This window comes from Rubinisphaera margarita (assembly GCF_022267515.1).
GTDB classification, from domain to species: Bacteria; Planctomycetota; Planctomycetia; order Planctomycetales; family Planctomycetaceae; genus Rubinisphaera; species Rubinisphaera margarita.
On the sequence record NZ_JAKFGB010000010.1, the window covers coordinates 1 to 115,343 of the forward strand.

The window sequence follows — 115,343 nt, forward strand, 5'->3', positions numbered from 1 at the left end:
CGCAACACAGAGATGAATCTCTGTGTCATCCGTGTTCTCGGCTTTTACTCCCTGCTCCGTACCATCATGCTTTCATCGTTTCCTCGGCGACTCTCAGCACGTTCTCGCCGAGGATCTTGCGGATGTCTTCGTCCGAGTAGCCTCGCTGAACCAGTCCGACGGTAAACAGCGGCCAGTTGGTCCAGGCGATGCTGTTGGTCATGGTGGACGTCGTTTTGAAGTCGTCATCGGGCCAGAGCATGCGGAAGTCTTCCCGCCGTCGCGGGCGACGCGGCACCTTCTTTGACTCGGCCGAAGAATTCGAGGAGTTGTAGGCCACGTCGGTCCCAATCGCGACGTGATCGACGCCGAACTTCTGAGCGATATAGTCGACGTGATTGAGCAACATCGCGATGTCTCCGGTTCCTTTCAGGTACCGCGGAATGCAGCAGATGCCGACGAATCCGCCGGAGTCGACGATCGCCTTGATGACTTCATCTGGCTTGCTGCGGGCGTGCGGTTTGCTGTCGAGAGCCGCACAGACGGTATGACTGGCGACGCACGGTTTGCTCGACAACTTCGCGGCTTCCAGACTCGTCTGCCAGCCGGAATGGGCGCAGTCGGGAATCACGCCGACGCGGTTCATCTCCGCGACCACGCTTCGTCCGAAGTCGCTGAGCCCGGCGTTGGCCGTCTCGCCGCAGCCATCGCCAATCATGTTCCGCCGCTGGTAAGTCAGATGCATCATGCGGATGCCGAGCTGATAGAACACGCGGAGATACCGTAGTTCGTCGGGGACAGACACCCATTGCTGCGTAAGCGGAACGCCGTTGCCGGTGAAGTACAGAGCATGTTTGCCGAGCCGCTTTGCTTCGCGAATATGTTCAGGAGTGCCGGCTTTCACCACGTACTCATCGAGCATGTCGGTGGCGAACGTGAAACGGGCCAGCCGCTTGATCAACCGGAGTGGATCCTGTCCTTCTTCGCCAGCGTTCTGAAAAATGCAGGTCACGCCGGAAACCCGCCAGGCATCAAGATACTCCTGCTGCTCGGCCGTGTCGGTCACGTACCGTGTCATGGTCATCTCTTCGCGGAGATCCTGCAGCTCCAGGTCCGAGGCGCCGGCTTCGACCTCTTTGGCGAAGGCGTCTCCATCAATCGCCGCCCGGGGTGAGAAACCGTAGGAATCGAACACGATCGACTCGGCATGCAGGCGGAGTCCGTGTTCGAGTTGTTTCGGCGTCGGCTTGAGAATTCCGAGCGCCACTTCACGAGCATGTTGAACCGCAGGACGCAGCCGCTCTGTGAGTCGCTCCACTCCAGAGGACTCCTCTCCAGTTGACTCCCCGGGCACTTCATCCGCATTCGTTCGCACGGCCGCCATGCCGGCCGTCATCCCGAGTGCACTGTTCAGAAAATCGCGTCGCTGCATGCCTGGAGTCCTCGCTGGAGATCGATTGAGCGAAAGAGTTCTGCGGTTTTGCTTGACGGCCACTATAACAGCGGTAAGACTGATTTCCACGATACGCGCTCATCGCCCGCAACGCTCCTCCCTCCAGAGCTGAAGGTACTTGCCATGCTGCATGATCCCCGGTCGACCTCTTCCCCGTCAGCGTCCACTCCCTCGCTCAACCGGCGATCATTTCTCAAGCAGGCTTCGCAAACGTTCGCGGCCGGCGCCGCATTCAGCCTTGTTCCCCGACACGTGCTCGGTGGTCCCGGCTTCGTGCCTCCCAGTGAGAAGATCAACGTCGCGATCATCGGCTGCGGTGGTCGAGCTCGCAGCAACCTCAAAGGGGTGATGCAACACAACGACGCCCAGGTGATTGCAGTCGCTGACCCGGCGGAAGAATCCGATTCAACAGGACTGCGAATCTATCGCTCAGTGAACGGGCGAATGCCGTTCAAGTCGGAAATCGAAGGCTACTACGCCCAGAAGACGCCCAACCACGGTTGCAGCGCGTACGAAGACTTCCGCGTCATGCTCGACAAGCATCCTGAGATTGATGCCGTCGTGATCTCCACTCCCGATCATCAGCACGCTCATGGAGCTGTGCTTTCCATGCGGGCGGGCAAGCACTGCTACTGCGAGAAGCCGCTGACGCACAACATTCGCGAGGCTCGGCTGGTGGCACAGGTCGCCAAAGAGACCGGCGTCGCCACGCAGCTCGGCAATCAGGGGCATTCGCGGGAGACAATGGCCCAGACGATCGAACTGGTTCGTTCGGGAGCCATTGGGCCGATCAAAGAAGTTCATTCATGGGTCCCGACCCGCCGCTGGAATCCGGAACTGATGGCTCCGCCGACCGAGAAGCAGCCTGTTCCCAAAGGCCTGAACTGGGATCTGTGGGTTGGACCGCGGCAGATGCGCCCCTTCAATTCCGCCTATGTGCCGGTCCACTGGCGTGACTTCTGGGAGTTCGGCTGCGGCGCCCTCGGCGACTTCGGCTGCCATGATCTCGACTCTCCAACGTGGGCGTTGAACCTGTTCGCTCCATCGACCATTGAAGCTCACAACGTGGGGCAGACGCATCCCGATCTCGCGCCGCACGGCACCATCTGCTACTTCCATTTCCCGAAGGTCGGCGATCAACAGGAGTTGAAAGTGACCTGGTACGATGGCGGTGTGAAGCCGGAGTTCCCCGCGGCAGCCGATCCGGTTCGGAACCGCTACGCCCGTGGCGTGATGTTCGTCGGCAGCAAAGGGTATCTGCTCTGTGAAGGAGCGGGCGGCACGCCGCGTATGGTGCTCAACGACGAACTCATCGAGAAGCCGGAGCTTCCCGCTCAATCGATCCGTCGCGTGCAGGATCACTACCGCGACTGGCTCGACGCCTGCAAGGGTGCCGAACCGGCTCTCAGCAACTTCGAATACGGTGCGAAGCTGACCGAAATCACGCTGCTCGGTGTCCTCGCGGTCCGGCTCGGTGGTCAGAAGCTGCACTGGAATCACGACGACATGAGCGTTGAGAACAACTCCGACGCCGAACGAATCATCAACGGCTCCTACCGAGAAGGGTGGGAGCTCGTGTAATCGCTTTTTCTTTCCAGCTGCGCTCGGAAAACTCGCCTTTCATTTTCCCAAAACGGTCGACTTTATGCGATTTTCCCTCCCTCGTGTTTCCCTCCTTTTCTCCTTTTGTGTGTTGATTGCGGCGGGGCTGTGCAAAGCAGCTCCGGACCAGGACTCTGCAAAGCTTGATCATCGAAAACTCGATCGGTTCATCGATGAATCGGGGGAGTCGCAACCGATCAAGACCGCAGCCGACTGGCAGAAGCGACGGACCTCCATTCTCGCCAACATGCAGGCGGTGATGGGGCCTCTGCCGAAACAGGCTCAACAGGAGCGCCCCGTCGAGTTCGAAGTTCTCGATCAGACTGAGACCGAAGACTTCATCCGTCAGACGATCCGCTTCAGTGCCGAACCGGGCGATCCGGTTGTTGCCGACCTTTACACGCCCAAAGCGGGCGATGCCCATAACCGCCCCGGCGTCGTCGCTCTGCATCCGACCGGTGCCCAGGGCAAACGCATCGTCGCCGGCGAAGGTCCGCGAAATAACCGCCAATACGCCGTGGAACTGGCCCGACGTGGCTACGTGGTCATCGCTCCCGACTATCCTTCGTTCGGTGATCTGAAGGACTATTCGTTCGCCGATGACGAATACGTCTCCGGCACGATGAAGGGAATCGTCAACCATATGCGGTGCGTCGATGTGCTGCGTTCTCTTGATGGCGTCGACGATGAACGCATCGGCGTCATCGGGCACAGCCTTGGTGGACACAATGCTCTGTTTCTCGCCGCCTTCGATGAACGGGTGAAAGTCGCCGTCACCAGTTGCGGGTGGACTCCCTTCCATGATTACAAGGAAGGCAACCTGACCGGCTGGACGAGCGACCGTTACATGCCGAAGATCAAGACCGAGTACGATCTCGATCCGAACAAGGTGCCGTTCGACTTCCCGGAAATCATTGCAGCGATTGCTCCGCGAGCCGTCTTTTCCAGCTCTCCCACGCGGGACGACAATTTCGATGTCGAAGGAGCCCAACGCGGAATCGCCGAAGCCTCCAAAATCTTCAAGCTGCTCGACGCTCCCGATCAACTCCAACTGCTCACACCGCCGTGCGATCATGACTTCCCGACCGAGATCCGCTCCGATGCCTACAAGTTCATCGATCAGAATCTCAATCACAAGCCGCTCGCCGAACTCGATTTCGGCAGCGAACTCCCCCGCATTCCGGCTGTTGAACTGCCGGATGTCCTCGACTCCTTCAAAGTCGTCGACGGCTACAAGATCGAGCTGACCGCAGCCGAGCCGCTGGTCGTCGATCCGGTCGCAATGAGCTTCGATGAGAACGGAGCGTTGTGTGTGGTCGAGATGCGCGGGTACTCCGAAGACGATGGTCAGAACCTGGGTCGCATTCGCGTGCTGACCGATGAGGATGGCGATGGCACCTTCGACAAGAGTGCGGTGTTCGCAGACGGGCTTTCCTGGCCGACGGCTATCATCTGTTACGACGGCGGCCTCTTTATCGGAGCCGCTCCGGATATTCTCTATCTCAAAGATATCGACGGCGACCAGCAGGCCGATGAGAAGAAGGTCGTCTTCACCGGTTTCGGCAAACGGAACGTGCAGGCGTTGCTCAACAGTTTTCGCTGGGGACTCGACAACCGCATTTACGGAGCGACGAGTTCCAACGGGGGCGTCGTCAAGCGGCCCGAGCAGCCCGATTCGGCTGGTATTGATCTGCGAGGTCGCAATTTCTCATTCGATCCGAAGACCCTCGAACTTCGTCCTGAAAGTGGAGCCGCCCAGCACGGGATGGCATTTGATGACTGGGGCCGAATGTTCGTCTGCTCGAACAGCAACCATTTCCAGATGGTGATGTATGAAGATCGCTACGCGGCTCGTAACAAGTATCTGAAGGCTCCTTCGTCGCTGGTGTCTGTGGCTGATGACGGAGCCCAGGCGGAAGTCTTCCGCATCAGCCCGCTTGAGCCGTGGCGAATTGTGCGAACGCGATTGCGGGCATCGGGCCGTGTGAAAGGCGTCGTCGAATTCGGCGGCAAGTATTCGGGCTACTTCACCTCGGCGACCGGAATCAACTTCTTCCGCGGCGACGGCTGGTCGAAGGCTGACCGGGGCACGGCGATCATCGGCGACGTCGGGAACAACATCGTTCACCGCAAGCAGGTCTACGACGACGGCATTCTCCGCAAGGGGAAGCGAATTGACATTCAGACCGAGATGATCGCCTCCACTGACATCTGGTTCCGCCCGGTGCAGTACGAAAACGGTCCCGACGGTGCTCTGCATGTTCTGGATATGTATCGCGAAACCATTGAGCACCCCTGGAGCCTGCCGGAAGAGATCAAGAAGTTTCTTGACCTGACCAGCGGCCGCGATCGCGGGCGGCTGTATCGCATCACAGGAGAAGACTTCAAGCAGCGGCCCGTTCCTCAACTGGCCGAAGCCGATATCTCAACTCTGGTCGAGTTACTCGAGCATCCGAACGCCTGGCATCGGGAAACGGCCAGTCGCCTGCTGTATGAACGGCAGGATCCGCAGACGGTCCCGGCCATCAGGTCTTCGTTTGAGTCGATGTCCGCCCCGGGAAAGATGCACGCCCTTTACGTGCTGCTGGGTGCCGATGCCCTCGACGAATCGCTGATTGCCCGCAGCTTCGATGATGCCGAGCCGCAACTCCGCCGGCACGCCGTGCGATTGAGCGAGCACTTCCCCGACTCGTCACTGCTTCAACAGAAGCTGGCAGCCGCTGTGAACGACCCTGCCCCAGCGGTACGCTATCAACTGGCGTTCACTCTCGGCACCTTCCCGCAGTCATTCAACGCTCCCCTGATTGCCGACCTGCTCAAGCAGAGCGGAAGCGATTCCTGGATGCGGTTCGCTCTGCTGACGTCAGTCGATCAGCAGTTGCCGCAGGTCATGAATTCGCTGGCATCCGACAGTCAGTTCCTGAAATCGTCCGCTGCTCGTCCGGTCCTCGAAAGTCTGACCGATCTTGTCGCCCGCCGTGGCAACGCCGAGGAAGTCGACACGTTCGCCACCAGCCTTCTCAACAACGGTGGACTCCCTTATGCATTTCGCTCGAAGCTGTACGGACAGTTTGCAGCAGCCGCTGGCGGAAAGTCGCAGCAGTATACCTCGCTGAACGAATGGCGGAATGAATTCCTCAAGCAGGCCCGAGCCAATGCCGAGGACGAGAAGGCTCCCGTCGCCCAGCGGCTCGATGGGATTGCCGCCCTTTCGGTTTCCACGGAAGCGTCCGATCGCGAGTTGCTTCTCGATCTGCTCGATCCACGCAGCCCGGAAGCCATTCAGCTGGCCGCCCTCAACACCCTGGTGGCGATCGGCGGGGAAGAAACCGACGATTATCTGATCGACGTCTATCCGCAGTTCAGTCCCACGCTGCGAAAGCAGGCTCAGGTGGCTCTGTTCTCCCGACCGACCTGGACAGCTTCTTTGTTGAAAGCCGTCCTCGCCAGCCAGCTTCCGAAAGCCGATCTCGATCGGTCTCAACTGCAGATTCTGAAGACATCGAAGTCGAAAGAACTGAAACAACTTGCCGGACAGGTCAGCAGTCTCTTCGAAGATTCCTCGCGGAACGTCGTGATTGACCGTTACCGCCCTGCCCTGGAGATGTCCGGGGATATCGATCACGGTCGGCAACTGTTCCTGAAGTCCTGTTCCAGCTGTCATAAGCTCGAAGGAAAAGGCAAAGCGATCGGGCCGAATCTGGCCAGCTTCAAAAATCGCGGCAAGGAAGCGGTGCTGACCAATCTGCTCGATCCGAACCGCGAAGTGACGCCCGACTACCTGACTTATGTCGTTGTCACCGTCGACGGCCGGACTTACACCGGCATGCTCGCCAACCAGAGCGCGACCACGATCTCCCTGCAGAGAGCCGAGGGAGAACCACTCGTGCTTCTCCGGGCCGACATCGAAGAAATGCGGACCAGTGGCATTTCACTGATGCCGGAGGGGCTTGAAAAAGACCTCGATGTCGATGCCGTGGCCGATCTTCTCGCGTATCTGATGCAGGCCGAATAGTCGCGTTCCGCATGAATCACAGGAGTTGACTTCGATGAAGAGTTATCAAAAGGTCCTGCTGGTCGCGACGCTTCTGCTTTTCGCCAGCCCTTCGACATTCTGTCAGGCGGCTTCGTGGAAAGCCGGGACTGCCAAACTTGATATCACACCGGTCACGCCGATGTGGATGTCGGGGTACGCGAGCCGCACGAAACCGGCTGAGGGCACACTGCACGAACTGTGGGCCAAGGCACTGGTGCTGGAAGATGCGAACGGCAAACGAGCCGTCGTGCTTTCGCTCGATCTCGTTGGCATCAGTCGCACGACGGCGATGAGAGTGACGAATGGACTTAAAGAGAAATACGGCATCGAACGAGCCGAGATCGCGATCGCGACTTCACACACTCACTGCGGTCCCGTGATGGGTGAGACGCTGGAAACGATGTACTTCCTCGATGAAGAACAGAGCCAGCGCGTTGTCGATTACACGAACGAGGTCGTCCCCCGTCTCGTCGACCTGGTGGGCGATGCTCTCGCGAAGCTGCATCCGGTGACCTTCGAATACGGAGTTGGTGAGGCGACGTTCGCCGTGAACCGCCGCGAGAACCCCGAGAAGGAAGTCCCCGCTCTCCGGGAAGCCGGGAAACTCAAAGGCCCGAACGATCATGCCTTACCCGTGCTGTTCGTCAAAGACGAGAACGGCAAGGTCGAATCGCTCCTGTTCGGTTATGCCTGTCATGCGACCACGCTTTCGTTCTATCAATGGTGTGGCGACTGGCCCGGTTTTGCGCAGATCGAACTGGAAAAGCAGTTCCCCGGGGCAACGGCGATCTTCGTCGCCGGCTGCGGAGCTGATCAGAATCCGCTGCCTCGTCGCGAAGTCGAATTGGCCGAGAACTATGGCAAGCAGATTTCAGCCGGCGTCGACGCCCTCTCTCCACAGAGGTTGACTGAGCTGACCGGCGAGATCACAACAAAGTACGTCGAAATCGACCTCCCCTTTTCGCAGTTGCCGACACGTGAGCAGCTCGAAGTCGACAAAAAGTCCTCGAACAAGTACACGGCCAATCGCGCGAAGAATCTGCTTCAAACGCTCGACGATGAGGGGAGTCTCGACAAGAGTTACCCCTATCCGATTCAGGTCTGGTCGATCGGCCCCCTGAAGATGGTCTTTCTGGGAGGCGAGGTCGTCGTCGACTACTCGCTGCGGCTCAAAGCCGATTCCGGAAATCCCCAGCTCTGGGTCGCCGGTTACTGCAACGACGTCATGGCGTACATTCCCTCTCGCCGCGTGCTGCTGGAAGGCGGTTACGAAGGAGCGACGTCGATGGTGTATTACGGCCTGCCGACAACCTGGGCTCCTCAGGTGGAAACGCTCATCGTCGACCAGGTCCAGCAATTCCTGAGTGAATAATCCGAATCACTTCGCGCTCGCGTCCCGCCTTCATGGAGATCTGCACAATGAAACTGAGATCGACCGCCCTCCTTCTTCTCCTTCTCCTCTCGTGGACCGCGTGGCTTCCCGCCGCGGAAACTCAGCTGCGTGTCGGCACCTTCGACGTCGATGCCTCCCCGCCCGTCGGAAGTCTGTTGGCGTACGATCCGGTGAAGGACATTCAGTCTCCGCTCAGCTGTCGCGGGATCGTGATCCTCGGCGCCGACGATCCGATCGTACTTTGCGCGATCGACTGGCTGGGAGTCTCGAACGATGGTCAGCGAGTCTTCAAGGAGAAGTTGGCTCAGGCCGCCGGGACCACTCCGGAGCGAGTCGCCGTGCATGCGATTCATCAGCACGACGCTCCGCGTTGCGACTTCTCGGTCGAAACCATACTCGCCCAGGCCGGCGTCGGCGGAGGCCAGTTCGATCCCAATTTCGCCCGCGTCGTCATTCAGAACGCCGCCGATGCGGTCCGTGAAGCAACGAAGTCCGCCACTCCCGTTGACTCCATCGGGCTTGGCGAAGGGATTATCGAGAAGGTTGCCTCGAATCGTCGGGTTCTGGGACCTGACGGGAAAGTCCAATACACGCGATACACGGCTACGAAAGATCCGGTTGTTCGCGCCAAGCCGGTCGGCACCATCGATCCGGCCGTGAAGCTGATCACGTTCTTTAAAGGAGACGAACCGGTCGCCGTGCTGACTTACTACGCGACGCATCCGCAAAGCTACTACCGGACCGGCCTGGCCAATCCCGACTTTCCCGGCATGGCCCGCAATGCCCGGCAGGATGAAACCAGCGTGCCGCACATCCACTTCAACGGAGCTGGCGGCAACATCGGAGCCGGGAAATGGAACGATGGCTCGAAGGAGAATCGCCAGATCCTGGCCGACCGCGTGGAAGCGGGAATGAAGTCGGCCTGGGAGACGATGAAGCGACAGCCGATTTCCGCAGACGATGTCTCCTGGGCGACCGAACCGGTTCTGCTGCCGCTCGCCGATCATCTTGTTGAAGAGAATCTGCAGAAGATCGTTCATGATCCAGAGTCGACGCCGCTCGATCGCCATCACGCTGCCAAGCATCTGGCGTGGATGTGGCGGTGTCAGGCGGGCGACACAATCGACATTGGCTGCCTGACGCTGAAGAACGCTCGCGTGCTGCACATGCCCGGCGAGTTGTTCGTCGAGTACCAGCTCGCCGCCCAGAAGATGCGGACCGATCTGTTCGTCGCCATGGCGGCTTACGGCGAGTATGCCCCGGGTTACATCTGCACGGAGATCGCGTATTCTCAGGGAGGATACGAATCAAGCGATCGAGCTTCGCGTGTTTCTCCGGCGGTGGAGAAGGTGTTGATGGACGCGATGGCTCAACTGCTGGAAAGTTCGAACGTGAAAGAGTGAGGCATGTCTGACCAGACGCTCCGGGACCATGTGACCTGGCTCCTCAACGGTGGTGGAGCTCATCTCGATTTCGAAGCGGCGATCGCGGATCTTCCTGAGGAAGCCCGCGGTCGCAAAGCTCCTGGGCTCCCGCACACCGCCTGGCAGCTGCTCTGGCATCTCCGCATCTGCCAGTGGGACATTCTCGAATTCTCCCGCAACGCCGATCACGTCTCCCCAGAGTTCCCGGACGGCCTCTGGCCGGAGACTGATGGTCCGCCCGAGCCGGCGGACTGGGACCGCACGGTCGATGCCTTTCGCGAAGAACATCGCCAGATGGTTGCGCTGTTCAATGACCCGTCGGTCGATCTGTACGCGAAGATCCCGCATGGAGACGGCCAGACGATTCTCCGCGAAGCGCTGCTCGTCGCCGATCACAACGCCTATCATCTCGGCCAGCTGGTCGATCTTCGCCGCTGTCTCGGAGAATGGGATGGCTGAGCTTTCGAATCTGTTTTCGGATCTGCCGAAGTCTCTCCCCGAAGAGCTCATCGAAGTCCTCGCGGCAAACAGTCATCTCCGCATTGAACGGATCGTTTCGACCGGACAGCACAGCCCGCCCGACTTCTGGTACGATCAGGATGAAGCTGAGTGGGTCGCGCTCCTGAAAGGTTCCGCGACGCTGGAGTTCGCCGACGAACAACGCCCGGTCGAGCTGCATCCGGGCGATTACATTCTGATCCCCGCTCACCAGAAGCATCGCGTCGCGAAGACATCGACCGATGAGCCGACGGTCTGGCTGGCGATCTTCTTCAGGACAGGCTGAGAAACTTCAGCAGGATCTCGACCGCCTGTTCCAGTTGCTTCACTTCGATCCACTCGTCCTTCGTGTGAGCCTGCGCGATATCTCCCGGTCCGAAGACGACTGTCGGCATTCCCAGCAGAGCGAACCGCGAAGCATGGGTTCCATACGGAACGCCGATCGCTTCGGTATCCACAATTCCGCTGGCGGCCGCAATCAGCTTTTCGGCCAGTTCCGCATTCCCGGTATCGTTCAATGGCTGGCTGATCGTGTCGGGCGGCAGGAATTCGAAATCGACTTCGCAGTTGGCCCGCAGCCACGTCTCGGCTGCTGCGATCGCCGCAGCGGCTTCCTCGCCCGGCACGACGCGACGATCGATCTCAATTCGGCAGCAGTCAGGAACGATGTTCACACTCGATCCGCCGGCAATGCGCCCCACACTCATCGTCGCACTACCACACAGGTGATGCGCAGGGACTTCCGTCTTCAAGAGGTGACTGTACTGCTCCAGGGCCCGCACAACGTCCGCCATCCGGTAGATGGCGTTAACTCCTCGAGAGGGGTCGCTGCTGTGGACCGCCACGCCGTTCGTCTGCACCTTCCACCGAGCGGCCCCCTTATGAGCGACAACCGGATTGAGGCCGGTCGGCTCGAAGACAATCGTCTGATCAATCTCTCCGAAGGTCGCCAGGAGCCCGTCCCGCTGCGACTCGAGTCGTCGGATCAAATCGGCGGCTCCCTTCTGTGTCCGTTCTTCGTCGCAGGTGCAGGAAAAGATGATCGTTCCGTGCATATGAGCGGAATCGGCTCTGAGCCGCTGCACGAGCTCAAGCATGACTGCGAGCGAGCCCTTCACATCGCAGCTGCCGCGACCGAACAGACGCCCTTCCTGTTCGAACGGCGTGTAGGGAGCAATCGTCATCCCGGCAACAGGGACCGTATCGGTGTGAGCGTCGAGCAGTGTGCAGGGGCGATCAGCATTTCCGGGAAGAACGGCGATGACGTTTCCGCGTCCGGGTTCGACTTCGTGGTACTCGCAGGGTACATTGATTTCGTGGAAGAACCTGCCGAGCCAGTCGGTCATCCCGGCTTCAAACCAGCCGTCTCCCTCCACCGCAGCGCCCATCGGATTCTGGCTCGGAATTGCCACCAGTTCACGCAAAATCGAACTTGCAGATCGGATGTTCGTCAAAGGAACCTCGCATGCACAAATCAACGGGCCACGAATCTTTACTCAGCCGCCGCGACATGCTGAAAGCGTCCACCGCAGCTGCTGCGGTCACTATGACCGGCACTTCTCTATTCGGCAAGTCGGACTCGAACACATCCGGTTTCATTGATGCCCACGTGCATGTCTGGACGCCCGACACCTCGACGTATCCGTTGAAGACCGGTTACTCAAAAGAAGACATGCAGCCGCCGAGTTTCACGCCGAAAGAGCTGATGGCCCACGCCGGCCCCAGCGGCGTCGATTGCATCGTGCTGATTCAGATGAGCTTCTACGGCTACGACAATTCCTACATGCTGCACGTGATGGACGCACACCCGGGACGTTACTCGGGGGTCGCAGTGATCGATCCCGAAGACAAACCGGTCGCCACGATGAAAGCCCTGAAGAAGAAAGGCGTTCGCGGTTTCCGCATCGTCGCCGGAAAGCAGGATCCCGATCAGTGGCTGAAGTCGAAAGGGATGCGGGCCATGTGGCGGTGTGCGGCCGACGAAGACATGGCCATGTGCCCGCTGATGAACCCGGAATACATTCCGTCCGTTGCGGCGATGTGCAGGAAGTTTCCGGAGACGACAGTCGTGGTCGATCACTTTGCCCGCATCGGTATCAGCGGCACGGTGAACGAGGCTGACCTGGATGCACTCTGCCAGCTGGCCGATCACGAAAAGACGTACGTGAAAACCTCAGCCTTCTACGCGCTCGGGAAGAAGTCGCCGCCTTATACTGATCTCGGCCCGATGATCCGCCGCTGCCGGGATGCCTTCGGAGCCGACCGCCTGATGTGGGCCAGCGACTGCCCGTATCAGGTGCAGGAAAATCACACCTACGCCGCCTCGATCGATCTCATTCGCGAGAAACTCGATTTCCTGAGCGACGAAGATCGCGAGTCGATGCTCCGCGGCACCGCTGAGAAAGTCTTCTTCAGTTAACGCCACAGGTCGCATCCGCCAGCCAACGCGGACCAGCACATGTGTGTTACTGGCTCAGCCGGGCTTCTTTCACAATGCAGTGTGCCAATAAAAAAGCCACTGGCAGAGCCAGTGGCACACGGTATTGGTCGATCGTCGTGTTGGTCGATCGTCGTGTTGGTCGATCGTCGGGGCGACCTGAGTCGGCCCTGCGGAATCAGTCTTTCAGTTTGATGATCATTTCCGTCTCGACACTCGAGTTCAACGGCAGTTGAGCAACGCCGATGGCTGTCCGGGCGGCGAGGCCGGCGTCGCCGAAGACGTCGAGCAGAAGCTGCGATCCCCCATTGATGACGACGTGCTGTTCCGTGAAATCGAGGTCGGTATTCACGTAACCGGTCAGGCGGACAATGCTCTCGATGTCGTCAAACGAGCCGAGTTCCTGGTACACCATGCGGAGGTTGTTGGCCACGCAGATGGCGGCCGCTTTCTGAGCATCTTCCAGCGACACGACGCTCGGCACCTTGCCTTTGTAGGGGATGCGGCCGTTCTCAATCGGCACCGCTCCGGAAACATACAGCGTGTTGCCGTTGCGGGACACAGGCCGATAAATCGCTCCCGGCGGGAGTTCGACGTCGACTTTGAATCCCTTTTCTTCCATTCGCTGTTCGCGTTCACCCATCACAGATTCCTTTTCTCAGTTGAAGTTCAAAGTTGTTCGGTTCAAACCAGCAGCCCGCGGGCGTCAACGGTCACAGCCGTCAGTTCGTTCCCCTGGAGCCACCAGATCTGGTTTTGCAGATTCACACACGGGCAGATGTGATTCGGAATGATCGTGACCCGCTCGCCAAGTTCCGGAGCAGTCCCGCAAGCCGAAGTATCGACCTGGGCGTGCTCCTCACTCAGCTTACCGATCACGGCATCCGGGTATTCCAGAATCAGCCCGTAACCGCACTCCGGGTTTGGCCCGTTGCGGTCGCTGGTCAGTGTCTTAGAGCCGGCATCGAGAACAACCTGCCCCGGCACAGAGGTACTGATGACAGTCGCGATGATACGCCCGGCACAGTCATCGACCGTGGACACGCCGGCTTCAATGCAGTTGCGATCGTTGTAGATGTAGGTCCCCGGACGAAACTCGGTGGTCGAAGGCATGAGATGCGTCTGGAACGCGGTCGGCGTCGAGCCTCCCGATACAATCTCCGTGCTCGTTCGCTGCTCTCGGAATCGGGAGACGGCGTTACGGAGAATCGATTCGACTGCGGCGAGCCGCGTGGACTGCTCTGGACCTGGAGCCGGAACGTTGCCGGGGAAATACATCAGTCCCCGAACGTGAAGCCCGGGAAGAGCATCGACCTGTTTCGCCAGTTCCGCAGCCGCTTCCGCCCCCTGCACTCCGGTACGACCAAAACCGACGTCGAGGTCGATCAGTATTCCAATCTCGCTCCCACTATTGGAAGCCGCGACGGAAAGCCGCTCGGCTGCGAGCAGGGAATCGAGTCCGACGGTGGTCCGCGTTTTCCGTGCGAGTTTCCCAATCTCAGCGGCTCGATGGGCATCGACCGGCGGATAGGCGATCAGCAGATCCTCACAGAGTTCGCTCATCACCTCGGCTTCACCAACCTTGGCCGTGGTCAGGCCGACAGCCCCGGCTTCCATCTGCATCTCGGCAACCCGACGCAGCTTATGGGTCTTGATATGCGGGCGAAGCTTCAGATTGTGTGCACTGGCATAGGAGGCCATGCGGGCGATGTTTCGCCGCACGCTCTCCGCATCAATCACCAGAGCCGGTGTGGGCACGGTCTCCTGAGTCCACGTCGTCGTCATGAGCGGCAGTATTTCCTGTCAGAAGAACTTGCGGACGTTCTCATCCGCCGGGGGAGGCGTGGCGAGCGCGGCAATCACCGCAATGGCCCCTGACCCGGCGATTCCCCAGACCATCGGGTCGAAACCGAGCGGCTTGAGTGGACTCATCGCACTCAGCGATGTCACTCCGCCGAGATAGGCGGTTACGTAGCCGATGATATAGAGCAGCATGCAGACCGCCAAGCCGCCCAGCATTCCGGCGATCGCACCAGCCGAATTAAACCGGGGCCAGAAGAGCGCCAGAAACACCGGCATCAGATAAACCGAAGCCAGTCCACTGGCGGCGAAGATAATGACCACCTGAAGAAACCGGGGCGGATTGATCGCCGCCAGCATCACCAGGACGCCGATGCCCGCGGTACAGACATAGCTCAAAGTCTTCGTCGTTTTCTCAGAGACGTCTGGATTGAACTCGCGTTGGTAGACATCCCGCACCAGGGAGGAGGAGATCATCAGCATGAAGCTGTCGACCGTCGACATCGCGGCGGCAAAGGGAGCGGCAATCAGAATCCCGGCCAGCCAGGGGATGCCGGCATTGTTGGCAACCGTCATCGATAAGACGGGCATGATGCGGTCCGGCGTCTGGTCGAGAGCCGGCACAAGCAGCCGCCCGCAACTGAAGATTACGACCAGCGAGAAATAGATCCCCCCATAGTAGACGACAAGCAGGGCCATCGCTTTCTTGAGCGTGCGAGTGCTGTCGAACGCCATGAGTCGCACTTTGTTGCCGGGCTGACCGGCTGCTCCGAACGTCCAGAAGACGAAGAACGAAAAGGCGATCGTCAACGGGAGGAACCCCGCTTCGCTGTTCTCGCTCGGGCCGGGAGCCATGATGTAAGCTCCCTTCCGATCCGCCCCACCCCGATAAGCCTTCTCCTCAGCCACGGTGACCGCAATCGACTCCGGCAGCATCACATCCGGCTTGCCGGCAATCTGCTCAAGCCGCATGTTCTTCTCGAACTCGCCTGTAATCTCGACCGCTTTGATCCGCGAGCTGACCGCCCCATCGGCCGGGATGCGTGCGGATTCATTGATACGGAACAGCCGCTGATCATCACCGTCGCCGAGCGTGATCCACGTTTCACTTGGAATAAAACGGGGAGCCGAATCAGTCGTGCCACGCAACTCGAGTTGAACGAGTTGAGGCGGAGTGATCTCGGCCAGCGTCCGGGTCGCGTTCCCTAGGCCTCCAACCTGAATAATCACCAGCACGAGCAGTGCGATGACGCCGAAGAACATCACAATGCCCTGAAGCATATCGGTCCACACGACCGCTCGAAATCCGCCGACCGACGTGTAAGCAACAACCGTGAGCGAAAAGACCAGCAGCCCAAGCAGATATCCGGGATCGACGTGAGCAATCAGCGGGATCTGACTTGTGACATCGCCGAAGGCGAGAACCGTCTGTTGCCAGACCTTCACGTTGGCCAATAGTTCCAGCAAGATGATGCTGCCCAGTTTGAATTGCGGCACCAGAAACAGTGACAGCAGAGATACGAGCAGGACGGTGGCGATGATCGAGACCGCTCTGCTGCCGAAGCGGGCAAACAACAGGTCAGGCAGCGTGATCGCCCCCGCCTGACGAGCGACGCGGTTGATTCGTTTTCCAAGAAGCCCCATAGAGACAAGAGGCACGGTCATGTAACCGGCAATCCACAGGGCAACCACCCAGCCGTGTGCGTAAACCAGCGAGGGGAACCCGGCGAACGAACCGGCTGAGGCACTCGTGGCGGCAAACGTCAGCATGAAGGCCCAGGGCCCGAGACCGCGGCTGCCGAGGAAGTAGTCGTCCATGAAGTTGGTTTTGGAGAGCACGTAATGGCTCGCCAGCGCCAACCCCAACACAGCTGTGGAGTAAATGAGAAACGTGACCAGTGCATCGGTCGAATTGACGGCAGCGAGAACGGGCAGAAATTGACTCATGGCGTTCCCTCCTGTTCGTCACCCTCGCCCAGCTTCTCCCGGGCAAACTCTTCATCATCATCGGTGATGTAGTACAAGGCGTACCAGATGGTAAATATCCCAGCCGCGATCCAGGGAACGAACACGCCCCAGAAGATCCAGTCCGGCAGACCGAGCACTGTCGGCGGCGATTCGACATCGTAGTCGTAGGCCATCCAGCCGCAGACGATCATTGTCCAGGCGGTGAAGAAGATCCAGCCGCCAACGAGAACCAGAAGCTCCCGGACAGCCCGTACAAACGTTGGCGAATATCGCCCCTCCGAATCCGGTGAAACAGGCAAGCCGTTCCCTTTCAGTCGGGTAGAACTGTTCGCAAAACGCGTAACCAGTTCCGGTAAAAAATGCGGTCAATGTCTTCGTCCGTGTATCCCCGCTCCTGCAGCACATCGGCCAGACGTTGAAGATCGGCGATCGATTTCAGATCCGCCGGCGTCTGTTCATTCCCGAAACCGCCATCGAGATCGCTGCCGATCCCGGAATGATTCGTATTCCCCGCCAGCTGGCAGACATGGTCGATATGATCGGCCAGCGTGGTGATGACGACCTTTGTTTCCGCTGGCGTCGTCTTGCCAATCACCCAACCCGGGTGGAGCATCCAGGCATCGCAGGCCACTCCGATCACCGCGTCCTTCTCGATGAGCCGCTTCATCAGATCATCCGGCAGCTGGCGATCGCCGGGAATCAGCGTTCGACTGTTGTGATGACTGGCCCAGACCGCTCCGTCAAACCGGTCTAAGGCTTCGTGCATGCTTTCATCGCAGAGATGCGTCGCATCGAGCCCCATGTCGAGATGCTGCATCCGATCGAGCAGTTCGCGACCGTCGTCGGTCAGTGGTCCCGTGACCGCCGTACCGGCTGCATAGTGAGAATGTCCGTAATGGGCAGGCCCGATGGCGCGAAGTCCCGCTTCGTGCCATTCGTTGAGCTGCGCAGGTGCCACAATCGGATCGGCTCCTTCCATGGAGAGAATACACCCGAGTGGAGTCGCGTCCCGATTCAGATCCCAGTTCTGAAGATGTTCGTCCAGATCGCGTTTCGTGCGGATCATCCGCAGGTATCCCTGCTGTTCCCAGAGGCGATAGCAGGCGAGTTGCCCGTAAGCAGCCGCGTACGCTCCAATCCGATAGACCGAATCGAGACTGGTCCGGCGATAATTCGGCTGCCGCTGATGAGCGGGCCCGCTGCGGGCGAGGAGCGTGACGACGCTGAGGCCGAGATTGCCCCGTCGCATTTCGGGGAAGGAGACCGTTGCGTTCCCGCGAATGTGCACATCATCCATGCCGCGTTCGGCGGCATTCAGTTCGTCGAGGGAGAGAGTGAGATCGCGATCGTAGGAAGCGGCGTTCCACGCCAGGTCCAGATGGGCGTCGACGATCATTCTCACGTGGGCAGGCTCCGGGAGGGGAAGGAACTCTGGCGGTGGGCCGTGTCAGCAAAATCCGTTGCGGGAGAGTCAACGCGTGCGCCACGTTAACTCCTGGACTTCACCGTTCCATGCATGTTGGGCATCGGTCGTATGTGTTGTCAATTGAACGCCTGTGGCGGAGAGACGTGCGGTCGTCCAGCCGGTGGTCGATTTCGTCGGATCGGCGACATAGGACGTGGCCGGCGTATTGATAATATGGATGCCCCGTTCCTCGGCGATGCTGCGATCGTGGATGTGGCCGTGAACGTAAGCCTTCACCTGCGTCCGCGAGACCAGCAGATCCCAGAGTTCAGGGGAATCGATCAGTCCGCCGGGAAAGTGAAGTGGATCGCCGCCGAGCCGGGGATTATGATGGGCGACGATAATGGCCGGCTTGTCGGGCCGGGCGTCGAGTTCCTTCTTCAACCAGTCCCGCTGCTCGACGTCAATCAGTCCCTGGGTAACCATCGTTTCCTTCAGGGAATCGAGCAGGAAGAAGTTTGCGAATCGGGTTTCGACAACCGCCAGATGCTTCGCGGCCACCGGCGGATCGTCCGGACGCTCATTCTTCAGCACTTCATAGAAGACCTCGCGATTGTCGTGATTCCCCAGCGTGAGATGCGTCGACACGCCCGCTTCGTACAATGGATTCAGCAGGCGACCGAGATGTGCATAGTCCCCGGGCTGGCCGTCGTACAGTGCCAGATCTCCGTTGATAATCACCGACGCCGGTTTCCGTTCGCGATTCACCAGCTCCGTGACAATCTGGCGGAGGTGACTCGGCACCGGCGAGTTCGGCGGATGCTTTTCACCAATGTGCGTGTCGTTGAGGAGATAGACGAGATCGTCTTCCGTCTCGCCAGCGGGCTCGGCTGCAAAGATGGATGAACGAGCCGCAAGGCCTGCTCCCACAGTGACAAGAAACTGGCGACGATTGCAGCCGGGAAGATGAACGGGCATGGCTCATTTCTCCACGATCGGATTTCATTCAGGGGCGAGCGTCAAGTGATGATATCGTGAATCACGTTCCCATGCACATCGGTCAGACGAAAGTCGCGTCCCTGATGCCGAAACGTCAGACGCCGATGATCGATGCCAAGCTGATGCAGCAGCGTCGCGTTCAGGTCGTGAATGTGAACCGGATCGCGGACGATGTTGTAGGAGAACTCATCCGTTTCCCCAAAACTGGTCCCCGGCTTGAAGCCGCCCCCCGCCACCCAGATGGTGAAACACCGCGGATGATGATCGCGGCCGTAGTTGTCGGCTGTCAGTTCGCCCTGACTGTAAATCGTCCGTCCGAACTCTCCCCCCCAGATGACCAGCGTCTCGTCAAGCAGGCCGCGCTCTTTCAGGTCCTGAACAAGAGCCGCGGAAGGCTGATCGGTATCGGCACACTGCCCGCGAATCTGCTTCGGCAGAGCGTTGTGCTGATCCCAGCCCATATGATACAGCTGCACGAAACGGACATCTCGTTCAATCAGCCGGCGGGCGAGCAGGCAGTTGTAGGCATAGTGCCCCCGCTTCATCACATTCGGTCCGTAACGCTTCAGCGTCGCGGCTGACTCTTCAGAGAAGTCGACAATCTCCGGCACCGACATCTGCATGCGATATGCCATCTCATACTGAGCAATCCGGGAGTTGATCTCCGGGTCCTGTTTCTCCTCGAAGGTCATCTGATTCAGAGCCGCGATCGCATTCAGATTCCGGCGGCGGCCTTCCCGTGTCACCCCTGCGAGGTCGTTCAGAAAGAGGACCGGATCGCCGGACGACATGAACTTCACGCCCTGATGCCGCGACTCGAGAAAACCGCTGCCCCAGAGACGATCGTAAAGCGGCTGGCAGTTGGGACGCCCACTTCCCCGGGAGAGTAGCACCACGAACGCGGGGAGTTCTTCGCTTTCGCTGCCGAGTCCGTAGCTGATCCACGAACCAAAGCTCGGCCGCCCTGCCTGTTCAGCACCGGTCTGCAGAAATGTAATCGCCGGATCGTGATTGATCGCCTCGGTGTGCATCGACTTGATGTAGCACAGGTCATCCGAAATCGCCGCGACGTGTGGCATCAACTCGCTGACCGTCGCCCCCGATTCCCCGTGTTGGCGAAACTTGAAAATCGTCGGCGCGATCGGGAACCGCTGTTGACCGGACGTCATCGTCGTCAGCCGCTGCCCCTGTCGGATCGAATCGGGCAGGTCCTCATCGAACCGCTCCGCCATCGCCGGTTTGTGATCGAACAAATCGATCTGCGAAGGAGCCCCCGACTGACAGAGATAGATCACCCGCTTCGCTCGCGGCTGCTTCTGCTCCGACGCCTCAACTGCAGTTGGCTTCGGATTCAGCAGCGTCTGCAGTGCCATCGAACCGAGTCCGAGCCGGCACGAGTTCGACAGAAACTGCCGGCGGTTCGTCCTCATTGCCTCTGCAAAAAGATCAGCCATAGTCATCACATTCCGTCTCAGGGACGAGTCAGCGTGGTATCGAGATTGAGCAGCACTTCGGCGACTTCCGTGAAAGCGGCCAGACGACTCGGGGCAATCGGAACAGCACCGGTTATCCATTCTTTAGCCGGAGCAAACCGTTCCGCCGCCCGTTGAGGATGCTCGGAGTAAACGCCGAGATGCTGATTGAGCAGTTCATCGAGCACTCTCAATTGACGCTCTTCAATCGCACGGCTCTGTGTGCGCTGCCACAGCGAGGCAAGGATCTCGGCGTCGTTGGAACCGTGCTCCTCACGGAGCGTTCGGTGTGCCAGCATGATCGCCGAGACTGCGAACGTCGGATCATTCAGCGTTGTCAGTGCCTGCAGCGGAGAATTGGTCGTCGACCGGCGAACGTTGCACGTCTCTCGACTTGCGGCGTCAAACACCAGCATGTTTGGCGGCGGCATGCCCCGCTTCCAGAAAGTGTAGAGGCTGCGGCGAAACCGGCCGCTATCGGAATCGGCTTCATAGCGGGTCGTGTTGCTGTTCACGCCGGCGACCGCTTCCCACAGTCCGTCCGGCTGCCACGGTTTTACCGGAGGTCCGCCAGCCTGATTCACCAGCAGTCCACTCACGTAGAGAGCCTGATCACGAATCATCGGAGCCGGCAATCGCAGACGGGACATCCGTCCGAGCAGTCGATTTTCGGGATCGCTTTCCAGCAGATCGGAACGGACCGCACTGCTGCGACGATACGTTTCCGAGAGCACAAACTCCCGGAGAAGCCGCTTGACATTCCACCCACTCTCCATGAAATCGGCGGCCAGCCAGTCGAGCAGTTCCGGATGCGTCGGTCGCTCGCCCTGATAGCCGAAATCCTCCGGCGTCCGCACCAGTCCGCTGCCAAAGATCTGCTGCCAGAACCGATTCACCGCCACGCGGGCGGCCAGCGGATGCCGCGGATCAACGAGCCAGCGGGCCAGCGTTAACCGATTCGCTGGCTCCCCGTCCGGAAGTTCCAGTCCCAGAAACTCCGGCACGCCCGCTTGAACAACTTCGCCGGGATGGTCGTACAACCCCCGTTCAAGCAAACGGGTCACGCGAGGAGCTCCCTCCCGTTCCTGCATCACCATGACTCGGGTCACTGATTCCGCTTTCAGACGGTCGACTTCCCGCTTTAGCTCATCCCGGCTCGCCCGCAAGTCCGCCAAAGCGGGCGATGTCTCACGGAATTCCGTCAGCAGCGTCTGTCGATCATTCGCATTCAGAGCCAAGAACTGCGAAGCCGTCATTTCCGCATCCGGCGTGCGTCCGACTCCGAGCGACAGGCGGAAACGCCCGATCATGTACTGTTCCTCGCGGGATTCATACCGCAGCCGCACGGTGACACGATCCCCCGCCTTCAACTCCAATGGAGACTCGGGCGTAAACCACGCCGTTGCTTCCGACTGTCCCGGGCCGGGCGACCAGCCCGTCAGTGGGTCTCCATCAATCGCCGTTGCCGCCGCTCGATCGGACAGTTCCCGGTCAGCAGCCGCGGCCGTTAATGGCAGTCGATTCCCATTCACAAGCAGTTCGATCTCGGAGAGCAGAAAATCGCCGTTGAAGCTCCGCGCGAGCGAATCGTCCGTTAGACTCGGATGGGCCAATGCCTGCAGCCGGAGCGAAGCGGCTTTAACAGCCGACGGAATCGTGAACGTCGCCTCATGGACATCGTTCAGCGGATTGGCTCCTCCGAAGAGAACCGACCCGTCTGCCAGCACCTCAAAGGTCGATCCGCCACTCGTCCCGCGCACTGCCTCGGGCGGCGTGACAAGCCAGAAACTTCCCCCTTCGCTCACCTGCCGATGAGTCGCCAGCCAGGCCGCGAACTCTTCGTCAGAGCCGGCTGATAACAGCCGTTTTTCGGCCGCATTCAGTTTCAGTCGGGCGATGGCCAGCTTCCGCTCTTTCGCCGGTACGGGGACTTTCACCTCCGGCACGGCTGCGGGGCCGACGCCATCCGAGCCTTTCTCTTCGATGTTGTTAAAGAAGGCGAACAGCCGGTAGAAGTCCCGCTGCGACAACGGATCGAACTTATGATCGTGGCAACGGGCACACCCGGCCGTCATGCCCATCCAGACCGTCGCCGTCGTGTCCACACGATCGATGACGTACTCCGTCCGAAACTCTTCCGGAATGCTTCCCGCTTCCGCATTGATGCGATGGTTGCGATTAAAGCCGGTGGCGATGCGCTGCTTCATCGAAGCCTGTGGCAACAGATCGCCCGCCAGTTGCTCAATCGTGAACTGATCGTACGGCTGATTGCTGTTGAACGATTCGATCACCCAGTCCCGCCACGCCCACATGGTGCGAACGTTGTCTTTCTGATAACCATGCGTGTCGGCGTAGCGAGCCGCCTCCAGCCAGTCCCAGGCCATTCGCTCACCGTAATGCGGACTGTCCAGCAGCCGATCAACGACCGCTTCGTAATCGAGATTCTCAAGAAACCGATCAACCTCATCCGGTGTCGGCGGCAACCCGGTCAGATCGAACGTCACCCGCCGCAACCACTCCTCAGGCTCGGCCGGCGGATTCGGTTCCAGCCCGGCTTCTTTCAGTCGACGATCAACATAATGATCGATCGCCCTGCGTGGCTCGTTCGCTTCAATTTCCGGTTTCTGAACCGGCTGATACGCCCAGTGTCCTTCCCAAACCGCTCCCTCGGCAATCCACTGCTGAAGGATCTCCTTCTGCCGATCGCTCAACTGCTTCACGGCATCCGGAGGGGGCATCACCGTGTCGGGATCGGTCGATGTGATCCGCCGAACCAGTTCACTCGCTCCCTGCTCATCGGCTGCAATCACCTCGCGAGCAGAAGCTTCCACATCGAACCGCATCTCGGTGACGCGGGAATTTTCGTCCGGACCATGACACAGCAAACAATGGTCGGAGAGAATCGGCAGAACATCGCGGCTGAAACGAATCTCGTCCGCCTGCAGCGTGACCGACGGGATCACCGCCGCCAGCAGCAGAGCCGCGATGCATCGAATTCGATCCGCGCCTGATCCCATCCTCATCCCACACCATCCTGTCAAAATTCCCAATGGAGGTGCCACTGGCTCTGCCAGTGCTGATCAACAGCCGTCGGTTGTCCAGAACACCACGGACAAATCCAGCGGCAATCGACGCGACGACCACACCATCCCAACTGAGTTCATTGATATGATAGCGCAGCCCCCCGCGAATTGCATTTCAGGATTTCGTATCTCTTTTACAGAATATTGTCATTCCGCTTCTTTGAGATTCCGGTCGAAGAAGGCGCGGATCCTCGATCGCACTTCGGACGTCTGAAATTCCGGCCCGCCGTGCCCTGCTCCTTCAACGACTTCCAGCTCCGCTTCGACACCCGCTTTCTTGAGAGCCTCGTAGAAGCGTTTGCTCTGCGCAAGCGGCACGCCCGGATCCTGATCACCGTGCATGATCAGGAACGGCGGATCATCGCTCGAGACCTGATAGAAGGCACTCGCCTGCTTCGCCAGTTCGGGCACGTCCGACACAGCCGCCCCGAGCAGCTTCGCTCCATTCGAATTCGCGACATCCGCGCGGGTGCGTCCATTGCCGACCATGTTGGGGGGCATCGTCAACAGATCGGTCGGACCAAACCAGTCACACACCGCCTGCACGCTGCTCGAATGCTTCTCGTTCTCGGGGGCATCGAGCGTTCCCATCAGTGCGACAAGATGCCCGCCGGCCGAGCTTCCCCAGGCTCCGATGTGATCGCCATCGAGATTGAAGCCCTCCGCATTCTGCCGCACCCAGCGGACTGCTTCGCGACAGTTCTCAATCTGCGTCGGCCACTGAGCTTCATCGGTCAGCGCGTAATTAATGCTGACAACCGCATAACCATGCTGCGTCAACCAGGCGGCCTGACAGCGATCCTTGCTCCCATTCTTCCAGCCGCCGCCATGCACCCACATCACGACCGGCACCGGCTCCGTGATGTTCTTTGGGCGATACACATCGAGCAGCAGCGGCTCGCCATCGACGCCGCCGTATTGTAGATCGCGATAAAGCACGACTCCTTCAGGCACCCGCGTTTTTCTGATCTTGCCCGGCTTGATGCCCGCTCCTTCCTTCGCGGCTCGAATCGTGAAGTCGACCAGATTCTGACACCGGAAAAAGCCCGGCCAGAAGTTGTGCCCCTGCCCGACCGGAACCACCAGATCAACGAGGTCGCCGTTGCCATTCGTCTCGTAAGCGTTCTGCAGCGTCGCAGAGTTCTCTTTCAGCGGGACAACCGTATCGACATCGCCATGAATGATGAACACCGGAATCTCGGCTCTGGCGAGAGCAGCAATCTTCGCCACTGGATTGTGTTCGCTCAGAGACTTTTGCAGCTCTTCGGCCGTCATCCCGTATGACGGAGCCGCCCGCTGAATCTTCGGATAAGTCGTGAGATCATAGACCGGATAGATCCCGGCCAGCCCGGCGACCTTGTCGGTATTGCGAATCGCCCAGCTGCTGACCCACAACCCGCCCCGACTCCGCCCGAGTAGACTCGGCTTCTTCGCGAAGCCGCGGTTCTGTGTCAGTTCCTCATAGAGAGCCGTGAAGGCCTGCTGCTGTTCCGGGCTGCCATAGGCTTCTCCGACATCGATCCCCGCCACCGCCACGCCAGCTTCCACCAGTTCCGAATGCAGCCATCGTTCCGCCAGATCCGGGTAGGCGGGCAACGTCGGGGCATACAGCACCCACGGCTGTGGACTGGTCCGCTGGCTTTCTTCCGGCCAGAAGATGAACGCCGTCCGACCATTTACGGAAAAGGTCTCGCCCGGCAGCACGAGCACCTTCTGCGGGGCGTCTTCCGCCTGAAGAACAGACGAAACGCTAAACGTCAGCAGCAGGGCCAGAAGTCCGAGCATGAATCTGGTTCGCATCGATCTCTCCGAGGCAGGCGGCGTGTATGGCAACTCACAAATGACGACGGATCAGTCGCCTATCATACGACCTGCGTTCGCGAGACTGTAGCGAGCGGACGCGATCCCTTTCGACGGCTTCGTGAATCGGGTAGAACTGATGTCACTGACTTGCGAGCCCCACCTTCCGCCATCAAGGAATCGAATGATGCGACGAATGTCTTGTGCTCTGCTCCTCTGGACGGGAATCCTCTCGATCCCTGCGTCTGCCGGTCCTGCTCATGCAGCCGATGCCGAGCCGAATAACGTCACCGCTCAGGCCGCCAACTGGGATGAGATTCAGCAATGGGTCGACAGCCAGAAGGGCAAAGTCGTCGTGATCGATGTCTGGTCGACCTTCTGCCTCCCCTGCGTCCGTGAATTCCCGCATTTTGTCGAGTTCCACCACAGTCACGCCGAGAAGGTTGCCTGTGCTTCGCTGAACATCGACTACTACGGCAGTGCCGACACCGCTCCCGATCAGACGACGCCGAAGATCACCGAGTTCCTGACCTCGCGAAACGCCACGATGAAGAACTTCATCTCCAGCGACGCCGATGAGAAGATCCTCACCCAGATCGACACCAGCGCCATCCCGGCTGCTCTCGTCTACGATCAGAATGGCAAACTCGTCAAAGTCTTCAACAACGACAACGACGACTACGGCCCCACCGGCTTCAACTACGAGAAGAACATCATTCCGTTCGTCGAAAGCCTGCTGAAGTAGCCCCATCGAACATCGGCAACCGGGCACCACAACGGGCGTGCCCGGATGTGTTCGTGCTTCGGATTCACTTCCACACTGGTCGCAGATAAACAGGGTGCGATAGCCGGAGACGTATCGCATACGAACCAGGTTTCGATTCGACGGGTGGCTCGTCCGCCTCAGCGGGCGGGTCGCGCCAGCGACAAGAGGCAGCGTCATCCGCGCCTTATCGGGTGCAATCACCCGGTCTCGAAGAAATCTCGTCCTTGGCGCGGCCTCTTGTGACTTCGTCACCCGCCCGTGACGGACGGGCCACCTAATACTGTTTCCAGCGACTTTCCAACCTTCATGCCAGGGGGATAGCCGTAGACGTAGCCCGGCTGAATGGATGCCCAATGCCGGGATACGACTTCACCTGTCCGTCCCTGCACCGCTCACAGCTCACAACTTACACCACCTCCTAACCCGAAGCGTCAGCGAGGGATCAGCGTCCGTCGCCCTCGCTCACGCTTCAGGTTGAGCCCTCTTTCGACTCCACGAAAAAAGCCGCAGTCCGGTTTCCCCGACTGCGGCTTTCTTATTGTCTCAACACTCAACGTTAGTTGAGGATCTTTCGCAGGTCAGCGACGATGGCGTCGACCTTCAGATCAGCAGCCGACTTGGCGGAGTGGTTGGCTTTCACTTTGCCACCCTGAGCCAGAATCACGGTCACTTCTGCACTCGGGTTGATACCGTAGTCTGCAGGACCATTTTCGAATTCGTTAGGCAGCACGAACGGAACGTTCTTGGCTTCCGAAGCTTTCGCCAGTTTTTCAGCATTCGACTTGGCAGCCGCCTGGTTTTCGCCCATCGCGTTCACGAAGGCGCGGAGCTGTTTGTCGTCGTTCTTGGGAATGGCTTCGTCGATTTCGCGAACCAGATCGGCGACTTTCTGATCAGCCGAGCGGGTGAAGATCATCACCTGCGGGCGGCCACCGTTCTTGCAGCGGTAGCAGAGGTTCTTGCCGACATTCACGCCGTCGTCATCGGCTCCACAAAGCTTCGTCACGTAAAAGGCACCGATGCCTTCTCCTTCCTGCAGCCCGCTCTTGACGTCTTCGGCAACAACGAAAGCAGCGCCTGTCAGCAGTGCAAACACAGTCAGCATGGGGGTGAATCGCTTCATCGAACTCTCCTTGGGAAAAGTCGGTCTGACCAGCCAAACGGCAGAGAAGCCACACCCGACGCGGCTCCCCATAAATATTCCATCCAGCATGGCGTTCAGTATCTCGCATGGGACGCAAGTCCACAAGTCTCGCCGATTATTATCGCTCCCGGATGCACGTTCTGTTATCTTGCTCACAATTGCGCACTTCCACGAAAGGACTGACCGATGCTGCGACGTTCGTGTCTACTTCTCGCTTGCCTGGCTCTCGGAGCCGCCGCTCTGACTGAACCGGGAACCCGTTCCCTGGCCGAGAACCCTGGCAGCGCTCCCAGCCTGAAGGAAACGACCGCTCACCGCTCGCCTGTCGATGTCGCCCTCAGTCCCGACGGCCGCTGGCTCGTCACCGCCAATGAAACTTCCGACTCGATCTCCCTGATCGACACCGTGAGCGAAACGGTCGTCGATGAACTCAGCTGCCCCGGTGAACCGGCCGGCCTGGCGTTCTGTCTCGACGGCCACTCGATCGCCGTCAGCTGCACGAACTCCGGCAACATCGACGTCGTTCAGATTCAGGACGGCAGGCTCGTTCATCAGTTGAAGATTCACGTTGGCTACGAACCGGTCGGCCTCGCGGTCTCGCCCGATGGAAACATCGCGTATGCGGGCCTCGTCGCCACCGGCGAAGTCGCCGAGATCGATCTGCGAGCCGCGAAAGTGACGCGCACGTTCGAAGTCGGACGCTGGCCCCGTTACCTCACGGTGTCTCCCGATGGCTCCCGGCTCGCGGTCGGCTGCAGTGGTGAAAGTCGCATCGCCGTTGTGGAGACGAAGACCGGCGAAGTCGCGTACAAGGAACTGCTGATCGGCGGAATCAACATCGGGCATCTGCAGTGCTCCAGCGACGGCACGGAAGTCTACTTTCCGTGGATGGTCTACCGCAGCAACCCGATCACCATCGACAACATTCAACGAGGCTGGGTGTTGGCCAGTCGTATTGCCCGCGTCCGTCTCGATGGCCCGCAATACCGTGAAGCCATCTCTCTCGACGTTCCCCGCAAAGCGGTAGCCGATCCGCATGGCATCGCCATGACGAGTGACGAACATCGCCTCGTCGTCTCGGCGTCCGGAACGCACGAACTGCTTGTGTATCGCAAGCCGGATCTTCCCTTCGAAGGCGTGGGCGGACCGGGCGATCTGATCGATCGACGCTTGATGGCCGACAAAGATCTGTTCGATCGCATCGATGTCGGCGGACGCCCGATGGGTATCGAGATCGCGACCGATGACCGGAAGGTCTATGTGGCCAACTACACCCGCAACTCCATTCAGGTCGTCGATATCGAATGGAAACAGATCCTGAATGAAATCCCGCTTGGCGAGGCACCGGAGTTGACTCTGGCCCGTCGCGGCATGGAGTTGTTTCACGATGGCCAGAAGAGCCTCGACCAGTGGTACAGCTGCCACACCTGCCACTACAACGGCGGCGTCAACTCCAAGACGATGGACACGATGAACGACGGCACTGAGCTGACGATGAAAACCGTTCTTCCGCTGGAGAAACCGTCACAGACCGGCCCGTGGACCTGGCACGGCTGGCAGGATGATCTCACCGATGCGATGCAGGCCTCTTTCACGAACACCATGCAGGGCCGCCGCGTTTCCAATGACGATGCCCGAGCCGTGATCGCGTATCTCGATTCGATCGACCTGCCCCCCAACCCGTTCCGCAACAGCGACGGAAGTCTCACCGCAGCCGCCGAACGAGGCCGCAAGATCTTTGAGAGTTCGGCCACCGGATGTGCCGAATGTCACACCGGATCCCGTTTCACCGACGGCAAGATTCACGACGTCGGCCTCGGCTCCGCCGAAGATGCCTACACCGGCTACAACACGCCGACACTCATCGGCTGTTACCGCAAAGTCAACTACCTCCACGACGGTCGGGCCACAACGCTGGAAGACGTTCTGACCGGCGATCATGCCCCCGAAAAAGTCATGGGCGAACGGCCGCTGACGCAACAGGAACTGGCCGATCTGGTCGCGTATCTGAAATCGCTGTAACACGCTCCCGAGCTGAGAAAGCCGAGATTTTTGTGGTAGGATGCTCGTTTTCTCCGTAAGCTGAACCGGTTCCGGTTTCTTTACGGAGGACCCTCTCGTGCTGCAGTTCTTACAGCGATCCGTCACATCGTCCCGGTTCGACGCCGGGCTTTCCCGGTATGTCTCGTTCCTCGCGGCTGCCCTGTTGCTGGTGCTCGGCTTCTACAAACTGGTGCGTATGCCTCTCAATGAGTTTCAGCTGCTCTGTGGAATCCTGCTGCTGTTTCTGGTTGCGATGCAGTTCGTCGTCATCGGACTCATCACGCCACTTTCCATGAAAGCCGCGGAGAAACAATCGCGTCGCTGATGCCTTTCACGGAGATGCCATGTTCGAACTGATGAAACGCAAGCTCACGTCAAACAATTTCGACTATCTGTTCGCTCAGTCGGCGACCTTACTCGGCTCGATCGTGATCTGCATCGTCGGACTCTACGCTCTGATCCGGCTCGATCTCAGCGAACCCGAGACGTTCCTCGGCATTCTGCTGGTGCTGGCCGTGACCCTGCTTGGAATCATTTGCGGACTGTTGATCCCAATCGTCGAGCAGTACGACGCCGAGTCGTGAAACAAAGCTCGGCCGATTAACCGGCTGGGAAGAACCGTGCTTCGAGATTGCTCGCGATCGCTTTCATCTTCTCCACAGTTTCGAGACCACCGCGTCGATTCCAGAGGCGGCCAAAGGCCCATTGAAGATTTGCCGATTCCGTTCCCGATTGAAAGCGCGCGAGTCCATAGACGGGGATGCGAATCTCTTCCGCCTTGAAGGGATGCTTACGCTCTTCGAATTCGATCCACTCGAGTTGATCGTCACGCTCGACGAGCGATTTCCATTCTTCAAGAGTGATGGGGACCAGAACGCTTTCTTCGGGACGGTCGGTTCGTGCGATCACATGATTATCGCTTTGCAGCGGCTGCGAGCCGTTCGCCCTATAGTCAATTGATGCCAGAGGAGCCATCTGTTGAACAAATTCGGCGAGATCAGCTGCAACGATTTCGAACTCATCGGCTTCATGATCAAAGAACCAGACACCAGCCTGAGGAGCATCGACATCGATCGCGTAGTTGTTTCCGCACCCGTCGTTTCCGATACACAGGAATGACGGAGGCCACGGCTTTCCAGCAAATGCTGCAGGTCGCGGCGTCATCCTCAGCTGCAGATTCTCGATGAGCATCCGCTTAAGATCGGATTCGAGATAAGGTTCACAACGCTCGGATCGAGCGACGATCTCGCAGTATGCTTCGGGGAGCTCAAACCCCAATCGCTTTTCGACGGTCTTCCGATCAATACTCACAGACAATTCCTTATTCATTCTTCGAAGGACGGGCCGTAACCACCGGATCGCCGACATCCTTCTGCCAGTTACTCAGGATCTGTTTCAGTTGCCGGGCGATGTTCGCACACCCCGGCTCATCGATTCGGTTCTGCAGTTCATCCGGGTCACTCTCGATATCGAATAACTGCCACTGGCCAATCTGCGGATAATGGATCAGCTTCCAGTTTCCTCGACGGACCATTCGCTGCGTGTCGCGATAGTAGCCGAAGATCTGGTCACGAATCTCATCCCTCTTTCCCTGTAAAACCGGTACGAAGCTGCGGCCATCGAGATCTTCGCTGACCTCGACCTGCGCGAGTTCACAGAGCGTCGGATACAGGTCACGCAGGTAGACCTGAGCCGGGAACCGCTTTCCCGCGGGAATCGTCGAACCTCGAATGAGCAGCGGGACGTTGATCGTGTGCTCGTACATATTCTGCTTGCCCCGCAGACCGTGACTGCCGACGGCCAGGCCGTGGTCGCTGGTATAGACCACAATCGTGTTCTCACTCTGCCCGCTTTCCTCCAGCGCGTTGAGGATGCGGCCGACTTCCTGATCGAGATGAGAGATCACGGCATAGTACACAGCGAGATCTTCGCGAACATCGACTTCCGTTCTCGGAGAGGGCAGCAGCCCTTCATCGCGATCGCTCGACCCGATGTCGTACGGATGCTTCGGCTGGAAGTTCTTCGGAAACGGAACCTCTTCCGGATCGTAAGCGTTCTCGAAACCAGGCGGCACGAGCAGCGGGTCGTGCGGAGCGGTGAAGTTCACATGCAGAAACCAGGGCTGCTCGCGAGCCCGCTCGATCTCTTCGATGGCAGCATCGGCAAACCGAGCACTGATGTCAGGAGTGAGACCGACACCCATCTCCGGGAAGAGCTTGCGATCATCGGTCTGAAAGATCCAGCCGCGATACCCCGTGATGGGACGCCCATGGGCATCGACCTGATCTTTCCAGAAACGGCCGCCCCCGGAGGAGAACAAGCCGTTGACGGTCTGATACCCGTGCGTGCTCGGTCGCCCGGAGTTGTGCCACTTCCCGACATAACAGGTATCGTATCCGGCTGCCTGAAAAGCCTCGGCAATCGTGATCCGTTTGGGAGGGACGGTGCCGCCGAAGTCGGTGACACCAATACGGAATCCCGTACAGCCGGTCAAAATCTCGGCTCGACTCGGCGTACAGATCGGATTCGCACAAACCGCTCGCGTGAAGGCGGCTCCATCGCGGACCAGCGAATCGAGATGCGGCGTACGGATGACCGTATTGCCGAGTGCGGCGATCGTATCGGGCCGCTGGTCATCCGAAACGAGGAACAGGATGTTCGGTCGGGAAGGCTCTGTCGCCTCGCTGGCCGAAGTAAGCACGCCGCAAAGAGCGAGCGCGAAAAGGAAGCTGCGAGACAGACTCGGCACTGCATCATACGCCATCGTTTTCTCCCATCCGGCTGCATCGGGTTGTACGCTCCCGTGGTCACTTTCTGGCCGGCCTGAGTATAAAAGCGATTAACGTGGCCGACTACTCCCGTAAAACGGATCTTCCCAATTCGAACCTTCTCGCGGTTCTGTAAGTAGCAACTTCGGAGGCCGGCCCCAACTGGCCCGGTACCCATCTGTAAACCCCTGCAGCCAGACGACGTAAAGCAGCGACCCGCCCAGGACCGCGAAAAACGCCCATTGCAAAGCACGCTGAACCGTTTGCACTTTGAACTCCATAACAGACATGCAGCAAACACTCTGCTTGTACACCACTGGTAACGGAGACACTTTTCAGAATCTGCGAGCTTCTCCAAACTTTCTGATCGACAATAAAAAAACCGTTGCTCCGGAGAACGGAGCAACGGTTTTTCATCAGAATCAAGTAGCCGAGGCGGGACTCGAACCCGCACGGAGGTAACCCTCCCCGGGATTTTAAGTCCCGTGCGTCTGCCATTTCGCCACTCGGCCAAAACGTTCTGTAAAAATGGCTTGCGGAATATTACCGGCTCGCTTTCCGGTTTTGAACCCCGCCCGAGTCGCGATGTTCGGGGGATTCTGTGACAGACCATTTATTTCATAAAAAGAGCCTGCCAGTTTCCCGACAGGCTCCGATTCGTAAGCTACTTCAGCTTCGCCTATTCGGCGGGCCGAACGGAATTAGCGACGAGCATCTTGCCGGCCTTCAGGTCAAGCAGAATGCCATCGACAGTCAACGCGGTCCCCACGGGAACACTGAAGTCATCCGCATCGACGGGGCCGAGATCGACCATCACCTTTTGATTGTTCTCCGCGGTATTGATGGTAATGATGCCGTGGGATTCTCCCATCACCGGGCTCGTCTTCGAGGCGACCACTTCGCCTGAAATCGTGACCGGCTCATCGTTTCCGGTATAACGGTTGGCAACGAACGACTGCTCGCCCTGGTTGATGCGGTTCACCAGAACCAGCGGCTGCTCAGTATCAAGCTGGGTCGCCAGACCGAATGCGGAGATGCGATCACCCTGTTCGAGGCTGATCTGAACCTGTTGGGTCGGTCCCAGATCGAGTCGTACCTGGTTCCCGCCAGTGGTCTTTACGGTCACCAGACGCCGAGTGCTCTTCCCGAAGTCCTGGTCCTTCACGCTCTGAACGGCTCCTTCCACCGTAACGAGAGGAGCACGCTTTGAGCGTTCTGGCTGCTGATCAGTTCCAGCCTGGGTCGCACTCTCTCCGGGAGTCGGAGGAGCATCCGGTCGAGCTTCCGGCTTCACCGGCATCTTGACCGTTTTCTTCCGACCATCTTCATCGATGGTGCTGGCAGCGGCCAGCTTCGACTGCGGTTTCTTCTCGTTCATCTCCTGGTTGGCAGGCTGCTCAGCGGCCTGTCCGCCGTTGGTCTGTCGCAGATCCTGAGCATTGTCCGTCCGCGGACGGTTCACTTTCACGTTCGTTTCCTGCTGGCGAACTGATTCCGCCATCAGTACGGTCTGTTCCCCGGCCTGAATCGGCGACCCGGCAACAGTCAGAGCGTTGCCTTCCTTGAGAACGATCTTCTCAGAGATCAGAGCGATTCCGAGATCGACAATCATTTCTCCGTTCGGAGTCTGAAGGGTCACGATCTGGATCGGCTCTCCGCCGTAGTCGACAATTCGCGTCGATTTCACGGTTCCCTGAACAATCTCAAAGTTCCGATCAATTACCACCTGATTTTCGCCCAGACGAACTTCTCGAGCCAGGATGACTTCCTTATCACCGACAGTCGTCATCACGCCATTCACCGAGATGCGATCGCCGGTATTAATCGCGGTCTCTGCCAGATCATCCAGATTCCCCAGATCGACGACAAAGTTGTCCCCCTGAGCGTTCTGCACCTGAATCACCCGGTGAGAAATCTGCTGGCCCCGCATTGGTACATTTTTGACCAACATGACCGTTCCCTGAACGGAGCGGGCTGTCTGAGCTTCCTGAACGACCGTCTCAGACTGAACAACGTCAGTACGTTCTTCGGTCGGTTTGCGGACTGGAGGCTTGTTGTCTTTCAGTCGATCGAGCGGCTGCGACACGCCGTCAAAGGGCCCATCGCCTTCCACGTCATTGACGAAATCGAACTCCCGATAATACTCGGGCAGTTCCATGACCGGACGGTAAGCCGGTGTTTCATAATAATCATAAAACCAGTTGTCATCGTCAGTTGCTTCATCATAGCCGTACGTGGGAACGGGCGGATACGCCGCGACACGAGGAGCAACGGCCGCCGGTGGGACAACAGCAGCCGGTGGAGCAACTCCGGGACGCGTGACGACGTCGGCCGGGGGTGCGATCGGACTTTTCGGACCAATCACAGGTTCCTCATCAACGACCTGCCCGGGAGTGACGATTGCCGTTCCCCGGACCCGATTGGCCGGGTCCGCAGGGATGACGCCTGCATCGGGGACCTTCACGCGGTAATTGTTGTAGTAGGTGTCGTAAACTGAATAGACGGAGCTGGCTTCGTCATAGCTGAGGCGGTCGTAGTCGTAGTCGCGCCGGTAGCCCCAATCCTCCGCCATCTCGGTGATGTAGTAGTCTGCGGTGATTGAATTGGCTCGCCAGGCACCACCCGGTTGAGCGTGAAACGCCCGGGGCAGGTAGTTCGGCTCCACGTTCGCACCCGCCTCTACGGCCGTGGCGCTTTGGGCGGAAGCGATCTGCACGGCCGACAGCGTTACCACCATCGCCGCGAAAATCCTTACGCCACTTACGGTTCGGTCAATCATCGTCTGCTCCTTATTCTCTGCTGAAAGAGACACGACCACTGTCTTCGTCGACAGACCGTCCGCGTCTCGGTAGGTCCGAAGAATCAGGAAGCCGCAGACTGCATGCCAGACGCAGACGCTTTTTCGCGAACCGGTTAAGTCGCCGCAGCCGGTTTAGCGGGGAAGCTTTTCCAGAACCCGCAGACTGATCGTTTCGCCGATATTCAGCGAAGAGGTCGCCGCTGGCGACGGAGCATTGAGCACATGGACGGCTCGATCGGTGGTTTCGATGATGAAATCGTCGGCGAGATTCCCATCCGGCGTCACGGCCTGTGCTCGCACACCAGCCGGAGCTGGAAGAAGATCATCCGCACGCAGATCGGGCACGAGTCGCTGCAAAGCTTTCACGAACGCTCTTTTGGAAAGCGAGCGATACAATTCTCCCATGCCGGCCGTGAAGTGCTTCCTTCCCAGCTTTCGGAATCCCGGATAGCGGAGCGTTTCCCAGAGGTCGGCGGCATTGAACGATCCGAAGTGGTAGCCTTCCCGTGCGAAGGCGAGCACCGCGTTGGGCCCGCATTCGACGCCACCCTCGATCATGCGGGTGAGATGCACCCCGAGAAACGGAAAGTTTGGATCCGGTACCGGGTAGATCAGATTTCGGCAGAGATGCTCAGCTCGCGGGCGGAGCTTGTAGTACTCGCCACGAAAAGGAACGATCTTCGTTTCGGGCTCGAATCCGCATCGGAGGGCGACCCGATCGGACTGCAGTCCGCCACAAGTCACAATGAGCCGACTGTGACAGGTCCCGCGGCTCGTACTCAACTCTTGTTGATTTCCTTTTGCGGTCGCCGATTGGAACTCCGTTTCAAGCTGGATGGTGCCTCCCATCTCGGTGATCAGTTCAGCGAGTCGCTTTGATACGAGTCGGTAATCGACAATGCCGGTCTCAGGGACATGAACGGCGGCCACTCCCGCGACTTGCGGTTCGAGTTCGCGGAGACGTTTGGCGGAGATCAGTTCACACTCAACGCCGTTCGCTTTCCCGCGTTCGAAGATCTTATGCAGCCCCGAAACCTCGGCTTCCGACGTCGCGACGATCACTTTTCCGCAACGATCGAACGGAATTCCGTGCGTGATGCAGAAGTCTTCGAGTTGCTGCTTGCCGGCTCGGCAGTTCGTCGCCCGCAGGGACCCCGGCTTGTAGTAGATGCCCGAATGAATGACGCCGGAGTTATGTCCGGTCTGATGAGCCGCAAGCTCCGCTTCTTTCTCAAGCAGCAACAACTTGAGTCCCGGGCGACTCTCAAGCAGACGCCAGGCGGTGGCCAGGCCGACGATCCCTCCGCCAATCACGGCGACATCGTAGGCCACATCGGAAAGGGCGTCAGTGGTTGGCATGGGCTCGCGCTGGCTCTTTGTCGACAGCCGTCGTCGACGCGCACGACTCGCACAGCGACTGACCAGCGTCGCCCGGCAGATTACTCAAGCCGCCGCACGATCCTCGCAGACAGCGATTGCTCAGCATCACGCCGACGGCCATGCCGATAATCGCGGCCGCAAAGACCAGGACTGATGCGATAAACGTTGCCATAGTTATTCTTCCGTCACTTGTTCAAAGCCGGGCGTTTGATTCGTTGCCAGTTCACCGTCCCGGGACTCAATCAGGTAAACCGGAATACGTTCCCGATCGGCCAGTTCCAGCCCCCGTTCCGGTCCGAGAACGAGCATCGCTGTCGCCAGAGCGTCAGCTTCCATACAGGTGGAAGCCAGCACGGACGCCGATCGTAAGGTGTGCGTGACCGGCCGCCCCGTGTCGGGATCAATTGTATGCGAATACCGCGTCCCATCAATCTCATAGAAATTTCGATAGTCGCCCGAGGTCGCCATAGCCACGTCGGTTAGATACACAATTGTCTCAATCTCCCGGGCATTCTCGATCGGCTTCTCGATTCCGAGCCGCCACCGCGTTCCATCTGATTTCAGACCGGCAGCGACGACTTCCCCGCCAATATTCACCAGGAAGTTCTCCAGGTGATACGTCCGCAAAAGAACAGCAATCTCGTCGACTCCGAATCCTTTGGCAATCGCGGAGAGATCGAGCCTCAGTTCGGGGACACTCTTCCGAATCGCCGGCGGGTCCAGCCGAGTTTCCAGATGTTCGCTGCCGGTTAAAGTCAGAGCGCTGGCGATTGTCTCCTCGGAGGGCACCACACGATCTTCAATCCTGGGACCGAAGTGCCACAGATCGACCAGCGGACCGACCGTCGGGTCAAAAGCCCCGCCGGTCCGCCTGGAGATCAGCAGAGACTGCTCGACCACGTAAGCGAAGCGGGGAGACACCGCAAACCAGTCCCCGGACTCGCTGGCGTTGAACTTCGAGATCTCCGACTCAGGGTCGTACGTCGACATCTCGGTGTTAATCTCTTTGAGCAGATCCTCGATTGCGGTCCGGATTGGCTCAATCTGGCCCGGAGAGATCGGGTCGGCGATGGTGACCTCATAAAATGTCCCCATTGTGTCGCCGTTCAGGCGGACCATCTCCGGCGTTTCGGGACGAGACTCGCACCCGCAACAAAAAACGCTCCCTGCCAGCAACAGGCAGAGAGCGATTGAATTCTCGACTCCACGACCAGCCATCAGGCGGATTAACCTCCGAAGTCGTCGTAGGCGATGTTTTCCGGTTCGACGCCCAGGTCATCCAGCATTTTGCGGACAGCCGAGAGCATCATGGGAGGACCGCAGATATAGTACTCGCAGTCTTCCGGAGCCGGGTGATTCTTCAGGTAATTGTCGAGCAGCACGTTGTGAATGAAGCCGACCGGACCTGTCCAGTTATCTTCCGGCATCGGCTCGGAGAGCGCGATGTTCAGCTTGAAGTTCGGATGCTTCTTTTCCAGCTCGTAGAACTCGTCGAGGTAGAACAGTTCGCGGGTACTGCGACCACCGTACCAGTACGAAATCTTACGATTAGAGTGCTGCGTCTTCAGCAGTTCGAAGATATGCGACCGGAGCGGAGCCATTCCGGCACCACCACCGATGTAAATCATTTCAGATTCGGTGTCCTTGATGAAGAACTCACCGTAAGGACCAGAGATCGTGACTTCATCGCCCGCCTTCAGGTTGAAGATGTACGACGACATCTTTCCGGGAGGCGTGCCTTCCGGTGCTCGCGGCGGCGGAGTTGCCACGCGAACGTTGAGCATGATAATGCCCTTTTCGCCCGGGTAGTTCGCCATCGAATAGGCACGGACGACAGGCTCTTTCACGACCGACTTGATCTTCCAGAGATTGTACTTGTCCCAGTCGCCACGGAACCGCTCTTCGACTTCGAAATTCTGATAGGTCAGTTCGTGTGGCGGAGCTTCGATCTGGATGTAACCGCCGGCCTTGAAGTCGACTTCTTCGCCTTCCGGCAACTCGAGCACGAGCTCTTTGATGAATGTCGCGACGTTGCGGTTCGACTTGACCTTACAGACCCACTTCTTGGTCTCGAAGACTTCCGGCGGCACTTCGATGTCCATGTCGCCCTTTACGGGAACCTGACAGGAGAGTCGCAGACCTTCGCGAGCTTCTTTCTTATTGATGTGCCCTTTTTCCGTGGGCAGGATATCGCCTCCGCCAGACATAATGTGCACTTTGCACTGGGCACAGGTTCCGCCGCCCCCACAGGCCGAGGAAACGAAGATCTTCTCAGCTGCCAGAGCTCCAAGCAGCTTCCCGCCAGCCGAACAGTGAATCTCTTTCTGTCCGTTGACGATGATCTTCACATCGCCGCTCGGCACGAGCTGCCGTTTTGCGATCAGAATCACTGCCACGAGCGCGAGCACGATGACGGTAAACATCGTGACGCCGAGAACGATCAGACTAATATCAATACTCATCGAATGGTCCACTCAACTGAATTTTGTGGAAACCGCGGGATCCAACCTGTCGGAGACTTCGCTCAGCGGTCGGTTGTCGCAGTGCCCTCCACTCCGCAAGCCACCGCTTACAGAATTATAGTCACGCTGGAAACAAGTTCTAAAGCTGAATTCCGGAGAACGACATGAAGGCCAGCGACATCAGTCCCACAGTAATGAACGTGATTCCCAGACCTTTCAGGCCGTCGGGCACGTCGCTGTACTTCATCTTTTCACGAACTCCAGCCAGAGCGGCGATTGCCAGGGCCCAGCCGAGTCCCGAACCGAAGCCGAACACGCAGGAATCGGCGAAGTTGTAGTTTCGTTCCACCATGAACAGCGAACCACCCAGGATGGCACAGTTCACCGTAATCAGCGGGAGAAAGATCCCGAGGGCGTTGTACAAGGGCGGGAAGAAGCGATCGAGGGCCATTTCCAGGATCTGCACCATGGCGGCGATCACGCCGATGTAGCTGATCAGGCCGAGGAACTCCAGATCGTTGCCCGCCAGACTCGGAATGCCGGTCCAGGTCAGAGCATTCTTCTTCAACAGATAGGTGTAGATCAGGTTGTTGGCCGGCACGGTAATCGCCTGAATGACGATCACGGCCACGCCAAGTCCCAGAGCCGTCTTCACGTTCTTGGACACAGCCAGGAACGTACACATGCCCAGGAAGAAAGCCAGCGCCAGATTCTCGACGAAAACGGCTTTCATCAGCAGGCTGAGGAAATGTTCGACTTGATCCATGATGATCTCTCGAAAACTAAATTGGAATCAGCAGAAACTCGCGGGGAAATAACACGGCCAGAGCTTACTCGCTCTCGACCTGACTCTTGTCGAACGTTCGCAGCACCCAGATGAAAATCCCGATCAGGAAGAACGCACTCGGCGGCAGCAGCATCAGTCCGTTCGGGACATACCAGCCACCTTCATTCACCGAAGAGGCCAGCGTGACGCCGAACAGTTTCCCGGTGCCGAGGCTTTCGCGAAGCAACCCGACGATCAGCAGCAGCACGCTGTATCCCAGACCGTTACCGATCCCGTCCAGGAAACTCATCAGGGGGCCATTCTTCATGGCGTAACCTTCGGCTCGTCCCATCACGATACAGTTCGTGATAATCAGGCCGACGAACACCGACATCGTTTTGGCGATTTCCGGCATGAAGGCTTTGAGGATCTGGTCGACCATGATCACCAGCGAAGCGATGACGGTCATCTGCACGATGATGCGGATGCTGTTGGGAATGTAATTCCGCATTGCCGAAACGATGGCGCTGGAAAACCCGGTCACCAGTGTCACGGCGATGCACATGACCACGGTCGTTTCCATCTTGCTCGTCACCGCGAGAGCAGAACAGATGCCGAGCACCTGCAGAGCGATCGGGTTATTGGCAAAGATCGGCGTAAGCAGAACTTTTGCAGATTTCGATTGAGCCATCTTGTTACTCGCTTCCGATCGCCAGTTCCGGCGATCCGTCTCTCAGAGGGATACGAGAGTCAATAAATGAATTCGTTAGTTGGAGGCGGCAGCCACCTGAAGTTCGCCGCTGGTCATATTCTTGATCAACGGCTTGTAACCGTGTTCACCCAGCCAGTAATGCATCATCGATTCGACGCCACGAGTCGTAATCGTCGCTCCACCCAGAGCTTCGAAACGATGTTCGGCATTCGGGGTCTCGCAGGTCACGCCCCCCTTGAACATCGAGATGGTGACTTCGCCCTGCTCGTTGTAGAGCACCTTGGGACATTCCGGATTGCTCCAGGCCGCCTTCCAGCGTGGGTTGTTGATTTCACCACCGAGACCCGGGGTTTCCCCATCCGCGTAGAACGTCAGACCGCGAACGGTTTTGCCATCGCCATCCAGAGACAGCAGTCCCCACATGGTCGACCACAACCCCTTGCCGCGAACCGGCAGGACGATCTGATCGATCTTCCCACTTGAATTGGTCAGGACGTAGATCTTGGTGAACTTCTCGCGGGCACCGATCCCGGCGACGTCTTTCTCAGACGGAATGTCGACCATCAGCTCGGGGTTTGCCGAGACTTCCTGCAGGTTGAACGTTTCGGCGTCCACCTCATCGGTCTCAGCAACCTTGCCCTCGTCGATATTGACGAGCAGCGGTTTGACCTGCTTGAACAGTTCCGGAATCTCTTCCGCGCTGTTCTCGTCGCGATTGTACAGGCCGAGCACGGTCAGAACTTCGCGCTGAAAAGCCAGCTGCTCGTTCTCTTCCTTGATCGGACGCAGGCCGACTGCGGTCAACGACACGATGATCGAGCAGACCACGCAGAGGATCGCTGCAACAGTAAAGGTTCCGCCAACGGAATCACGCTGGAACATGAGTACGAGCCAACCTTCTCTTGATGTTTGCCTGGATGAAGAAGTAGTCGATCAGTGGGGCAAACACGTTGCCAAACAGAATCGCCAGCATAATCCCTTCCGGAAATGCCGGATTGATGACACGGATGAGGATCGTCATGAAGCCGATCAGGAATCCATAAACCCATTTCCCGCCTTCCGAAAAGGCTGCAGAAACCGGGTCGGTCGCCATGAACACGGTGCCGAAGGCGAAGCCACCGACCACCAGATGCCACCACGGCGGCATTGCGAAGACGGCGTTGCTTTCACTGCCGAGAGCCCAGAGAGCGGCCGAGGTCGTCACAGCTCCGAGAACCACGGCGGCCATGATGCGCCAGGAACCGATGCCGGAAGCGATCAGAATCGCGGCTCCGATGACGCAGGCGAGAGCCGAAGTCTCACCCATTGAACCGGGAATCACACCCAGGAAAGCCTCAAACCAGCTGATGTTCAACCCACCGTTCGTCACGGTGTTTGTCACGGCGTTCATTCCCATCGGAATGTTGGCCGGATCGAGCGAACCGAGCTGCCCCAGAGCGGTGGCTCCGGTGTAGCCGTCGACCAGTTTGTAACCGTCAGCAGCAACCCAGACCCGGTCGCCCGAGATCTGAGAGGGATATGCGAAGTACAGGAATGCACGAGCCGTGAGGGCGATATTGACGAAGTTCTTTCCGGTTCCCCCGAAAACTTCCTTCGCCAGCACCACGGCAAACATGATCCCAATGGCCGCCTGCCACCAGGGCAGCGTCGGCGGAAGCGTCAGCGGATAAAGCATCCCGGTGACTAGGAAGCCTTCGTTGATCTCATGCCCGCGGATACAGCTGAAGATCACTTCGCAAAGTCCCCCGGCGATATTGGCCACGAGGAACAGCGGAATGAAATACAGAGCACCCAGAACGAAGTTCGAGATGTGATTGCCCGGATTGGCAGCCAGACCGAGGGTCGACATGATCGAACCCCGCCAGCCTTCGGCGAACTCGAGGCCGCCAGCATTCAGGACCAGATTCGCCTGATAGCCGGTGTTCCACATCGCCATCAGAATACACGGTCCGAGAGCGGCGACGACCGTGATCATCATTCGCTTCAGATCGAGAGCGTCCCGCACGTGCGACGGACCAGTGGTCACTTCACCCGGCGTGTAGAGAAACGTGTCTCCGGCTTCGTACAGCGGATAAAACGGCTCCAGCTTCCCCCCTTTGGTGAAGAGTGGATGCAAGTTATCCAAAAACTGCCGCAACGGTTTCATAATGAACTTATTCCCAGACCGACATGGCCTTACTTGAAGGAAAAACAGATTTCCCGAAAGGGCTTAACCTTCTTTTTCGATGATCGTCAGATTCCGCCGCAGCATCGTTCCGTACTCGTACTTTCCGGGACAGACGAACGTGCAGAGCGACACATCGTCCTCGTCCAGTTCGAGTGCGCCGAGCGCCTGAGCCTGATCGGTATCACTAACGATCAGCGCCCGCAGCAGGAATGTGGGCAGAATATCGAGCGGCATGACCGACTCGTAGCTGCCAATCGGGACCATCGCCCGCTTACTGCCACCTGTCGAAGTCGTCATATCATATTTCATGGAGGGCTTGAGCAGCTTGTTCATCGTCGACGCGTAGACGTCTTTGATCGAGAACTTGTCGAAGCCCGGCATCTGCCAGCCGAGGAATTCCCGCTCGCGACCTTCTGCGACCACGGAAATCTGCTGGTGATATCGCCCCAGGTACCCGAATGGCCCTGTTGCAGCCCGACCCGAAAGCACCGACCCGGAAATCACGCGGCGATCGGCTTCGTTCAGCTGATCGCTGACGAGATCTGCCGTGGAGGCACCGAGTCGTGTCCGCAGCAGTCGCGGCTCATTCACAACCGGACCACCCAGCGAAACAACCCGCTCGACCGACAGCCGTCCAGTATCGAACAGCTTTCCGATCGCGATGACGTCCTGATACCCAATGAACCAGACGGTCTTGGTCGGACCAACCGGATCGAGATGATGAATGTGCGTTCCCGGAAGACCGGCCGGATGGGGACCTTTGAACTCTTCCGCATGAATAAAGTCGAGCGAGGCGCCCGGCACCTTCACTCCTGGAGCCTGACAAAGGAAGACTTTGCCAGCAGTCAGATGCCGCAACACCTGCAGACCATGAATGAAGCTCTGCTGATTCTCTTCAATCACCACGAGAGGATCGGCGGCCAGCGGACTGGTATCGATCGCGGTTATGAACAGCGAGTTCGGCGCCGAATCAATCTGCGGCACTTTGTTGTAAGGACGGGTCCGCAGTGCGGTCCACAGCCCCGAAGCGACCAGATTGTCACGAACCTGATCGCGGGTCAGCGTCGTCAGATCCGTATTTTCATAGGATGTGAAGGTCTCTTCCTCATCCCCTTCGAGCTGAATCACGAGCGACTGAAAGAACCGCTTGGCGCCGCGGTTGACTTCAACAACCGTTCCAGCCCCCGGCGAGGTGAACTGAACGCCTTCGTTCTTTTTATCGGTGAACAGCGGCTGCCCCAGTTTTACCCGGTCGCCAGCCTGCACGAGCATCGTCGGCTTCATTCCGACGTAATCAGGCCCAATTACGGCCACCCGGCTGACGTCCGGAGCCGGAGAGATCTCCTGTACGGGAGCTCCGGAAATAGGGATGTCCAAGCCTTTTTTAATGTTTATCATCGTCCAGCAGCACTCCGCTTATGCAGTCGCAGCACGTCTCTGTGAGGGGTCAGGTCGGGTTTATAACACGTTCGTTGCGATGTGTGAATCAAACGATTGTGATGCACCGCGAATCGTCCGGAATTCGTCCGTTCGCCATCGCCCGGGTGCCCCGAATGCGCGTCACATGGTAGTGCATGCGGCGTGGTAGTGTGAGGGAATATACGCTGCGGCAAATTGCCGCAGAATTCTCAGCAGGCGATTTCCGCCCGTTGTCGGTCGTTCCCCGGCGCGATCAACCTGAGCTCCGGGAGAGTGATCGCGACAATCTTGATCGCACGAACGGCCCCAGGCCCTTGCGGGAAGGCCGTCTCGTTCAGGCCGCCAGAGCACCGGCGGCCGCCGCCTGTTACTTTTTCTTCGTCTTGCCCGACTTCCCGGCTTTGGCTTTCGTGTCGGACTTTTTCTCGGCTTTCACCTTCTTAACCTTGTCGGACTGCTTTTTGCCCGACTTCTTTCCTTTGGTCGTGCCCGATCCACTTTGAGGCTTATCGCCAAAAATGCGGTCCCAACCGTTGGAAAATTTCTCGCTTGTTCCAGTGTGAACTGTGTAACCCGTCATGGTTGTTACGACTCCCGACCTCGCTTGATTTTCGAATCGTGATACGTCACTGTTTTCAGAACTCCCATCGATAGCTGTGGATATCAGCTATGAGAGAAGGTTTCGACCAGAATATCAAGACTTTTCGCCGCGAACAGGATCACGCCATGAGTTTCTTCCCCGATGTTCTCGAAGTGAAGTACGAAGGCCCGGAAAGCCGGAACCCACTGGCGTTCAAGCACTACAACCCCGAGGAAGTCGTCGCCGGCAAGAAACTCAAGGACCTGCTCCGTTTCAGTGTCTGCTACTGGCACACCTTCCGCGGCACCGGTGGCGATCCGTTCGGCCCCGGCACCATGGTTCGCCCCTGGGACGACGGTTCCGAATCGGTCGACAACGCCCTCAAGCGGGTTGATGTCGCCTTCGAATTCTTCCAGAAGCTCGGCGTCGACTACTACTGCTTCCACGACCGCGACGTTTCCCCGGAAGGGTCCAGCCTCCGCGAAACCAATCACAATCTCGACAAAATCGTCGCCCGACTGAAGGAAAATCAGGAATCGACCGGCATCAAGCTGCTCTGGGGCACGGCAAATCTCTTCTCCAATCCCCGCTACATGCACGGAGCGGCGACCAGCTGCAACGCTGATGCCTTCGCCTTCGCAGCGGCTCAGGTCAAGAAGGCCATCGAAGTCACGCTCGAACTCGGCGGAGAGAACTACGTCTTCTGGGGCGGCCGCGAAGGCTACCAGAACCTCTACAACACCGACATGAAGCGCGAGCTCGACCATCTCGCCAGCTTCATGCACATGGCCAACGACTACGCGAAGAACATCGGCTTCAAAGGCCAGTTCCTGTTTGAGCCGAAGCCGAAAGAACCGACCAAGCACCAGTACGACTTCGACGTCGCCGCCTGCGTGAACTTCCTGCGTCAATACGGCCTGACGGACATGGTGAAGATGAACATCGAAACCAACCACGCCACGCTGGCCGGCCATTCGATGTACCATGAAATGGAATACGCCCGCATTCAGGACATGCTCGGCAGCATCGACGCCAACACCGGCGACCTGCTCCTCGGCTGGGACACCGACCAGTTCCCGACCGACATCTACCTGACCACGCAGTGTATGCTCGTCATTCTGGATCAGGGTGGACTCGCCCCGGGGGGAATTAACTTCGACGCCAAGGTCCGCCGCGAAAGCTTCGAGCCGATCGACCTGTTCCACGCCCACATCGGCGGGATGGATGCCTTCGCCCGCGGAGCCAAAATCGCCGCGAAGATCCGCGAAGACGGCGTCCTCACCGACTTCGTCAAAGACCGCTACTCGAGCTACGACTCGGGCATCGGAGCCGAAATCGAATCGGGCAAAGCCAGCTTCGAAACGCTTGAGAAATACATGCTCGAAAAGGGTGACATCACCCCGAACAAGAGCGGCCGCCAGGAGTACCTGGAGAACGTCATCAATATGTATGTTTAGGGGTTAGGCGCTGGGCGTTTGGCGTTAGGAAGAACGAGCCTCGCGGGATGGGAATTCCGCGAGGTTTTTTTGTGGATCGTCCTCGCGATACGGGCCGCGCGGAAGACGTTCCCGCGCGGCCTAGCGCCCACCCACGCCAGATTTTTCTTGAACCGGGTAGCCCCGGTTGCTTCGCTACCGGGGCCGACGCAGTCGGCAAGAGGTGACAGAACTCTCGATACATTGAAAGCCGACCGAGCAACCTCCTGTGGCTTCGCCACCCCGGTTGAATCAACCGGGGCTACCCGCTGCAATTCCACGACACCGAAGGCAAACTACTCAACGTCTCCGAAGTCGGCATCAGCGAAGAACTCCACTTCAACCCCGTCATCGCGATTCCACAGGAGGGTCACGTCGTGATCATCGCCCAGGGAAGTCGTCCCCGCGAAGAGGCGCCGAAGCAGGTCGCGATTCTGCGGGTGCGCACGGATTAGCCGAGTGTGCCACTGGCGTCTCGCCAGTGCGATACTTCATCCACTTCCGAAGAGACCGGGTTCGACGTACCTGTGGGGGAACAGAACCCGCACGCCGAATCTTCCGCCCACTGGCGAGACGCCAGTGGCACCCCGGTGGCAATCGGAAGCCGGAATGTAACAATGAAGCCATTGGACGTGAGCATACTATTCCGACAGTCTAGGAATCATGCATCGAAGATAAGGTTAAGCAGGCACCTCAATGACGAAGTACGATGATGAATCTCATCTAGTGAGACGAACTGAGTATCTCGAGTGGCTGGGGAAATTCTTCGTTGGTGAAGAATGGGATATTCTCTGCCACCTCATACTCTTCTTGCTCGGAGAGGAAATTGCTCTTTCGAAAGAAGAGATTATTTCGGAGTTGCATGAGATGGCCTTACGCTGTGGAAGCGATCTTGACATTCCATTCCAGGTGTATGTTGGACGTTTCTCCTGTGAGGAAAAGGACGTATGGAGAATGCGGTGCGATCTCTTGGAGCAGAAAGGCTTGATCGGGCCACCGACGGCATTTGCCATTTCTTTCGCGAAAGGTCTCAGGAAATGGGACCAGTCGCGAATGCTCGGCAGTGATGAAGAACTCTTAGAGAAGTGCCAATCCGAAGGGGTACTTTCGTTGACTGCCGAAGGATTCAAGATGCTATGCGTGCTTGATACTTACACGTCTGCTCATGCCGAAGGGTGTTCGGAGGTCGATGAAGACGACCACCATGTGGCGACGAACACCAGCCGAACCGATGCAATGCTGCAGGCCAATCCCAGGTTGGCCAGCGAACTACTAGGACAACTGTCTGCAGCATACAATCCGGATGAGTTGCCCACTCTTCTCGGTTCAGGTCGTATATCGTGGTGTCGTTTACGTGAGCAGTACTGGCAGGTCCACGGTGCGGGAAAGCGGAACAAGGAATCAGGCTAGGTTCTCGACCGAGTAGCCCCGGTTGCCTCGCTCCCGGGGTCGACCCAGTCGGCAAGAGGTGACAGAACTCATGAGACATTGAGAGTCGACCGAACAACCTCCTGTGGCTTCGCCACCCCGGTTGAATCAACCGGGGCTACCCGCTTCCGGACCATCCTAACCCGAAGCGTCAGGGAGAGAATGGACGCCCGTTGTTCATCGGCCCTCGCTCACGCTTCGGGTTAGGATACGTGCCGCGCGGACGAAGTCCCCGCGCGGCCCTAACGCCTAACGCCTAACGCCCACTCAAGCCAGATTTTTCTTGAAGAAGTCCACCGTGCGCTTCCAGCTCAGCTCGGCGGCCTCTTCGTCATATCGCGGCGTGGTGTCGTTGTGGAAGCCGTGGTTGACGCCTTCGTACATGAAGGCCTGGTAGTCGACGTTGTTCTCTTTCAAAGCCTCTTCGTAGGCCGGCCAGCCAGCGTTGATTCGCTTATCGAGGCTGGCGTAGTGCAGCATCAGGTCGGCTTTGATTTTGGAGACGTCTTCCGAGTTGGGCTGGGAGCCGTAGTACGGGGCGGCTGCGTCGATGACATCGGGAATCGCAACCGCCAGCGCGTTGCAGACGCCGCCGCCGTAGCAGAAGCCGACGACGCCGACCTTGCCGTTGGACAGTTCATGCGTGTCGAGCAGTTTCGCGGCTGCGATGAAGTCCTGCAGCATCTCTGCGGAATCCCGTTTCCGCTGCATCTCGCGGCCCTCGTCGTCGTTGCCGGGATAGCCGCCGAGGGGATAGAGAGCATCCGGTCCGAACGCCAGGAAGCCGGCTTTGCCGAGGCGACGGACCACATCTTTGATATACGGGTTCAGCCCGCGGTTTTCGTGAACGACCAGCACGGCTGGCAGCTTGCCGCTCGGTTTGGCGGGGCGAACGAGATAGCCGGCCATCTCCCCTGCTCCCTCGGGCGACTTGTACTTCAGGGTTTCGGTGTGAATCGCCGGATCATCGGGCTTCACCTGCTCGGCCCAGGCGTAGTTGGGGCTGATGGCATTAATGAGCCCTTCGACCGTCATTCCGCCGACCGCGAACGTCCCGGCCGCCCGCACGAAATCGCGACGGGCAATCCGCCCGTGAGCGTAATCGTCGTAGAGATCGAGAAACTTCTGATCAAAATCCTGCGCTTTCTTACGATCCATTGCTGCTCCTGTGTTCTGTAGAATGTGGGGGACAGGTCGGCTCCAGATGTACAGTCTGCGGGATTACTCGCGGGACTGCAATGAATCGGGCGTTAGGCGCCAGGCAATAGGCGATAGGATTATCAACGGCGTCGTTCGTGCTCCCTACCGCCTGGTGCCTAATGCCCAGCGCCTACCCAGACTGGTCCCCGGTCTGGATCTCTGCTAATTTAACCCGCTTGCAGGGAACGGTTTGGGACGTTCCATCGGAAACCAATCGACAGAGAGTGAAGAAGACCATGGCGTCGTCGACTGCGGAAGGTGTGCGAACAACGATGTCCGAAGACGAAGTTCGGACCTGGATCGCCGAGAATGTGAAGTTGGAAGACTTCGTCGGCAAGACCGTGCTCATGATCGTTCCGGACGCGACCCGCACCGCGCCGCTGCCGCTGCTCTTCGACACCCTGCATAAGATGCTTAAACCCCGCGTGGAAGCGCTGGATGTGATCTTCGCGCTCGGCACTCATCCGCCAATGTCGGAAATGCAGATGTGCGATCTGCTTGGCATTTCGGAGAAAGAACGTCAGCGGCTCTTCTTTCAGCTCGGGCTCTACAACCACGAGTGGGACCGCGAAGAGATGCTGACTCAACTCGGCGTCCTCACCGAAGACGACACCTACGAAATCTCCAACGGTCTGATGCGGGAAGAAGTCCCGGTCAAAATCAACAAGCGGGTCCTCAATTACGACATGCTGTTCGTCGTCGGCCCCGTCTTTCCGCATGAAGTGGTCGGCTTCTCCGGCGGTAACAAGTACTTCTTCCCCGGCATCTCCGGCCCGGAAGTGCTCAATTTCTTCCACTGGCTCGGGGCTCTCATCACGAATGCCTCGATCATCGGGGTGAAGGACACTCCGGTCCGCCGCGTCGTCAACAAAGCCGCTTCACTCATTCCGTGTGAACGTCGGGCAATGACGTTCGTCGTCGCGCCCGATGCCAGCCTGTATGGCATGGCCTACGGCACCCCGGAAGACGCCTGGCACGCCGCAGCCGATATTTCTTCGGAAGTGCACATCAAATGGCAGGACAAGCAGTTCAAGCAGGTCCTGTCCTGCTGCCCGCTGATGTACGACGAACTCTGGGTCGCCGGAAAGTGCATGTACAAGCTGGAGCCGGTCGTCGCCGATGGGGGCGAGCTGATCATCTACGCTCCGCACCTCACCGAGATTTCGATCACGCACGGCGAGCTGATTCGCGAGATCGGCTACCACGTTCGAGATTATTTCGTGAAGCAGCCGGACCGGTTCTCCCATATTCCTCGCGGCGTGCTTGCTCACTCGACTCACGTGCGTGGCGGCGGCACCTATGAAGACGGTGTCGAGAAGCCGCGCGTGCAGGTCACGCTGGCTTCGCAGATTCCGCCGGAAGTCTGTGCCGAGATCAACCTCGGCTACCGCGATCCCGATACGATCGATGTCGAATCGTTCGCCAACCGGGAAGACGAAGGGATCCTGCTCGTTCGTAAAGCGGGCGAACACCTGTACCGAACCCGCTGATTCGGTATGATTCTGGCCCGAAAGCCGCGACCACGCCGGCTCTTCGCTGAGAGTGACTAAACTGATTCCCCGTTCTGAATCTTGAATTCATCGATAAAATGCCGAATCCCGCATATCAGTCCCGCCTTGAGTTCGCCCTCGATGCCGCCGAACAGGCCAGGACTCTGATCCTGAAGTACTACCAGAATCAGGAACTGGCCGTCGATTCCAAGAAAGACAACACGCCGGTCACCGAAGCCGACCGTGGAGCCGAACTGCTGATCCGCGAACTGCTCGCCAGGAGCTTTCCGGACGACGGCATCCTCGGCGAAGAGTTTCCGGAAACCCCCGGCAAGAACAACTTCCGCTGGATCCTCGATCCGATCGATGGCACGAAGTCGTTTGTCCACGGCGTCCCCCTCTTCGGCTGCCTGATCGGTCTGGAAGAAGTCGGCGAGGATGGCGAACGAAACTGTGTGATGGGCGTCTGCGGCTTCCCGGCTCTCGATGAAGTCGTGTATGCGGCGAAGGGTTCGGGGGCGTGGTGGAAGATCAAATCGGCCGATCCGATCCCGGCGAAGGTTTCGAGTGTCGACAACCTTGAAGAAGCCTGCTTCTGCACCACGAACGTGGCCCGCTGGGAACAGCTCGGACTCGGCAAGCCGTATCACACCCTCTGCAACCGCGTCCAACTGACGCGCGGCTGGGGCGACTGCTTCGGGCACATGCTCGTCGCCACCGGACGGGCTGAGATCATGGTCGATCCGGTCCTCAGCGAATGGGATGCAGCCGCCCTGCTCCCGATTCTCGAAGAAGCCGGCGGCCACTTCATCGATCGCGACGGAAAAGCCTCGATCTACTCCAAGAACGGAATCTCGATCAACGCGGCTCTGAAGGATCAGTTCCTGGAAATCATGAACGACCGGTAAGAATTCGACGGGTGCCATGCCCACGCTCGCGTGGGCATGGGTGTCCAGGACGCCCCTCGGAGACGACGTAACGACATTCGAAAACGCATCGGCATGCTTGCCCTGCTGACGCGATGCAAGCATGGCACCCCGGTTCGGATTCCAGGCCCGTAGGGTCCGCTGTGCGGACGCGGATTGTGTGAAGAATACAAAGACAACATTCCTTGTTTCCGACCGATCCAAACATGGTGAATGAACAGCATTTCTGAGCGTGCACCCCGAACTTCAAGATTCACGCGGGTTCCGCGTCCGCACAGCGGACCCTACATTTGACCTCGAACAAAAACACGATAAGCCATGATTGTCAGCTGGAACTGGTTAAACGACTACGTCGACCCGAAGTGCAAGGCCACAGAAGCCGCTGAGCGGTTGATGATGTCGGGGCTGAATCTCGAAGAGATCATGCCGCGGGATAACGACTCGGCCATCGATCTGGAAGTGACGAGCAACCGGGCCGACTGCCTCGGGCATATCGGCGTCGCCCGCGAACTGGCCGTGCTGTTTCAGAAGGATCTCAACATCCCGGCAGCCGAGATCGCGCCGGTCAGTGACAAGACCGAGTCGGTCACGTCGATCGAAAATCGCGTGCTCGATCACTGCCCGCAGTATGAAACCCGCATCATTCGCGGCGTGAAAGTCGGCCCAAGTCCCGACTGGCTGAAAACGCGACTCGAAGCTCTCGGTCTGCGATCGGTCAACAACGTGGTCGATGTCACCAACTACGTGCTGCTCGAATGTGGCCAGCCGCTGCATGCGTTCGATTTCAATCTGCTTGATGGCAAGAAGATCGTCATCCGCATGGCCGAGAAAGGCGAGAAGATCGAAGCGATCGACGGACGCATGTACGAGCTTGACGAGCAGACCTGCCTCATCGCCGATGCTTCCCGGCCCGTTGCCATTGCCGGCGTGATGGGTGGCAAGTCGACCGAAGTGACCGAGCAGACGACCGATCTGCTGATCGAGACGGCCAATTTCGCTCCTCTGTCGGTTCGCCGGACCGCTCGCAAACTCTCGCTGTTCAGCGATTCGTCGTTCCGTTTCGAACGAGGCGTCGATGTGCAGCAGATCGACTGGGCGAGCCGCCGCTGTTGCGAACTGATCGTGCAGGTTGCCGGCGGCGAGATCCTCGACGTTCCGCTGATGGCCGGGAACTTCGAGCCGAAGCCGGAAGAACCGATCACGCTTCGCTTCGCGCAGATCAAACGCATCCTTGGCGTCGACATCTCCGCCGAAACGAGCCGCGATATCCTCAAGCGACTCGGACTGAAAGAACTCGAAGCTGACAACGAACAGGCGAAGTACGTCGCCCCGACCTGGCGAGCCGACCTGACTCGCGAAGCCGATCTTCTCGAAGAAGTCGCCCGTATTCATGGGTACGATCAGATTCCGGAAGACGTGCCGCCGCCGGTGAAGGCGACCGCAAAGTCGCGGCAGGACCGCACGACCGATCTTGTGCATCGCACGCTCAACGCGGCTGGCTTCTACGAAGCGATCACGATGAGCTTCACCTCGACCGAACAGGCAGCCGCCATCAATCCGCAGCAGATCGTTTCCCGGCTGCAGGTCGAGCACTCGTCACGGAAAAAAGAGAACGTGCTGCGTCCGTCGCTGATTCCAAGCCTGCTGGTCTGTCGCCGGGCCAATGAGCGAACCGGTTCGAGCGGAGCGCAGCTGTACGAAATCTCGCGGGTCTTCACCGATCTGAACGAAGCCGGAGCCGTGCAGCCGCTGATGATCAGCTGCGTCACCAGCCGGGGCTTCTTCGAGTTGAAAGGCATCCTCGAACGCCTTGTCCGCGAGATCAACGCGGAAGCAAAACTCGTGGCCGAGCCGTGTAACGACGCCGGCTTTACTCCGGGCCGCGGAGCAAAACTGCTCATCAACGGCGAGCACTGGGGATGGATGGGCGATGTCGCTCCCAGGACGCTGCAGCAGTTCGGGCTCAAGGAAGAAACGTGTGCGGCTGAGCTGCATCTTCAACCATTGATTGAGTTGCTCGAACTCGCTCCACAGGCTCAGGCGCTGCCCCAGTTCCCGGCGATTGAACGCGACTTCAACTTTCTGCTCGAAGACAAAGTCAGCTGGCAGCAGCTGGCCGACGCGATTCGCTCCTCGGGCGGTTCGCTGCTCGAAGACGTTGAGTTCGTCAGCGAGTATCGCGGCAAACCGATTGAAGCCGGGAAGAAGACCTATCTGGCACGAGCCGCGTTCCGGGCGGAAGATCGCACGCTGACGGGCGAAGAAGTCGACGCCACCCACGCAGCGATCGTTTCCCGCTGCGAATCCGACCTCCATGCCGTGCTGCGATAACGCTCGCTTCTCGAACTCGATCTTTGAGCTGAACTTTCATGACCGATAACGCTCCGACTGACACTCCCAAAGATCTGACCGTCCGCGATCTGCAGCAGATGATTCAGGCCATGTTCGGGCACAAGGATTCCCAGCGGGGCATCGACGGGACCTTCATGTGGTTCATGGAAGAGGTCGGCGAACTGTCCGCTGCCCTCCGCTCCCGCAACCCGGAGGAACTCAAGGGCGAGTTCGCCGATGTCCTCGCCTGGCTGGTCACGCTGGCTAACCTGACCGATATCGATCTTGAAAACGCGGTCGCCGAGAAGTACTGTCGTGGATGTCCCCGGTGTCACGCCGTTATCTGTGAGTGTCACCTGTCGAAGAAACCGTAAGGGTCGCAAGACCCGTTTCGCGGGTTCTCAGGGGCTCTGTTCTTCGGAGAAATATCGTCAAATAGCACTTCGCCCACGGCTGCGCCGCGCCGAAAGAATCTTTCGGGGCCACCCCTGTCGGTCAGGTTGACGATCCTTCGCCCGGGGACATTCTTCTGAACTGACACGGAAATCTTCCACAAGCGGCCGGCTACAAACTGGTCTCACTTTGCTTCCAGATCGGGAAGTTCATGGCCACCGCGTCAAAGAAAAAGCGTTCGGACGAAAACGTCGTCTTCGCCCCGGAAATGCGGGTCACGAAGTACGACCGAGTCAGCTCCGGGCTCTCGGCTCTCGTCTTTGGCCTCATTGTCGCAGTGCTTGCTCTGGGCGGAGCCTGGTTGATGAACCGGCCGAAGCAGGAAGATGAACCGGTGCCGGTCGAGCTGGTCGAATTCCCGGGGGGTGTCGATGACGGAGCCGTCGACGAGACACTGCTGGTCGAATCGCCTGAAGATCCGGTTCCCGATGCTTCTCAGGAAGAAATCCAGGAGGAGATGCAGACCGAGGAGATTTTTGAAACGGTCACTGAACTGGCCGATGTGTCTGCTGATCAGCTTCTGCGACAATACGAAACCGATGCCCAGTCGAGCGGGAAAGTTGGCAGCCGGGAAGGATCGGGACGCCGGGCCCTCGGCGACGCCGGTGGCGAGTCGGGCGTGCCGCGGGAACAACGCTGGTACATTCAGTTCGCCAATCAGCGGGACATCGACGAGTACGGCCGCCAGCTCGATTACTTCGGCATCGAACTCGGCACGATCCTGCCGGACGGGACTTTGGTCTATCTCTCAGACCTCAGTCAGCCGACTCCGACCGTGCGTCGAACGACATCGGGGCGCGGCGAGAACCGGATGTATATGACCTGGCAGGGCGGCCAGCTGAAATCAGCCGATCAGACCTTCTTCACCAGAGCCGGCATTCCCGTATCCGGGGGACGGGTTCTGCACTTCTATCCGCCCGAGACGGAAAGCCAGCTCGCCCAGCTGGAACGGGACTACGCCAATCGTCGCCCCGACGAAATCCGCCGCACGTATTTCGCCGTCGACCGCGTCCGCAGCGGCTACGAATTCCGCGTGAACCGCCAGTCGTACTTCCGGTAGTCCGCTCGCCTCCGACGGCCTCCTCCACTACCCCGGCTGTTTGACGATATTGATATCCCGGGTCGGATACGGAATCGTGAAGCCGCGGTCGTCGAAGCCGGTTTTAATTGCTTCGAGGAGTGTCCAGCGGATGTCCCAGTACTCGGAGGTCTTCACCCAGGGACGAACGATGAAATTCACACCGCTGTCGGCCAGTTGATCGACGGCGATGAGGGGAGCGGGATCGTCCAGAATGCGGGGCTCTGCGGCGAGGGTTTCTTCGAGGAACTGACGGACTTCACGAAGGTTATCGTCGTAGCCACAGGTGACGACCAGGTCGATGCGGCGGAGTTCATGAGCCGCATAGTTGGTGATGTTGTTCGATGTGATCGAACTGTTCGGCACCACAATCCGTTTGTTGTCCGGTGTTCGCAGGACGGTGTTGAAGATCTGAATCTCTTCAACAATGCCACTCGTCCCTCCGGCTTCGACATAGTGGCCGACCCGGAACGGGTGAAACAGAATCAGCATGATGCCGGCGGCGAAGTTCGAGAGCGAATTCTGCAATGCCAGACCAATCGCCAGCCCGGCGGCAGCAATCGCGGCGGCAAAGGTGGTCGTATTGACGCCAACCCGTTCGAGAGCCGCCATGATGACGAAAACGATGAGAATCCAGTAGACGATGCTGCGGGCGAACTGAATCAGCGTGTTGTCGACATTGGCCCGCCGCATCGCAGTCGCGGTCAGCGACGTCAGCCAGCTGGCGATGATTCGCCCGATGAGAAAGATGAGCAGAGCCGCCACGATATTGAGCAGAATCGTCGGGCCGTGCTCGAAGGCGTAGTCCTTGATGCTGAGCGCCCACGTTGTCGCTTCGGTCAGGCCGTCGACAGGTACCTCCTCGGTCACGGTGGTCGTGGTCGCGGGAGGACCTTCCGAAGATTGAGCCAGAGTCAACAGCGAAGGCCACATGGCGATTCCTTTCGTAGATGGTTCTGAGGAAGATGATCGCGTCAGATCTTAGTGGATCGCATTTTCTTCTGTTAACCTCAGTTCGCCAGACTTCGCGAAACAGGACCGTTCATTCGACGGATGAACGCATCAATTGTTATGATTGCGTCTCCGTCTTTTGCCGTTTCAGAGGAGTTCCGCTCATGAAATCGTCCCGTCTCTTCCTGCCGGTTCTGGCCTGTCTGTTCGTTTTCGGTGCACTGGCATCACAGACTTTGATGGCAGCCGAGCGTCCCAACGTGGTCATTGTGATGACCGATGACCAAGGCTACGGCGACCTGTCCTGTCATGGGAACCCGGTGCTGAAGACCCCGCACATCGATGAGTTGTACGGCGAGTCACTCCGGTTGACTGACTACCACGTCGCGCCCACATGCTCACCCACCCGCTGTGCGTTTCTCACTGGCCACTGGACAAACCGGACCGGCGTCTGGCATACGATCATGGGCCGTTCGATGCTGCGGGAAGATGAGGTCACCCTCGGTCAGCTGTTCAAAGATGGCGGCTATGCGACAGGAATGTTCGGCAAGTGGCATCTCGGCGACAACTATCCGTATCGCCCGGAAGACCGGGGCTTCACCGAAGTTCTTCGTCACGGCGGGGGTGGAGTCGGACAGACGCCCGATTACTGGAACAACGCTTATTTCGATGGTTCTTACTGGCACAACGGCGAGCCGACTCCCGTGGAAGGCTTCTGCACCGACGTCTTTTTCCGGGCCGCGAAGAACTTCATCAAAGCTCAGAAAAAGGCCGACCAGCCCTTCCTGGCCTACATTGCTACGAACGCCCCGCACGGCCCGATGCACGCTCCACCAGAAGCGAGCGCCCCCTATAGCGACCACAATACCGGTCTCGCCAACTTCTATGGAATGATCGCCAACATCGATGACAACGTCGGCCAGCTCCGCGAGTTCCTCGACGAGGAAGGACTCACCGACAACACGATCTTTATCTTCACAACCGACAACGGGACGTCGAGTGGAGCTAAGATCTTCAACGCCGGCATGCGAGGCTCCAAGGGGAGCGAATACGATGGCGGACATCGCGTGCCGTTCTTCCTGCACTGGCCGAACGGCGGCTTCGCAGAGAGCCGCGACGTGACTGAGATCACCGCGCATGTCGATATCGTGCCGACCCTGCTGGCCATGTGCGGCGTGGAAGCCCCCAGCTCACTGAAGTTCGACGGCATTAATCTGCTGCCGATGCTGAAAGACAGCTCCGCTCAGTGGCCCGACCGGATTCTCGTGACCGACTCACAGCGGGTGAAAGATCCCATCAAGTGGCGGAAGAGTTCCGTGATGACGAACCGCTGGCGGCTCATCAATGGGGAAGAGCTCTACGACATGAAGAACGATCCGGGACAGAAGAGCGATGTCGCGTCCGCTCATCCCGAGGTCAAAGAGCGGCTGCGTGAGTTCTACGAAGACTGGTGGGCCGAGCTCGAGCCGACCTTCTCGCAGTCAACGCCGATCTATCTGGGACACGAAGCCGATAACCCGGCTCGCCTGACATCCCACGACTGGATCACAACCCGACTGACACCCTGGAACCAGCAGCACATTCGCAACGCCTACAACGGCAAAGAGAACACCGGCTTCTGGAATGTGAAAGTGGTCGCCGACGGCACCTACAAAATCCGACTCCGACGCTGGCCGGAAGAAGCGGACAAAGCAATCTCGGCCTCTCTGCCCCCGGGCGAGGATGTCCCCGGTGTGAAGCCCTTCCGAGCGACGCCGGGAAAAGCGATCAACCCTGAGAAAGTGACGCTGCAGATCGGCGACACGACCGAAACCCAACCGGTCGACGGCAGCAGGAAGGAAGTCACCTTTCAACTCCCGTTGAAAGCCGGCACGACAACCATGTCCGCCCTCTTCACCACAGCCAATGGAGAAGAGTACGGGGCGTACTACGCCTATGTGGAGAAGATCGACTGACCTATGGTTGGTGGCTGGCCCAGACGTGTACGTCTGGGTGACGAAGTCACAGGAAGATGCGGTTCATCGCTCGAAGCTTCTGGAACGTCAGGGGTCGCCCCGATTGATGCAACCAGGGTGGCGGAATCACAAGAGGTGCGTCAACGTGCTGGCAATTCAAATCGATCTTTGAGACCTCTTGCCGACTGCGTCGGCCCCGGTAGCGGAGCAACCGGGGCTACCCAACTCTTGACCATAATCAGCCCGAATCGTAGTAGAACGCTGGTCAGCGCCCTCTTGTGGCTGGCAACGTGGGATTTCTTGCGGCGAGTTTTCTACCACTCAACGACTGTCTCATTATCGAGACATGTCATAAAGACCTGGCGACGTAAGTTCCCTCGCCCCCCGTGGGGGAGAGGGTTAGGGTGAGGGGGAAATGCGGGTGACATGCTCCACGGGCCGTTGATTCTCATATGTATGGAGTATCGCTGGTTGATCGCCCCCTCATCCGCCCTTCGGGCACCTTCTCCCCCTAAAGGGGGCGAAGGGACATGATGTGCGTGAACATGAGAGATGCATTGGCTACTACCCCATCTGTACCAGAACTCTTTGAGCAATAAATCCCGCGTCACGTGCCACTCAGACGCACGCGTCTGAGCCAACCGTTTTCTGTATCAGACCTGCAGATTGAGAGTCCTGCTCAACGAAAAAGCCCGGAGTCGTCTGGCCCCGGGCTTTTCTCTTCCGATCAGTCTTACGGCTTCCACTCTTCATCAAAGAAGCCGGCTTCAATCACCTTGCCGGGCCAGAGAGCGTTCGGTTCGGTGTCGAGGTTAATCACGGCCCAGTCGGGCAGCTTCGGAACCTGGCGGGCATTGTTGAGGTAAGCATACTCGCGATAGGTGAAGCCGCTGTTGAGGACGACGTATCGCTCGGGATTCTCGGGGTTGGGATAGATCAGCACCGGAGCGTGGTTGGCAGCCGGGGCGGACTGGCCGTTCATCGTCACCGTTTCCTTCGTCCACTGAAGTGGAAGACGATCAAGAACCTTTCCGAGATAGCTGTTGCTCGACGGTTCGCCGAACAGGATCAGATTTGAGTTCTGGATCTGCTCTTCGGTCAGTTCCGAATCGTTGACGACGATCGCATCGCCGCGGAACTGTCGCCGCCATTCGGCGATGGCCCGTTCCTGCTCGGCTTTGGCCCAGGCCTCCGCTTTCTCATTCCAGCTCTCGCCGGTCGGCGCGACGATGACGAACGAATCCATGAACGCATCGTCAATCGGCCCCTGCAGTCCCGGCTTCTTGCGGAGTCCGTCAGCGGGGATCGGTCCCGATTTCCATTCACGTCCGCTGCGATGCAGTTCGACACTCCACGACCGATCGGTTTCAGGCCGCTCAAGCGTCAGCTTCTGAATCGTGCTCCCGCGTGGACCGCGCGACTGCAGCACGAGAGTCACGTTGCGATTCGGCACGAACGGGCATTCCCCGGCGTCGAATGTCAGTTTCAACCCGGTGACTCCGGTCTGCGTCAGTTCGATCAGGCTGTCTTCGGGAACCAGCCGAACTTTGACTTCGGCCTCTTCCCAGTGCTCTTCGAGCCCGGTGAGGGTGAGCCACTCGACTTCGTTGTATCGGAGCGTATAGGTGGCGAACCACAGCGTTTCACTCGGCTGGGGAGGGACCTGGGCTGACAGACTGTCGAGCTTCGCGGAAATGATCTTCTTCGAATCGGGGTGAATCGAGTGCTTGGTTTCCGGGCCGATGATGTGGGTCAACAGGAGTTGTTCCTTCTTCAGGGCGGCTTCCATGATATCGGCGGCCTGCTTCTGGATGTCGAGTTCCCCGCTGTAGGCAATCGTCGGCAGCTGATACAGATTCACGGCGTATCCCGGGCAGTCGTACATCCGCCAGAGTTTCTCTTCGTACCAGGTCGGTTTCAGGTCTTCCTTCTGGAAGATCTTCAGAAACTCCGGCGTCTCCGAAAAACCGGCTCCCGGATTGGCTGCGAAGAACAGTCCCGGATAATGCACAGCCATCTGCCAGCAGCCGGCTCCGCCCATCGAGAATCCCCGCACGGCGATCCGGCTCTCATCGATGCGGTAGTTCTCTTTTGCATGCTCCAGAGCTTCGAGGACATCGATTTCGCCAGCGAGTTTGAACGCGTTGCAGTACCGCCCGAACGGATGCAGAACGATCGTATTCTCCGGCTGATACTGCCCCGGCTTCGTCATCCGCTGATTGATGAACGGCGTTTCGGTCACCTTTTCCCCACGCCCGTGGAACCACAGATCGAGCCGCACGCGGTCCTTCTGACCAAAGGAATAGTCGTGCGGAATCTCGAGACCGTACGGCTGCACGGTCCGATCGATTTTCGAACGATAGCCGCGAACAACCAGTCCGGTCTGCGTGGTCCAGGGAGCTTTGCCTTCGAGCAGCGACTCGGCTCGTCGGATGCCTTCGGCCAGCACCGACTTCGCGGCCTTGATGTCGCCGGGCGAGAACAGCTCGCCATGTTCAACATTCTGCCGAACTGCCCGGGCGAAGATTTCGACATCGGGCAGCAGCTTCGGCGTACGGGAATCCCGACGTTCTTTCAACTGGGCGATCAGTTCATCGAGTCGACCGCACTCCTCGAGCAGTTCACGTCGGTCCGCATCTTCCAGCACGATGCCGGTCGGAGGAACCGGGCGGACATTGGCGGGCAGATTATCAGCCGGTCCATCTGCGGCAGCCGGACTGGAAAAGTTGAGCAGAATCAGCAGAAAAGCAGGAATTGCCGCAAGAATTTTCACCGGGGGAGTCCTTTCAGAGCGCGGGCGGGAGGTTTCCGTACGCAAGCAAGCGTTGATGCGTAAACTCTAGCGAGTCCTTTTTGGGATTTGTACTCAGCCCAGTGTCCGCATCTGCAGTGAAAATGGACTTGAGGGGAGAATTTCTGAACCGCAGATTCGGAGATTCCGATACTGATGACTAAAGGCTGCATCTCAGCCAGCGCTCCGGCGTGACAGGGCCGCACACCGCAGTTGGTAAAAGTCCACGTCGAGGGGACTCTCGACGATCAATAGATGAGAGTTGGGCGGTCACTCTCATACGACGGTACGACCCGCCGTCTTCACACTCTCACGGAGGGGAGAACAGGATGCTATCACCAGTACTTCGCGGCGTGGCATTCGCCGCCGCCGTGTTCTGTTGCAGTGCAGCAGTTCACGCGCATCACATTCCGGGAACCGGAACCAAGTCCACCACCCAGAGCGACGATTTCGAATCTGGGAACTGGCAGTTCAACTACAATCACCCGAAGAGCAGTCGCGAACAGGATGAGCAGGTTCGCGGACCATTGGCGTTCTCTTCGAACAAGAAGTGGCGTGAAGGCCCCAAGCGGGGAACTCCCGACCATGTCGTCCGCGTCGACACGCCGCGGGGTGGAATTGAAGGCAGCAAGTACTCGCTGTCGCTGAAGTCGCTGCACACCGGGATTCCGGGACGAGTGACGAACGAACAGCAGCAGGACGACCTGCTCATGCACACTCGCCCGGTGCCGGTTTCCTGGCTGCCGAGTTGCGTGGTTCGCGTTTACCTGCCGGAATGGGATCAATGGGAAGACCGGACCGGTTCTCACTTCGGGATCCGTGCCGACCTCCGCACAACGACGATGAAGGAAGAGGAAGTTCCGCTCATCGATCCTCGTGCCCGCGACGGCGGACGCAGCAAACGCGGCGGACTGTTCGGACGCCTGTTCCGCACCGCCATGGTCGAAACCACCGAGCCGTACTGGCCGGGGATGTTCATTCAGTTCCACAGCAAGACCGACTCGCGCTTCAGCCGCGACTCGGCCATGGTGATCGTCCGTGGCGACAAGACCGGAAACGTGATTCCCGGTCCGGCCATCAACGAGCCAGGCTGGTGGACTTTCGGCATGTCGTTCACTGGCGACGGAGCTGTGCATTTCTACGCCAGCCCGGGTGTGGATGACCTGACTCCCGAAGACCACATCACGTCTCAGTTCCCGTACGGCTATCAGGCTCACACGTTCACGACGATGTTCTTCAACAACGTGAACAATGACGACGGCCGCACGTGGTCCACCGAATTCGTCATCGATGATCCAGAGATCTACTACGCCGCCGGATCCGGCAACAGCAGTCGCTCGGCGAGCTCGTCAGACCGCAGCCGACGCTAGTCTCTGACATCGGTCAGCGATTACACAGAGCGAAAATGGGGCGCAGGGCACGGCTTTCGAGCCGTGCTCTGTACTTTTGCGCGGCCCCCCTCTGCTCCACGCACACGGTTCGGGACGGGAGTGTCCCGTCCCCGTCGTCAGGCTTGCCCTGCAGTCTACAGCAGTGGAGCAAGCAGACGGGCGACCGCTTCGCCGAAGTTCTTGACCAGGTGACGCTCTTCCCATTCGGCGTGCGTCAGCGGAACGGCTTTTTTCAAATAGGCCTTCTGCTGTTGAGAGACCGTTTCGACGGTCGCTTCATCGAACAGAATCAGGTTCAGTTCCAGATTCAACGAGAACGAACGGATATCCATATTGCTTGTCCCGACCAGCGCGAACTGCCGGTCGATGGTCAGCGTCTTGGAATGCAGTAGCCCCGGCTTGAACAGGAAGATCTCGACGTCCATCTCCAGCAGTTCGGCGTAGAACGACCGCTGAGCGGCACTGACGAGAATCTGATCGGACCGTTCGGGCAATACGAGTATCACGCGGACGCCCCGCAGGCGGGCCACTTCGATCGCCTGCATTAGGGAATCATCCGGCACGAAGTAGGGTGTCGTGATCGTGACCTCTCGGCGCGCCTGATACAGCATGGCCACGATGAGCCGATGCAGGTTGAGCGTGCGATAGGTCGGTCCACTGGGGAACAGCTGCATGCTGTGGTCCCCTTCATCATGTGGGTGCGGGAAACACTCGTGCTTGTCGAGCTGAATATGCGTTTCCGCGAACCAGTCCGTGAGGAACACCGACTGCAACTGCAGCACGATCGGCCCCTTGAGGCGCATCATGAGATCGTGCCAGATTGTTCGTTTCGTGCCGTAGTCAGAATTCACGATGTTCTGACTGCCGGTATAGGCAATCTTGCCGTCGATCACGACCAGCTTCCGATGGTTCCGCATGTCGATGCGATGAAACCGGCGGCGAAACAGGTTCACCGGCAGAATCGGCCAGATCTCAACGCCGGCCTCTTCCAGTCGCTGGGATTGTGTGCGAATGAAATTCCCCGAGCCGACCGCATCAACGAGCACTCGACAATGTACGCCCCGTTTCTCAGCGTCGACGATGGCATCAGCCATCCGTCTCCCGGTCTCGTCGTTCCGCCAGATGTAGAACAGCAGGTGAACGTTGACTTCGGCCTGCTCAATATCGGCGATAATGCGATCGATGGCTTCATCCGTGTCATCGATCAGCTCAAAGTCATTGCCGGTCACGGCTGGCATTTCACCCAGCTGAACCGAGAGGCAGTGCCGCGACTGCCGTTCTGTGAGTGGTTCCGGATCGATACAGTACTTGTGCAGCAGCGGCCAGATATCGAGCTGAAGCGTCCGACGTCGGCGGGCATGTTCGGCGATACGACGACGTGGCAGCCGGTTTGAGCCAAAAATATAGAGCAGAATGATGCCCACAAATGGCTGGAAGGAGACGATCGCAATCCACGCCAGAGCCGCCGGAGGGCGGTACTTCATCGCTATGACCGGAATGAACAGCAGACGAACAATCCACTCAATGAACAGAAAGAATGCGGAGTATTCTTGCATGGAGGGAATCGTTCCAGGTCGATCGGGCGGGCCAGTTGCGTTCAGCTCTTCGGAAAGCGCAGTCTAGAACCGATTATTCTACAATCCAGAGGTGAACTGAAAACTCCCGATACAAATTCCACGAACATGCACGACTTTTCCCATTGCCAGATTGTCCTGGGGTCCAGCTCCCCGCAGCGAAAACTCCTGCTGGAAAGCCTTTTCCCGGAAGCGAATGTGCGGATCGTTCCGCCCGACAATCCCGACGAACTGGAGTTTACGGGCTCGAAGAATCTGTTCGCCATCATGCGTCAGCTCTCTCAGATCGCTCGGACCAAGAGCGAAAACGTGACATCGCAGTTACTGGATCCGACCGCAACATACGTGCTGACCGCTGACACGGTGATCTTTGTTCCCGATGACTTCGACACATATCTGGTGCTGGGCAAGCCGCCCGAAGAAGATCGCGACGGCGTCGTCCGTGCCTGGTTCCTCGACCACTACCTGGGGAAGACGCATCACGCCATGACCGCGATCTGTCTCCGTGTTCCCGGTGGCACAGTCCACGAGGCGTTTGTCAAAACCGCGGTCTCCATGGAGGTCGCTTCCGAGGAAATGGTCGACTGGTACCTCTCCACCGGAGAGCCGGCCGGCAAAGCGGGCGGCTACGCCATACAGGGACTTGGCAGCATCTTCGTTTCGAGTATCCAGGGAAGTCTGAGCAACGTCGTCGGGCTGCCGCTGCGAGAAACGCGCGAGTTGTTCGAGCGGGTCGTTCAGAACGGCGATTCGTAGATGTCGGCCTGCGAAAACGAAGTCCCGCCGCGATCCTTCTCCGAGAGAATCGGAGCCCTCTGAAGGGGCCAGTCGATCTTCAGATCGCTGTCGTCCCAGAGCAGAACCCGTTCGTCGACCGGGTTGTAGATCTCCGTGCATTTGTAGAAGAAATCGGCCGTTTCCGACTGCACATAAAAGCCATGCGCAAACCCCGGCGGCATGTACAGCTGACGGTGATTGTCTTCAGTCAGCTCGGCGGCGAACCACTGGCCGAACGTCGGCGACCATTTGCGAAGATCGACGGCGACGTCGTATACACTGCCCTGCACGACCTGCACCAGCTTGCCCTGAGGCTGTGAGAGCTGATAATGCAATCCCCGCAGTGTGCCCTGGCGTGACCGCGAATAGTTGTCCTGGACGAACTCCAGATCGAGACCGACTTCGGCATAACGCGGCTTACGGTATGTTTCCATAAAGAAGCCTCGGGAGTCGCCGAAGACATCCGGCTCCACAACGACGCAACCTTCCAGTGGCGTGGGGACAATTTTCATCTTCGAGGCAATTCCGATTGAAATCCGCGAACCGTTGCAGTGCAATAGAGTTTGCTCACCCCTAACAACGCCAGGAGATTCGCGAATCCGATGTTGATGAGAACCGAACCGATGAACGTTTCGCTCCGCATCTTGCTTGCTCACCTGTTTCGGGTCAATGCAATTCTCCTGCTCCTCGTCTTTTGTTCGCCATTGCTGGCCGAAGAGACCGGGACGGCGAGCCGGAGCAAACAGAAATACGAAGGCATTCCCGCTCAGGCCCTCAAATCGATCGATCCGAGAATCGATCCCCTCCCCTTCGATGAGCTCCCCGAATCGCTGGAAGACCTGCAGAAGCTCGAGGAGATTACTCTTAAGCTGACGTCGGACTATCAGGCCGCAACCGTGAACATTCAGGTCGGCGGCGGACAGGGCAGCGGCGTGGTCGTCAGTCCCCGCGGTCATATTCTCACGGCTGCTCATGTGGTGGGAGAAGCAGGCAACTCCGTGATCGTCGTCTTCAACGATGGTCGCCGTCATCGGGCGACCGTGCTGGGAGTCAATCCGTCCATCGATTCAGCCATCGTGAGGCTCGATGGTCGAGGTCCGTACGAATTCGTTCCGATGGCGACCAACGAGTTTACGCAAACCGGTCGCTGGGTGATCGCGATCGGGCATCCCAACGGCTACGAATCCTCGCGGCTGCCCGTCGTGCGACTCGGACGGGTCATTACCACAACCTCGAAAACGGTCCAGACCGATTGCTCGCTGGTCGGCGGCGATTCCGGAGGCCCGCTGTTCGATCTGAGCGGACGCGTGGTCGGAGTTCACAGCCGGATCGGCGTGAGCAACAGCTTTAACTTTCACGTGCCGGTCGAGGTTTACCTGCGTGACTGGGCCGACCTGACGTCCGGTGAAGCCGAGCTCGATGACGAGGATGCTCCGCAGCCGGAACCGGCTCGCAAAGCCTACCTCGGCATTCGCGGCCGAGACGCCGCCAATGCGGGACTCATGATCAGCGAAGTCACCCCCGACGGCCCCGCGGCTACGGCCGGCCTCGAACGTGGCGACATCATCGTCAAATGCGACGACGAACGCGTCCGTAACTTCGCCGCCCTCGTCAAGTTTCTGAAAACAAAGACTCCCGACGACAAGATCACCATTACCGTCGAACGGAACGGACGCGAGAAAGCGTTCAAAGTGACGCTGGGCGCGACGGAACTGTAGACAACAGTTCTAAACGAACTCGCAAAGGATCTCAATTTCTCTCATTTCAAACCCGGCCCCTCTCGAATTCCGGGATCGCTACAGAGATCCACCCGCTCGCACTTTCCTGCAGAAATCCACAGTTTCTTCAAGAAATACAGTCTCTTCTCCGGCCGGAGATGAACAAACATGACAATTCTCATGTTCTAACTTGTTAATATGTTGTGCTGAAAAATAACTTAGTGTATCTTCGCTGAGCACACTCCTGGCAATTATTTCAGGATCACTCGATTGCAGGTGCTCACATCCGGCTCGTTCCGTTGCCCGGTCTCCATTTTCTCGCATTGGAACTCTTCCAGTGAAACGCCACGTCACGCTGCTCGCCCTGTCTCTGGTTTCAGCTCTTGTTCTGAATGCTGTCGGCTGCGGAGGGACACAGAGCGCGGGTGCCACCGCTTCCGGAACGGTCACTGTCAGCGGACAACCGTTGACCCGGGGCCTGGTCCAACTCGTGCCTAAAGGGGGAGGACCGTCTTCGTTCGGGACAATCCAGGAAGATGGATCGTTTCAGGTGGCCACCACCGCTGGTGTTTCCGGAATCGAGCCGGGCGAGTACGGGGCTTACATCGACTACGCCGTGGAGGATGGCGAATCACTTCCATTCCATCGCAAATACACATCAGAAGTCGATTCGGGCCTGACATACACGATTCAGGAGGACCAGGACAACGTTCTGGCAATCGAGCTCGAAGGGCCTGATAAATAAGCCTGCTTTCTCTTCTCCCTTTCCATTCCCAATGAGGTGCTGCATGAAGGACTATCGCTCACGTCCGGGGTTCACACTTATTGAACTCCTCGTCGTCATCGCAATCATCGCCATTCTGGTCGCACTGCTGCTTCCGGCCGTGCAACAGGCCCGCGAGGCGGCCCGTCGGTCATCCTGCAAGAACAATCTGAAGCAGATCGGACTGGCGCTTCACAACTACCACGACACGCACAACTGCCTGCCCATTGGGGCGATGAACCAGAACCCCAACTCGCTGCACGTTCGTGCTCCCAACTGGGCCTGGAATGCGCATCTGGCTCCGGCCATGGAACTTTCGGCTTCCTACGATGCGCTGCGAGTCGGCGAAAATCCGATGGCCGCGTTGTCAGACTCTCGCAAAGCGATCCTGCAGACCCCCGTTCCGGCATGGCGCTGTCCCTCGGACGTGGGGCCGGACATTCAGGAAGACTTTGTCGATCGACAGGCTCACGATCTAACCAACACCGTGGATGTCCCGCTGGTGACGATGAACTACGTGGCCGTGAACAGCGCGGGCAACATTCGTCCCAACGCCGACAACGACAACGACGGCATTCTCCGCGAAGTGAACGATGACGCGACCGGCGCGTTCTACCGCAACAGCAAAATCCGCTTCCGCGACATTACCGACGGCCTGACAAATACGCTCCTCGTGGGAGAACGAATTTACCAGAAGTCAGACAATTCAAACAATCGCCCTGGCGCTGGGACCGGATGGTTGAGCCCGGGAGCGGACGGCAGTCACAATTCGAAGATGGCCGGCACACTGGGAAGCGGTTTTCGCAAATTAAACTGTCCGGAGAACGCCGAGTGCCGTCGTGCTTTCCTCAGTAACCACCAGGGAGGTGTGCAGTTCGTCCTGGGAGATGGCTCCGTCCGCTTCCTGAGCGAAAACATCGAGCACGACACCGGCGGTGGAACGAATGAAAACTCACTGCTCGAATACCTGCTCTCCATTCAGGATGGCAATGTGGTTGGCGAATTCTAGAACATGTTCATGCTTCTCCCGCAGTCGAATGGACGTCAATCCCCTGCTCTGCTGAGTTAGCTCCTGCAAACATCTGCAGTCGATCCTGAATTTGCTCGAGAACAGATCGCCAAACGGCACTAAGTCCACTGGAGTTGTTCAAAAGAAAAACCGTCGCAGGGAATCTCCTGCGGCGGTTTCTTGTTGAGACATTCAATAGGTTTACAGCAGCCCCTTCAGCTGATCCAGCCACTCCGGAATCGCTTCGCGGGGTGGTTCGGCGGCTTCGTATTCGAGGGCGACCCAGCCGCCGTAGTTGGCGTTCTTGAGAACGTCGACAATGCGTCCGATATCGGCGGGCACTTTCTTGTCGTTCTGTACGATCTCGACCTTCACCTGAGCGTTGACCGCGTACGGAGCGATCCTGGCCAGTTCGGCATAGACATCTTCGAAGTTGCGGAAGTTGCCGGAGTCGAAGTTCACGCCGAACCAGGGGGAATCAACCGCCTTCACGATCTTCAGCATGTCTTCCGGCTCAGCGGTGATGCCGCCGTGGTTCTCCAAAGCCAGGAAGACGCCGTGCTTCGCGGCGATTTCACAGGCGGTCTGACAGGCAGATGCACAACGCTCAATCGCCTCTTCCGGAGTGGACCCTTTGGCCACTTTGCCGGCGAACACGCGAATGGCCGGAGCGCCGAGCTGAGCGTAAACCTTGATCCATTTTTCGACGTGATCCAACTCGGCCTGCAGCTTGTCGGGATCGACACAGAAGTCGTTGCGGATCGCTCCCCCGGAAACACTCACTCCGGCGACCTGGCAATGCTGCTTCAGCTTGAGGACGTACTCGTCGTCGAAGTCTTCCGGGAAGTAGTACGAAGTCAATTCCGCGCCCGGCACCTGTTGTTCGCGACAATAGTCGACGAAATCGAACAGCGTCATTTCCGCCTGCTCACCTTTGGAGCCGGTCAGTTCCTTGCGGAAGGAGTATGCGGCCAGACTCAACTTGAGTGGTCCCGGCTGCGCACGATCGAAAGGATCAATCGCGAACGCGGGACCAGTCAACAGCGAGCCGGCGGCCAGGGTGCCGACTCCAGCCAGGAAATGACGTCGGGAGATGGACTCTTTCATCGGAGCAGATCCTCAATGGCGGAAGAGAGACGTATGGAAAGCGGGATTGAGAACTCTTAATGCGGCTGCTTCTTGAAACTCGGCGTCCGCCATTCTCGACCTTCGCTCGTCATCAGGCGATCAGCGGCATCCGGTCCCCAGGTTCCGGCGGGATAGAACTCGGGATCCTTGTGCCGATTTTCCCAGTGATCCAGCACCGGCGTGACAAACTGCCAGGCGGCTTCGAGTTCATCGCTGCGGGTAAACAGGGTCGAATCACCCCGCATCACGTCGAGCAGCAGGCGTTCGTACGCCTCCGGCAAATCAATCTCGAACGCATCCTGATAAGCGAAGTTCATCGTCATCGGATGAATCTGATACTGCATGCCCGGCCGCTTGGTCGAACACTGGAGCATAATGCCTTCATACGGCTGGATGCGGAAGACCAGGGTATTCTGCTGAGCTTCGACCAGAGCACACATATCGCCATCGCACTCAACGGTCGAAAACAGATTCAGCGGCGGCAGCTTGAACTTCACCGCGATCTCGGTCCCCCGAGCCGGCATTCGCTTACCGGTCCGCATGTAGAACGGAACGCCTTCCCAACGCCAGTTATCAATGAAGGCTTCCATCGCCACGAACGTTTCCCGACGGGAGACTTCAGGAATTCGATCTTCCTGTCGATATCCCTTGAGGACATTCCCGTTGACCTCGTTGGCGGTGTACTGTCCCGGAATCGCCCAGTTGTCGATGTTCTTCGGATCCCCCGGACGCAGTGCCTGCAGGACCTTCAGCTTCTCGTCACGAATGTTCTCGCCGCGAAACAGCGAGGGCGGCTCCATGGCAATCAGACAGAGCAACTGCAGCACGTGATTCTGCAGCACATCGCGGAGAGCACCCGACTGGTCGTAGTAGCCGCCGCGACCGCGTTCCATGCCCTGAGACTCGGCCACGGTGATCTGCACATGATCGACATGATTGCGATTTAGCAGCGGCTCGAAGATCGAGTTGCCGAAGCGGAACAGCAAGATGTTCTGAACCGTTTCCTTCCCCAGGTAATGGTCGATGCGATAGATCTGCTTTTCGGCCAGCAGCTTGCCGAGCGCGGAGCTCAACTCCTGCGCCGATTCGAGATCGTGCCCGAACGGCTTCTCGACCACGACACGCAGCCAGTTCTCGGCGTACGGTTCCGGAATCATCCCGGCTCGGTCGAGTGCTTCGATCGATGGGAGAAACAGGCTCGGAGCCGTCGCGAGATAGACGACCCGCTGCCCGCCGAGGCCGTGCTGTTCTTCGAGTTGCTCGAGCGAGACTTTCAGGTCATCAAACTGCTTCGGTTTCTGCAGGTCGACTTCACGGTAGTGGACCCGCTGGGCGAATGTGTTCCAGTCCGCCTGCGTCACTTCGCCGGTTCGCGACGAGGTTCGCACGGCTTCGAAGAGTTCATTGCGGAACGATTCGTCCGACTTTTCGCGACGGGCAACACCGACAATCTGAGTCTTGTCGGGAAGATAGCCGGTCTTCCACAACGTGTAGAGAGCCGGGATGAGCTTGCGGGCCGTCAGGTCGCCGGAGGCTCCGAAGATGAGAATCGTCGACGGATGGGCCAGTTCGTCCGGCGGAGTCGAAGCGGTGGAGTACATAAGCTGTGCCTGATTGAGTCGCTGGCGTCTGAAGCTGGCCGAACAATCAAGCGCGAATCGAACGACACGATCAGACGAAATTTGAGAGTCCCAACGCAGTGGGGGCGTTCAGCTTAACGCTTCTCAGGCGGCTTGTCAGCAATCGCAGCGTTCAATTCCAGCGGGTGATTTCACTGAACGCCAGAGCGATCTGGCTTCGCAATGTCGGCTGCTCGTGTTCGGGAGCGGTCGAAACAATCCGCCGCAGCATCGCCAGAGCTTCGCCGGGATACCCGGCCTTCAGCGAAATCAACGCCCGATCCCGCCGCGAGGCGTATTGAGACGGGTTGAGCAGCAGCAGCCGGTTCTGAATCCGCAACGCGTGCTGCCACTTTTCCTGCTCGATGTAAAGCACCTTCAGATTGTTGAGCATGCGGGTCACGATCGTGCGATGACTGACCGCTTTCATGCCCGACTTTGCATCCCGCCGTGACACATCGGCAATTGCCTGGACCCAGTCGAGACATTCGTCGTACTGCATATACCGGCCCGGCGTGAAGGCATCGAGAAAGACCGGCCCTTCGATGGTTTCCATTCGCGTGAGAAAATGGGACGGAGCAGCGACGCCGTGAAGGTCGATCCCGGATCGGTGTGCCACCGCCATGTAGAGGACGGAAAGACTGATCGGGATTCCCCGACCGGTTTCGACCACGCGATTGAGAAACGAGCCATCGGCGTGAAGGAAGGCCCGATCATCACCCCGGAGGCCGTGCTGATGTCCGAGAACTTCGGCGAGGTATTCGATCTGCGAGAACGGCTTCTGGAAGGAGAACGTCTTCTGACGAATCTCGTCGGCCCGCTCGTCGATCCACTGCAGAGTCTCGTCGAACTCAAGATCCGGGAAGTAATCGCGAGCAAGCTCAAGAGCCGCTATCGACAGATCCACTTCCTCATGCCGATCACAGAGCTTCAGAAACTCTCGATCCTCGACAAATTCGCGACGTATTTCGTGAAGGTTCATCGGTCCAACCGAATCCTGTTCAATCCCTGATTTGTCGTGGAACGGACTTCGCAAAACCCGACGGTTCGGGCTCCGCAGCCGTTCACTCCGCGTATCGAAATCCTACCCCGGCACAGGTCCAAACACAATCGGAGTTTCCACTTCACGGCGTCTTCCCCAATCCCTTTCCGAACTGGTTATTGCATCGCCAGTTAGGCGATTGGAAAAACTGCAGACAGAAGTCCTTCCGAACAATTCCTTCCCATTGACGGCTGCGAGACTCAACCGAACGGAAAAATGAACATCTCGGAGCCGACATCGACGCAGCGTCGCTATTTCACCGGCTCGACAGCAGATTGCCCCCTTGTCTGTCCTCTCTTGCGGGAGACAATCAGAAGAGAACCAGCATGGACAGTCACCACGAGATTCAGAAGGAGTTCCAATGAAGATTGATCTGACGGGAAAAACGGCCATCGTTACCGGATCGACTGAAGGGATTGGCAAGGCAATCGCGAAAGGCCTGGCAGAATGCGGAGCCCGGGTTGTGATCAACGGGCGAAAACCCGACAAAGTGGAAGCGACTGTTCAGGAACTGGCGAAGGAAATCGATGGAGGGGAGTTCACTGGTGTCGCCGCTGATCTCGGCACGGCTGCCGGTTGCGAGGAACTCGTTCGAGCCGTACCCGAGGCCGATATTGTCGTCAACAACGTCGGCATCTTCGGACCGCAGGATTTCTTCGAGGTTGAAGACGAAGTCTGGCAGCAGTTCTTTGATGTCAACGTCATGTCTGGAGTGCGTGTCTCCCGAGCCTATCTGCCCGGCATGAAGAAACGGGGCTGGGGCCGCGTGATTTTCATCTCCTCGGAATCGGGACTCAACATTCCCAAAGAGATGATCCATTACGGCATGACCAAAACCGCGAACATCTCGATTGCCCGCGGGCTGGCCAAGCAGATGGCCGGGACCGGCGTCACCGTCAATTCCGTGCTCCCCGGCCCCACGCTGTCCGATGGCTTGGTCGAAATGATTGAGGACGATGCAAAGAAAGCCGGCAAGTCGGTCGACGATTATGCCCGCGACTTCGTCATGGAAGCCCGTCCCGGCAGTCTCATCCAGCGACCGGCGACCGTGGAAGAAGTCGCCAGCATGGTCGTCTACGTCGCCTCGCCGCTCGCCTCCGCCACCACCGGAGCCGCCCTCCGCGTCGACGGCGGCGTCGTCGACACAATCGCCTGACGACACTTCGATTGTAGATTATCCTCCCACGGGGAGGCTGGTATTTGATGAGGCAGTTATAGAAGCTCGGCGTCTGTTTCAGCTGGGGCTGTCTCCAACCTTTGCGAACGCCAAACTGCAGGCTCCCACGGCTGTGCCGCCCCGAAAGAATCTTTCGGGGCCACCCGGGTTGACCATCTTTCGAGGCGATCCGGGTTGATCATCTTTGGGGGCCACCCGGGATTGACCTAATAGCGGAAGGTCTGGCCCGAGACTTCGAATCCGGGGCGAATCGCGATGTTCAGCAGCAGCCCCAGACTGAATGAGGTCATCAACATGCTTGAACCGCCGTAACTGAGCAGCGGCAACGTCAGTCCGGTGATCGGCGTCAGGCCGACCGTCATACCGGTGTTGATGATCAGCTGCGTACACAGAATCGTCACGATGCCGACCGCCAGCAGGCGGCTGAACGGCTCTTCGGTTTGTGTCGAGATCTTCAGCCCCTGCGCGAACATCAGCAGATACAGCCCGATGACGCCGAAGCATCCCCAGAGCCCCCAGCGTTCGCCGACAAGGCAGAAGATGAAGTCGGTGCGGGACGCCGGCAGATGGTACAGATAGCTGTCGTCGGTCGCCGGCCCCGAGACGTGACTTCCCCACACGCCGCCCAATGCCAGCATCTGTTTCGACTGATGCAGATGATACCCGTCGCCCCGCGGAGCAACCCCGCCATCCTGCTGAGAGAAGAGAGTCGTCACACGCGACTTCTGTTCGGCCGACATCGCCGTCCAGCCGACCGGCATCAGTGCAACCCCGAGAACGATGATCATCAGCAGATGACTCAACCGCGCCCCAGCCGCGAACAGCATGCTGAACAGCACGGGCAGAAACAGCAACGAGGTGCCCAGGTCCGGCTCCTTCAGAATCAGCCCCATCGGAATGAGGGTGATAATGAACGGCACCACCAGGCCCCACAGCTTCCGATAGTTATCGCGGTACATCAGGTAATGCGCGAGCGCCATCATGTACGTCAGTTTGGCGACTTCAGAAGGCTGGAAGTTGATCGGTCCGAGCGGAATCCAGCGATGCGATCCCCCGCGAGCCGGCATGAAATACGGCACGACGAGCAGCGCCAGCGAGATCCCGAAGAACAGATACGAATGCTCCCGCCAGAAGCGAATCGGCAGCACGCCTCCGAGAATGAGGGCGGGCACGGACAGCATCACCCAGATCAGATGGCGGCTCACCAGTCCACTGTCGCCGACCAGTTCATCGCCTCTCTGAATCGCCAGCAGACCGATCACCAGCAGAGCCGCCTGCGTGATCAGCAGCATCAGCGGAAACCGCGACCAGCGAATATCAAACGTCTGCAGCACAGCCATCCCTGCTGTTCAGAACGAAACGACGAGAAGTCGGGTGGCCCGGCCAACTTTGGCCGGGTCGCGCAGCGACAAGAGGCCGCGCCATGCCCGATCGGCCATACAGACCGCACGGTGACTTAACAGACGCCGGGCCCAGTGCAGCCTTTTGTGATTCAACGTGGCCGCCATGTCCGAGTCCGTGTGACGCCGCGAAGAATACCGGGATTTGCCGCATCAGATCAAGATGCGATCGGCGTCCCCCACCTCCCCGAAAGACTCCCATTGACCGGATTTCGGAGAACGAAGATACTCCCGCTCATTCGATCCGCCGGCTCACGACGAGCGGGCAAGTTAAACGTCATGGCGACCTGGTAGAGGCGCCGCTGGAAGGAGCCTGTTGTGTCCATTCATCCTACCGCGATCATCGATCCCCGCGCACAGATTGCTTCTTCTGTCCGAATCGGTCCGTATGTGGTTATCGAAGGCCCCGTGACGATCGGAGCCGACACAGAAGTTGGACCGTTCACCACGATTCTGGGACACACCACGATCGGCGAGAACTGCCGCATCCACTCCCGCGTCTCTCTGGGCGACATCCCTCAGGATCGCGCCTTCCATAACGAGCCGACTTCCTGCATCATCGGGAACAATGTCATCATCCGCGAAGGCGTGACCGTTCACCGTGGCACCGGCGAGGGCTCCGCCACACTGGTGGCCGATAACTGCTTCCTGATGACCAACGCCCACATCGGTCACAACTGTGAGCTGGAAAAGGGCGTCACCATGATCAGCGGTTCGCTGCTCGGCGGCTACGTGCACGTGGGCGAGCGGGCCATCATTTCCGGCAATGCAGCCGTGCATCAGTTCTGCCGCATCGGCACCATGGCCATGATCGGCGGTCTTTCGAAGATCGTCCAGGACATCCCGCCATACATGATGACCGATCACGCTGGCGAAGTCGTCGCCATCAACCTGGTCGGGCTGAAGCGAGCCGGCCTCAACGCCGATGAACGCAAGGACCTGAAAGCTGCCTTCCGCATCCTCTACCGCGATGGCTACACACACCGCCACGCGATGGAAATCCTCAAAGAACGCAACTTCTGCTCCGCCGTCGACCCTCTGCTCGACTTCCTCAACGAAACCAGCGCCCGCGGCCTGACCAAGGGAGCCGCCTGATCGCCACGGATTGAGAAATCCAAACGCAGAAGAGAATCAAAAAGAGCAGCCTCGTGTTTTCGGGGCTGCTCTTTTGTATTGTATCAGAGACTTGTTGACTATTTCTGAGTAGTCATCCCCCGAGACATTATTCCAAGAGTCGCTGGACCGATTTCACCTAATAATGGAAAACTCGCTGATCCTGAACGGCTTTGAGGAGATCGCTCCGCGACTGCACCAATGACCGAATCAGCATCATCCCGCTTCGAGTTGTTCGCCGAGGCATTCGTTCGCACGTACTGGGAGACTGTCCAGAGTGCCGATTTCCCGATGCCTCCCAATGAGGCAGTTGAGGAGACACTGGAGGAGTTACTTTCGGACACTTTAAAGGAGACTACGCTCACTTCGTCCGTAGAGCGTTTCGGACTCACGGGCGAATTGCGAATGACGAGTCGGCACGGAGACTGGTGGTTATTCCAGTTTCGAGAAATTGAGTCTCAATGGGTCCTTCAGAAGGCTTCGGCCAAGTCAAACTCGCACCATCCGCATGATCTTCTTGGCCAAGATTACGCTGCCGACTTCGAACCTTTTCTACGGCATATCGAAAGACTCGCGAACGTCGTAACACGCGACGATCAATAAATACATGAGCCGGGTGCCATGCCCACGTTTGCGTGGGCATGCTATTTCGATAATAAATTTCCTCAAACTGACCGCGTTACACCACGATGGGTGCCCGTAAAAAACGACGAACGCGATTTGAATACCTCGGCAACCACTACTACTGGTACGTCGATGATTGGCGAGTGCGCATCTGCTCTAAAAACAAGCGATTTGCCATCGCGTATTTCATCAGTGATCCGTTTGGAGAGGAATCCCATCTTGAAGTGCGTGGCCGAGAATTCCCCGGCATTGACCCTTCCGAACCCAGACCCGTCCGGCTCTGCGTTCCAAAGTTCGTGACGGATGAGTGGAAGAAATCAATGGGGGCATTCGTGAATGCTCTGATCCGCTGGAGTCTTCGCGAGAACCATCGGCTCAAACGCTATGAACTGACCACGTCTTCAGAACTCTCATAAGTCGAACTCTCGGTTCGCGATTGGAATTCTTCAACGCCCGCGGCGTGGCACAGATCCAAATCTACACTAAAAATGGATCGTTCTCGTTCCACAACGACGTCAACGCATCAACCAGGAAATCACCGGCGACCATTTCGATGACGATTGCATTACCACAATCCAAGCACGATGTGGAAACGGCGCAGGCGCTCACGCTTCAACCTCCTTCTCAGCTTGAGCCCCACATCACTACTCTGCTCACATGGCTGCAGGATTTTAACTGGCCGGTCGCCCGCATCGTTCGAGACGCCCTGCTGCAGTGTGGAACATCGATTGTCCCTGGGGTTCAGTCGGTCCTCTGTGGAGACGATTCGATCCACAAATACTGGATACTGACCAAATTGCTCCCGCTTACGGATTCTTCTTCTCGGGAGGCATGCATGCCGCAGGTACTCGGTTTGATCGACGATCCTTCACCACACGACGTTGAGGAGGACGTGCACTCCGCTGCAAAGGACTTGGTGGTACTTCACAACTACAGCAGGCAACAAAGTGCGACTGTCCGTTATGATGCTAAGTGGTAAGCACGCTTGTTTCGCGAACAACCAATCATCGCCGAACAACCCCAACGGAATTGAAACCTCATGTGGTGGATACACGACCTCGAAGCCCGGGACGTCCAACTCAATTTCAGCTCATCAGGTGGCGGCCATCCGCGCACTCAAGCGATTTATACCGACGCCACCTGCCTCATTAATACGACATCGTTCATCAAGCTCGACGAAGACGCGGCTCAGTTGATCGTGTGTGAATCCTGCGGGCACATTCACTGCGAACCAGGCGGCTGGGTTCATCTCCGACGGATCGGCGAAGCGATTGTTTTTATTCCCTCGTTCTCGGAAATGCTTCGCGGTGAATTTGAACGAACGGAATACGCGCCGCCTGATTATGTGACTTCTCGGGGTATCCCGACCTTCTCGCGAGAAGTCTACGAGCAGCTACTCCAGTTCGCTCCCGCATTTCCGGCCGTGACCGCGATCAAATCCCTTACCGCTGCGGAGGCGGTTCGACTAATCCAATGGACGGCTCCATTGCAGGTTCTTGGACGATTCCCGAGCCGTCCTTTCCTCGCAGAAGACACGATCCTCGCAGTCGACTCAGGGCAACTTGAAGAGCAGTGTCACCGACTGCAGGAGTTTCTGGATGAAAATGTGGAGTCCGAAGTTGAACTGAAGCCGACCAGCCGTGAGTGCACTCCACCACTCGAGTTCTATCTCGATGGCCCGGGCTTCCCAACATGGCGCCCGGTTGCTTCTCTGGAGGGAACGCTGGTCTTTAATCTCGGAGGTGGTCATCAGTTGATGACCACCGGCAATGAGTTGTGACACACAATGGGCGGACTCAAACGCCAACATGTTGTATGCGCGAACAAACCGCAACAACCACATGTCTGTTGTTTGTAGGAACCAATCGCTCACTCACCCCTCGAACGTTTCGAAACGCTCTGCCATGTGCCTCGCGCTTTATCTGTTCACCGAAGAGAGCCTTCCTGAGTCCGAGTGGATCGAAGACGAACCGAAGGTTTTCGTGCAGGCGATCGAAAATCGTAAAAACCAGTACGCAGCGAAATGGCTCGATGACAACAAGCGGATTTACTACATCGGTGGCTACCAGGGTTGCGGCTGCGGTTGGTTGCCGGTGAATGAGTTTGATGAGCCCAATGACGTCGAGGCTAGGCAACGAGATCGCATGGTGCTCGGGCAAATTCTCAGGTCAATTGATCTCAAGTCATCGTGGCTGGTGGCCTGCTGGGAAGGTGATGAGGAAGAATCACTGTTCACCATCGAAACGATCACCATCGAGCAAATTGAAGATCCAGGTTTCGCGTTCGTTGAACTTCAACCCTATCGAATTCACGCACTGAAATACGTCAGATCTTGATGCACACGGCGTATAGCTTCTGTGCCCCATCACAATCGGTTCTCAGCTGGCAACCGACCTCTTGTCGATCGCATCCGCTCCAGTTGCGGGGAACGTGGGATATCTTGCGGCGAGTTTTCTGCGGCTCAACGACTGGCTCATGATCGAGACATGTCACAAAGACCTGGCGACATAAGTTCCCTCGCCCCCCGTGGGGGAGAGGGTTAGGGTGAGGGGGAAATGCGGATGACATGCTCCACGGGCCGTTGATTCTCATTTGTATGGAGCATCGCTGGTTGATCCCCCCCCTCATCCGCCCTTCGGGCACCTTCTCCCCCTAAAGGGGGCGAAGGGACATGATTAGCCTGAACACGAGAGATGCAATGGCTACTACGTCATCTGTCCAAAACTCTTTGAGTTATAAATCCCGTGTTCCGAGCAACCAGGGCTTCCCTTCTACGAGCGTCCTTCGTTCTGACCCTCGATCAGCGCCCGCATTTCTTTCAGTCGCGTGTCGATTCGCTGGCGGGAAATCTTGGCGTTGATCTTTTCGCTCAGGGCGTGGCACATCGCGACGAAGCAGCTGACGGCCTGGTCGGAGTTGATTTCGTGAGCGGTGAACTCGCGGAGCGCCTGTTGCCGCAGGTCGGTGACATTGTCGAGCAGATCCTGCAGGCGACCGCGGTCGTCGGACTTGTCGGTCTGGTCGAGGTACTTCTGCTCCTGTTCGATTTCGAGCAGCCGCTTGATGTAACGGTCGAGCTTGTGCTCCTGTGAGCGGGAGCGGTAATCGAGAATCCATTTCACAACGAAAAACAGCGCGATCGCCAATGAAACAACGAACGAGCGGATGCCTTCGGTCGCTTCGACGAAATCGGGATTGAGCAGCGGCTTGAGGTGCGGGTCGTAGAAGTGCTGTGCACCCGGGTGGAGTGGGAAGTCGAGATTGTCCTGGGCGAACGCGGTGCCGCCACGGAACATTTCGGTCAGTCGGGCATTCCGCTGAAACTCCGGATCGTTGATGATCGTGGTGATCATCTCCGTGAGTCGGGCCGGAGCCTCTTGGGAAGAAATGATCTGGGCCCGCGTGGCGAGTGTTCGGATCTCCTGTTGAGGAACGCCCGAACCAGCCGGCGAATACATGCCCGCCGGGACCGCGTAAGATTCCAGAAACGCCGACTGATCGGCGATCGCTTCCGCGAACGGAATCGACTCAAGCACGCAGACCGGCTCGCCTGTTTCATTCGGCTGCAGAAGTTCGCGGAGCACGGTCGCCTGAGTGCCAATCGCGATGATCGCCGCATCAATTTCGTCGTTGCGGAAAGCGGCTGCGATCTCTGAAAGGGGCAGATCGATCTTCTCGACCTTCTCGTAGAGCTCAAACTGTTCGAGTAGATACCCGGCGATCAGTTCCGAACCGGAATGCAGTGGCCCGACCGCGATTCTAGCATTCGGAATCTCCGCGAGCGGAGTCTCGGCATGATCGGGATGCTTGAGCAGATGAACGACTTCCCAGTAGAGCCCGCCAATCGAATTGAGGTCGCTCAACACAAGACCATGCAGTTCCTGCTCCAGCGCCACGGTTCCACTCTGGTAGAGGGCGAAGTCGGCTTCCCCGCGGGAAACTTTGAGCGAGTTCTCGCCCGAGCCGTCCGTCGCCAGATGTTCGACGACGACGCCGTACCGATGCGTCAGCTCCCGTCCCAGTTCCATGGCGACGGTATGGTACTGGCCCCCTTCCGGTCCGGAGGCGATGGTGAGCGACTGCGGCGGCGATGAGTAACTCGAATACCACTGCGAGAAGGCGATTGGCAGACTGACGAGCAGCAGCACCGCCACCCACTTCACAACTCGTCGCATCGTGCGCACGGGAGCAGGCATCGGCGTTCTCCGCATTCGAGAGGTGGGAACTTTCAGGTTCAGAAACAGCGACAAGAACTCGGATCACTCCGACAGGGGTGGTCCTCACAACTGTGCAATCAGGACGGCGAAGCCGTCGGAGAATGCCCCTGCCGCCTGTCACATCCTGTAGCCTTCCACCTGTTTTTCAGGTAATGACGTCTTCACTTGATTGGACGTCAAAGACCACTTCGCCCACGGCTGCGCCGCCCCGAAAGAATCTTTCGGGCCCACCCTAACCGCATCAAAGTCGAACCCATCACGGTGGGCATTGAACACCGAGAGGAATCTCTGTGCCATCCCTTGTCGTTCTTCGAACGCAACTCGCGGCTCAGCGGTTCACAAATTGATTCAATTCGTCTCGTCGGGCCTGGGGCCCATCAGGCCGAGGCGTTCGAGTTTGCTGCGGCATTCGTCGCGTTCGCGGCAACGTTTCAGCTCTTTCCAGCTGTCATCCTGGGCTTCGAGGAAGACGTCGTCGGTGTACGGCGGAGAGAGTTTGCGTTCGGCCGCGAGAGCGGTGAGGCGGCTGATGACGCCTTGATCGAGCCGGGTGAGGAACATCGACTGCATGCGATAATCTTCAAACGCTTCCCAGGCGACCGGGAAGAGCGGCTTGACGATGTTCTCGCCGATCGCTTTGGCATACTCGCGGATTTCGAGCTGAGCATGGGAATCCATCCGCAACGCCAGGAAGTGCAACAGGTTGTGCAGATCGATCTTCCAGTAGGCTTCGGTGTAGGTGCAGAGTGGCAGGTCTTTGCGAGCCAGTTCGCGGGCGACGCCGGCTTCCAGACGTTCGTCGTAGAGCTGCCGGGCCGACTTATGGAAAGCCTGCTCCGATTCGGTCAATCGGGCTCCGATCTCGTCGGACAGCGGACGTTCACTCCCCTGCCGGTTCGATGTCGACTGCGTCCGCCACTGATCGGGCGGCGTCTTCTGAGCCGCATCGATAGCCACGGAATACCGCGTGCTGTATTCGTTCACATTGGCGGTGCGATGGCGGATCCACTGCCGCCAGCAGTCCATCGGAACTCGAACGAGGAACTTGAGTTCCGCCATTTCGAACGGCGTCGTATGGCGATGCCGGAGCAGATAGCGGATGAGGGTCCGGTCGTCGGAAACTTTCTTGGTTCCCTCGCCATAGCTGACCCGAGCCGCCTGGACGATACTCGAATCGTTGCCCATGACATCGACCAGGCAGACGAAACCGTCGTCGAGAACGGGAAATTTCTGCCAGCGAAGCGAATCCAGATCGAGTTGTTTTTCCGACATCGGTGTTTCATCCTTCAGAGTTCTGCCCGCCCTCCTTAATGACTTGGCCTTTGCTCGCAGATTTCGGAGATCTGAAAGCGACGCCGGGCGGAAAAAATAGTGTAGGCAGACCGGGATTGTCATGCACCTCTACAGACGTCCTGTTACAATCAAACTTCCAGAATGAAGCCGGATCCATTCGCGAAAGGACTGAAAATGAAGAGCCGCTCGCTCCTGATACTGACTGCATTCACCACGCTGGCCGTCTCGGGCAGCGGTGTTTTCGCCCAGCCGGACCGTTCTCGCGGACCGATTGAACGCGAGATTATCGAAGAACTGCTGCGACTGCACAATGAACACCGGGAACGCGTCGAGGAACTTCGCCGCGACCAGGACGAACGATTGCGGGAACATCGCGAAGAACACCCCGGCCGCGAAGAACATCGCCGAGACGAAGGACGGGAGCCCCGCGAGGAACGGGAAGAGCGGGAGCACGGTGAAAACCGCGAGCATGCTGAACATCGCGAGCGGGAACAGCACGAGGTTCACCAGAAGATTCGGCATCTCATCGAGGCTGCTGAACATCTGGAACTGGCCGGACGCAAGCAGATCGCCGAGGATCTCCGACGGGAAGCTCACGAGATCGAGCGGGAATTTGAGCGGCGCCAGCGTGAGCAGCGGAATCCGATGGAAGAGCTGGCTCCCGTCATTCGCCAGCTGATGCAGGTTCAGGAAGAACTTCGCAAGCTGCACGAAGAAGTTCGCCGCCTGCGTGAAGAACAGGCCCGGCGTCCGGAACCCCCGCGTCCGCCGCATCCCGTGCTGCGTCCAGACGGCCCGCCCCGCCCGCCGGAACATCGTCGTGGTGAAGACGGCGACCGCCCCCGCAGTGAAGAGCAGCGGGACAATGATCGCCGAAACGAAGGCCCGGGCGATCGCCGCCCGCCGGCTCGCGACTAGAGCCCATCAAGCGATCTGCCAACCCATGAATCTGCTCCGCGAACTTCATTCACAGGGCAGATTCATGTACTTTTATGGGTAATCTCCCCGCAATTCTCGCGGATGCCGTTTCTGACTTCCTCCACTCGCAGAGATTGACACCATGGCCGAACTGAATTTCAAGCAGGAACTGACCAGCGTTTTCGGGCAGCCCGTCGCGGAAAACCCGACGCAGGCGATGATCGAAGCGGCTTATCAGCATCACGGTCTCGACTGGCGATATCTCACGATTGAAGTCGCTCCCGAGGACCTGCCGGCAGCCGTGCAGGGCATGCGGGCCATGAATTTCCGGGGCGGCAACCTGACGATTCCGCACAAAGTCGCCGTGATTCCCCTGCTCGACCGACTTTCCGAAGCCGCTCAGCTGATGGGAGCCGTGAACTGCATCATCCGTGAGGGAGACGAACTGGTCGGCGACAATACCGACGGCAAAGGCTTCGTCGATTCTCTGCGTCCCGTTTGCGACCCAGCCGGCAAGAAGGTTGTTATTCTCGGTGCCGGCGGCGCAGCCCGGGCAATCTCGGTCGAACTCGCCCTGGCCGGTGTCGAGGACATCACGATCGTTAACCGCGATTCGGGACGCGGCACGGGACTGCTCGACCTGCTCAACGGACCCGTCGCCAAAGCGACTTCGGTGAAAGCGACCTTTGTGCCCTGGGAGGGCGACTTCGATGTTCCCCCCGGCACCGACGTCGTGATCAACGCGACATCGATCGGCCTGTTCCCGGATGTGAACGCCCGGATCCCGCTTCATATGGCTTCGCTGGAGCCGAATATGGTCGTAGCCGATGTGATCCCGAATCCGCCGGAAACGCGCCTCGTGAAAGAAGCCCGAGCGATCGGCTGCGAAGTGCTCGACGGACTCGGCATGCTGGTCAATCAGGGCGTGATCGGTTTCCGCCTCTGGACTGGCGTCGATCCCGATCCGGTCATCATGCGACGGGCTCTGGAAACGGTGTTTGACGCCTAACGATCCGTCGCTGCGGAAGGCTTCACCGCCGGCCAGGGGAGCAACGAGACAGCCAGAATCCCAGCCGCAGCTCCAACGATGTCGGCGGACCAGTCGAGCAGTTCCGGGGAACGCTCAACCAAAGCCTGCGTCATTTCATCGAACGCACCGAAGACCGCCAGACTGGCCCAGAGCAGAAGTCCCTGCGTGACCGACGGCATTCGCCGCACACGCAGGTTCGCGGCTGCGAGAAGCCCCAACACGGCATAGGCCCCGAAGTGCAACAGCTTATCGGACGCACCGGTGTCCGGAACGTCCTCCACGGGTAAGTGCGTAAAGACGACAAGCGTGGTTGCGTAGCCGATGAGGAGAATGAGCAGGACCGTCTTCAGCATTACGTTGCAGCCGATTCATCGTGAGGTGGTGAAAGACTGCCAAGCTGAAGGGTCGGCCGACGGGTGTCAATAGATATTGAGCTCGACCGTCTGACCATTGCCCAGATCGTACAGGAAGATCGCCGCTTCATCCTCTTCGACCCAGCCCATCCTGTTCGTCTCGGGAGAGATCGCACTTGGGCGTCTCAGCGGGGAACCGGCTTCCACGGTGACCTCGTCGGAGTCGATTTTCCAATGGCCGATTCCCTTTGCCGTGCCATTATCGCAGTTGAACAGGACCGCTTCGGTGGCGTCCAGGAAGGCCATCCTTCCGCAGGAAACAGGAGCTTCCGGCTTGAGGTCGTGGACCACGGACTGATCTTCCGGGTTGAACGTGGTCAGTTTCCCTCCGTGATTGACCACCAGCAGGGAATCGTCGGGAGAAAACGCGATCGATTCGACCGAACCCCTGACGGAGATCGTACCGATTTCGGTGGCCTTCAGGTCGAACAGCTTGATCTCGTTTCCACTGACAGCGGCAAAGAGTTCCCCTGTTCCAGAGAACTGTACCAGACCGAACCCACCGAAACTGAGCGAGCCTTCCGCCGCCCCGGTCGCCGTGTTGTAAACGTAGACAGTCTTTTCGGAGTCGTAGATCGCAAACCGGGATCGGTCACGCGACAACTCGCCGCGAACAAACTTCGCAGTCTGCTGGGCAACAGGAACACTTTTGCCCCCGTCGTACCGCATGATCTGATTGCCGAAGGCGATCCAGATATTGTCATCTGCCACATAGCCGACCGCTTTCAGTTCTCCCAGATCGATGGGCAGAGTTTTCTCTGGCTTCGTTCCGTCGACCTTCCAGATCTCCAGGGCTCCCATCGAACGCCCCGCGACGATCTTCTGACCATCTGGACTGAACGAAAGCGAAAGCGGAATCCCGCGAGGAATCACTTTCTCCGGCGGCTGGAACAGGACGAAGCCCAACGCTCCGAACATCACCAGCAGGACCGCCCCGAGTGAACCAAGAACGACATTCCGCCGCTGAGGATCATGCGGCCAGACGACGTCCCGAATGACGTCGGGCGAGAAGAAGTCTTTGATGCTCGTGTTGGACGACTTCACAGCCGTGGCTTTCTTGCCCCGTTTCTTCGCCGCCTTGAGCACCTGCTTTTCCGTGCGTTCATCCCCCAGCTTCTGCAGAGCTTTGAACGCTCCTCGGACCACCATCGGGTCGGAATCGACGGCAAGGACTTCGATGGGTCGAATCGATCGCTTGTCACCGATTTCTGCCAGCGCCTGCGAAGCGTGATAGCGAATTTCCGAAACCTGATCACGCAGCATCGCCGTCAGCGAGAGCATCGCCGAGGACGCCCCGATCTGTCCCAGAGCAATCGCCGCTTTGATTCTCACCTGCAGCGTGTCGGAAAGCGCCTCTTCGAGAGCTTCCACCGACTCGTGATCTCCAATTTCTCCAAGGGCTCGTGCACAAGCTGCCCGCACCGCTTCGCTGCGGTCCTGTTTCAACATCGCTTCAAGCTCGACGACCACCGAGGTGTCACCAATCAGCCCGAGTGTATCGACGATTCTTTCGCGAATTTCCGGCAGAGGGTCGTGCAGGAACTTGACCAGAACCGGGAGCGAGTCGGCGTTCTTCAGGCGTCGCAGAGCATCCAGAATCTTGAGCCTCGCCGCCCGATTTGAGAGGGTCTGCGGGCTTTCCAGCAACGCACACAGATTCGGCACCGCACTCTCGTGGCCCAGCTTGCCGAGTGCTTCCGCCACAGCGATGAGCAGATCGCCTTGAGCAGTCGGCAGGATTCCGAGCAGTGGCGGAACCGCTGCATGGTCGCCGCAGGCAGACAGGGCACCGACAACCTGTTCGCGGAAGTCCGGGTCAGGATCGTTAAGAGCTTCGATGAGGGAATCGACGGCTCGCTTGTCCGCTGCTTTTTTGAGTGCGACCGCGGCCTGCATCCGCACCCCGATATCCGGATCAGAAAGGCCGCGAACCAGATACCGAATGCCTTTCGACTCGCCGAGCCGTCCAATGGCCTCGATCGTTGTGGCTCGAATTGCGGGGGAAGTGTTTGAGCATTGGTTTGAAAGGACCTCCAGCGCTCGACTGTCTTCCAGTCGTCCGAGGGCGATGATCGCCGTCAGTGCATTGGAGGCGTTGCGTTCTTCGGCTACGGAAATCAATTCGGGAATCGCCGGCCTGCCGATCCTGACCAGAGCGTCCGCGGCGCGGATATTCATCTGCGGGTCTTCGGTCGCCAGTCCAATGAGCGGTTGGATGGCCCGGCGGTCGCCGAGTGTTCCCAAGCCGAGGGCCACGGCGGCTCTCATCTCGACCGACTCGTGAATCAACTTCTTGATAAGCGGTTCGAAAGCCGCTTGCTGCTCCGTCTCACCGAGTGAACGGGCGGCTGTTTCACGGACAATCGGCCGCCTGTCGTCGAGGTACGAGACGAGAATATCGGCGGCTTCCGGGGTTGGCACCTGTCCGAGTTCTTCGAGGGCATCACACAGTTTGTGCACAGCCGCGCGGGAATGCTCGTCGAAGTTCGCTTCCAGAATCTTCCGAGCTGACTTTACAACTTTCTTCCACGTTTTCTGCGGCGGCCGAACTCTCTGTTCGTCCGGATCTCCATCCGCTTCCACTGCAGAACGCAAATCGGACGGGGATGTCTTCAGAGCCTTCTTGATGGCCTTCAGCGTTTCCGGGAAATTCGTGGCCGCGTTCTTTCGCGATCGTTCCCGTCGGATTCCAGTCAGTCCCTCGGAAGGCTGGCCCGGCTGAGCCTGCGGGGGTGCCTGAGCAGCCGAAGATTGTGAAGAGGGAGACGGAGAAGACGGAGACTGCGAAGATGGTGACGGAGTCGAGGGCGGCGTCGGAGAAGGCGGCGCTCCCTGATTGGCCAGCGAGACGACAACCGAACTGTCCTGCGATCGATTACTGTTCGACTGCACGGAAGAGTCGACGACAATCGGAACCGGCTGTCCGTTGGGCGGAGTGGGTGTTTTCAGCTGTGGCACGTGCCCTGCCCCGTTCTGGGGAGCTTCCGGAGCCGGGCTTCCTGTCTGCTGACTGGTCGGAACCGTGCGCGAGATTTTGAAAACCGAGGACGTATTCGACTCGACGTCTTCGGCGAAGGAGAGCATGTCATCGAGGCTGAGCGCGCCTTCCTGGGGACCTTCAGTGCGCAACTCTGCCGTCGCGCGATAGATCCCGGACGCCTGAGTCGACGAGGGCTTCTGACTCGATCCATCTTTGCGGTGGCCACATTCACGACACCGGACCATTGCCGGCGGCAGGGCTGCCCCGCATTCACTGCAAGTTTTCTTTGTTCCGGCCATGTTGACTGTCATTCGGGGGGTCCGAGTTCGTTCTGCGGTTCGCGGCGGGAATGCACAGGATCCGAAGGTCGCAACACTTCGAATCAACGGTCAATCCAAACGCCGATTCCGTGCGAAAGGAGACAACCTCATGCGGCGTGATTGCTTCCGCGTCGTATCCTGTACCCTGGTGTGGGGAAGGACCGTCGATCGACATGAGGTGACGGAGCGTTCACGTCCAGACAACGGTTGCGCCCATCGTATCAGCCGGGTGTTAACGAATTGTGAAATTGTGAAGAGAAAGCACGGACAGAGTTCCGCCCTGCTCACCGATGCTGTTTCGCTCGCCCAAAGCAGAGGCGATTCCCCAATCCCGAGACCGGGAGGGTTAACGTTTGCCGGAATTCACGCTATTGTGTGGCGATCCAGCCTTCAACCGCTGATTTCTCAATTCAGGAGACGCACGCGACGCGTCCCTCGCTCCATTCTTTTCCGAAGGATTCACTGGTGAGTCTCGAAGTCATCCAGGGCCATTTGTACGACTACCCGAAATATTACGATCTGGTCTTTGGATCGGACTGGAAAGCCGAGTTCGACTTTCTCAAAGACTGCTTCGAGCGCTATTCCAAGCGGCCCGTGAAACGCGTCTTCGAACCTGCCTGCGGAACCGGACGGCTGATGTACAAGCTGGCCGATGCCGGCTACGAAGTGGCCGGAAACGACCTGAATCCCAAGGCGGTCGAATTTTGCAACGCCCGGTTGGCCAAGAAAGGCCATCCGCCGACGGCCGTTGTGGGCGACATGTCCGATTACACGGTCAAGAAGAAGTTCCACGCCGCCTTCAATATGATCAACAGCTTTCGGCACCTCACGACCGAAAAGCAGGCGGAAGGCCACTTCCGCTGTACAGCGGAGGCGATCACCAAAGGCGGCCTGTTCATTCTGGGCATGCACCTGAACCCGGCCGATGTCGGCGACGACTACGAAGCTGAGGAAGAATGGTCAGCCCGTCGCGGACACCTTCAGGTGAACACCCGGCTCTGGTCCATGAACTACAACCCGAAAACGCGAACCGAACAGATCGGTTTCCAGTACGACGTCTACACGCCGAGCAAGCAGTTCCGGATCGAAGATACGACGACCTTCCGCTGCTACACCAAAAAGCATATGGACAAACTGATCGCGAAATTCCCGGAATGGGAACTCGTCGAGACCTTTGACTTCCATTACGACATCGACGATCCCATCACCGTCGACGGTGACACCGAGGACGTGGTTTACATCCTCCGCAGGGTTTAGAGCATTTTCAGGCTCCTCCTGCCGTCGAATCTCGAATTCGCCCTGGATCTCGAATTCGCCCTGGATCTCGAATTCGCCCTGGAGAGGATCGCTCGACCGAGCGTTCGGGCAGGAGTAAATGCCTGCCTGAAACGCTACATTTTATGCGAACGGGGCGGTTGGACCTTTAATGAAAGTACTTCAGGGACTCCCGGCGAATGCTGGCAATCAGGGAGTTTCCCCAGAATCGACGAAGTCTTAACATAATCTTCACACACCGGGATAGGATGGCGCTGGCAGCTGCTGAACGATTTCGTGACGGCGGCCCATGCTCCTGGCCCCGCCATTTCCAATGTTCAGAGGGCCCTCCCGGGATCGAACCGGTGCCGATCCTGATACCCCAGTTGTTCGACAAATTTGAGGATGCAAAATGACGCTCTCGGTCAAACTGTCACGAATCGCTCTCGCCCTGGCCGCCGTCGGGCTGCTGGCCGGCTGTGAATACAAGGCTCCGGACGCCGGGGCTCCCGGTGAAGGAACCAGCACACGCTCTTCTTCTGGCGGCGACTATGTCGTGCAGATTGCCGGTTCGAGCACCGTTTATCCGGTTTCCGCCCGCGTTGCTGAATCTGCCGACGACATGCTCGGCATCAAAGCGACTGTCGAATCGACCGGGACCGGAACCGGTTTTGAACGCCTGGCCAAGAAAGAATGTGACATCACCGGAGCGTCCCGTCCGATCAAGGATTCCGAAAAGGAAACCTGTGCTGCCAATGGCGTGGAACCGCTCGAACTCAAAGTCGGAATGGACGGCCTCTCCGTCGTCGTGAATCCGGAAAACGACTGGTGCAAAGCACTGACGGTTGCTCAACTCAAGAAGCTGTGGGAACACGGCAGCGAAATTCAGACCTGGAAGCAGCTTGATCCCAGCTGGCCGGACGAAAGAATCCGCCTGTTCGGACCGGATGACAAGTCCGGAACCTTCGATTACTTCAATGAAGAGATCATCGGCGAAGTGCCGGAAGGCCAGAGCCCCTGTCGCGACGACTACACTCCGGCTGTCCAGGACACCGTTCTGGTTGAGGGCGTGAAGGGCGACAAGTACGCTCTGGGATACTTCGGATACGCTTATTACGTAATGAACAAGGGCTCGCTCAAGCTCGTCGGCATTTCGCCGACCGACGACAAGGCTGACGCAGTCCTGCCGAACGAACAGACCATCGAAGACGGATCCTACAAACCCCTGTCGCGTCCGCTCTTCGTCTACGTCAGCAAGGATGCCCTGAAGACAAAGCCCGAAGTCACCCGTCTGGCCAACTTCTACCTGAAAGAAGGCCAGGAAGCGGTTTCCAAGGTTGGATACGTCCGCCTGCCGCAGGCGACGATTGACGCGGGGATTGAGAAAATTTCGGAAGTTGTTGGTCAGTAACCGCTGACTTTTGATTCACCGGCCCACGGCGTCCGCGTGGGCCGGATTGCATTTTGACGGACCGGACGATTTAGCCGCTTCTCCACACCGGCTCTTATTTCCGATTGCCTTCGAATAATTATTGAATTCGAATGAACATCGCGTCCAAATTCTTAGAGGTGCACTCTTGAAGGGTCAACGGCACAGTCTGGCAGCGAAAGCAAGCGGACGGCGAATCTGGGAATCCTCCATCGAGTTTTCGCTTTTCAGCTGCGCCCTCGTGTCTGTCGTAACGACGGCCGCGATTATCTTCGTGCTGTTCTCCGAGGCCATTTTCGGCCTGGGAGGTTCCGTTGCCTTTTTTCAGGAAGTCTCACTCTGGCACTTCCTGACCGATACCAAGTGGGCTCCGCAGTATGGCGAAGGCGAGTTCGGAATCCTTCCGCTGCTCGTCGGAACGATGTGGGTGACCGGAATCGCGGCCCTGATCGGTATTCCCTTTGGACTCGCGACCGCCGTCTACCTGAGTGAATACGCGTCTCCCCGAACTCGTCGCATCATCAAGCCGCTGCTGGAAATCCTGGCGGGCATTCCCACGGTCGTCTATGGCTATTTCGCGCTGGTCTTCATCACGCCGCTCGTGATCGAACCGTTCGCGAGGTTCTTCGGCATCCCGGTCGACACGTTCAACGCGGTGAGCGCCGGACTGGTCGTCGGCATCATGATCATTCCGATGGTTTCCTCGCTGAGCGAGGACGTCCTGCGAGCCGTGCCGCGTGGACTTCGCGAAGCCGGCTATGCACTGGGCTCGACTCGGTTCGATGTGTCGGTGAAGGTCGTTATTCCGGCTGCTCTGTCCGGCATCCTGGCGTCATTTCTGCTGGCGATCTCCCGAGCACTGGGAGAGACAATGGCGGTGAATATCGCGGGGGGTGTCCGTCCAACGCTGACAGCCAATCCGTTCGAACAGATCTGCACGATGACTTCAAATATCGTCGCCATGGCCGGCTCCGACGCTCCGGCCGGCAGCGTGCAGTACCAGAGTATCTACGCGGTCGCACTTTCGCTGTTTGCCATCACGTTCGCCATGAATGTGCTCTCGCAATTCATTCTTAACAAGTATCGTGAAGTCTATCAGTAATCGTCCGACGCAAACCTGAGCCCGAATCGCCGATCTTCCAATCTCATGAGTGATGTTTTTCAAAGACGTCTGAAGCGCCGCCAGCGGACGAGTCGAGTTTTCGAACTCGCCTGCCTGCTGGCCACATGGTTCGGACTGGTGGTTCTTGTCGTCCTGCTCACCGGCCTGTTGCTGAAGGCCACAGGAACCTGGGACCCCACCGCAACCGGAGCCGCCAAAGCCACCGAAAACTGGCTGACGCCAACCCTGCTTACCAACCATATGTCTTCCGACCCTGAACGGGCGGGCATGGTGGCCAGTATCTGGGGCACGTGCTGGCTGATCCTGATGACGGCACTCTTAAGCGTGCCTATCGGCCTGGGAGCCGCAGTTTATCTGGAAGAATACGCCCACGAAAACTGGCTGACGCGGTTCATCCGTCTGAACATCGCCAATCTGGCCGGCGTGCCATCGATTGTGTTCGGGATCCTCGGTCTCACGGCCTTCGTCCGGATGTTCGGCTTCTTCGGAGATCCCACCGCGATCGGGATTCCGCTGGGATTCGGCATGATCAAGATTCCCGTTCCGTTCGGAAAGTCACTGCTGAGCGGAGCTTTTACACTCTCGCTGCTCATTCTTCCCATCGTGATCATCGCCTCCCAGGAAGCATTGCGGGCGGTGCCGCAATCAATCCGCCACGCGTCGCTGGCCATCGGGGCCACCAAGTGGCAGACGATCTGGCATCAGGTCCTGCCGGCTTCCCTGCCGGGAGTGATGACCGGGATTATTCTTGCTCTCTCCCGAGCAATCGGAGAAACGGCCCCGATTATCGTTGTTGGTGCGGCGTCTTATATCCGTTTCAACCCGGGAAACATTGAACGGGTCTCAGAAATTGTTACCAACCCTGGCGGAGTGCTCCTGGTTCCCTCGAGCCAGTACACTGTAATGCCGCTGCAGATCTACAATTGGGTGTTGAACAGCCCGGACCCTGAGTTTAAGAATGTAGCAACGGCCGCGATTGTCGTCCTGCTCGCCATTCTGCTGCTGATGAACGGGATCGCCGTCTACATCCGGAATCACTTCTCGAAACGCCTTGACTGGTAACCCCTTGAAAAGCGGAACTGTCGGGAACTCCCCGTCATCGCAGTTTCCCGACGAGAACGCCATGGAACTTCGAACATTCGACAATCTGATCGCCAAGCGTAAGGAAGAACCCGAGACGAAGTCGGAATCCGGAAAGCAGGAGAGCAAATCTCCCGCGACCAATACGATCAAGGTCGAGACCCGGAATCTGGATTTCTTCTATGGCCCTTTGCAGGCGTTATTTGGCATCTCAATGGCCATGCCGGAAAAGTCGGTCACGGCTCTCATCGGTCCGTCCGGCTGCGGGAAGAGCACCTACCTGCGGACGCTGAACCGGATGAACGACATCGTCGAAGGGACCCGCATTCACGGGGAGGTCATGGTCGACAGCGAAGACATCTACAGCTCCCAGGTCGATGTCGTTGAGCTGCGGAAAAAGGTCGGGATGGTGTTCCAGAAGTCGAACCCGTTCCCGAAGTCCATCTTCGATAACGTTGCCTTCGGACCGCGAATTGGCGGGCAGCGAAACAAGAAGGAGCTCGAAGAAACCGTCGTTCGCAGTCTCAAGCAGGCGGCACTCTGGGACGAGGTCAAAGACCGGCTGCACTCGTCGGCACTGGCCATGTCGGGTGGTCAACAGCAGCGACTTTGCATCGCCAGGACGCTGGCCACAAACCCGGAAGTCATTCTGATGGACGAACCGGCTTCAGCCCTCGACCCGGCGTCGACATCCCGCATCGAGGACCTGATCTTCGAACTGAAAAAGAACTATACAATCATCATTGTTACACATAATATGCAACAGGCTGCGCGCGTGAGCGATTTCACGGCATTCTTCTATCAGGGACGATTGATCGAGTTCGGGACGACTCGCGATCTGTTCACGACACCCAAGGAGAAGCAGACCGAAGATTACATCACGGGCCGCTTTGGCTGAGCCGCGGTTCGTTTGTCGTCCTCCTTAGAAATCATCTTCACCTTCGTCCAGGGATCCGGCCTCCATGTCAGTACACCTCATCAGAGATTTGGACAACCTTCATCGTTCCTTAATGACGATGTGTACGATGGTGGAAGAGTTGATTCACGCAGCCGTGAATACTCTCGCAAAGCCGGATCAACGCATGGCGCGGGAACTGGCCGAGCGGGATCGTGATATCGATAACTACGATGTCACCATTGAAGAGGAATGCCTGAAGATCCTCGCCCTTCACCAGCCAGTCGCGACCGATTTGCGGCGCATTGCCGCCGTGATGAAAATCTCCGGTGAACTGGAACGGGTGGCCGATCTTGCAGTGCATATCGCTGAGCGTTCGAGTTACCTCGAGGGCGCCACGGCGATTTCCATGCCTCCCAAGGTCCACACGATGGCCGAGAATGCGGTCACGATGCTCCACGAAAGCATCGATGCCTATGTCAATCTCGACACCGCCATGGCGCGGAAAGTTTGCCGACAGGACGACATCGTTGACGACCTGAACCGGGAAATCATCCAGACCATCACGGAAATGATGAGTAAGTCACCGGATCTGATTGAAACAGCTCTGCACCTGTTCTCGGCGTCGCGTCATATTGAACGCGTCGCCGACCATGCCACCAACATCGCGGAAGATGTGGTCTATCTCGTCGAGGGCGAAATTGTTCGACATCGCGGGCGTTCCGACCACAAAGTCGCCTCCTGATCCACCCCCGTCGGACAGCTGCATGAGCCAACAGACCATTCTGATTATCGAAGACGAACGTTCGATCGCGGACGCTCTGGCCTACAACCTGCAGAAAGACGGCTTCGAAGTCATTACCTCGACCGACGGGCAGGATGGTCTCCGTCGAGCTCAGGCGGCTCTGCCAGACCTCATCATCCTTGACCTGATGCTTCCCATCATCGATGGCATGGAAGTCTGCCGGCAGCTTCGGTCCGACTCCCGGACGCGGCACATCCGCATTGTGATGCTCACAGCCAAGAGCGAAGAAGTCGATGAGATCGTCGGCTTCAGCATGGGTGCCGACGACTACGTCACCAAGCCGTTCAAGATCAAGCCGCTTGTCAGCCGGATCAAAGCCATTCTCCGGCGGCCGACTTCCAAGAACAGCGCCCAGGACTCCGCCTCCTGTCGCGGTGTCTTTGTCGATCGAATCAATCATCGCACCACGATCGAAGGCGAAGAGATCGCGTTGACTCCGACCGAGTTCAAGCTGCTGTGGACTCTTGTTCGACAGGCGGGACGCCCCTTCCGCCGCAACGAATTGATGGATACCTGTCGTGGCGAAGATGCCAACGCACTTGAGCGCACGATCGATGTCCATATCCGCTCGCTGCGTCAGAAGCTGAACGATGCCGGCGATCTCATTGAAACCGTCCGCGGCGTCGGGTATCGCTTCAAGCCGGAATAAGCAGTCTCACGACTTTCGGAATCGAAGATGCCCCTGCTTCCGGCTCTGGGATTGGCTATAATGAAGCCTCGTTCATTCGACGTTTCTTCTCTGCCGATCGGAGCCGATGTCATGTCCAGAGCCGACTCCTCTTCAACCGAGTCCGCCGACCGACGACTCTATGTGCCGCACAACGATGGCTGGAATGCGATCGTGAAGCCGAATGCGACCAAAGAGTACTGCTACTACCGCAATCCGGACGAAGAACATTTCCACCTCCTTCAGATCGGCGAAATCTACATTCAGAAAGGGAACGAGAAAGTCTGCATGAACTGCGCGATCCGCCAGGGAATTCTGACCGACAACCGGATTCACTGGCAGCAGCCGAAACGCTCGCGGGTGACGCTGCCAGACTCGTTCTGAAGCTCCGCAGTTGAGAGCCGCCATCGCTGAGATTCGACATCCGCCGGACCGCGTGGTAGTGTGACAGGGTCCTGTCCACTCTGAACCTGAAGGGCTGCTAATGACCGTCCTGCTTCGTCTCAACCTTTTCGTCTTGCTCTGCATTTTATCCCTCTCCGGCCGCGTGCTCGCGGAACAACCGCCGAACATTCTGTTCATTTATCTGGACGACTTCGGCTGGCGCGATGCGAGCTTCATGGGCTCCGACTTCTTCGAGACGCCTCACCTCGATCGCCTTGCCGGCGAAGGAATGGTCTTTACGAACGCCTACTCGGCAGCCGCGAACTGTGCTCCCGCTCGGGCCTGTCTGCTGTCGGGGCAGTACACACCACGTCACGAAATCTACAACGTGGGCACGAGACCTCGTGGCGATGCCCGACACCGCCGCCTCAAACACGTTCCCGGCGTCGAGACACTTCGCCCGGATATCAAGACCTGGGCGGAGTGCTTTCGGGAAGCCGACTACACCACGGCGATCATGGGCAAGTGGCACCTGAGCGATGACCCGCGTGATTATGGTTTCGACATCAACATCGGCGGCACACATTCGGGAAGCCCACCCAAAGGCTACTACCCGCCCCATAAGGTGCCCGGTCTGGAAAATGCTCCGGCTGACGAATACCTGACCGATCGCCTGAGTCGCGAAGCCTGTGCCTTCATTCGCAACCAGCAGGAGAAACCGTGGCTGCTGTACCTGTCGCACTTCGCAGTCCATACGCCACTGCAGCCGAAGAAAGAACTCGTCGACAAGTATCAGGACAAATCGCCGGGGAAACTGCACAAACATGTCACGATGGCGACGATGATTCAGGCCGTCGACGACGGGATCGGGCAGATCGTCGAAACGCTCGATCAACTTCAGTTGACCGACAACACGATTGTCCTGTTTTTCTCCGATAACGGTGGACTGGCAGCGGCGACGGACATGGCTCCGCTGCGTGGGTATAAAGGCACCTATTACGAAGGGGGAATTCGCGAGCCGTTTTTTGTGAAGTGGCCCGGCGTCGTGCAGGCGGGGTCGAAGTGCGAGAGTCCAATCATCGGCGTCGATCTCTATCCGACACTCTGCGAAATGGCGGGCATCGAGATGCCCGATCAGATCTGCGACGGCCGCTCGATTGTGCCCATGCTGCGACAACGGGGTGCCGTCCAGGAACGCCCGCTGTACTGGCATTTCCCGGCGTATCTGCAGGCCTCCGGTCAGGTCGAACGGGAGGAATGCCGCGATCCGCTGTTCCGCACGCGTCCCTGCAGCGTGGTACGTTACGGCCCCTGGAAGCTGCATCAGTACTTCGAAGATGGAGGCATCGAACTCTACAACCTGCTGGACGATCCGGGGGAACAACACAACCTCGCGGAGACGCACCCCGATCAGAAGCGGGAGCTTCTGTATCAACTGACCGCGTGGCAACAGGAAATCGACGCTCCGATTCCGCAAACGCCAAATCCTCAGTTCGATCCCAAGGCCGAAGCCGAAGCGATCCGCAAACATCGCTAGATCGAATCGCTCTGAAATGGCTCGCAACTGCCGGTGAGATTGGCATAAGTTTCGCTGACTCCCTCCCAGATCAGTTGTTTGACGCCCCTGCAGATCCGTCCTAGTATCAGCGAGGGAGATCTGACCTGTTCAGCAGGTCATCTGCCAATCGTCTGAAGGCTCATCGTCCACTTCGTCTGCCCGGCAGGCAGAAGCGGCGGAATCTGAGGACGATTGCGTTTAATCTCGGAAAAATTGGAATCCTTCAGCGGCCAGCGCGACGAAGTCGGCGAGCCGCTAAATCTTTCAGGTCAACAGTCGATGAATCAGCCTTCGTATGGTCCAGAAGAAAATCCCGATTCCAACGAGTCCGGTTCCTCTCGTAAGAAAGACAAGAAACCCTCCAGTTTCTCCTTCTGGCTGCTGCTGGTCGGCGGCGTTTTCCTCGCCGCGGTCTTTACGTATCTGACCAACGATGCCCGCTCCAAGCGAATCAAACTCAGCGAATTCGAGAAGAAGCTCGACTCCGGGGAGTTCAACAACGAAAACGTCCACGAGCTGGTCTTCGGAATCACTTCGATCACCTTCCAGAACATGTCGAAAGAGGACGCAGCCAATCTCAGTAAAGGACGCTCGCTTCTCGGCAGCAGCGAAGCGACTCCGGAAGGCACAACGACCGATCCGACCGAAGCGGCACCGACTCCGGCAGGCGATGAAGACATCGTGATTGGAAACACGAACGGTGCTGCGGAAGACGACTCGACGTCTCAGGCCCTGATCAAGTATCGCATTAATATCGTCGGGATCCCCGATGAAGTGCTCGCCGGTCTGAAAACCAAGCTGAATGATAACGACATCGAGTACGACGGCTCCTCGCCGCCCGCTCAGATCGAGTCGCTGCTCTACCTGCTCTTTCTGGTGCTGTTCATCCTCTTCTTCATCATGATGTTCCGGCGAATGGGCGGAACCGGCAGCGCCATGTCGTTCGGCCGCACCCGCGGCAAACTCGTCTCACAGGAAGACATCAAAACGACGTTCGGGGATGTCGCCGGGATCGATGAAGCGGTCGATGAACTGCGGGAAGTCGTCGAGTTTCTGCGGACACCTGCCAAATATCAGGCACTGGGCGGGCGGATTCCTCGCGGCGTGCTGCTCGTCGGACCTCCGGGGACCGGGAAAACGTTGCTCGCCAAAGCCGTCGCGGGTGAAGCCGGCGTGCCGTTTTATGGACTTTCCGGATCCGACTTCGTCGAGATGTTCGTCGGCGTGGGAGCGGCCCGTGTACGGGATACATTCCAGCAGGCGATTCAGCGGTCGCCGAGTATCATCTTCATCGACGAGCTCGACGCGCTCGGAAAAACTCGCGGCAGCGGCATGCCGGGCGGACACGACGAACGCGAACAGACGCTGAATGCCCTGCTCGTCGAGATGGACGGTTTCGCCTCCGACCAGTCAGTTATCGTGATGGGAGCCACCAACCGCCCCGAAACTCTCGATCCCGCGCTGATGCGTCCCGGCCGGTTCGACCGCCATGTGCTCGTCGACAAACCGGACTACAAAGGCCGCGAGCAGATCCTCAAAGTCCATGCTTCGCGGATCAAGCTCGACAACAGCGTGAATCTTGGTCGCCTCGCCAAATTGACCCCTGGCTTCTCGGGAGCCGATCTGGCCAACCTCGCCAACGAAGCTGCTCTGCTGGCGGCCCGGAAGGACAAGAAACGGGTGGGCATGCCGGAGTTCGAGGAAGCGATCGAACGCGTCATTGCCGGTCTCGAGAAAAGCACCCGCATCATCGGCGAAGAAGAGAAGAAGCGTGTCGCCTACCACGAATGTGGCCACGCTCTGGTCGCCTGCTGTCTGCCAAAGACTGATCCGGTGCACAAGATTTCGATTATTCCCCGTGGCTTCGGAGCCCTGGGCTACATCCTGCAACGGCCAGCCGATGACCGTTATCTGGTGACACAGAGTGAACTGGAGAACCGCATCTGCGTGATGCTGGGAGGTCTGGCGTCCGAACGAATCATTTACAACGAGCAGTCCACGGGAGCACAGAACGATCTGGAACGTGCCTCTGATCTGGCTCGCCGCATGGTAACCGAGTTCGGGATGAGTCCGAAGATGGGAACCGTGAACTATTCGACAACCCGTCGGTCGCCCTTCCTGGCTGGCAGTGGAGGCTCAGCCGATTACGAGCATGCCCAGGACACGCTGCGGGAAATCGATCAGGAAGTGAAACGGATCATTGATGACTGCATGGCTTCGGTCGCCAACATGCTCACGACGCATCGCGAAATTCTGGAGCATATGACCCGCGATCTGATCGAGATGGAAGTCATGGACGCAGCTCAGCTGGAGAAGATCCTGAACCAATACCCCGATGGTCCGCGGATTCTGTCGACCTCACACATTGATCCGAATATCAATCACGGCCAGGAGATGAGCCTCCACGATCACGAGAAGCCAGCCGAACCGCAGGCCGCCCCTGATTCCGAAGAAGCGTCGGAACCTCCTCAGGGGTCCTGAGTGAATTGTGAATCCCGCCCGGATCGAGTAATTTTCACCAGACTCGGGACGACTCCTGAGCGTCCCGATCGAGCCCCGCCCCGACCGAACTTGCAAAAGGAATCCCCGATGCAGCTTGCCAGCCGTCTGCTTTATTCCGCTGTTGCCCTGACATTTTTCACTGGCGTCTGCCCGGCGGCCGACTGGCCCCACTGGCGTGGACCGGGAATGGATGCGAAGTCCTCTGAAACGGGGCTCAACTGGAACTGGGGCGAAGACGGCCCCGAGCTGGTTTACAATGTCGAAGGCTTCGGCAGAGGCTACGCCAGCGTCTCGATCGTTGAGGGAACGCTCTACACGACCGGCAACACCGAAGATGGCGGTCAGGCGGTCGTCGCCGCCGACGCGGCCAGTGGACGAATCAAGTGGAAGACTCCGGTCACCGAAGCCAATCCGGAACACAGCTATCCCGGTTCCCGCAGCACGCCGAGCTTTGACAACGGCAAGCTCTACATCGTCGCGTCTTCCGGCAAGATCGTCTGCCTCGATGCCAAAGGCGGATCGATTCAATGGGAGAAGGACTTCAAGAAAGAGTGGAACGGCAAGATGATGTCCGGCTGGGGATATTCGGAATCCCCGCTGATCGATGGCGATCGTGTCCTCTGCACACCTGGCGGACCGGATGCGATGATCGTCTGCCTGAACAAGAAAGACGGCTCGGAAATCTGGCGGTCAGCCGTCCCTGAATTCACCGAACCGGATCTTGAGAAACGTGAAGGCAAGGACGGAGCCGGCTATTCGTCGATCGTCGTTTCCAACGGAGCCGGCGTTAAGCAGTACGTTCAACTCATCGGACGCGGCGTGATCGGCATTCGGGCCAGCGATGGCGAATTCCTCTGGGGTTACAATCAGGTCGCCAACGAAGTCGCGAATATCCCGACGCCCGTCACCAAAGGCGACCATGTCTTCGCAACATCCAGCTACGATGGCGGTGGAGCAGTCCTGCTCAAGCTGAGCAAGGATGGTCGCGGCGTGAAGGCCGTTCCGGTCTACTGGCTCGCCAAACGGACATTCAATAACCACCACGGCGGAGTCGTCCTGGTCGACGGCTACATCTACGCCGGCCACAACCAGAACCAGGGTTTCCCGACCTGCCTCGACTTCGAGAGTGGGGAAATTGAATGGGGCGGCGACGGACTTCGCGGCGAGGGCAAAGGCTCGGCTGCCATCGTCTTCGTCGATGGTCACGTGATCTTCCGCTATCAGGACGGTCGTGTCGTCGCGATTGAAGCCACGCCTGAAGAATATCGAGTCAAAGGCCAGTTCATGCCGGTCTATCAGGAAGACAAGAGTTGGGCCCATCCTGTGGTCGTGGACGGTAGACTGTATCTCCGCGAGCAGGACCGCCTGATGTGCTACAAACTGAAGTAAAGCGACGACACTCCGGCCGGGTGGCACAAACAGGAATGTCTATGCCACCGTCCACGGCGACGGAGCTGTCGGGAATTACAGATGCTCAACCGGAAATCAGAATCATGAATGAACGGACCAGGTCCCTGCTCTCGAAGCGACCGCTGATCGCTCCTTCGATGCTCAAGTGCGATTTCGGGAACCTTGAAGCCGATGTCGCACGCCTGGAAGAGGCAGGGGCTCCGGTTCTTCACTGGGATGTGATGGACGGACATTTTGTCCCGAATCTGTCCTACGGAGCGATGGTGATCGAAAAGATGCGTCACCGGACGGAACTGCCGTTTGATGCCCATCTGATGATCAGTGATCCCGCGAAGTACCTCAAAGACTATGTCAACGCCGGCTGCGATCTGATTTCGATTCATATCGAAGCGGTCCCCGAGCCGGGCGAACTGCTGGAGACGATTCGCTCCCATGGCTGCTCCCCTGGTCTCGTACTGAACCCCGGTACGCCGGTCGAACGGATCAGTCCCTGGATCTCGGCGTGTGATTTGATTCTCGTCATGAGCGTGGAGCCGGGTTTCGGCGGCCAGAAATTCATGCCTGTTGCACTCGATAAACTGTTCCTGATCAAGGAGTTAATGCGAGACGACCAGTTGCTCTCCATTGACGGCGGGATCGGACTGGAGACAATTCAGTCTTGTGCCGAGCGAGGAGCCGATACGTTTGTCTGTGGAAGTTCAATCTTCGACCATGAAGACTATTCCGCAGCGGTTTCCGGCCTGTTGGCTGCAATCGATCGCCCTGCCGGCTAGAATACCCCGCCTGGCAGCCGCACCTCGGGTGTGGCTCCAGCTCTCAAAGGAATGACGCCTCAGCCTGCGTGGCTGTCGCCCCATTCGTTGTTTTACAACGGTTTATCTATGTGCCAAATCTTTCTGGTTCGTCCTGGACAAACCGATTATGATTGCCAGCACAGAGTCCAGGGGTCCCTGGATCTTCCACTCAACGAGGACGGATTCCGGGAAGTGGAATCTCTGATCGATTGCCTGGGAGATCGGGAAATCGACTTGATTCTGACCGGCCCGTCGGATCCATCATACGGCACGGCTCAGATTCTCTCTGAGAAGCTCGATGTGCCGCTCAAGTCAACCGAGTTGTTGCGGAACCTGAATCAGGGACTCTGGGAAGGTCTTGAGATCGACGAAGTTCGACGCAAGTTTCCGACCATCTACAAGCACTGGGAAGATGCCCCGAATGAGGTCCTCATTCCCAATGCCGAACCGATCCAGGAAGCGTTGAAACGAATCGACAAATTGTTAAAAAAATACGCCCGGAAAGATCGTCAGATCCTGATCGTGGCCCAGGAACCACTGGCAACGATGTTTGCCTGTTGTGCCGAAGGTCGCAAGGTCAGCCTGCATCACCAGGCCGACACGACGAAACGCTGCGAACTGCAATCGCTGCACGTCCCTGGCAAGCCGGCGCAGAATTGAACGGAATAACGCACTTGTGGGTAAAGCATTGTCGATGACACGAGACGAGGCGGATGCAAACGGGCGGCCACAGAAGCGGGGCGTACCGGAAGGGCTCTGGCTGAAATGCCCGGAATGTCAGTCCACGGTCTTCCGTAAACAGGTCGACCGGCTGCTCGGCATTTGTCCCGAATGCGACTATCACTTCTACGTTCCCGCCCGGACCCGAATCGAGCAGCTTGTCGATGTCGGCAGCTTCGAGGAATGGTTCGCCGACATCCGCTCGGTCGACCCGCTCGGCTTCGTCGATTCCAAGCCCTATAAGGATCGTCTGATCTCCGAACAGAAGAAAACCGGCCTGACAGACGCCTGCGTTACGGGTCGCGGTTATCTTCGTGGACGCCCCATTGTCATTTCGGTCACCGATTCCGCTTTCATCATGGGAAGCATGGGCTCGGTTGTCGGAGAGAAGCTGACTCGCGCCACCGAGAAAGCGACGGAACTGAAGTTGCCACTCGTGATCGTAAGCGGTTCCGGCGGCGGAGCCCGTATGCACGAGGGGATTCTCTCGCTGATGCAGATGGCCAAAGTCTCAGCCGCCCTGGCCCGCTACCATGAAGCCGGAGGTCTGTTCATCTCCGTGCTGACGAACCCCACGATGGGTGGAGTCGCCGCAAGCTTCGCCTCACTGGGCGATCTGGTTGTGGCGGAAGCCAAGGCACTGGTCGGATTCGCCGGCCCCCGCGTGGTTCAGGCCACCGTGAAGTCTCCGTTGCCGGAAGGCTTCCAGACCAGCGAGTTCCTGCTCGCACACGGCTTCATCGATCGCATCATCCACCGCAACGAACTGCGAACGGAGATCGCGTCGTTCATCGACTACTGCGAAATCAAGCCGTAAGTTCCGAACGTCCGTGTCGATTGCAGGCTGGGACTGCCAAAGGCGTATCTCAGTTTTATGGACCCGCAATGCTGGGATACGGCTGCGCCTATCCAGCCTACAGGGCGAGCCGGGACCGCAAGCCAGCGAACCTCACGGAGTCACATTTCCGGCAAACCTGCGACGATCCACGATGTTGCTCATCCCGTGGGACGCCGGCTTCTGGTAAACTTGAGGGACGATCTGGAGAACTCTTCGCAATCCCCGGGCGGGCCAGCCTGAAACGTATCATGGAAGTGCCATGCAACTGTTGAAGAATCTGTTCCAGCGGCAGCCGTCCGGTCCGCCGCGAGTGAACTTGAAATCGCGATTTGAGCTGATCTCCCAGATGGGCATGGGAACAATGTCCAAGGTCTGGAAGGCCAACGATCGCCAATCGCAGCAGTTCGTCGCTCTGAAGATGATCGATCGCGATGCTCTGGAGAAAATGAACGCCCGCTTTCCCGGCCTGTCCCGGCCCGAGGAAGGTGCCGTCGGAATGTCTCTGCAGCACCCCTGCATCGTCAAGACGCTCGAGTACGGCCTGAGCACCGAGAACGAGCCATTCATCGTGATGGAATACATCGACGGTTTCGGACTCCAGCAGCTGGTCGAACTTCAGAACGAAACACTCGAACGGTATCGGATGACCTGGATCATCAAAATGGGCGAGGCCCTGCACTATTTCCACGAACAGGGCTGGATCCATCGCGATTTCTGCCCCAAAAACATTCTCACCACCGCGAATGGTCAGATTAAATTGATCGACTTCGGACTCGCGGTCCCGAATACTGCACCGTTTCAGGCACCCGGAAACCGCACCGGCACAGCCGATTACATGGCTCCGGAACTGGTCCGGCGGCAGAAGACTGATCAGCGAATCGACGTCTATTCCTACGCGGTGACCTGCTTCCAGATGTTCTCCAATCAGCTTCCCTACGTTCGAGGCAAAACGCTGGATCAGATTGTTAAGAACCTCAACCGTCCGCCGAAAGAGATCCGTGAGGTCGCTCCGGGCATTCCCGATTCTGTCGCGCAGATCATCATGAAGGGTCTCGAAAAGAATCCCGATGACCGCTGGCAGTCGGTTCAGGAAATGACGACGGCCTTCCGGGCTCTGGTCCGCAAAAAGCCGAAAAAGGGCTGATTCAACGTGATCAGCTGACAACTCGGAAATTCCGAGACAATGCCGGGGACTCCTGCGGTTCAAGCAGCTATGATGTCTCCCCGTTTGCGGCGTCCCCAAGATCCCACCGCACGCTCTCGATCGCCACTCGCTCCATCCCACGGCTTTCCGGCCGTTCAACACGAAATTCGCCATGCAGTCCAGTAAGCTTCTCTCCTCGCTCAATGCCTCGCAGCGAGATGCCGCGACGACATTCTCGGGACCGCTGCTCGTGCTGGCGGGAGCCGGGACGGGGAAAACTCGCGTCATCACCACGCGCATGGCCCTGCTGATCGGCCAGGGCGTTCCCGCTGAGCGTATTCTCTCAGTCACGTTCACCAACAAAGCCGCCAAGGAAATGACCGAACGGTGCACGAACCTGATCGGTCGCCGCAAGACGAAGCCCTGGATTTCAACGTTTCACTCGCTCTGCGTGCGAATCCTCCGCGAAGAGATCGAACCACTCGGCTTTCGGCAGAACTTCACCATTATCGATCGCGGCGATCAGGAGTCGATGGCCCGGGAAGTGTTGCGTTCGATCCGCGTGCAGGACTCGGCTCTCAAGCCGGGCGATCTGCTTTCGATCATCAGTCGCTGGAAGTCAGCCGGCGTCTCCACCAGCCAGGCTCCCGATGCCGCCACGGACGACCGTGAGTTTCTCGCCGCGATGGCATACCGCAAATACTGCGATCGCCTTCGAGCCCGTAACAGCGTCGACTTCGATGACCTGCTCCTGCTCACCGACAAACTGTTCAGCGAGTATCCGGACGCTCTGAAGCGACAACAGGATCGTTTCGATTATGTCCAGATCGACGAGTATCAGGACACGAACCAGCTGCAATTCCGGCTCGTTCAGGCGATGGTCGCCCCGCATAAGAATCTCTGTGTGGTTGGTGATGATGACCAGTCGATTTATGCCTGGCGCGGAGCCGAGGTGAAGCACATTCTGTCGTTTCAGACCCATTTCCCGACAGCGAAGGTCGTTCGGCTCGAAGACAACTATCGCTGCACCGATGAGATTCTGAACGTGGCGAACCGCCTTGTCAGTTACAATCGGGAACGGCACCGCAAAGTGCTGCGATCGACCAAACCAGCAGTTGAACCGGTCCGCTTCGAGAAGTTTCCCGATGAAGTCATCGAAGCCGAGCGGATTGGGCTCGAAATCAGCTATCTCATCGCGAAACGGAACTGCCAGCCGTCCGACTTCGCCATTCTGTTCCGCACCAACGAGCAGCCGCGGGCCTTCGAATCGGAACTCCGTCGTCGACAGATTCCGTACGTGATTCTCGGCAGCCAGTCGTTTTACGACCGTAAAGAAGTTCGCGATCTGCTGGCCTATCTGCGCGTGATCGTTCAGCCGCGGGACGAATCGGCGCTGCTGCGAATCATCAATACGCCCGCCCGGAACATCGGGACTTCCACCGTCGAAAAGGTGATGCAGCGGGCGATCCTGCAGGGAGATCCCTTTTTCAAAGCCGCCCAGGATGCGACAGCTCGGGGAGACCTGACACCGCGCGTTTCCCAGGCAATTACGAACTTCGAACAGAAAATCGAGGGCTGGCGAAACCGGTTCCTGCGAAGTCCGCAGACATTGGCTCAGTCGTTCCGACAGCTGGTCGAAGAATTGAAGTACCGGCAGGAAGTGGAAAAGCTCTACAAAGAGCCGGCCCAGGTCACCACGCGGCTGGAATCTATCGAGCAACTGGCCGATGCCCTCGACGATTATTCGCGTCGGTCGGCCAAGCCGAGTCTGCATCAGTTCCTCGATGAAATGACGCTCAACGATCGCGACGAATTCGGCTCCGATAACAAGAAAGAACTCGAACGGAACGCTGTCAAACTGCTGACGATCCACAGTGCGAAGGGACTTGAGTTCCCCCGCGTCTATCTGGTCGGAATGGAAGAGGGTCTCCTTCCGCATAAGCGTTCGGTCGAGGGAACGCGGCAGGATATCGAGGAAGAACGACGCCTCGCTTACGTGGCTGTGACCCGGGCTCAGGAGTCGCTGACAATGACCTTCGCCGAAACCCGTCGCAAATGGGGCAAACCGCGAAAGACGATCCCGTCCCGTTTTCTCTTCGAAATGCGAACCGATCAGCAGAACGACGAAGCCATGGCCGAAGAAGAAGCGGCTGCCGAATAGTCGCCTGCAACGGGATGCCTCAGAGGTGTACCTCTGAGTCGCGTCCGCGACAGGAAGCAGGTATCCCGCCGGTCTTGGGGTTAAAGTCGAGGGATTCAGGACGCCGGTCACCGACTTCCTGTGGCTTCGTCCCCGAGACGCACGCGTCTGGGCCATCCGTTCTTCGATGGCATTCTGGATCAGCGACCGCGAATCAGTCGGTGGAAATCGGTTTCCCACGTCCGGAATGCCGCTGGCTTCTCCGCATGGGCGTGCAAATGACAAATTAGCGAACTATACTGATCGCTCGACTTTTTCGACGCTCCGCCGCTCTCACAGCGACTCGCCGGACGCTTGCGTCATCGACATTTTGCAGACTGAATAGACAGAGACCTTACAGAACAATGCCGCAACTCACGATTCAGCCCGGTCAGACGAAAATTGGATTCATTGGGACAGGCGTGATGGGCCGCAGCATGGCCGGTCATCTGATCAAAGCCGGATTCAGCCTCTCGGTCTACTCGCGGACCAAAGAGAAGTCGCAGGACGTGCTCGATCAGGGTGCTCAGTGGTGCGACAGTCCGAAAGCAGTCGCCGAGCAGTCCGATGTCGTTTTCGCCATCGTTGGCTTCCCGAAGGATGTCCGCGAAGTCTTCCTCGGCGAACAGGGAACGCTGGCCGGTGCGAAAGAAGGTTCTGTGCTTGTCGACATGACCACGAGCGAGCCGTCGCTGGCTGTCGAAATTTACGAAGCCGCCAAGGCCAAGGGCGTGCACGCTGTCGATGCCCCGGTTTCCGGAGGAGACATCGGAGCTCGCAATGCGGCTCTTTCAATCATGATTGGCGGCGATGAAGACGTCGTGACCGCTCTGAATCCCTGCTGGGAAGCGATGGGAAAAACGATCGTCTATCAGGGCAAAGCCGGTTCCGGCCAGCACACGAAGATGGTCAATCAGACGCTGATCGCCACAGGCATGATCGGCGTCTGCGAAGCTCTGCTTTACGCCTACAAAGCGGGTCTCGATCTGGAAACGGTGATGAAATCCGTTTCTTCCGGGGCAGCCGGCAGCTGGTCGCTGTCGAACTACGGCCCGCGAATGATGAAGAACGATTTCGATCCCGGCTTCTTTGTCGAACACTTCATCAAGGACATGGGCATCGCCCTGGCGGAAGCTCGTCGGATGCAGATCTCGCTGCCGGGCCTGGCGATGGCTCAGCAGCTCTACATCTCTCTGCAGGCTCTGGGGCACGGTCGCGATGGCGTTCAGGCTCTGGTGCTGGCTCTGGCGGAAATGTCCAAAATCGACTGGAAGAGTCGCTAATCTCCAACAGGCCGAACATCACGATCGCCGGCTGTGTCTGAACTCATCTGCTTCAGTCGGCATTCACTTTTCATTCATTCAACGGTATCCAGCAAACAGGTTTGAACATGACGCGCAAAGGGGAGATGTTTCGGGGAGTGACAGTAGCTCTGGTCACTCCCTTCAAAGACAATCAGGTCGACGAACAGGGTCTGCGGAAACTGGTCGATGAACTGATCGATGCTGGCGTGGAAGCGCTGGCACCCTGCGGCACCACCGGCGAAAGTCCAACACTTTCGCACGATGAACACGACCGCGTCATCGCCATTGTCTGCGAGCAGTCGAACGGACGGGCCAAAGTCATGGCCGGGACCGGTTCGAACAGCACGGCCGAAGCGATCCGCCTGACGAAGCACGCCAAATCGGCGGGAGCCGACGGCGCTCTGGTTGTCTCGCCCTACTACAACAAGCCGATGCAGTCGGGCTTCTATGAGCACTACAAGGCCGTCGCCGAAGAAGGCGGACTGCCGGTCGTGGTCTACAACATCCCGGGACGATCCGCCAAGAATATCGAGCCGGAAACAATTCTCCGACTGGCCGAACTGGAAAACATTGTGGCTGTGAAGGAAGCGACCGGGTCGATGGACCAGGCATCGCAAATCCTCGGTGGCTCGAACCTGACGGTTCTCTCCGGCGACGACAGCCTGACTCTGCCGATGATGTCGATGGGCGGAAGCGGCGTCGTGTCCGTGGTTGGTAACATCGTTGCCAAAGACGTGAAAGCCATGGTCGACGCGGCTCTGGCCGGTAACTGGGACGAAGCCCGAACACTGCATTTCAAGCTGTTCGGTCTCTGCCGCGATATGCTTTCGCTGGCCACCAATCCGATTCCCGTCAAAGCGGCAATGGCTCTGCTCGGCCGCGACACGGGAGATCTCCGGCTGCCGCTGACGAGGCTCGAAGACGCCGGCGTCGCCAGCCTCAAGAAAACTTTGTCGGCGTACGGATTGTAATCGGCCGAATTCTCTCCAGAATAGCGGAGACTGCCACCTGGCCGTTCCCGATGTGTAGAATTTGACCTCGGGACGGCAGCTCTTTGCGTACGGTGGCCGACGATCCCAACTTTGAAGGTGCTCACTGACCATTAACGTGGAGTCGATCTGGTGATTTTCGGTTTCGGTAAAAAGAGCCAGGATGATGACCTGGAAGATGAAGTCGAACTCGTCCTCTTTCAGGGAACGATCAGCGGCGTGGAAGTCGACATTGCCGCTCACGCTCGCCTGGCCGAAGTCGGTCTGCTGCGGGCCAAAGAACTTGTCACCGACGCCCTCGAACGCCGAGCCGAAATGCTCCGGATCGAACCGAAGGGCGAAAAAGGGGCCATGGTCCAGCTGTATGTCGACGGCATCGGCTATTCCGGCGGTCGGCTGATCGGCAAAGAAGCGATTGCCGTGACGCAGGTCCTCAAGCTGGTCGGCGGCATGGATCCCAAAGACCGAACCAAGCCACAGACAGGTGGAATTCGAGCCGAGTTCGATGACCGCAAATATCTGCTCGTCATTGAAACACGCCCCGGCAAGGAAGGCGAACGCCTCAACCTGCATCTGGTCGACGTCAAGAATGCCAAATACAGTCCGTCCGAGCTTGGCTTCAGTGAGGAGTCAATCGCGAAGATTCGCGAGATGACGGGAAAGAAAGGTATTGTCCTGGCGGCGGGTCCTCCAGGATCGGGCGTTACCAGTCTGGCATTCGCGATTATTCGAGGGATCGATGCCTACGTCCAGGCGACCTTTGCTCTGTTCGACACGGGACATCGCGAGTTGGGCAGTGTCTCGAAGTTCGAGCGTCGCGAGGGCGAGGAACTCGGCACGGCTCTGCAGCGGCTGATTCGTATGGAAGGCGATGTCGCCTTCGTCGAGCCGTTCGACAATGAAAAAACGGTCCGGGAGGCCATTGAGAAGCATGAAGAGATCACAATGGTCTCGGAAATGAAGGCCCGAGATGCCGCTTCGGCGATCGAAAACCTGGGCAAGATTCTCAAAGATCCCAAGAGTGTCGCGGAAGCGGTAAACGGCGTCTTCGGGCAGAAGCTGATTCGCAGGCTCTGCGAAAAATGCAAGCAGCCCTACCGTCCGAACCCAAAGCTGATTCAAAAGGTCGGACTGCCGGAAGATGTGCAGACGCTGTATCGTCCGCCTCAGCCGGAACCAGGCGAGGATCTCCGACCGTGCCGTCGCTGTGGCGGAAGTGGATATCTGGGCCGAGCCGCGATGATTGAACTCATCGAGATGACCGACGACATGAAGAAAGTCGTGGCAGCTGGTGGAGATGCCGCAGCGATCAAGGCGCAGGCCCGCAAAGAGAAGATGCTCACCTTCAAAGAAGAGGGGCTGAAATACGTCGCCGAAGGCGAAACCTCCCTGGAAGAACTGCAACGAGTCTTCCGCGCTCAATAGAAGACTCGTCGCGACGATTTGCTCACACCTCTCAACTCCGATCAGGTGACGTTAATTTCACGCCAGCTCTGTTCTACGCGGTTCCAGGCGGTCTGAATCACATCCGGCAGGCCCACGCCATGCAGAGCATTTCCGGCGAGTTCGAGACCGCGCTGTTCTGAGAACTGCCGTTCGATCTCGCTGATTCGCTGCTGATGCCCAACGTGGTACTGAGGCATGGCCCCGTTCCAGCGAACGACTCGAGTCAGCTCCGGTTTTCCCTGAATGCCGAAGATCTGTTCGAGTTCGCCACAGGCCAGCTCGGTCAGTTCCTCATCGGACTGTTCGAGCAACTGTTGCTGCAGCGCCCCGCCTATGAAGGTGCGGAGTTGAATACGCCCCTCGGGAGCTCGATCCGGAAACTTACGGCTCGTACAGGAGACGGCCAGAACCTTCCGCTGTTCAATCGCCGGGATCACCAGGCCGAAGCATTTCATGTCGTGCTGAATCTGATCGAGCCGATAGCCGGTAAGCACGATAGCCGCCGAGGCGTACTCGATCTGCTGCAGAGATGAGGTCAACTCCGGTAGAGCTTCTCGCAGTATGCCGGCAGCCACATGACTCGGCACGGCGAGAATGACAGCATCGTAGGTTTCCGTTTGCTCTCGCGATGTAACGCTCCATCGCCCATCATCGGTCTTTGACACCTGAGTGACCGGAGTCCCGGAACGGATCTGAACGTCATCCTGAATCGCCGAGACGAGTGCGTCCTGCAGCACCGACATGCCGCGATCGAACGAAAGAAACAGTCCGTAACGGGCGCCGCTCGCCTGGCTTTCAGCGGAAGCCTTCCTGGCTTTCGATTTCTTTGCCTCGTGAAGCACGCCCTTGAGCACACTCCCATGCTCGGCTTCCATCTCGAGAAAACGAGGCAGCGTGGAGCGAAGTCCCAGCTTGTCGGGGTCGGCGGTGTAGATGCCGCCGATCATCGGCTGGATCATTCGCTCAAACGCCTCTCGGCCAAACCGGCGACGAGCAAACGAGGAGAGCGATTCATCCTCTTGAGGCTGCGGCCGGATTAAGTATTCCTGCAGCACACGCATCTTCCCGGCCGGGGAGAGGATCTTCGTTTTCAGAAAGGCCTTCAGATCGCGCGGAGCCATCAGATCGAACCCGACCGGCGTGGGCAGCGGGCGGCCGCGGCGGAGAATCAGGCTCTTGCGGAATCGCTTGTCGGTTTCGATCAGCCGGTCGCTCAGCCCCAGTTCTTTCGACAGTTCAAGCGCAGCCGGCTTGTTCGTGATGAACATGTCGGCTCCCGTCTCGAGCAGATAACCATCCTGCTCGATGGTGCCGAAGACGCCGCCCAGACGATCCGAGGACTCGAACAAATCGATCGCGACCGGCCGCGATGCCGATCTACCCAGGTTGACCAGGCGATGGCAGGCGGCCAGTCCGCTGATGCCTCCGCCGATCACGGCCCATCGCTGCGGCTGGTCGTGCGACATGCCAGACACCTCAGCGCGCACCCAGTTCGTGCACGATCTCAACCAGAGCTTTCACGTTCTCCGGCTTCATGTCCGGCATCACGCCATGGCCGAGATTGAAGATATGGCCGGGCTGTCCATTCGCCTTCTCCAGCACCGCGGCGGCTCGTTCGCGAATCGTGGGAATGTCGGCGAAGAGTGTGACCGGATCGAGGTTCCCCTGAATGGCGACGTCGTGCCCCAGGACCGCCCAGGCCTTGCGAAGATCGACACGCCAGTCGACCCCCATCACTGCCCCGCCCGCTTCTCGCTGGAGTGGCAGAAGGGCGGGGTTGCCGGTCAGGAAGTTGATCACCGGCCCGTGAGCAGAAACGGTTTCAATCACTCTCTGCGTGTAAGGAAAGACGTACTTCTCGTAGTCGTCCGGCGACAGGCATCCGGCCCAGCTGTCGAACAACTGCACGGCCTGGCAGCCTTCTTCGAACTGACGGATCAGATACCGCGAGATCGAATTCGACAGCCGCGACATCACGGCGTCCCACATCGCCGGGTCGTTGTACATCATCGTTTTTGTCGCGATGTAGCTCTTGCTGCCGCCCCCTTCAATGGCGTACGAAGCGAGCGTGAAGGGAGCCCCGGCAAAGCCGAGCAGCGGAATGTCTTCGGGCAGGTCCCGTCGAATCAGCCGAATGGCGTCGTACACGAAGCCAAGATCGTCGAGCGATTCGACTTCCTTAAAGCGATCGACATCGGCAGCCGTCCGCAACGGGTTGTGAATCTTCGGCCCTTCGCCTTTTTCATACGTCAGGTCGATGCCCATCGGCACGAGCATCGGGAGGAGATCGGCGAACAGAATCGCGGCGTCGACGCCGAGCACCTGCTGAGCAGTCAACGTGACTTCGGCGGCCAGTTCCGGCGTGTGGCAAAGCTCGATGAACGTCACCTTACTGCGGACGGCCATGTACTCGGGCAGATAGCGTCCCGCCTGCCGCATGATCCAGATCGGCGTGGTGTCGACCGGTTCGCGGCGAATGGCTTTCATCATCCGGGACTGTTCGTAGGCAGGCATGAACTCTCCAGCAGCGGGCTCAATAGGTGAAGGGAGCCAGCCGCAGCCGGCAATGATGAGAGGGCGGAACTAAAATCAATCATCAACGTATGCCACTGGCTCCGCCAGTGTTTCGAACACGCCGGCTTTCTTTTCGCACTGACAGAGCCAGCGCCATCCGACGTTGTTGACGAAGAAAATCGATCCGCCCCAGATTACTTCAGGAACTTGCCGACGCGTTCGACGACTTCCGGCTTTTCGTATTCCATTTTACCGAAACCGTACTCGGCTCCGATCTGAACAGCCTTTTCCTGAGCATCCGGATAGTTCGAAACCAGCATCACCGGCGTCGTGTTGATGTCCGGATCCTGCTGGATCGACTGAATCACGTCCATGCCGTCGCTGTAGTCGGCATCGAGCTTGCGATTGACCGTGATCAGATTGAACTGTTCGGTGCGAATCCGCTTGAGAGCGTCTTCCTTGTCCGGCGAGCGGACCAGTTCGACATCGAAATGGGACGTCAGGAACCGCAACAGGGCTCCGTCATCCGGAACGCACTGACCGACACTAAGAACTCGCTTTTTCATTTTTCTTCTTCTTTGTCTTCTGCTTTTCCTGCTTCGACGAGCCGGCATCGGCCTTCGCGGCCGGGTCCGCCAGCATCACTCGGGTTCCTTCGTACCGGTCCAGAACCGCCTGCAGTTTTTGATGAGCATCAGCCGCCTCGCCGGAGAGGTTCTCCACGTTCAGCGGCTGTTTTTCTTTCCAGTCTTCTTCAATGTTATAGTATCGCCCGTCGCGGTAAAGTTTGAAGGTCCGGCCCTGGGCAAACTCGACGCCGGTCTTCCCGCCGTTGCGGGCGTACCAGCAGTAAATCGAATCGCGAACCGGCCCCTCATTGCCGACGAGCTGCGAGTGGAAACTGAGCCCGTCGAGATCGAGCTTCTTCGGAGCCTTCACGCCGGCGACATCGAGCAGCGTGGGAAAGACATCGGTGAAGTCGATGAGATTCCCGTTCACCGCTCCCTGTTCAATCGTCCCCGGCCAGCTGGCGATCAGCGGGACATGCATCCCCTGTCGCGTCGGACTCCCCTTGCCTCCCTTGTACGTTTCGCCATCCAGAACCGAGGTGACACTGGTCGCCGCGCCATTGTCGCCGGTGAACAGGACCAGCGTGTTGTCCCGGATTCCAGTTTCGTCGAGCTGATCGAGCACCTGGCCGACCATCTTGTCGGTGTAGTTGACCATATCGACAAAGAATTCGGGATTCTTCTGACTGTTGTTCGCTCCGGGCGATTTCGGATCCCATTCCTCACTGTCGGGCGTCGGCTCGAAAGGCCAGTGCGGCAGGATCATCGGGTAATACACCAGAAACGGCCCCTCGGAATTCTTTTCGATGAAGTCGCAGAAATACTCGTTGACGACATCGGGGCCGTAGCCGCCGGGATAGTCGATCTCTTCGCCGTTCACTTCCAGCCCGGGGTTGGGATACCGGCTCGGTCGCCGCGTCAGCTGCCACAGACAGTACTCGTCGAAGCCGAAGTGATGCGGCCCCTCGAGCCCCCCTTCCAGCTGCCACTTCCCCGCGATACAGGTGCGGTAGCCGTTCTTCTTGAGCACATGAGCAAAGGTCGTCTGACTCGGCTCCAGCAGGCCGAACCGCACGTAGTTCCGCTGGTTGTACAGACCAGTCATGATCTGCACGCGCGTCGGGGTGCAGATCGGCTGGGAATGACAGCGGGTGAACCGCATCCCCTCGGCTGCCATTTCATTCAACCGCGGTGTCTCGTACGAACTCCCGCCATTGACTTCGAGACACTCGTAGCCGAGATCATCGGCCATGATCAGCACGATGTTCGGCTGCGACTTCTTCTCAGCGGCAACCAGACCTGTTTCGAAGACCAGCCCCGCCATCAGCGAAGCCGCGATCATCAGACAGGTCCACCGGAGTGGGCGAACGTCATTCAATAGCAGAGCGACTCTTCCAAACATGGGACCTCCGAGTGAAACAGGCGGTTCGGCGAGGGATATCCTCTCGACTCACTGGACAGATGCGATCCGTCGATTGTCCACGGACGGGAAGCCGGGGTCAATTCTGCGGCGAAGGCAACTTGAACGCGACGCGGAGTTCTTCAATCACCGCATCGTTCATCGAAGAGACTTCACCAATGCAGCGGGCGTTGATCACCGCCTCCGCAGTGGACTCCAGCACTTCGAGCCGGTCGAACGCATCGAGCACACTGGAACCGGTCACGAGCACGCCGTCGTTCTCCAGAAGAGCCGCCGGGCAGGCCTCGCTGATGTAACCTGCGATTTCCCCCTCGCGATACTGCACGCCGTACGGCACCCGATCGACGTCCCGCAGAAAGACGTAGCTCTCCGGAATCGTCCGCACGTCGAGCGGGGTTTCAGTCACGCTGAACGCGGTCGCATTCACCGGATGAGCAAAGACAATCGCCTGCACATGCGGATGTTTGCGGTAGATCTCCCGGTGCGCGAACACCGCCCTGCTCGCCTTCTTCCCGGCTTCGCGATACTCCCCCTCAACCCGCACGAAGTCGTCGATCTCCAGCGTTTCGCGATCCTGCTGCGTTGGCGTGATCAGAAACGAGTCTTCTCCGAGTCGAGCCGAGAAACTTCCTTCCGTGCTGATGAACAGTCGCTGCCGGCAGCCACGTCGCAGGAACAGCGAAAGCTGCCGCCGCAGTTCGATCTCTTCCACAGAAACCGGCCAGTCAGTTGTTGATTCGAGGGAGACGGAGCGCTGCAGCGCCTGATCGAGTTCGGCATCGGTCAGATAGCGGATCTCACCGAGTTGCCTCCCTTTGATGATCGTCTTCGCGGCAAACTCGAACGCTTCAAACCGCTGAAACGCCTGAGCCAGCGATTCCCCGCCGACCGCCACGCCGTGATTTTCGAGAATGACACTCTCGCAGCCCTCGGCAAACTTCGCCGCGATGCTGTCCCCGAGTTTCTGACTGCCCGGCAGCGCATACGGAGCGAAGCCGATCTTTCCGCAGACGGAATGAGCCTGATGAAACAGCCGCGTATCGGGCGTTTGCCGGCAGATGCTGAAGGCGACCAGGGCGACCGGATGCGCATGCACAATCGCCCGCAGATCGGGCCGGGCCTGATAGATCGCCTGATGAAACGGAAACTCCGACGACGGCGGATGCGGCCCGTCGACCGAGCCATCCGGCTTCACGCAGACGATGTCCTTCCGGCTGAGATCGCCCTTGTCGATGCGAGCCGGCGTGATCCAGATATTCCCGGCGTCATCCCGAATCGAAAGATTCCCGCCGGACGTGGTCGTCATCCGCGAGCGATAAATCCGCTCCATCGCCCGCATGATCTCATCCCGCGGATGCACAAGTCCCTGCTGCCGTCCC

The 115,343-nt window shown here is 58.4% G+C and carries 94 protein-coding genes and 1 tRNA gene (1 of these 95 running past the window's edge); 51 read left to right on the forward strand and 44 right to left on the reverse strand.

The window, feature by feature from the left end; translation table 11 throughout:
• Positions 1-64: 64 nt before the first annotated feature.
• Positions 65-1,411 (reverse strand): dipeptidase, encoded by a 1,347-nt coding sequence (locus tag L1A08_RS07205; RefSeq protein ID WP_238755651.1) that lies wholly within the window; start codon positions 1,409-1,411, stop codon positions 65-67.
• A gap of 144 nt (positions 1,412-1,555) precedes the next feature.
• Here L1A08_RS07205 and L1A08_RS07210 point away from each other — a divergent pair, with 144 nt between their 5' ends.
• From L1A08_RS07210 to L1A08_RS07235, 6 genes are all read left to right on the forward strand, one after another.
• Positions 1,556-3,013 carry a Gfo/Idh/MocA family protein gene (locus L1A08_RS07210; RefSeq protein ID WP_238755652.1) on the forward strand — a complete coding sequence of 486 codons (1,458 nt, stop codon included), beginning with the start codon at positions 1,556-1,558 and terminating at the stop codon, positions 3,011-3,013.
• Between the two features lie 64 nt (positions 3,014-3,077).
• Positions 3,078-7,049, forward strand: a complete 3,972-nt coding sequence (locus L1A08_RS07215) for a PVC-type heme-binding CxxCH protein (RefSeq protein WP_238755653.1) — start codon at positions 3,078-3,080, stop codon at positions 7,047-7,049.
• 34 nt (positions 7,050-7,083) lie between these two features.
• The gene (locus tag L1A08_RS07220) at positions 7,084-8,442 is read left to right on the forward strand and encodes a neutral/alkaline non-lysosomal ceramidase N-terminal domain-containing protein (protein ID WP_238755654.1); all 1,359 of its coding nucleotides are present in this window, start codon (positions 7,084-7,086) and stop codon (positions 8,440-8,442) included.
• A gap of 47 nt (positions 8,443-8,489) precedes the next feature.
• Positions 8,490-9,866, forward strand: a complete 1,377-nt coding sequence (locus L1A08_RS07225) for a hypothetical protein (protein WP_238755655.1) — start codon at positions 8,490-8,492, stop codon at positions 9,864-9,866.
• 3 nt (positions 9,867-9,869) lie between these two features.
• Positions 9,870-10,346, forward strand: coding sequence for a DinB family protein (locus L1A08_RS07230; RefSeq protein ID WP_238755656.1), 477 nt, complete (start codon positions 9,870-9,872; stop codon positions 10,344-10,346).
• Positions 10,339-10,671 (forward strand): cupin domain-containing protein, encoded by a 333-nt coding sequence (locus L1A08_RS07235; protein ID WP_238755657.1) that lies wholly within the window; start codon positions 10,339-10,341, stop codon positions 10,669-10,671. The genes L1A08_RS07230 and L1A08_RS07235 overlap by 8 nt, the downstream gene beginning before the upstream one ends.
• On the opposite strand, the gene L1A08_RS07240 is transcribed toward L1A08_RS07235, so the two are convergent.
• A complete protein-coding gene (locus L1A08_RS07240; RefSeq protein WP_238755658.1) occupies positions 10,658-11,809 on the reverse strand; it encodes a M20 family metallopeptidase in 1,152 nt (383 codons plus the stop codon). The genes L1A08_RS07235 and L1A08_RS07240 overlap by 14 nt on opposite strands.
• Before the next feature lie 41 nt (positions 11,810-11,850).
• Here L1A08_RS07240 and L1A08_RS07245 point away from each other — a divergent pair, with 41 nt between their 5' ends.
• Positions 11,851-12,804, forward strand: coding sequence for an amidohydrolase family protein (locus L1A08_RS07245; protein ID WP_238755659.1), 954 nt, complete (start codon positions 11,851-11,853; stop codon positions 12,802-12,804).
• A gap of 196 nt (positions 12,805-13,000) precedes the next feature.
• Here the strand turns inward: L1A08_RS07245 and L1A08_RS07250 are convergent, their stop codons facing one another.
• The 9 genes from L1A08_RS07250 to L1A08_RS07290 form a co-directional block, all read right to left on the reverse strand.
• Positions 13,001-13,465, reverse strand: coding sequence for a RidA family protein (locus L1A08_RS07250; RefSeq protein WP_238755660.1), 465 nt, complete (start codon positions 13,463-13,465; stop codon positions 13,001-13,003).
• Positions 13,466-13,506: 41 nt separating this feature from the next.
• A complete protein-coding gene (locus tag L1A08_RS07255; protein WP_238755661.1) occupies positions 13,507-14,607 on the reverse strand; it encodes an alanine racemase in 1,101 nt (366 codons plus the stop codon).
• A gap of 18 nt (positions 14,608-14,625) precedes the next feature.
• Positions 14,626-16,569, reverse strand: a complete 1,944-nt coding sequence (locus L1A08_RS07260) for a sodium:solute symporter family transporter (RefSeq protein ID WP_238755662.1) — start codon at positions 16,567-16,569, stop codon at positions 14,626-14,628.
• The gene (locus L1A08_RS07265) at positions 16,566-16,889 is read right to left on the reverse strand and encodes a hypothetical protein (RefSeq protein WP_238755663.1); all 324 of its coding nucleotides are present in this window, start codon (positions 16,887-16,889) and stop codon (positions 16,566-16,568) included. The genes L1A08_RS07260 and L1A08_RS07265 overlap by 4 nt, the downstream gene beginning before the upstream one ends.
• An 11-nt stretch (positions 16,890-16,900) precedes the next feature.
• Positions 16,901-17,986: a dipeptidase gene (locus tag L1A08_RS07270; RefSeq protein WP_238755786.1), complete on the reverse strand. Its 1,086-nt coding sequence runs from the start codon at positions 17,984-17,986 to the stop codon at positions 16,901-16,903.
• A 75-nt stretch (positions 17,987-18,061) separates the two neighbouring features.
• Complete coding sequence (locus tag L1A08_RS07275; RefSeq protein WP_238755664.1) at positions 18,062-18,973, reverse strand: metallophosphoesterase family protein; 912 nt, start codon at positions 18,971-18,973, stop codon at positions 18,062-18,064.
• Between the two features lie 41 nt (positions 18,974-19,014).
• Positions 19,015-20,448 carry a DUF1501 domain-containing protein gene (locus L1A08_RS07280; protein WP_238755665.1) on the reverse strand — a complete coding sequence of 478 codons (1,434 nt, stop codon included), beginning with the start codon at positions 20,446-20,448 and terminating at the stop codon, positions 19,015-19,017.
• A 17-nt stretch (positions 20,449-20,465) separates the two neighbouring features.
• A complete protein-coding gene (locus L1A08_RS07285; protein WP_238755666.1) occupies positions 20,466-23,489 on the reverse strand; it encodes a PSD1 and planctomycete cytochrome C domain-containing protein in 3,024 nt (1,007 codons plus the stop codon).
• Between the two features lie 207 nt (positions 23,490-23,696).
• Complete coding sequence (locus L1A08_RS07290; protein ID WP_238755667.1) at positions 23,697-25,349, reverse strand: alpha/beta hydrolase; 1,653 nt, start codon at positions 25,347-25,349, stop codon at positions 23,697-23,699.
• A 187-nt stretch (positions 25,350-25,536) separates the two neighbouring features.
• Here L1A08_RS07290 and L1A08_RS07295 point away from each other — a divergent pair, with 187 nt between their 5' ends.
• Positions 25,537-26,094 carry a TlpA family protein disulfide reductase gene (locus L1A08_RS07295; protein WP_238755668.1) on the forward strand — a complete coding sequence of 186 codons (558 nt, stop codon included), beginning with the start codon at positions 25,537-25,539 and terminating at the stop codon, positions 26,092-26,094.
• A 577-nt stretch (positions 26,095-26,671) separates the two neighbouring features.
• On the opposite strand, the gene L1A08_RS07300 is transcribed toward L1A08_RS07295, so the two are convergent.
• Positions 26,672-27,238, reverse strand: a complete 567-nt coding sequence (locus tag L1A08_RS07300; RefSeq protein ID WP_238755669.1) for a hypothetical protein — start codon at positions 27,236-27,238, stop codon at positions 26,672-26,674.
• Positions 27,239-27,445: 207 nt separating this feature from the next.
• Here L1A08_RS07300 and L1A08_RS07305 point away from each other — a divergent pair, with 207 nt between their 5' ends.
• The 3 genes from L1A08_RS07305 to L1A08_RS07315 all read left to right on the forward strand — a co-directional run bounded on the left by L1A08_RS07305 (position 27,446) and on the right by L1A08_RS07315 (position 29,886).
• Positions 27,446-29,281: a beta-propeller fold lactonase family protein gene (locus L1A08_RS07305; RefSeq protein WP_238755670.1), complete on the forward strand. Its 1,836-nt coding sequence runs from the start codon at positions 27,446-27,448 to the stop codon at positions 29,279-29,281.
• A 97-nt stretch (positions 29,282-29,378) separates the two neighbouring features.
• Positions 29,379-29,627: a hypothetical protein gene (locus L1A08_RS07310; protein ID WP_238755671.1), complete on the forward strand. Its 249-nt coding sequence runs from the start codon at positions 29,379-29,381 to the stop codon at positions 29,625-29,627.
• Positions 29,628-29,646: 19 nt separating this feature from the next.
• Complete coding sequence (locus L1A08_RS07315; protein WP_238755672.1) at positions 29,647-29,886, forward strand: hypothetical protein; 240 nt, start codon at positions 29,647-29,649, stop codon at positions 29,884-29,886.
• A 16-nt stretch (positions 29,887-29,902) separates the two neighbouring features.
• Here L1A08_RS07315 and L1A08_RS07320 read toward each other — a convergent pair whose 3' ends face one another.
• From L1A08_RS07320 to L1A08_RS07385, 14 genes are all read right to left on the reverse strand, one after another.
• Positions 29,903-30,613, reverse strand: coding sequence for an SMI1/KNR4 family protein (locus L1A08_RS07320; RefSeq protein WP_238755673.1), 711 nt, complete (start codon positions 30,611-30,613; stop codon positions 29,903-29,905).
• 10 nt (positions 30,614-30,623) lie between these two features.
• Positions 30,624-32,066 carry a sulfatase-like hydrolase/transferase gene (locus L1A08_RS07325; RefSeq protein WP_238755674.1) on the reverse strand — a complete coding sequence of 481 codons (1,443 nt, stop codon included), beginning with the start codon at positions 32,064-32,066 and terminating at the stop codon, positions 30,624-30,626.
• Positions 32,067-32,497: 431 nt separating this feature from the next.
• A tRNA-Leu gene (locus L1A08_RS07330) sits at positions 32,498-32,582 on the reverse strand.
• A gap of 167 nt (positions 32,583-32,749) precedes the next feature.
• The gene (locus L1A08_RS07335; protein ID WP_238755675.1) at positions 32,750-34,849 is read right to left on the reverse strand and encodes a hypothetical protein; all 2,100 of its coding nucleotides are present in this window, start codon (positions 34,847-34,849) and stop codon (positions 32,750-32,752) included.
• Positions 34,850-35,002: 153 nt separating this feature from the next.
• Positions 35,003-36,229, reverse strand: a complete 1,227-nt coding sequence (gene lhgO / locus L1A08_RS07340; protein WP_238755676.1) for an L-2-hydroxyglutarate oxidase — start codon at positions 36,227-36,229, stop codon at positions 35,003-35,005.
• On the reverse strand, positions 36,216-36,422 hold the full coding sequence (nqrM, locus tag L1A08_RS07345) for a (Na+)-NQR maturation NqrM (RefSeq protein WP_238755677.1): 207 nt from the start codon (positions 36,420-36,422) through the stop codon (positions 36,216-36,218). The genes lhgO and nqrM overlap by 14 nt, the downstream gene beginning before the upstream one ends.
• A gap of 2 nt (positions 36,423-36,424) precedes the next feature.
• Positions 36,425-37,369 carry an FAD:protein FMN transferase gene (locus tag L1A08_RS07350; protein WP_238755678.1) on the reverse strand — a complete coding sequence of 315 codons (945 nt, stop codon included), beginning with the start codon at positions 37,367-37,369 and terminating at the stop codon, positions 36,425-36,427.
• 107 nt (positions 37,370-37,476) lie between these two features.
• Positions 37,477-38,712 carry an NADH:ubiquinone reductase (Na(+)-transporting) subunit F gene (nqrF, locus tag L1A08_RS07355; protein ID WP_238755679.1) on the reverse strand — a complete coding sequence of 412 codons (1,236 nt, stop codon included), beginning with the start codon at positions 38,710-38,712 and terminating at the stop codon, positions 37,477-37,479.
• A 139-nt stretch (positions 38,713-38,851) separates the two neighbouring features.
• Positions 38,852-39,478, reverse strand: a complete 627-nt coding sequence (gene nqrE, locus L1A08_RS07360) for an NADH:ubiquinone reductase (Na(+)-transporting) subunit E (protein ID WP_238755680.1) — start codon at positions 39,476-39,478, stop codon at positions 38,852-38,854.
• Positions 39,479-39,542: 64 nt separating this feature from the next.
• Positions 39,543-40,169 carry an NADH:ubiquinone reductase (Na(+)-transporting) subunit D gene (locus L1A08_RS07365; RefSeq protein ID WP_238755681.1) on the reverse strand — a complete coding sequence of 209 codons (627 nt, stop codon included), beginning with the start codon at positions 40,167-40,169 and terminating at the stop codon, positions 39,543-39,545.
• Positions 40,170-40,244: 75 nt separating this feature from the next.
• Positions 40,245-41,072, reverse strand: a complete 828-nt coding sequence (locus tag L1A08_RS07370) for a Na(+)-translocating NADH-quinone reductase subunit C (RefSeq protein ID WP_238755682.1) — start codon at positions 41,070-41,072, stop codon at positions 40,245-40,247.
• Entirely contained in the window at positions 41,059-42,336 is a 1,278-nt protein-coding gene (locus tag L1A08_RS07375) for an NADH:ubiquinone reductase (Na(+)-transporting) subunit B (protein ID WP_238755683.1), read from the reverse strand. Before L1A08_RS07375 ends, L1A08_RS07370 begins: the two co-directional genes overlap by 14 nt.
• Before the next feature lie 63 nt (positions 42,337-42,399).
• Positions 42,400-43,755: a Na(+)-translocating NADH-quinone reductase subunit A gene (locus L1A08_RS07380; RefSeq protein WP_238755684.1), complete on the reverse strand. Its 1,356-nt coding sequence runs from the start codon at positions 43,753-43,755 to the stop codon at positions 42,400-42,402.
• A 388-nt stretch (positions 43,756-44,143) separates the two neighbouring features.
• Entirely contained in the window at positions 44,144-44,356 is a 213-nt protein-coding gene (locus L1A08_RS07385) for a hypothetical protein (protein ID WP_238755685.1), read from the reverse strand.
• A 146-nt stretch (positions 44,357-44,502) separates the two neighbouring features.
• Between L1A08_RS07385 and xylA the strand changes: the two genes are divergently transcribed.
• Together xylA and L1A08_RS07395 are read left to right on the forward strand one after the other, a co-directional pair.
• A complete protein-coding gene (gene xylA, locus L1A08_RS07390; RefSeq protein ID WP_238755686.1) occupies positions 44,503-45,813 on the forward strand; it encodes a xylose isomerase in 1,311 nt (436 codons plus the stop codon).
• A gap of 714 nt (positions 45,814-46,527) precedes the next feature.
• Positions 46,528-47,241: a hypothetical protein gene (locus tag L1A08_RS07395; RefSeq protein WP_238755687.1), complete on the forward strand. Its 714-nt coding sequence runs from the start codon at positions 46,528-46,530 to the stop codon at positions 47,239-47,241.
• A 285-nt stretch (positions 47,242-47,526) separates the two neighbouring features.
• Here L1A08_RS07395 and L1A08_RS07400 read toward each other — a convergent pair whose 3' ends face one another.
• Complete coding sequence (locus L1A08_RS07400; RefSeq protein WP_238755688.1) at positions 47,527-48,417, reverse strand: dienelactone hydrolase family protein; 891 nt, start codon at positions 48,415-48,417, stop codon at positions 47,527-47,529.
• Between the two features lie 278 nt (positions 48,418-48,695).
• Between L1A08_RS07400 and L1A08_RS07405 the strand changes: the two genes are divergently transcribed.
• From L1A08_RS07405 to L1A08_RS07425, 5 genes are all read left to right on the forward strand, one after another.
• Complete coding sequence (locus L1A08_RS07405) at positions 48,696-49,949, forward strand: lactate racemase domain-containing protein (RefSeq protein WP_238755689.1); 1,254 nt, start codon at positions 48,696-48,698, stop codon at positions 49,947-49,949.
• A 98-nt stretch (positions 49,950-50,047) separates the two neighbouring features.
• The gene (locus L1A08_RS07410; RefSeq protein ID WP_238755690.1) at positions 50,048-50,857 is read left to right on the forward strand and encodes an inositol monophosphatase family protein; all 810 of its coding nucleotides are present in this window, start codon (positions 50,048-50,050) and stop codon (positions 50,855-50,857) included.
• A 336-nt stretch (positions 50,858-51,193) separates the two neighbouring features.
• Positions 51,194-53,206, forward strand: a complete 2,013-nt coding sequence (gene pheT / locus L1A08_RS07415; protein ID WP_238755691.1) for a phenylalanine--tRNA ligase subunit beta — start codon at positions 51,194-51,196, stop codon at positions 53,204-53,206.
• Positions 53,207-53,244: 38 nt separating this feature from the next.
• Positions 53,245-53,580, forward strand: coding sequence for a MazG nucleotide pyrophosphohydrolase domain-containing protein (locus L1A08_RS07420; RefSeq protein ID WP_238755692.1), 336 nt, complete (start codon positions 53,245-53,247; stop codon positions 53,578-53,580).
• Positions 53,581-53,810: 230 nt separating this feature from the next.
• The gene (locus L1A08_RS07425; protein WP_238755693.1) at positions 53,811-54,719 is read left to right on the forward strand and encodes a hypothetical protein; all 909 of its coding nucleotides are present in this window, start codon (positions 53,811-53,813) and stop codon (positions 54,717-54,719) included.
• A gap of 27 nt (positions 54,720-54,746) precedes the next feature.
• Here the strand turns inward: L1A08_RS07425 and L1A08_RS07430 are convergent, their stop codons facing one another.
• On the reverse strand, positions 54,747-55,670 hold the full coding sequence (locus tag L1A08_RS07430; RefSeq protein WP_238755694.1) for a mechanosensitive ion channel family protein: 924 nt from the start codon (positions 55,668-55,670) through the stop codon (positions 54,747-54,749).
• Positions 55,671-55,852: 182 nt separating this feature from the next.
• On the opposite strand from L1A08_RS07430, the gene L1A08_RS07435 reads away from it, so the two are divergent.
• A complete protein-coding gene (locus L1A08_RS07435; RefSeq protein ID WP_238755695.1) occupies positions 55,853-57,643 on the forward strand; it encodes an arylsulfatase in 1,791 nt (596 codons plus the stop codon).
• Between the two features lie 733 nt (positions 57,644-58,376).
• On the opposite strand, the gene L1A08_RS07440 is transcribed toward L1A08_RS07435, so the two are convergent.
• Complete coding sequence (locus tag L1A08_RS07440; RefSeq protein ID WP_238755696.1) at positions 58,377-60,416, reverse strand: prolyl oligopeptidase family serine peptidase; 2,040 nt, start codon at positions 60,414-60,416, stop codon at positions 58,377-58,379.
• Between the two features lie 347 nt (positions 60,417-60,763).
• Here L1A08_RS07440 and L1A08_RS07445 point away from each other — a divergent pair, with 347 nt between their 5' ends.
• Complete coding sequence (locus tag L1A08_RS07445; protein ID WP_238755697.1) at positions 60,764-61,804, forward strand: hypothetical protein; 1,041 nt, start codon at positions 60,764-60,766, stop codon at positions 61,802-61,804.
• A gap of 155 nt (positions 61,805-61,959) precedes the next feature.
• Here L1A08_RS07445 and cls read toward each other — a convergent pair whose 3' ends face one another.
• Positions 61,960-63,381: a cardiolipin synthase gene (cls, locus tag L1A08_RS07450; RefSeq protein ID WP_238755698.1), complete on the reverse strand. Its 1,422-nt coding sequence runs from the start codon at positions 63,379-63,381 to the stop codon at positions 61,960-61,962.
• 126 nt (positions 63,382-63,507) lie between these two features.
• Between cls and L1A08_RS07455 the strand changes: the two genes are divergently transcribed.
• Positions 63,508-64,155: a Maf family protein gene (locus tag L1A08_RS07455; protein WP_238755699.1), complete on the forward strand. Its 648-nt coding sequence runs from the start codon at positions 63,508-63,510 to the stop codon at positions 64,153-64,155.
• Here L1A08_RS07455 and rfbC read toward each other — a convergent pair.
• Entirely contained in the window at positions 64,137-64,688 is a 552-nt protein-coding gene (rfbC, locus tag L1A08_RS07460; RefSeq protein ID WP_238755700.1) for a dTDP-4-dehydrorhamnose 3,5-epimerase, read from the reverse strand. The genes L1A08_RS07455 and rfbC overlap by 19 nt on opposite strands.
• Positions 64,689-64,799: 111 nt before the next feature.
• On the opposite strand from rfbC, the gene L1A08_RS07465 reads away from it, so the two are divergent.
• From L1A08_RS07465 to L1A08_RS07475, 3 genes are all read left to right on the forward strand, one after another.
• Positions 64,800-65,894, forward strand: coding sequence for a S1C family serine protease (locus L1A08_RS07465; protein WP_238755701.1), 1,095 nt, complete (start codon positions 64,800-64,802; stop codon positions 65,892-65,894).
• A 337-nt stretch (positions 65,895-66,231) separates the two neighbouring features.
• The gene (locus tag L1A08_RS07470) at positions 66,232-66,639 is read left to right on the forward strand and encodes a hypothetical protein (protein WP_238755702.1); all 408 of its coding nucleotides are present in this window, start codon (positions 66,232-66,234) and stop codon (positions 66,637-66,639) included.
• 43 nt (positions 66,640-66,682) lie between these two features.
• Positions 66,683-67,666 (forward strand): DUF1559 domain-containing protein, encoded by a 984-nt coding sequence (locus L1A08_RS07475; protein ID WP_238755703.1) that lies wholly within the window; start codon positions 66,683-66,685, stop codon positions 67,664-67,666.
• A 201-nt stretch (positions 67,667-67,867) separates the two neighbouring features.
• On the opposite strand, the gene L1A08_RS07480 is transcribed toward L1A08_RS07475, so the two are convergent.
• The 3 genes from L1A08_RS07480 to L1A08_RS07490 all read right to left on the reverse strand — a co-directional run bounded on the left by L1A08_RS07480 (position 67,868) and on the right by L1A08_RS07490 (position 71,395).
• Complete coding sequence (locus L1A08_RS07480) at positions 67,868-68,773, reverse strand: sugar phosphate isomerase/epimerase family protein (protein ID WP_238755704.1); 906 nt, start codon at positions 68,771-68,773, stop codon at positions 67,868-67,870.
• Between the two features lie 56 nt (positions 68,774-68,829).
• Positions 68,830-70,395, reverse strand: coding sequence for a glucose-6-phosphate dehydrogenase (gene zwf, locus L1A08_RS07485; protein ID WP_238755705.1), 1,566 nt, complete (start codon positions 70,393-70,395; stop codon positions 68,830-68,832).
• 151 nt (positions 70,396-70,546) lie between these two features.
• Positions 70,547-71,395, reverse strand: coding sequence for a SirB1 family protein (locus tag L1A08_RS07490; RefSeq protein ID WP_238755706.1), 849 nt, complete (start codon positions 71,393-71,395; stop codon positions 70,547-70,549).
• A gap of 421 nt (positions 71,396-71,816) precedes the next feature.
• Between L1A08_RS07490 and L1A08_RS07495 the strand changes: the two genes are divergently transcribed.
• Positions 71,817-72,611, forward strand: a complete 795-nt coding sequence (locus tag L1A08_RS07495) for an SDR family NAD(P)-dependent oxidoreductase (RefSeq protein WP_238755707.1) — start codon at positions 71,817-71,819, stop codon at positions 72,609-72,611.
• A gap of 227 nt (positions 72,612-72,838) precedes the next feature.
• Here L1A08_RS07495 and L1A08_RS07500 read toward each other — a convergent pair whose 3' ends face one another.
• A complete protein-coding gene (locus L1A08_RS07500; protein WP_238755708.1) occupies positions 72,839-73,972 on the reverse strand; it encodes an FtsW/RodA/SpoVE family cell cycle protein in 1,134 nt (377 codons plus the stop codon).
• A gap of 378 nt (positions 73,973-74,350) precedes the next feature.
• Between L1A08_RS07500 and lpxA the strand changes: the two genes are divergently transcribed.
• The 5 genes from lpxA (at position 74,351) to L1A08_RS07525 (ending at position 78,105) form a co-directional block, all read left to right on the forward strand.
• Positions 74,351-75,127 carry an acyl-ACP--UDP-N-acetylglucosamine O-acyltransferase gene (gene lpxA, locus L1A08_RS07505; RefSeq protein ID WP_238755709.1) on the forward strand — a complete coding sequence of 259 codons (777 nt, stop codon included), beginning with the start codon at positions 74,351-74,353 and terminating at the stop codon, positions 75,125-75,127.
• Between the two features lie 707 nt (positions 75,128-75,834).
• A complete protein-coding gene (locus L1A08_RS07510; protein ID WP_238755710.1) occupies positions 75,835-76,185 on the forward strand; it encodes a hypothetical protein in 351 nt (116 codons plus the stop codon).
• A 20-nt stretch (positions 76,186-76,205) separates the two neighbouring features.
• Positions 76,206-76,748, forward strand: a complete 543-nt coding sequence (locus L1A08_RS07515; protein ID WP_238755711.1) for a DUF5071 domain-containing protein — start codon at positions 76,206-76,208, stop codon at positions 76,746-76,748.
• A gap of 60 nt (positions 76,749-76,808) precedes the next feature.
• The gene (locus L1A08_RS07520) at positions 76,809-77,549 is read left to right on the forward strand and encodes a hypothetical protein (protein ID WP_238755712.1); all 741 of its coding nucleotides are present in this window, start codon (positions 76,809-76,811) and stop codon (positions 77,547-77,549) included.
• Positions 77,539-78,105 carry a hypothetical protein gene (locus L1A08_RS07525; protein ID WP_238755713.1) on the forward strand — a complete coding sequence of 189 codons (567 nt, stop codon included), beginning with the start codon at positions 77,539-77,541 and terminating at the stop codon, positions 78,103-78,105. The genes L1A08_RS07520 and L1A08_RS07525 overlap by 11 nt, the downstream gene beginning before the upstream one ends.
• 435 nt (positions 78,106-78,540) lie before the next feature.
• Here the strand turns inward: L1A08_RS07525 and L1A08_RS07530 are convergent, their stop codons facing one another.
• Positions 78,541-79,965 carry a TAXI family TRAP transporter solute-binding subunit gene (locus L1A08_RS07530; protein WP_238755714.1) on the reverse strand — a complete coding sequence of 475 codons (1,425 nt, stop codon included), beginning with the start codon at positions 79,963-79,965 and terminating at the stop codon, positions 78,541-78,543.
• Between the two features lie 369 nt (positions 79,966-80,334).
• On the reverse strand, positions 80,335-81,258 hold the full coding sequence (gene thyX, locus L1A08_RS07535; RefSeq protein ID WP_238755715.1) for an FAD-dependent thymidylate synthase: 924 nt from the start codon (positions 81,256-81,258) through the stop codon (positions 80,335-80,337).
• A gap of 195 nt (positions 81,259-81,453) precedes the next feature.
• On the opposite strand from thyX, the gene L1A08_RS07540 reads away from it, so the two are divergent.
• Together L1A08_RS07540 and aroE are read left to right on the forward strand one after the other, a co-directional pair.
• On the forward strand, positions 81,454-82,197 hold the full coding sequence (locus tag L1A08_RS07540) for a hypothetical protein (RefSeq protein WP_238755716.1): 744 nt from the start codon (positions 81,454-81,456) through the stop codon (positions 82,195-82,197).
• 142 nt (positions 82,198-82,339) lie between these two features.
• The gene (gene aroE / locus L1A08_RS07545; protein ID WP_238755717.1) at positions 82,340-83,206 is read left to right on the forward strand and encodes a shikimate dehydrogenase; all 867 of its coding nucleotides are present in this window, start codon (positions 82,340-82,342) and stop codon (positions 83,204-83,206) included.
• On the opposite strand, the gene L1A08_RS07550 is transcribed toward aroE, so the two are convergent.
• Both L1A08_RS07550 and L1A08_RS07555 read right to left on the reverse strand, forming a co-directional pair.
• Positions 83,203-83,580, reverse strand: a complete 378-nt coding sequence (locus L1A08_RS07550; protein ID WP_238755718.1) for a VanZ family protein — start codon at positions 83,578-83,580, stop codon at positions 83,203-83,205. The two genes, aroE and L1A08_RS07550, sit on opposite strands and share 4 nt — an antisense overlap.
• A gap of 66 nt (positions 83,581-83,646) precedes the next feature.
• On the reverse strand, positions 83,647-86,931 hold the full coding sequence (locus L1A08_RS07555) for a HEAT repeat domain-containing protein (protein WP_238755719.1): 3,285 nt from the start codon (positions 86,929-86,931) through the stop codon (positions 83,647-83,649).
• 474 nt (positions 86,932-87,405) lie between these two features.
• Between L1A08_RS07555 and L1A08_RS07560 the strand changes: the two genes are divergently transcribed.
• From L1A08_RS07560 to L1A08_RS07650, 19 genes are all read left to right on the forward strand, one after another.
• Positions 87,406-88,197, forward strand: coding sequence for a class I SAM-dependent methyltransferase (locus tag L1A08_RS07560; RefSeq protein WP_238755720.1), 792 nt, complete (start codon positions 87,406-87,408; stop codon positions 88,195-88,197).
• Between the two features lie 409 nt (positions 88,198-88,606).
• Positions 88,607-89,605: a PstS family phosphate ABC transporter substrate-binding protein gene (locus L1A08_RS07565; protein ID WP_238755721.1), complete on the forward strand. Its 999-nt coding sequence runs from the start codon at positions 88,607-88,609 to the stop codon at positions 89,603-89,605.
• 166 nt (positions 89,606-89,771) lie between these two features.
• Positions 89,772-90,725, forward strand: a complete 954-nt coding sequence (pstC, locus tag L1A08_RS07570) for a phosphate ABC transporter permease subunit PstC (protein WP_261362790.1) — start codon at positions 89,772-89,774, stop codon at positions 90,723-90,725.
• A 45-nt stretch (positions 90,726-90,770) separates the two neighbouring features.
• The gene (gene pstA, locus L1A08_RS07575; protein ID WP_238755723.1) at positions 90,771-91,808 is read left to right on the forward strand and encodes a phosphate ABC transporter permease PstA; all 1,038 of its coding nucleotides are present in this window, start codon (positions 90,771-90,773) and stop codon (positions 91,806-91,808) included.
• Positions 91,809-91,869: 61 nt separating this feature from the next.
• Positions 91,870-92,724: a phosphate ABC transporter ATP-binding protein PstB gene (gene pstB, locus L1A08_RS07580; protein ID WP_238755724.1), complete on the forward strand. Its 855-nt coding sequence runs from the start codon at positions 91,870-91,872 to the stop codon at positions 92,722-92,724.
• Between the two features lie 64 nt (positions 92,725-92,788).
• The gene (gene phoU / locus L1A08_RS07585; RefSeq protein ID WP_238755725.1) at positions 92,789-93,466 is read left to right on the forward strand and encodes a phosphate signaling complex protein PhoU; all 678 of its coding nucleotides are present in this window, start codon (positions 92,789-92,791) and stop codon (positions 93,464-93,466) included.
• Between the two features lie 22 nt (positions 93,467-93,488).
• Entirely contained in the window at positions 93,489-94,175 is a 687-nt protein-coding gene (locus tag L1A08_RS07590) for a response regulator (RefSeq protein ID WP_238755726.1), read from the forward strand.
• A 60-nt stretch (positions 94,176-94,235) separates the two neighbouring features.
• On the forward strand, positions 94,236-94,577 hold the full coding sequence (locus L1A08_RS07595) for a hypothetical protein (protein WP_238755727.1): 342 nt from the start codon (positions 94,236-94,238) through the stop codon (positions 94,575-94,577).
• Positions 94,578-94,677: 100 nt separating this feature from the next.
• The gene (locus L1A08_RS07600) at positions 94,678-96,114 is read left to right on the forward strand and encodes a sulfatase (RefSeq protein ID WP_238755728.1); all 1,437 of its coding nucleotides are present in this window, start codon (positions 94,678-94,680) and stop codon (positions 96,112-96,114) included.
• A 300-nt stretch (positions 96,115-96,414) separates the two neighbouring features.
• Positions 96,415-98,616, forward strand: a complete 2,202-nt coding sequence (gene ftsH, locus L1A08_RS07605; protein ID WP_238755729.1) for an ATP-dependent zinc metalloprotease FtsH — start codon at positions 96,415-96,417, stop codon at positions 98,614-98,616.
• Between the two features lie 108 nt (positions 98,617-98,724).
• Positions 98,725-100,026 carry a PQQ-binding-like beta-propeller repeat protein gene (locus L1A08_RS07610; protein ID WP_238755730.1) on the forward strand — a complete coding sequence of 434 codons (1,302 nt, stop codon included), beginning with the start codon at positions 98,725-98,727 and terminating at the stop codon, positions 100,024-100,026.
• Between the two features lie 41 nt (positions 100,027-100,067).
• On the forward strand, positions 100,068-100,820 hold the full coding sequence (gene rpe / locus L1A08_RS07615; RefSeq protein ID WP_238755731.1) for a ribulose-phosphate 3-epimerase: 753 nt from the start codon (positions 100,068-100,070) through the stop codon (positions 100,818-100,820).
• Positions 100,821-100,928: 108 nt separating this feature from the next.
• A complete protein-coding gene (locus L1A08_RS07620; RefSeq protein WP_238755732.1) occupies positions 100,929-101,501 on the forward strand; it encodes a histidine phosphatase family protein in 573 nt (190 codons plus the stop codon).
• Positions 101,502-101,535: 34 nt separating this feature from the next.
• Positions 101,536-102,378, forward strand: a complete 843-nt coding sequence (accD, locus tag L1A08_RS07625) for an acetyl-CoA carboxylase, carboxyltransferase subunit beta (RefSeq protein WP_238755733.1) — start codon at positions 101,536-101,538, stop codon at positions 102,376-102,378.
• 280 nt (positions 102,379-102,658) lie between these two features.
• Positions 102,659-103,543, forward strand: a complete 885-nt coding sequence (locus tag L1A08_RS07630) for a serine/threonine protein kinase (protein ID WP_238755734.1) — start codon at positions 102,659-102,661, stop codon at positions 103,541-103,543.
• A gap of 172 nt (positions 103,544-103,715) precedes the next feature.
• Positions 103,716-105,704 (forward strand): ATP-dependent helicase, encoded by a 1,989-nt coding sequence (locus L1A08_RS07635; RefSeq protein ID WP_238755735.1) that lies wholly within the window; start codon positions 103,716-103,718, stop codon positions 105,702-105,704.
• A 281-nt stretch (positions 105,705-105,985) separates the two neighbouring features.
• Complete coding sequence (locus L1A08_RS07640) at positions 105,986-107,005, forward strand: NAD(P)-dependent oxidoreductase (RefSeq protein ID WP_315860571.1); 1,020 nt, start codon at positions 105,986-105,988, stop codon at positions 107,003-107,005.
• A 107-nt stretch (positions 107,006-107,112) separates the two neighbouring features.
• Positions 107,113-107,997, forward strand: a complete 885-nt coding sequence (dapA, locus tag L1A08_RS07645) for a 4-hydroxy-tetrahydrodipicolinate synthase (protein ID WP_238755736.1) — start codon at positions 107,113-107,115, stop codon at positions 107,995-107,997.
• A 150-nt stretch (positions 107,998-108,147) separates the two neighbouring features.
• Positions 108,148-109,440 carry an ATPase, T2SS/T4P/T4SS family gene (locus L1A08_RS07650; protein ID WP_238755737.1) on the forward strand — a complete coding sequence of 431 codons (1,293 nt, stop codon included), beginning with the start codon at positions 108,148-108,150 and terminating at the stop codon, positions 109,438-109,440.
• A 41-nt stretch (positions 109,441-109,481) separates the two neighbouring features.
• On the opposite strand, the gene hemG is transcribed toward L1A08_RS07650, so the two are convergent.
• The 5 genes from hemG to L1A08_RS07675 form a co-directional block, all read right to left on the reverse strand.
• Positions 109,482-110,927, reverse strand: a complete 1,446-nt coding sequence (hemG, locus tag L1A08_RS07655; RefSeq protein WP_238755738.1) for a protoporphyrinogen oxidase — start codon at positions 110,925-110,927, stop codon at positions 109,482-109,484.
• 10 nt (positions 110,928-110,937) lie between these two features.
• A complete protein-coding gene (gene hemE / locus L1A08_RS07660) occupies positions 110,938-111,975 on the reverse strand; it encodes a uroporphyrinogen decarboxylase (protein WP_238755739.1) in 1,038 nt (345 codons plus the stop codon).
• A gap of 194 nt (positions 111,976-112,169) precedes the next feature.
• On the reverse strand, positions 112,170-112,541 hold the full coding sequence (locus tag L1A08_RS07665; protein WP_238755740.1) for a hypothetical protein: 372 nt from the start codon (positions 112,539-112,541) through the stop codon (positions 112,170-112,172).
• Positions 112,522-113,946 (reverse strand): sulfatase-like hydrolase/transferase, encoded by a 1,425-nt coding sequence (locus L1A08_RS07670; protein ID WP_238755741.1) that lies wholly within the window; start codon positions 113,944-113,946, stop codon positions 112,522-112,524. The genes L1A08_RS07665 and L1A08_RS07670 overlap by 20 nt, the downstream gene beginning before the upstream one ends.
• 97 nt (positions 113,947-114,043) lie before the next feature.
• Positions 114,044-115,343, reverse strand: partial view of a class II aldolase/adducin family protein gene (locus tag L1A08_RS07675; protein WP_238755742.1) — the 3' portion only. It continues 2 nt past the right edge of the window; 1,300 of the gene's 1,302 nt are visible here — the last part of the coding sequence; only part of the start codon is in view: it crosses the right edge, with 1 base visible at position 115,343; it ends in the stop codon at positions 114,044-114,046.

Bases quoted from the DNA above. Each gene is read 5' to 3' on its own strand.
- L1A08_RS07205 (WP_238755651.1), bottom strand. From the start codon at position 1,411: ATGCAGCGACGCGATTTTCTGAACAGTGCACTCGGGATGACGGCCGGC.
- L1A08_RS07210 (WP_238755652.1), top strand. From the start codon at position 1,556: ATGCTGCATGATCCCCGGTCGACCTCTTCCCCGTCAGCGTCCACTCCC.
- L1A08_RS07215 (WP_238755653.1), top strand. From the start codon at position 3,078: ATGCGATTTTCCCTCCCTCGTGTTTCCCTCCTTTTCTCCTTTTGTGTG.
- L1A08_RS07220 (WP_238755654.1), top strand. From the start codon at position 7,084: ATGAAGAGTTATCAAAAGGTCCTGCTGGTCGCGACGCTTCTGCTTTTC.
- L1A08_RS07225 (WP_238755655.1), top strand. From the start codon at position 8,490: ATGAAACTGAGATCGACCGCCCTCCTTCTTCTCCTTCTCCTCTCGTGG.
- L1A08_RS07230 (WP_238755656.1), top strand. From the start codon at position 9,870: ATGTCTGACCAGACGCTCCGGGACCATGTGACCTGGCTCCTCAACGGT.
- L1A08_RS07235 (WP_238755657.1), top strand. From the start codon at position 10,339: ATGGCTGAGCTTTCGAATCTGTTTTCGGATCTGCCGAAGTCTCTCCCC.
- L1A08_RS07245 (WP_238755659.1), top strand. From the start codon at position 11,851: ATGCACAAATCAACGGGCCACGAATCTTTACTCAGCCGCCGCGACATG.
- L1A08_RS07250 (WP_238755660.1), bottom strand. From the start codon at position 13,465: ATGGGTGAACGCGAACAGCGAATGGAAGAAAAGGGATTCAAAGTCGAC.
- L1A08_RS07255 (WP_238755661.1), bottom strand. From the start codon at position 14,607: ATGACGACGACGTGGACTCAGGAGACCGTGCCCACACCGGCTCTGGTG.
- L1A08_RS07260 (WP_238755662.1), bottom strand. From the start codon at position 16,569: ATGAGTCAATTTCTGCCCGTTCTCGCTGCCGTCAATTCGACCGATGCA.
- L1A08_RS07270 (WP_238755786.1), bottom strand. From the start codon at position 17,986: ATGATCGTCGACGCCCATCTGGACCTGGCGTGGAACGCCGCTTCCTAC.
- L1A08_RS07275 (WP_238755664.1), bottom strand. From the start codon at position 18,973: ATGCCCGTTCATCTTCCCGGCTGCAATCGTCGCCAGTTTCTTGTCACT.
- L1A08_RS07280 (WP_238755665.1), bottom strand. From the start codon at position 20,448: ATGGCTGATCTTTTTGCAGAGGCAATGAGGACGAACCGCCGGCAGTTT.
- L1A08_RS07285 (WP_238755666.1), bottom strand. From the start codon at position 23,489: ATGAGGATGGGATCAGGCGCGGATCGAATTCGATGCATCGCGGCTCTG.
- L1A08_RS07290 (WP_238755667.1), bottom strand. From the start codon at position 25,349: ATGCGAACCAGATTCATGCTCGGACTTCTGGCCCTGCTGCTGACGTTT.
- L1A08_RS07295 (WP_238755668.1), top strand. From the start codon at position 25,537: ATGCGACGAATGTCTTGTGCTCTGCTCCTCTGGACGGGAATCCTCTCG.
- L1A08_RS07300 (WP_238755669.1), bottom strand. From the start codon at position 27,238: ATGAAGCGATTCACCCCCATGCTGACTGTGTTTGCACTGCTGACAGGC.
- L1A08_RS07305 (WP_238755670.1), top strand. From the start codon at position 27,446: ATGCTGCGACGTTCGTGTCTACTTCTCGCTTGCCTGGCTCTCGGAGCC.
- L1A08_RS07315 (WP_238755672.1), top strand. From the start codon at position 29,647: ATGTTCGAACTGATGAAACGCAAGCTCACGTCAAACAATTTCGACTAT.
- L1A08_RS07325 (WP_238755674.1), bottom strand. From the start codon at position 32,066: ATGGCGTATGATGCAGTGCCGAGTCTGTCTCGCAGCTTCCTTTTCGCG.
- L1A08_RS07335 (WP_238755675.1), bottom strand. From the start codon at position 34,849: ATGATTGACCGAACCGTAAGTGGCGTAAGGATTTTCGCGGCGATGGTG.
- lhgO (WP_238755676.1), bottom strand. From the start codon at position 36,229: ATGCCAACCACTGACGCCCTTTCCGATGTGGCCTACGATGTCGCCGTG.
- nqrM (WP_238755677.1), bottom strand. From the start codon at position 36,422: ATGGCAACGTTTATCGCATCAGTCCTGGTCTTTGCGGCCGCGATTATC.
- L1A08_RS07350 (WP_238755678.1), bottom strand. From the start codon at position 37,369: ATGGTCCGCCTGAACGGCGACACAATGGGGACATTTTATGAGGTCACC.
- nqrF (WP_238755679.1), bottom strand. From the start codon at position 38,712: ATGAGTATTGATATTAGTCTGATCGTTCTCGGCGTCACGATGTTTACC.
- nqrE (WP_238755680.1), bottom strand. From the start codon at position 39,478: ATGGATCAAGTCGAACATTTCCTCAGCCTGCTGATGAAAGCCGTTTTC.
- L1A08_RS07365 (WP_238755681.1), bottom strand. From the start codon at position 40,169: ATGGCTCAATCGAAATCTGCAAAAGTTCTGCTTACGCCGATCTTTGCC.
- L1A08_RS07370 (WP_238755682.1), bottom strand. From the start codon at position 41,072: ATGTTCCAGCGTGATTCCGTTGGCGGAACCTTTACTGTTGCAGCGATC.
- L1A08_RS07375 (WP_238755683.1), bottom strand. From the start codon at position 42,336: ATGAAACCGTTGCGGCAGTTTTTGGATAACTTGCATCCACTCTTCACC.
- L1A08_RS07380 (WP_238755684.1), bottom strand. From the start codon at position 43,755: ATGATAAACATTAAAAAAGGCTTGGACATCCCTATTTCCGGAGCTCCC.
- L1A08_RS07385 (WP_238755685.1), bottom strand. From the start codon at position 44,356: ATGACGGGTTACACAGTTCACACTGGAACAAGCGAGAAATTTTCCAAC.
- xylA (WP_238755686.1), top strand. From the start codon at position 44,503: ATGAGTTTCTTCCCCGATGTTCTCGAAGTGAAGTACGAAGGCCCGGAA.
- L1A08_RS07395 (WP_238755687.1), top strand. From the start codon at position 46,528: ATGACGAAGTACGATGATGAATCTCATCTAGTGAGACGAACTGAGTAT.
- L1A08_RS07400 (WP_238755688.1), bottom strand. From the start codon at position 48,417: ATGGATCGTAAGAAAGCGCAGGATTTTGATCAGAAGTTTCTCGATCTC.
- L1A08_RS07405 (WP_238755689.1), top strand. From the start codon at position 48,696: ATGGCGTCGTCGACTGCGGAAGGTGTGCGAACAACGATGTCCGAAGAC.
- L1A08_RS07410 (WP_238755690.1), top strand. From the start codon at position 50,048: ATGCCGAATCCCGCATATCAGTCCCGCCTTGAGTTCGCCCTCGATGCC.
- pheT (WP_238755691.1), top strand. From the start codon at position 51,194: ATGATTGTCAGCTGGAACTGGTTAAACGACTACGTCGACCCGAAGTGC.
- L1A08_RS07420 (WP_238755692.1), top strand. From the start codon at position 53,245: ATGACCGATAACGCTCCGACTGACACTCCCAAAGATCTGACCGTCCGC.
- L1A08_RS07425 (WP_238755693.1), top strand. From the start codon at position 53,811: ATGGCCACCGCGTCAAAGAAAAAGCGTTCGGACGAAAACGTCGTCTTC.
- L1A08_RS07430 (WP_238755694.1), bottom strand. From the start codon at position 55,670: ATGTGGCCTTCGCTGTTGACTCTGGCTCAATCTTCGGAAGGTCCTCCC.
- L1A08_RS07435 (WP_238755695.1), top strand. From the start codon at position 55,853: ATGAAATCGTCCCGTCTCTTCCTGCCGGTTCTGGCCTGTCTGTTCGTT.
- L1A08_RS07445 (WP_238755697.1), top strand. From the start codon at position 60,764: ATGCTATCACCAGTACTTCGCGGCGTGGCATTCGCCGCCGCCGTGTTC.
- cls (WP_238755698.1), bottom strand. From the start codon at position 63,381: ATGCAAGAATACTCCGCATTCTTTCTGTTCATTGAGTGGATTGTTCGT.
- L1A08_RS07455 (WP_238755699.1), top strand. From the start codon at position 63,508: ATGCACGACTTTTCCCATTGCCAGATTGTCCTGGGGTCCAGCTCCCCG.
- rfbC (WP_238755700.1), bottom strand. From the start codon at position 64,688: ATGAAAATTGTCCCCACGCCACTGGAAGGTTGCGTCGTTGTGGAGCCG.
- L1A08_RS07465 (WP_238755701.1), top strand. From the start codon at position 64,800: ATGAACGTTTCGCTCCGCATCTTGCTTGCTCACCTGTTTCGGGTCAAT.
- L1A08_RS07475 (WP_238755703.1), top strand. From the start codon at position 66,683: ATGAAGGACTATCGCTCACGTCCGGGGTTCACACTTATTGAACTCCTC.
- L1A08_RS07480 (WP_238755704.1), bottom strand. From the start codon at position 68,773: ATGAAAGAGTCCATCTCCCGACGTCATTTCCTGGCTGGAGTCGGCACC.
- zwf (WP_238755705.1), bottom strand. From the start codon at position 70,395: ATGTACTCCACCGCTTCGACTCCGCCGGACGAACTGGCCCATCCGTCG.
- L1A08_RS07490 (WP_238755706.1), bottom strand. From the start codon at position 71,395: ATGAACCTTCACGAAATACGTCGCGAATTTGTCGAGGATCGAGAGTTT.
- L1A08_RS07495 (WP_238755707.1), top strand. From the start codon at position 71,817: ATGAAGATTGATCTGACGGGAAAAACGGCCATCGTTACCGGATCGACT.
- L1A08_RS07500 (WP_238755708.1), bottom strand. From the start codon at position 73,972: ATGGCTGTGCTGCAGACGTTTGATATTCGCTGGTCGCGGTTTCCGCTG.
- L1A08_RS07510 (WP_238755710.1), top strand. From the start codon at position 75,835: ATGGGTGCCCGTAAAAAACGACGAACGCGATTTGAATACCTCGGCAAC.
- L1A08_RS07520 (WP_238755712.1), top strand. From the start codon at position 76,809: ATGTGGTGGATACACGACCTCGAAGCCCGGGACGTCCAACTCAATTTC.
- L1A08_RS07525 (WP_238755713.1), top strand. From the start codon at position 77,539: ATGAGTTGTGACACACAATGGGCGGACTCAAACGCCAACATGTTGTAT.
- L1A08_RS07530 (WP_238755714.1), bottom strand. From the start codon at position 79,965: ATGCCTGCTCCCGTGCGCACGATGCGACGAGTTGTGAAGTGGGTGGCG.
- thyX (WP_238755715.1), bottom strand. From the start codon at position 81,258: ATGTCGGAAAAACAACTCGATCTGGATTCGCTTCGCTGGCAGAAATTT.
- L1A08_RS07540 (WP_238755716.1), top strand. From the start codon at position 81,454: ATGAAGAGCCGCTCGCTCCTGATACTGACTGCATTCACCACGCTGGCC.
- aroE (WP_238755717.1), top strand. From the start codon at position 82,340: ATGGCCGAACTGAATTTCAAGCAGGAACTGACCAGCGTTTTCGGGCAG.
- L1A08_RS07550 (WP_238755718.1), bottom strand. From the start codon at position 83,580: ATGCTGAAGACGGTCCTGCTCATTCTCCTCATCGGCTACGCAACCACG.
- L1A08_RS07555 (WP_238755719.1), bottom strand. From the start codon at position 86,931: ATGACAGTCAACATGGCCGGAACAAAGAAAACTTGCAGTGAATGCGGG.
- L1A08_RS07565 (WP_238755721.1), top strand. From the start codon at position 88,607: ATGACGCTCTCGGTCAAACTGTCACGAATCGCTCTCGCCCTGGCCGCC.
- pstA (WP_238755723.1), top strand. From the start codon at position 90,771: ATGAGTGATGTTTTTCAAAGACGTCTGAAGCGCCGCCAGCGGACGAGT.
- pstB (WP_238755724.1), top strand. From the start codon at position 91,870: ATGGAACTTCGAACATTCGACAATCTGATCGCCAAGCGTAAGGAAGAA.
- phoU (WP_238755725.1), top strand. From the start codon at position 92,789: ATGTCAGTACACCTCATCAGAGATTTGGACAACCTTCATCGTTCCTTA.
- L1A08_RS07590 (WP_238755726.1), top strand. From the start codon at position 93,489: ATGAGCCAACAGACCATTCTGATTATCGAAGACGAACGTTCGATCGCG.
- L1A08_RS07595 (WP_238755727.1), top strand. From the start codon at position 94,236: ATGAAGCCTCGTTCATTCGACGTTTCTTCTCTGCCGATCGGAGCCGAT.
- L1A08_RS07600 (WP_238755728.1), top strand. From the start codon at position 94,678: ATGACCGTCCTGCTTCGTCTCAACCTTTTCGTCTTGCTCTGCATTTTA.
- ftsH (WP_238755729.1), top strand. From the start codon at position 96,415: ATGAATCAGCCTTCGTATGGTCCAGAAGAAAATCCCGATTCCAACGAG.
- L1A08_RS07610 (WP_238755730.1), top strand. From the start codon at position 98,725: ATGCAGCTTGCCAGCCGTCTGCTTTATTCCGCTGTTGCCCTGACATTT.
- rpe (WP_238755731.1), top strand. From the start codon at position 100,068: ATGCCACCGTCCACGGCGACGGAGCTGTCGGGAATTACAGATGCTCAA.
- L1A08_RS07620 (WP_238755732.1), top strand. From the start codon at position 100,929: ATGTGCCAAATCTTTCTGGTTCGTCCTGGACAAACCGATTATGATTGC.
- accD (WP_238755733.1), top strand. From the start codon at position 101,536: ATGACACGAGACGAGGCGGATGCAAACGGGCGGCCACAGAAGCGGGGC.
- L1A08_RS07630 (WP_238755734.1), top strand. From the start codon at position 102,659: ATGCAACTGTTGAAGAATCTGTTCCAGCGGCAGCCGTCCGGTCCGCCG.
- L1A08_RS07635 (WP_238755735.1), top strand. From the start codon at position 103,716: ATGCAGTCCAGTAAGCTTCTCTCCTCGCTCAATGCCTCGCAGCGAGAT.
- dapA (WP_238755736.1), top strand. From the start codon at position 107,113: ATGACGCGCAAAGGGGAGATGTTTCGGGGAGTGACAGTAGCTCTGGTC.
- hemG (WP_238755738.1), bottom strand. From the start codon at position 110,927: ATGTCGCACGACCAGCCGCAGCGATGGGCCGTGATCGGCGGAGGCATC.
- hemE (WP_238755739.1), bottom strand. From the start codon at position 111,975: ATGCCTGCCTACGAACAGTCCCGGATGATGAAAGCCATTCGCCGCGAA.
- L1A08_RS07665 (WP_238755740.1), bottom strand. From the start codon at position 112,541: ATGAAAAAGCGAGTTCTTAGTGTCGGTCAGTGCGTTCCGGATGACGGA.
- L1A08_RS07670 (WP_238755741.1), bottom strand. From the start codon at position 113,946: ATGTTTGGAAGAGTCGCTCTGCTATTGAATGACGTTCGCCCACTCCGG.